We start from the raw sequence: 113873 nt of genomic DNA, 5'->3' as shown, positions 1-113873 counted from the left end.
AAAGACAGAGGGGCCAACAAAGGCGGCAAATGTCCGGAAATTCATGGCTCTGCCTTTCTCATGGTTCTCAATGGGAAGGGTGCAGGAGGACCGAGGCCCTCCCGCGGGAGGATCAGTTGTTGATCAAACCGGCTTCTTTGGCTGCGGTGATGTAATCCGCCTCGATATCGGCCAGTGTGGTTTGCGCGTCCTTGGCGCCGGTCATGAAATCAGCCAGACCGTTGCCCAATGCAGTGTGCATGATGCCCATCGGGCCCGAAGCCGGGTATGCCTTGGCCCCGGCTTGGGCGGATGCAGCCGCACCGGCGGCCAGTTCACCTGCCTTGTAGGCCGGGTTCAGCCAGACGGCAGCGTCATTGTTGGCACTGACCATTTCCTCATCCATGCCTTCAAGCATGACACGGAAGGCGGCGTCGGCCTCTTCATCGCTCATGTTCGAGGCCAGAACGAAACCGTCCCACCAGATCGTGGTGGCCGGTGCAGCCGAGCCCATCGGAGCCGCCGACATGGTAACCTTGCCCACCACCTGGCTTTCGGCTTCGTCGTTCATTGCAGCGGCGCGGCTGGCCCACAGGTTTGCCATGGCAATCTTGCCCTGCTGGAACTGCTGCTGAACGTAAGTTGAATCCGAGACCAGATATTCCGGATCCATATAATCGGTCATGGCCTTCAGGGTTTCCAACGCCTTAACGCCCTGCTCGTTATTGATCGCAGGCATGTTGCCGTCGCCAAAGAAAGATCCGCCTTCACCCATATACATGTTGATGAATTCCTGGCCGAGGTTCCAACCGGTCTTGAAGGTGCCGCCGATCGGGTATTCCATAACACCCGCATCTTTGATCTTGGCGGCGGCGGCCAGAACGTCATCATAGGTTGCGGGCTCGGCAATACCCAGGTCGGCCAGAACGTCGTTGCGGTACATCATGTGCTGTGCGTTCACCATCATGGCAATCGCCATGGTCTTGCCATCCACCTTGATCAGCTGGTTTGGCAGCAGGTTCTGTCCGTATTTCTCGACCAGATCATCCAGCGGCCGGATCGTGCCTGCATTCAGCAACGGGATCAGTGTCGTGTTCGACACCCCACCGATCTGATAGAGCGACGGGCTGGCTGCAAAAGCCTCGGGCTGTTTCTCGCGGAATTCCTGGTCCAGCGAGGCATTGAAATTGCCGCATTCGGCCATCGCATCGGTGACGGCTTTCCAGGCCTCGAAACCAGCCGAGAGCGATTTGAGCGGTACGTCATTTTCAAACGAACAGGCAGCCCATGTGCCACTTGCCGCGATGGACATGGCACCTGCCATGAGGATCGTCTTGAGTTTCATGCGTTTCTCCCTGTCAGGATCGGTCCGTCGTCGACGTCCGGACCGGTGTTATGCCCGTATGGGCTGTTCGTGGGGTTGTTCCCCGATCCGCGCACCGCTTCCAGCTTCGAAGAGGTGACAGATTTCTTTGGGCACCGAGAACGAGACGGAATCTCCAATCTCGGCGCGGAAGGCTTTGTCGGCTTTGACCGATACCAGCGCACCGCCGACCCGGACCGAGATCATGGTCGCGTCGCCCAGCAGTTCCAGCGTGTAGATCGGTGCGGTGATTTCGCCCTGCCCTTCGGCAAGGCCAGCATCTTCAGCGCGGAAGCCCAATGTCATCGGACCGTCCGGTGCGTCGACCGGAATCGCTACATGTTCGGCGCGGAACACACCGCCCGAAACCTCGCCATCCATCAGGTTCATCGCCGGTGAGCCGATAAAGCTGGCCACAAAAGTATTGGCGGGCCGGTCGTAAATATCGGTCGGGCTGCCGACCTGCTGCACCACGCCTTGTTTCATCACAACAACTCGGTCGGCCAACGTCATCGCTTCGATCTGGTCGTGGGTCACGTAGATGGTTGTCACCGCCAGCTCGTGGCTGAGGTTCTTAATCTGAGCTCGGGTCGAAACACGCAGCTTGGCATCCAGGTTCGACAACGGCTCGTCCATCAGGAACACGTTCGGTTCCCGTACGATGGCGCGGGCCAGCGCCACACGTTGCCGCTGACCGCCTGACAATTCGGCGGGTTTGCGGTGCAAGAAATCGTCCAGTTCCACCATCGCGCTGGCCCGACGCACCTTGTCGTCATGGGTCGACGGGTCGATGCCGCGCACTTTCAAAGGAAAGCGGATGTTTTCGTAGACGTTCATGTTGGGATAGAGCGCGTAGCTCTGGAACACCATCGCCACATCGCGGTCCTTGGGTTCCAGATCGTTGACCACCTTGCCATCAACCAGAATTTCGCCCTCGGTGACGTCCTCAAGACCGGCGATCATGCGCATCGTGGTGGTCTTGCCACAGCCCGAGGGGCCCAGCAGAACCAGAAATTCGCGATCCGCGATGGTCAGGTCGAAATTGTGGACCCCAATGAATGACCCCCAGCGCTTGCCGACGTTGCGCAATTGAATTTCCGCCATGGTGCCCCCTGAAAGGATTCGTTTGCATACGTTTGCAAAACAGTAATTCGCATATATCAAATCAGGCAAGACTTTTTTGCATACGTATGCAAAAATACGCGAAACCACCGAGTCGAATTCGCGGAAAAGACCCCGCAAAACACTGATAAAGAACGGAAAGCGCCGTGAGTTTTCAAACTGAAAAAAAGCTGATCCTGTCCTTCCATGACGCGCTTAGCCGCGCTAATGGGGATGAGTTGGCCACCGTCACAAAGCAATATAGCGCACCGAATCTGGTGTGGCGCGGATTTCACCCGTTCGACGAAATCGCAGGCCCTGACGCGGTGGCGCGCAGGTTCTGGCAGCCGCTGAAACACAGTCTGACCCATCTACAACGCCGACAGGATATCTTTTTCGCGGGCCGAAATTCTTTGACCGAAGGGGGCGTCTGGGTGGTGTCGATGGGGCACCTCATGGGTCTGTTCGACGCGCCATGGCTGGGCATCCGCCCCACTGGCAAGATGGCCCTTCTGCGGTATTGCGAATTTCACAATGTTGTGGATGGCAAGATTTCCGAGACGGCAATGTATTTCGACATTCCGCACCTGATGGTTCAGGCCGGTCAGAACCCCTTTCCGCCACAGACCGCAGCGCATCTGGTGCAGCCCGGACCAATGACACATGACGGCATTCTGACCGAAGATCAGCCCGCCGACGAAGGTCACAAGACGCTGGAGGTCATCAACGCCATGATCTCGGACCTTGGGCAGTGGGACAGCGGCTTGTCCCTGACGGATGAGCTGGCGCAAACTTGGCACGAGGACATGATCTGGTGGGGGCCCGAAGGGATCGGTGCCACCTACACAATCGCGCGTTACGCGCAGCAGCATTCCGGCCCGTTTCGCGCGGCCTTCACCGAACGCTCAAAGACCCAACATATCTGCCGCATGGCCGAGGGGCACTATGGCGGCTTTTTCGGCTGGCCCAATTTCACCGCCGTGCCCACGGGCGGTTTCATGGGGATGCCCGCCACCGGAAAGGCGGCTGAGTTTCGGGTGATCGACATCTATCGCCGTGCGGGTGACAAGCTGGCCGAGAACTGGATCTTCATTGATCTATTGCATTTCTGGAAACAACAAGGCGTCGATATATTGGCCCGCACAACCGGGATTGAAACACCATGAGGATTGATGCGCATCACCATCTGTGGGACCTGACCGCGGTGCATTATCCGTGGTTGATGGAAAAGGGCGCGGTGCGATTCTTCGGTGACCCCAGCCCCATTCAGCGGAACTATCTGCTGCCCGAGTTCCAAGCTGACGCTCAAGGATTTTCCGCCTCGGTCCATATCCAGGTAGGTGCGGACGATCCCTGGGCCGAGGCGCAATGGGTCCAGTCTGTTGCCGATCAAAATCCCGACTGGCCACTGGTCCAGGTTGCCTTTTGTGATCTGACTGCACAGGACGTAACCACGCAACTGGACCGTTTGCAAACCCTGCCCTCTGTGCGTGGGGTGCGTCAGATCATCGGCCGCGCACCGGGCGAGGATCAACTGTCCGGCACAAACGACCTGCTGGACAATCCAAGGTTTCTGGACGGGTTGAAACAACTGAGTGACCGCGGACTGTCATTTGACCTGCAATTGCTGCCAGAATTGATGGAGCAGACCGCCGCCGTTCTGGCGCAGGCCCCTGCGACGCGGGTGGCGCTATGCCATGCAGGGTCACCCCATGACCGGTCGGAACAAGGGTTGCAACAGTGGGTGCAAGCACTGCATCACCTCTCGGCGCTGCCGCAGGTGACATGCAAACTGTCCGGTCTTGGCATGTTCGATCACAACTGGAGCGCCGACCGCGTGCGGCCCATCGTGGACACATGCCTGACCCAATTCGGGCCCCATCGGTGCATGTTCGGGTCGAATTTCCCGGTCGACAGCCTGTCTTCCACCTATGCGGTTTTGGTTGAAAGGTACGGCGCGCTGGTTCCCGAACAAGACCACGATCTTGTCTTCGGAGGCACAGCGCGCCAGTTCTATCGCATCTAAGCAATCAGGGTCAGAACCTGCTGCATATGGGTTCCAACGACGCCTCAGCTCGGCATCCGAAACGACAATTCAGGCGAATTACCAAACCGAAAGACCCTGGGACGGCGCCGCCAACACGTGATCGGCGACGCCTGATTCATCAATCGCTGATCGCGCCTTCTTCATCGCGGCGCTGGTGCATCTTGGCTTTGACCCGTGCGCCCACGATCAGGGGCAGAACAAAGCCGATGATGGCAATGGTCCACAGCGCGATGGACAGCGGGCTGTCGATCAGGGTCCACCAGTTGCCGTTGTCGATGGTCACCGCACGACGCAGGTTGTTTTCCATCGAGTTGCCCAAAAGCGTGCCCAAGATAACCGGCACCAGCGGTACGTCCAGCTTGCGCAGAACCCACCCCATGACACCGAACCCGATCATCACCAGCAGATCAAAGCTGGAGCCCGAAATGCCATAGATACCCACAAAACTGACCATCGCCACGACGGGCATCAGGATGCGCGACGGCACCATCAGAACCCGCGTGAACAGGCCCACCATCGGGATATTCATCGCCAGCAGCATAAAGTTCGCGATGAACAGCGCCGCGATCAAACCCCAGACCACATCCGGGTTCTGCGTGAACAGCAGCGGCCCCGGCGTGATGTTCAGCGCCAGCAGGACCGCCAACAGCACGGCCGTGGTTCCCGAACCCGGTACGCCCAGCGCCAGCATTGGTACCAGAGCACCCCCGGCAGCGGCGTTGTTCCCGGCCTCGGGCGCCGCCACACCGCGCGGATCACCGGTGCCAAAGGTGTTTTCCTTGTCGACCAGCCGCTTTTCCATCGAATAGGAAATGAACGAGCCCAAGGAAGCGCCTGCGCCCGGTAAAACCCCGGCTATAAAGCCCAGGAAAGAGGTGCGCAGCATGGTTGGTGTGCATTTCCTGACCATCGACATCGGCGGGTAAAGCCGGCCGATATTCAGCTTGCGCCCTTCGGCATCCGATCCGCCGTGGCGGTGTTCAAGAAAGATGAACACTTCGGACAAGGCGAACAAGCCGACGATGGCGACTAGAAAATCCAACCCGTCATACAGATGCACCTCGCCAAAGGTGAACCGGGGCACGCCGGTTTGTGTGTCGACACCAATGGTTGCCAGCCCAAGTCCCAATGCGGCGGCAAATGCCGATTTCGCCTGATTGGTCGACGACACGCCGCCCAACGTCATAAAGGCCAGCGCGAACAGGGCGAAATATTCCGCCGGTCCAAACAACAGCGCGATCTTCACCAGCTGCGGTGCCAGAAAGATCAGGCCCCAAGTGGCCAGAAAAGCCCCAACAAACGACGCGATGCCGGACAGCGACAATGCCTCACCTGCGAACCCTTTTTTGGCCATCGGATGCCCGTCCAGACAGGTCATCATCGCGGGCTCATCCCCGGGGATATTCAAAAGAATGGATGAAATCCGTCCCCCATACATTGCACCGTAATAGACGCTGGTCAGCAGGATCAGCGAGGGTGTCGCCCCCAGACCTAGCGTGAACGCCAGCGGGATCAGAATGGCCACACCATTGGACGGGCCCAGACCGGGCAACGCACCCATGATTGTACCCAGAAAACAGCCCAGCAGGGCCAGCATCAGGTTCTGCCATGTCAGCGCGATGGCGAAACCGTCCCCAAGGGATGCTAATGTTTCCATGCCCCTCTCCTCAGAAGCCCAGCGGGCCGCGGGCCAGTGACAGACCCAGAACCAGATGGAAAATTACGTAAATACCTATGGATGTGCCGACGCCAACCAACACGCTTTCCAGCGGCCCGGACCCCAGACGCCAGGCCAGATAGGTGGCGGCAAAGGCGGTGGCGATGACAAATCCCACAACGGGCAGCAATTCGGCGTAAAGGATCATCATGACCACGGCCGCGCCGATCTCAACCAGACGGCCCAACGCGGGCCATTCGGGTTCGGCATCAGGGCGCAGGGCGATGACGATGCTCGACAGGCCCAGAATGGCAGCAATGATCAGCGGGAAGGCCTTGGGTCCGACGGCGTCAGACAGAAAGCTTTCCTCGATCGCCAGTGCGGAAAAGGCAAATCCGATGGCAAGTAGCAGTCCGACGACCCCGAAGATACGGTCACTCATCGGTGTCTCCTATAGTTCGGGTAAATGATTTGGATCCGGGCACAGCCAGGCGCCCGGATCACAGTGAGTGGTGTTATTTGATGATCCCGATCTCTTTCGAGATGGTCTGGATCTGACCCACGGATTCAGCCACGAAGTTCTGGAAATCTGCGCCTTGCAGGTCCAGCGGTGCCAGACCGTTGGCGGCCATCACCTCTTTCCATTCATCCGAAGCGTAGAGATCACCGATCTTGCCGACCCAGTCGCCATAGGCGTCATCGGTCATGCCACCGGGGGCATAGAAGCCACGCCAGTTGGCGCCGATCGCGTCAATGCCCTGTTCCTTGGCGGTCGGGAAATCGGCGAATTCGCCGGGCAGACGTTCGGGTGCCAGCACCGCGATCACCTTGATGTCGCCCGAGTCTACGAAACCCTTGGCCTCGGAGATATCGCCGGTAAAGGCCTGAACCGACCCGGCCAGCAGCTGGGTCACGGCCTCACCACCGCCGTCAAAGGCGATGTATTTGACCGAGCGCACATCGTCGATGCCATATGCATTGGCCGCGATCAGAACCTTCAGGTGATCCCAACCACCCACGGCCGAGCCACCCGCAACCGACACGGCGGTTGGGTCGGCTTTGATCTGGTCCAGCAATTCAGGCAGCGTGTTGACCGGGCTATCTGCCGCAACGGCAATCACGCCGTAATCCGCGCCGATGGCCGCCAGCCACCGCACCTGATCCATGGTATTGCCGGGGTAAGCCCCCTGCGCCAGACGGGTGGCAGTGGCCGCACTGGCCGCCACGATCAGCTCATTATCCTCGCCGCGCTTGTTCACCACCTCGGCAAAAGCAACGCCGCCGCCGCCACCGGCAAGGTTCACCACTTGCATGGTCTGGTCGATCAGGCCCAGATCCTGCAGCGATTTACCCACCTGACGACAGGTGAAATCCCATCCGCCACCGGGGTTGGCCGGGGCGATACATTCCTGCGCGCTAGCCGCTACGCCGGACAGGGCAAAGACAGCAGCCGCAATCGCGCCACTGGTTCCAAACAGTTTCATTCGTGTCTCCTCCTCTGGTCTTTTTGGACTGCGCGTGCAGCCGAAACCGATCCCCGCAGGACACAAGGCCCGTCCTTGCAGGTTGAATCTGTATACCGAATAATGCTGTCACGAACCTGTCAGGGTTCAGGCGTTCGCCTTGGGGAGGGGTCATGCGCGTATTGATGATCGAAGATGCCGAAGATCTGGCCGAAGGTGTGATAGCCCATCTGGCCCGGTCCGGTGTGGTATGTGATCTGGCCACAACCGTCGAAGCCGCCGGTGATTTTCGTGCAGTCCAAACCTATGACGCCATGTTGCTGGATATCAATCTACCCGATGGGTCCGGGTTGAATTTCCTAAGCAAGATCCGCGCGGTAGGTGACCGTATCCCTGTGCTGATGCTGACCGCGCTGACCTCGGTCGAAGATCGGATCGCCGCGCTGGACAAGGGGGCCGACGACTATCTGGGCAAGCCCTTCGACCAGCGTGAGCTTGAGGCCCGGTTGCGCGCTCTGGTTCGTCGCGACGCCGACCGAAAATCCGAGCAGATCACGCTGGGCCCGCTGATCTATGCCCCCAAGGACCGCAGCGCCGCGCTAGAGGGCAAACGCCTGAACCTGACCGCGCGCGAGGCCGCTGTGCTGGACGCACTGATCCGGCATGAGGGGCAATTCCTGTCGAAAACCCGGCTGTACGATTCGCTTTACGGGTTCGAGGATGCCGATGTCGGCGAAAACGCGATTGAGCTGTATATCGCCCGCCTGCGCAAAAAGTTCACCGGCAGTACGGTCAGCATCACCACCCGGCGTGGTGTCGGATACCGGATCGGTCTGGATGGCTAAGCTGCACCTGCCCCACAGCCTGACTGCCCGTGTTCTCAGCGCGGTGATGCTGATTTTGATACTAGGCGGCTGCCTTGTCGCTTTGTCGATCTGGGCCAATGGCAGATTGGCGGCGCGGCAGGCTTATGACCGGCTTTTGCTTGGCGCCGCCAGCGACATCGCCGAGTCCGTGCGGATTCAGGACGGCGTACCCGTCGTAGACCTGCCGGTTTCCGCCTTTCAACTGCTGGCGCAGGCCCCTGAAGATCGGATTTTCTATGCGGTTCAAGTACCAGATGGCCCTTTTATCACCGGGTTGGATCGCGACACGGTGATCGACATACCGCAACAGCCTGGTGCTGCTCCGATCTATTTCGCCGCCGATCTGAACGGAGAACCTGCGCGCTTTGTCCGCCTGGCCCGCCTGTTTGCCGAACGCGAGTTTTCGGGCGAGGTGGAAATACTGGTCGGGCAGACCTTGCGCGCGCGTCAGATGATGACCGTTGGCCTGATGCGCGACGCCTTGCTGCCGATGGCGGTGGCGGGCGTTCTGTTGCTGGCGATGTCATGGATTGTCACCCGATCCGCCCTGCGCCCGCTTGAGGCCCTGTCCGAGGATCTGACCCGCCGCGATCCTCACGATCTGACCCCTATGGCCAGCGACGGCCTGCCGCGCGAACTGCAGGTGATGCTGAACGCGATGAACCGCTTTATGGGACGGCTGGACCGGCAGGTGGACACCATGCGCAACCTGATTGCCGACACGGCGCATCAGCTACGCACGCCGGTGGCGGCGATCCGGGTTCAGGCGGAAATTGCGCAGGATGATCCCGACCCCCCCGCCCGCAAACGGGCATTAGACCGGCTACTGGGCCGCACGCGATCGCTGGGCACTTTGCTGGACCAACTGCTGTCCCGTGCCATGGTGATCCACCGCATCGACAGTGCCCCGCGCCTTCCCGTTGATCTGCGCGAGGTGGCATTGGACGTGCTGGAACAAAGCGATCATGAGCTTGTCGCCCCCGGGGTCGAAGTGCGGCTGGAGATCGGAGAAAATCCCGTTCTGGTAAATGCCGATGCCTTTTCTCTGGCCGAAGCTGCCAAAAACCTGTTGGGCAATGCGCTGCGGCACGGGCAACCCCCGGTCAGCATCGGGGCTGCGCAAGAAAGTGGCCGTGCCGTATTGTGGGTGCGCGATCATGGGCCTGGCCCGGCCACCCCTGTCGCCGAACAAATCGGTGATCGGTTCAATCGCACCACCGGCTCGGGCGAGGACAGCAGCGGGCTGGGACTGTCCATCGTGAAATCGACAGCCGAGGCTTTTGACGGCAAGGTTGAAATGACCCGCGACGACATTGGCTTTCGCGTCGCACTCAGCTTTCCTGCCACGACCTCAAGGGGGGTGGAATGATCCGCGCTTTGATGACCTGCCTTCTGTTTGCCCTGCCCGGCCTTGCATGCGCGCAGGAGGCCACGGCCAGCTTCGGTGACGGAGACGACCCGATGCTGATCCGTTCGACCACTGATATCGCCATCATCGCCCCGGTTCTTGAGCGGTTTGCCGACCAGAACCCCGACCTGCGGATCACGTATGAGCAATGGGGGTCAAACGCGCTGTTCCAGCACAGCCGGACGGTTTGCAAGAATGGTGAGAACCCGGCTGATGTGGTCTTTTCCTCGGCCATTCAGCAAATGGTCTGGCTGGTCAACGCCGCCTGCGGGCATCGTTACAGATCACCCCGAACCGAAGCCCTGCCCGCGGCCCGGCGTTGGAGGGATGAGCTGTGGGGGATCACCACGGAACCCGCGGTTATTGCTTATAACAAATCTCTGCTGTCAGATCAGGATGTTCCGCGCAACCGGTTTGCCCTGTTGGACGCCATGCGCACCCAGCCCGACCTGTTACGCGGGCGGGTGGCCACCTATGATATCGCCGCATCCGGGCTGGGGTACCTGTTTGCTTATGGCGACAGTCTTGAGGCCACGACATTCGGGTCCCTGATCGAAGGGTTTGCCCGCATCGACGCCGTGGCCACCTGTTGTTCCGCCGAAATCATCCGCGATGTGGCCGAGGGGCGGTTCTTGATCGCCTATAACGTTCTGGGCTCTTACGTAGCCAATGCCGATGCCCCCGGTGTGGGGGTGATCCTGCCCGAGGATTACACGCTAGTCCTATCGCGCGCTTTCATGATCCCGGCACAGGCGGAAAACAAGGATGCGGCCACCGGGTTTCTGGATTTCCTGCTGTCGCCTGAGGCACAAACCCTGCTGGCGGCCTCGGGCCTTGTCGCCCCGATGGACGCGGCTGAGACTGGCCTGAACCCTAGCGCCCGCCGATTTATTGCCCTGTCCCCAGCGCTGCTGGTGGCGCGCGATCAGAACCGTCGGGCCGAGCTGTTTAAACTCTGGAACGATGCATTCAACGTAGAAACTGCGCGTTAAGGCGTCAGGCCTGTTTTTCCACCACGGGTTCGACATCGGGCCGCACCGGTTCAACGTCAGGGCGGACAGGTTCGGCCTCCATCTCGATGATCTCGGGGGCCTCGGCCTCTTCGACCACGTCCTCTTCCGGCTCGGCTTCGGGCTCGGGTTCCGGCTCGACTTTGTCCTCCAGCGCGCCGACGATCAGCGGCAGCATATGCACACCAGTGGCCGTGGCGATCTCGGGCGTTTGCGGGGTCTGCCAGCTGAGGGTGTCAAAGCTGCCGCAGTTCTGGCACACCGGTCCCCATTCGGGCTGAATGTCGTGGCAATTATCACAGACCCATTGCGGCCCGCGGGGCGCGTTTAGCGCCTTGGCCAGCCAGCCTTGCACAACAGCGTCCGAGGACCCTTCGCCTCGTTCTATCGCTGCCATCAGGGTATAGGCCCGCGCATCGGCCTGTTTTTCCACCACATCGCCCAGCGCGCGGCGGGCTTCAGGGAAGTCCTCGGCGACGATGTTCAACTCAGCCAGGATCAGGCGGGTCTCCAGATCCTCGGGGTGGATACGGGTCAGGGCGACAAAGCGGGTAATCCGCGCCGCAGGGCTTTCATCCGGTGCAATCTCGGCAAAAGCATGGGCCAGATCGGGATGCGGCTGCACCTCCCAAGCCTTTTTCAGGATCTTGGTCGCAGCACGCGGCTTGCCTTTTTCAATGTAGGCACGCGCGGCCATCGCGGCGGCAGGCACCAGATCGGGCGACAGGCGGTTGGCCTCGATCGCGTGTTCCTGTTGTTCGACCGTGGCGCTGTCATCCAGAATGTCCTTGGCTTCGGACAGGGCCAGAACCGCGTCACGGCGCTTGAACACGTCGCGCGGTAGTTGGCCCGCCTTCAACTTGGCCGTCAGAGTTGATCGCGCACCAGCCCAGTCCTGCGATTTGGTCTGCAGACCCAACAGAATGTCTTGCGTCTCGGCATGGCGCGGTTTGATCGCCAACGCCTTTTCAGCAAGCTTTCGGGCTGTGTCATCATCACCCTCGGCCAGTTTCTGCTTCATGATGCCGCGCACACCGACAAAGCGGGTGGCGTTATTGGTGACTAGTTTCTTGTAGGTCTCTGATGCCTTTTTCGTATCGCCATTCATCTCGGCAGCCTGTGCCACCAGTAGATTGGTCAGTTCCGGCTTGTTCAGCAGTTTCTCGGCCTTGGCGGCCTTGTTCATCGCCACGCGCCCCTCACCCGAGGCCAACGCCATCAGGCCATCCGCCAGCGCCTGATAACCGCGCTTTTCGCGGCTGCGGTCGAAATAGCGCGACAGGGCAGTTTCGTCGCCGTTGAGGAAATGCAGTGTCGCGATCAGCAGGGTCAGCAGCTTGAAGATCACCCAGATGGCCACCACAAGCACGCCCAGCGCAATCACCGATTGCAATGGCCCCAATGTAAATTCGGTGCCCGCAACGGTGATCTGCACGCCACCACTGGTTTCCATCAGGAACATGGCGCCCATGGCCAGCAGACCGATAATCGCTACAAAAACAAGGATCTTTAACAATGACCACAGCATGGCAGGTCCTTCAGTTCGAGTTTACGCTGGATTGCAGCGCATTTGCGGCGTCCACGGCAGCCACACGTGTCTGGGCCGCCTGTTCCCAATCGGCCAATGCGGCCTGTGCCGTGTCGGGCAGAGATTTAAGCTCGCTCAGCGCGGTGGCGATATCCCCTTCGGACAGGGCTGCCTGTGCCCGTGACAGGACCGCGTCCGGGCCGTCACCCTCTTGCGGCGTCACCGATCGCGCGCCGGTCTGCCGTTGCAGAAAGGCGACCAGCCCGGTTGTCTTGTCGGCATCACGTGCATCGGCCAGCGCAGTACGGGCTGCGGGCACAAAGGACTCGCGCAAGGCAGCAAGAGTTGCAACGCCTTCCGAGGACGGTGTTGACAGGGCCTCTGGCACGTTCACGCCACCTGCCGTCAATTGGTCTACCAGGTCGTTATAAGGCTGGCCCGCCTCCAACTGCCCATGCACCTGAGACAGAACCGCGGCATTGGTCGCGGCCTGTGCCTTGACTGCGGCCTGCGCCTCAAGCGCTTGTGCATCCGAGACCATTTTCTCGACCTCAGCCCGCTGCGCGGTCAACGAGTCCTGCAGTTTCTTCAGTTCGGCCTCAAAGGCGGCCGACACCTCGGGCGAGGCGCCTTGCGTCAGGGCGCCGCTTTCCAGATCGTTCAGACGGCTGGCCAAGGGGTCAACCTTGCCAGCCAGCCCATCCAGGCTGGTTTTCAACGCCGCCAGATCCGAACTGAGCGGCATGACCTGATCAGTCAGGGCCGCGATCTTGCTGTCTACGTCCGAACTGCCGGACTGGGATTCGGATAGGGATTTCGTCAGCGCTTCAATCTGGCTGGCCTGGTCGCTCAACTTCGATTCAAGGGCTGTCAGCGCGTCAGACTGGCCCGAATTGAACATGCCCGCGCTGCCAGCGGCAAAGCCAATCGCCGCGGCGATTGCACCTCCGATCAGGGCCGGGACAAAGCCGCCTCGCTTTTCTTCTTTGTGCGCCGCAGGCTCAGCGTGGGTCGGTTCCACGGCCATTTCGGCTTCGGCTTCGGCTTCGGCTTCGGCTTCGGCTTCGGCTTCGGCTTCGGCTTCGGCTTCGGCTTCGGCTTCGGCTTCGGAAAAGCCCTCTTCTACCGGCTCGGCCGCGTCAACAGTAGCTTGTTCCTCAGCAATTGTGGATTCGACCGCTTCGTCCGACTTGGGGTCTTCCACTGGCTTTTGATCGGTTTTCTTCTTACGAGCCACCGCAACATTCCCCTTATCGAATCCAAAATCATATGAATAACAGGCCACTCTAAGTTAATCGGTGGTATCGCTACCCTCAACCCGCATCGCATGTTTCACAAGTTTTTTAACCGCTTTTCGCATTTTCTTGGGGGTTGGCGCTTTGGCGACCCTTAGATGCGCATAGTCCAAAAAATAAAGGGGTTCCGCAGTCGCTTCGCTGATTGCGGCCAGCCACAGGGGCGCTGAACCAGCCCAGATATCGGCAAATTGTCGCGCCGTCCGGGGCGAAAATAACGGTGCGATGACCGGCTCTTTGCCATCGGTGGCGGCTGCGGCCTCGGGTGTCAGCGGTAACAGGCGCTGCTGATAGACGGCATGTTCGCGCACGGTCAGTCCCGACTCGGTCAGGCGGGTGGCGACATTGCCCCGGCTGTGTTCTCCACGCAAATGCAAAAGCGGGCTGTCGGGCCGATGTTTCAGCAGATAGGCCACCAGTTCTTCGGCCGCTGCGCCAACCATCTGCGCGTTCCAACCAGCACTTTGGGCCGTGCTGGTGGTGGCAGGGCCGACGCAAAAGGCGGGCATGTTCCGAGACAAGCCCAAGGATACGGCAGCATTCACCCCATTGGCCGAGGTGAAAATCAGTCCCCGCACACCACTGGTGTCGACATTGATCGGCAAGGGGTTGATTTCGAGTAGCGGGGAATAGATGACCTTGACCCGGGATCTGGTGCGGGCCGGCAGCTGCGCGACAAACCGTTCTGAGGCGGCGCGCGGGCGGGTCATCAACAAATACAACGGTCGGCGCCTTCCGCCTTGGGATTGTTTGCATCCGCGCAGGGTGATACCCCGCTTGGCAGTCATGGTGTAACGGATCAGGCCAATGGTGCAAACACTTACCATCCTCGGGTTGGAAAGCAGCTGTGATGACACGGCCGCCGCCGTCGTGCGCCAAACCGATGGCGCAGAGGCCGAGGTTCTGTCTTCTATCGTGCATGGCCAGACCGAGTTGCACAGCGCTTTTGGCGGCGTAGTGCCCGAAATTGCCGCCCGCGCGCATGCCGAAAAACTGGATGTCTGCGTGGTGCAGGCGTTACAGTCCGCAGGGCTGACCCTGGCCGATATGGACGCCATCGCGGTCACCGCCGGGCCGGGTCTGATCGGCGGCGTCATGTCGGGCGTCATGTGTGCCAAGGGGCTGAGTGCAGCATCTGGCCTGCCATTGGTCGGGGTGAACCATCTGGCCGGGCATGCCCTGACACCGCGTCTGACGGATGGGATCGCTTTTCCTTATCTGATGCTGCTGGTCTCGGGGGGGCATTGTCAGTACCTGATTGCCCACGGACCGGAAAAATTCACCCGTCTGGGCGGCACCATCGACGATGCCCCCGGCGAAGCGTTCGACAAAACCGCCCGCCTGCTGGGCTTGCCGCAACCCGGCGGCCCCTCGGTCGAGGTCGAAGCCCGGTCGGGCGATCCCAAGCGATTCCGCTTTCCACGCCCACTGTTGGACCGATCAGGATGTGATCTGTCGTTCTCGGGACTCAAGACCGCGCTGATGCGGATGCGAGACCAGATCGTTGCCGAAAAGGGTGGGTTGACCCGACAGGACCGCGCAGATCTGTGCGCTGGGTTTCAGCAGGCCATTGTCGACACATTGGCCGAAAAAACTCGCCGGGCGATGGATCTGTATTTGGAGGAAAACCCTGCAGAGCCGGTGATCGCGGTTGCAGGTGGCGTAGCAGCAAATTCGGCCATTCGTGCCGCATTAGAGACTGTTTGCACAGAAAAAGGAGCGCGATTCACGGCCCCGCCGCTGAACCTATGCACCGACAACGCCGCCATGATTGCCTATGCCGGGATGGAGCGGTTTCGTACCGGTGCCCGGGATGGATTGGACCTGACCGCCCGGCCCCGCTGGCCGTTGGATCAGACCAGTCCCGCCATGCTGGGCAGCGGCAAGAAAGGAGCCAAGGCATGAGCGTCGCTGTCCTTGGATCTGGGGCATTTGGCACCGCTTTGGCGATTTCGCTGGCCGGGAATGGGCCGGTGACGCTGTGGTCGCGCAACACCGAGCAAGCCAACCAAATGCAAGACTGCCGCGAGAACGCAGCGCGCCTGCCGAATGTGGCTCTGCCGGACGAAGTGTTGGTGACAGCCGACATGCAGGACGCCGTGACCGCTGATGTCTTGCTGCTGGCGGTGCCTATGCAGAAATTGCGTGCAGCTCTGACGGAGCATGCCCCGGTTTTGGCCGGTAAGACGCTGGTTGCCTGCTGTAAGGGGATCGAACTGTCCTCAGGACTTGGTCCAATCTCGGTGATCCGCCAGACCATCCCGGATGCGCGCCCGGCCCTGCTGACCGGGCCCAGCTTTGCCGACGACATCGCGCGCGGGCTGCCCACGGCGCTGACGCTGGCCTGCGCGGATGGTGATCTGAGCGAAACGCTGCAGACCGAACTGACCACTGCGAACCTGCGCCTTTATCGCACCACCGACGTGATCGGCGCGGAACTGGGTGGAGCATTGAAAAACGTCATGGCCATCGGCTGCGGCGCTGCCATTGGGGCCGGGCTGGGCGACAGTGCCCGCGCTGCCCTGATGACCCGTGGCTTTGCCGAGATGCAGCGGTTCGCTTTGATGCGCGGTGCGCGTCCCGATACCTTGATGGGCCTGTCTGGATTGGGCGATCTGGTGCTGACCTGCTCATCCGAATTGTCCCGAAATTATCGTTTTGGCCTGTGTTTGGGTCAAAATCGCCCTTTCGACAGCCAAACAACGGTCGAAGGGGTCGCAACCGCGCGCGCCATGGCGGACATTGCCACGGCTGAGGGGCTGGACATGCCCATCAGCGCCACGGTGGCCGACCTGAGCCACGGCACCTATAGTGTGCCCCAAGCCATTCGAACCCTGCTTAACCGACCCCTCAAGGAGGAATAATATGCTCATTGCCCTGATCGCCAAGGACAAGGACGGCGCCCTGCAAACCCGGCTGGACAATCGCGCCAACCACCTGGCCTATATCGAGGAAACTGGCGTTGTTGCACAGGCAGGCCCCCTGCTGGACGGCGACGCGATGATCGGTTCGTTGATCATTCTTGAGGTCGAGGACATGGCTGCTGCGCAAACATGGGCAGACAACGATCCCTATGCCAAAGCAGGGCTGTTTCAATCCGTTGATCTGATCGTATGGAAGAAGGTCGTCGGCTGATGGCATATTGGCTGTTCAAATCCGAACCCTCAACCTGGAGCTGGGACCAGCAGGTTGCCAAAGGGGATGCGGGCGAAGAGTGGGACGGCGTGCGCAATTATCAGGCGCGCAATTTCATGCGTCAGATGGCAATCGGTGACCGCGGGTTTTTCTACCACTCGCAAAAGGACAAGGCGATTGTCGGCATTGTTGAGGTCTGCGCCGAGGCCCACCCCGACAGCACCACAGATGATGAACGCTGGGAATGTGTGGATATCAAGGCTGTACGCCCGTTCACCACAGCTGTCACTTTGGAGCAGATCAAGGCAGATGAACGTCTGGACGAGATGGTGCTGGTGAAAAACTCGCGCCTGTCCGTTCAACCTGTGACTGATGAGGAATGGGCAACTATCTGTGCGCTGGGGGCCACCCAACCGGATTGACGGAATCAACGTCTAAGGGTGCAAACCTTCTCAAACCACCAATAAAATGGTATATTTTTAGGGCTGCACCATGTGGGGGCAATGGCGGCCGCAGTTTCAGTGGTCGTCTGTCTTTTGGTGTTGCTCGATCTTTGGTTGATCAATTCGAAAGCAAGAACCCATGTCTGACGTTGAAGGCAGCGGTGGGAAGAACGAAGACATTGCTGCTGAGCTGAGTTCAAAATGCTGGGAAGCGCGCCTTGAGATTGCGCGAAAGCAGCGCGCCGCTGCGCTGGCCGATGTGCAGCAATCAAGTCACCTGGAAATGTCACCGGAAATCGATATTGAAGCGCCGCAGGAAGACAGCCCCGCAGAACCCGGTGAATTCAAACTTGAGCAGGTTGTGTTCAAAAGTTCTCAGTCGAAACACCCAATACAACCGCCCCGAAAACAGCGCGTCAATCGCATGTATCCGATCGTTTTTGGTGCAATGTTCTGTGGCGCTACCCTGCATTGGGCCGCAACAAGCGTTTTCGCAGGATGGCGAAACCCCGACGCAGTGGTTCAAACCAGCTTATCTATTGATACAACAGCAGAAATCGACACAAACGCAAATCCGGCGGCAGGCGATCCAAATGACGGTGATACGACCCTGTCCAGCTTGGGATCAGACACCGCAAAACCGGTTTCGCGGTTTGCCAAAGTGACGCACAAGACCTCCACTGCAACTACGGAGCCAGGTTCAGTAGGGGGCAACTCACATTTTCCAATGGACTATGCGCCTGCCTGGGGTGAGACTCTATTGCCACCAGTGATACAAGGCTCTTACGAACCGGTGGCTCCGCTAACAACCGTACCTGACCTCGTGATCGCCCGAGCCACCGCACCGAGATCGGTTCTCGTGATCCCCGAAAAGCATGACAGCCTGCCTAATCATGACCAGCCGGCTGAAACAGGGGTATCTCTTTTTGTACCCGTTGGCGTGTCGAACGAAACCAGCATCGCCGTGCTTGAGATTTTGACCTCGGACCAGACTGACGTGATTGCAACGGCGCGGGTAAATTATGCCGTGAAGGCGACTCAGGTCCGATTCTATCACCCCAAGGACGCGCAAATTGCGGAACTGACAGCAAGTTTGCTTGGCGGTATCTCTCGGGACTTTACGAAGTCCGGTCCAAAAACGCGACCGGGTCATATTGAGGTTTATCTGGCCGGTAAGGGAGGTGGAAGAAAACGCCAACCAAATCGAGGGCCAGATTCAGTGGAACGGTTTGTTGCCCGAATTATTGAAGAGTTCCAATAAAAATGCGGGAAGGTTCCGACGATGCAGAACCTTCCCTACCCCCGCGTGCTCCCTACTCACCACACGCGTCTGGAAATCTTTGGCTCTGACCGTACTGGTCACTCTTAGATATTAGTAGAGTTCTGGTGGTCAGCACAAACACCAAGTGCTTAAAATTGAAAACGCCCGCCAGTGGCCTGACGGGCATCAAGGGATCAGCCGTAGACCGACTCTTTGCCGAAATGCTTGGTCAGCATGTAATAGACAACGGCGCGGTATTTGTTACGCTCAGACATGCCATAGGTTTCAAGCGCAGTGTTGATTGCGCCCGTCAACTCTGGCCCGTCTGACAGGCCCAGCTTCTTGATCAGAAAGTTGTTCTTGACCGTCTCGATCTCACCTTCCTGCGTGGCAGCCACGGTCGACGCGTCGGCGTCATAGATCGCCGGACCACATCCGATTGTGACCTTGGTCAGCAGGTCCATATCAGGGTCCATTCCGCATTTGTTTTTCAGATCATCTGCGTATTTTGCGATCAGCTCGTCGCGTTTTCCCATGTCCCAATCTCCCTAAGTTACAATGAAACGGCACCCTTACCGTCTTCATTAAGGTTAGCCGCGACGGATATTTTTCCGAAAGGAAAAAATTAAGGGATTTCTCCCCCTAATGCCGATAAGGGCGCAAAGCGGCCCGGCTAGCCTAGCGGCAAAAGCCCCAACCCGGACCCTGCAGGTGGAAATGGTCGGCGTGCAAGCGATTGTAATCTGGCCCTAAAACAACCCGGAACCAGTCACAAGCACCACGTCCAATCCGATGCAAAAAAGCGGCCTCGGGTCCGGGCGTGTCCCAATCTGTCAGCAGGATCAGGGATCGGCCATCCCCCAGTTGCAGACCGATTATATCAATCGCGTCCGCGGTGGCGTGGCTGCTCCAGCCGCTGTCCAGCCCCTGCGCAGTGCGCATCCGGCGGCAATTGTAGCTGCCCACGTGGCGTAAGGCGCGCACGTCGGTGCCCAAGATCTCGCGCGCGGCGGGCTGCACCACGTGATGTTCCCATAAGGCCAGCCGCAATGTTGTGGTGCAGCTGGTTTCGACCGCCTCGATCCGTGCGGTGGTCAAACCAGACAGCAGACCCCGACCGGCAATGCCACAGTTCCGATCCACCACCAGCTCGTCCATCGGCTCAAAAACCACTTCGGCTGCGGACAGGGCGGCCCGGCACTGTGCCTCGTCCCCCAAGGCGCGGCGCAGCTGATACGCGGTGACCGGCGTAACCGGTGCTGTCACGGTCAAGTCCCGCAGTGGGTTCCAATGTGGCGGCACCGGAGTTTGCGGATGCGACAACACCCACCACCCGCCGCCGCCCACGACGATCAGCAAGGCAACGAGTGTAAAAAACAAAGACGCCGCCAGATACAAAATCCGGCGGCGTCTTGTGCGTTTGGTCATCCCCGTTCCGCAATCAATAGCGGTAATGCTCGGGCTTATAGGGGCCTTCGGGTTTCACGCCGATATAAGCCGCCTGTTCACTGTCCATTTGGGTCAGCTTCACACCGATGCGATCCAGATGCAGGCGCGCGACCTTCTCATCCAGGTGCTTGGGCAGGATGTAGACGTCGTTGTTGTACTCATCACCCTTCGTGAACAGCTCGATCTGCGCCAGAACCTGGTTGGTGAAAGAAGCTGACATCACGAATGACGGGTGACCGGTGGCGTTGCCGAGGTTCAGCAAACGGCCTTCGGACAGCAGGATCAGACGATTGCCCGACGGCATCTCGATCATGTCCACCTGTTCCTTGATGTTGGTCCATTTGTGGTTCTTCAGGCTTGCCACCTGAATTTCGTTGTCGAAGTGACCGATGTTGCCGACGATGGCCATGTCCTTCATCTCGCGCATATGCTCGATGCGGATCACGTCCTTGTTGCCGGTGGTGGTGATGAAGATATCGGCCGATGCGACTTCGTCTTCCAGCAGAGTGACTTCGAACCCGTCCATCGCCGCCTGCAGGGCGCAGATCGGGTCAACTTCGGTCACTTTCACACGGGCACCCGCGCCGCGCAGCGAGGCGGCCGAGCCTTTGCCCACGTCACCATAACCACAAACGACAGCAACTTTACCGGCCATCATCGTGTCGGTGGCACGACGGATGCCGTCGACCAGCGATTCCTTACAACCGTATTTGTTGTCGAATTTCGACTTGGTGACACTGTCGTTCACGTTGATCGCCGGGAACGGCAGGTGGCCGTCTTTCACCAGCTGATACAGGCGGTTCACACCGGTGGTGGTTTCCTCGGACACGCCCTGGATCTGATCACGCATCTTGGTGAACCAGCCAGGGCTTGCCGCCATTCGCTTGGCGATCTGGGCCTTAATGACTTCTTCCTCTTCCGAGCCCGGAACGGGGATGATGTCTTCGCCGGCTTCGGCACGTGCGCCCAGCAGGATATACAGCGTTGCGTCGCCGCCATCATCCAGAATCATGTTCGGGCCGTCTTCGAACAGGAAGGATTTGTCCAGATAATCCCAATGCTCTTCCAACGTCTGGCCTTTGATCGCAAAGACCGGAATACCAGCCTCGGCAATGGCTGCCGCCGCGTGATCCTGGGTTGAGAAGATGTTGCACGACGCCCAGCGCACATCCGCGCCCAACGCCACCAATGTTTCGATCAGAACAGCCGTCTGGATGGTCATGTGCAGCGAGCCGACGATCCGCGCACCTTTAAGGGGCTTTGCGTCACCGTATTCCGCGCGCAGGGCCATCAGGCCCGGCATCTCGGTTTCGGCGATGTCCAGCTCTTTGCGGCCAAACCCGGCCAGCGCAATGTCTTTGACGATATAGTCCCCGGCCATCATATACTCCATTCCGGTAAGCAGGTCCGGGCTGCCCCCTAGCATCCCTTGGGGCAGGTAGCAACGCAGATGGCCGAAAACAGATTATTTGGCAGCAAAAATCAGCTGGGCTCACCCTTTAGTGTAATCTTCGGGATCGCTTCAAAAAAATCGGTGCCAACGGCGACAATACAACTAATGCCGTTCGCTTGGGTCACCAGAACCGTGTAGCTTCCGGTTTCCTTCGAGGTCCAAACCTCCATAACCGCCTGCGCACCACGCGTTTTCTGCAATCCACCAAAGACCAGCTCTTCTGAATAGCTGTCTTGCAGCTTGGCGATCACATGCTCGCGTTGCGCACAACCTTGGGCAAATGCAGGGGGGGCAGTGGCGGCCATTCCAAAGGCCAGGGTAATTCCAAACAGTCGCTTAAACATAGTAGCTCCCTTCGATACGAGTTACGTTCCGAGAGGGGCACACCAGGAGGAGCATGCACCCCCCTCAGCACAGATGTCGGTATCACCACGCGCCAATTCAAAGCACGTCTGGTCAAGAAAAAGTTGGCAGCTGGTGATCTCGACAGGTACATCATAACACAAAAACCCAAAACTTACGTGAGCGACTTCACAGGGCATGGCATAATGGCAACACAAGCACGAGCGTGGCAAAGAATGCTGTCGGGGCGCAGGCTGGATCTGCTGGATCCGACCCCCGTGGACATCGAAATCGAAGATATCGCCCACGGATTGGCCTTTGTGGCCCGTTGGAACGGCCAAACGGCGGGTGATTTCGCCTATTCCGTGGCCGAGCATTCCCTGCTGGTCGAAGAGCTTTTTGGCCGGATTGCGCCCAATGCGCCGGTGAAATGGCGGCTCGCGGCTTTGTTACACGATGCGCCGGAATATGTGATCGGAGATATGATCTCTCCCGTCAAATCCGCCGTTGGCCCCGATTACGGCGCTTTGGATGACCGTCTGGCGGCCGCGATCCACATTCGGTTCGGGTTGCCTGCTGCAGTGCCGAAAACGGTGAAACGGCAGATCAAGAAAGCCGACAAGATCAGCGCCTGGATGGAGGCGACACAGATTGCGGGGTTTTCCGAGGCCGAGGCGACGAAGTTCTTTGGTCGCCCGGATAAGGCGGTGATGGAGGGGCTGGAGATCGTGTTGCGTCCACCAGTTGAGGTGCGACAATCCTATTTGGGCAGACACAGAGAATTGTTGTCAAAACTATAGTCGACACCTTTTGTACTAAAGGTTGATTTCTTTTCGCAGAAAGCAAGTTTACATAGTTGTAAAAACTCTTTGCCAATGCGTGAAGCCAGTTAGAAAACAGAAAATACAGGTGATCAAAAATGAAACCCGAAGGTACAGAAGCGCATTTTGTCTTGCCACTTCAAGTTTATGAAAAGTATCAAGGTTTGATCGACGAAGTAACCAACGGTGAATTCAATCCCCATGCTATGTACAACGTCGCATTCCTGTACACCGATCCAGAAAAGGCGCGACAAGCCCGAACCGTTGTGTTCGGCACAGAAATCGACGACTTAATTGTAGCTTACTCAAATTTCATGGAAAAAGTTGCTCAAGAACCAAACAGAGAAGAGCAGGTGAAGATGTTCCGAGGAGCGCATTCTTATTTCAGATCGGCTTTATGTCTGGGTGAACCGGACGGGACGAGAGACCCCTGCGCGAGCAAAAACCCGGTTCCGAACAGCGACACAAGGCTCGCAAAAACCGGAAAGAAAAAGTGGTGGAATGTCTTTGGTTCCGCATAGCTCTGCCATTGGGCACACCATGGCGAAGCCTTTCACCGCGGACTGCGCTTCGCCAATATCCGCTGCAATGTCCGGCGGTGCATGTTCAACCGGCGCGCGGTCTCGGAAACGTTCCGGTCGCACAGCTCATAGACCCGCTGGATATGCTCCCAACGTACGCGATCCGCACTCATGGGGTTTTCCGGCGGCGGGGGCAGTTCGTCGCCCTTGGCGAGAAGCGCATTGGTGATGTCGGTGGCATCGGCGGGTTTTGACAGGTAGTCGGTCGCGCCGATCTTGACGGCGGCCACGGCGGTGGCAATCGCGCCATATCCGGTCAGAACCACAACCCGGCTGTCGGGGCGTTTTTCGCGCAAAACTTCGACCACATCCAGACCGTTGCCATCCTCAAGCCGCAGGTCGACAACGGCATATGCAGGGGGGCGGGCTGTAGAAATGGCGCGGCCTGCGGCGACGGAACCTGCGGTCTCAACTTCGAACCCGCGCTTCTCCATGGCTTTGGCCAGACGTCTCAGAAACGGCTCATCATCATCCACCAAAAGCAGGGATTTATCGGGGCCGATATCCAGGTCAGAGCTGTCCGCCATATTCTGTTCTTTCCGTAATTTTACGTCTTTGGCTTAAACATGAGTAATAGCAGCGCCATTTCAAAGGTCAAATCGACTGTGCGCCCTACATCTGATCCAGGAAGCACCCGACCTTGTCGGCCATCTGCTCCGCCGTGTCGTCGCGGTTGAAGAATTCCAGGAATCCATGCTCGGGCGTCATCAGGTAAGTAAAGGTGGAATGGTCGACCAGATAGAATTCGTCGCTTTTGTCATGAGCCTTGTAATAGGTCTTGTAGGTTTGGCTGGCGGCCTTGACCTGCTCGGGCGTGCCGGTCAGAGCGATGGTTTTGCCGCCCAGATTGAACGCATAATCAGCCATCACTTCGGGTGTGTCGCGATCCGGGTCGATCGAGATGAACAGCGGCGTCACAGACTGGCCACGCTCGGCCAGAATATCCACGGCCTCGGCATTGCGCGACATATCGAAAGGGCAGACATCGGGGCAGAAGGTATAGCCGAAATAAACCAGTGTCGGCTCGGTGATCACATCTTTGTCGGTAACGGTCTCACCCTTGCCGTTGATCAGCTCGAACGGGCCGCCAATCGCGGCTGAGCCACCGGCGATCTGGCCGGAACGGCATTGCGCGAACTGATCGTCCGACCGGCCCCCCAGCGTCAGCAGCCACATGGCGCCCAGGCCAACGGCCAGAACAACGGTTGCGAGGATGGCATAAAGGCGGGTCATGACATCAATCCTGAAATGAGAGGGGTTGTTGATCGTTTTCGCCGGGACACCTATCAAGATGAACAGCCGATGCAACAGGACATAATAGACCGATGGCAAATTCCAACATCACATTGTGGCGCGGTCAGGAAAGCAGCAGTTGGATTCGGCTGCGCACGCTGATCCTATTGCGCTGGGTGGCGATCATTGGCCAGTTCACGGCCATAACCGTGGCACAGCGATATTATCACGTGCAGCTGGAACTGGCACTGTGTTATCTGGCCATTGGTGTTTCGGTCATGGGCAACATGACGGCCATTCTTCTGTTCCCGCAAAACAAGCGCCTGACCGAGTTCGAGAACTTCCTGATGGTTCTGTTCGATCTGCTGCAACTGGCCATTCTGCTGTATCTGACCGGTGGTCTGAACAACCCGTTTGCGTTGCTTCTGCTGGGGCCGGTGACCATTTCGGCCAACGTAATGAGTACGCGTTCAACCCTGATCGTGGGGGGTGTTGCGATTGTTGTGGCATCCTTGCTTGCTGAGTTTCATCTGCCGCTGCGCACGGAGCAGGGCGAGGCGTTGCTGATCCCCGACATGTTGTTATTCGGAAACTGGGCCGCGATCGTGATCGCAATCGTGTTCATTGGCGCCTACTCACACCGCGTCAGTTCCGAGGTCCGATCCATGTCCGAAGCGCTTGCAGCCACCCACATGGCCCTGGCGCGCGAACAGAAGCTGACCGATCTGGGCGGTGTGGTCGCCGCCGCCGCGCATGAACTGGGAACGCCATTGGCCACGATCAAGCTGACCAGTTCCGAGCTTATCGAAGAGCTGGATGACCGCCCCGACCTGAAAGACGATGCCGCACTGATCCGCGAACAGGCCAATCGCTGCCGCGATATCCTGCGCGATATGGGCCGTGCTGGCAAAGACGACCTACATCTACGGCAAGCCCCCCTGTCCACCGTGGTGCATGAAGCCGCCGAGCCGCATATTCACCGGGGCAAGGCGGTGCATTTTGACGAAGGGCCTGCCGGGGACGGAGATGTTCAGCAACCCTCGATCCTGCGCAAGCCCGAGATCATTCACGGGCTGCGCAACCTGATCCAGAACGCGGTGGATTTCGCCCGCGCCAATGTCTGGGTCGAGGCCGAATGGACCACAGACCAGATCACTATCAACATCATGGATGACGGGCGCGGGTACCCATCGCAGATGATTGGCCGTATCGGTGATCCCTTCATGCGCCGCCGCCGGGCCGAATCCGATCAGCGTACCCGCCCGGGGTATGAAGGCATGGGGCTGGGGTTGTTCATTGCCAAAACCCTGCTGGAACGCAGCGGGGCAGAGCTTCAATTCGCCAACGGGTCAGATCCCTATCAGAACCTGAGCGACAAAAAAGACCGGCGGGGCGCAATCGTACAGGTTTCCTGGCCGCGAAATCTGATCGACGCGCAAACCGGCGACACGCCTGTCCCGTCGGGTGCGAACCAGCGTATCCAGGTCTGAGTTAAGACCCCGTTAACCATTAACGCGCATAGTTCCTTCTCGTGATGTCAGTACCGAGGAGAGCATGGTCGACTGGATCATTCTGGCCGCTATCAGCCTAGTATCCGCCAGCCTGGCGGTGCAATGGCTTTTGCCCCGTCGTCGGCAGCGGGGCGATAGTTTCGGTCTGTCCTCACCCGCGTCGCTGTTCGATGCGGTGTTTCTGTTCGATGAGGACCGCCTTATCAGCCATTCCGATATTTCTCTGGAAGGGTTTCAGGCAGTCCGCGACTGGCCTGATCTGCGCCGCCTGCTGCAACGGGACTTTCCGACCTTTCCGGAAACACCAGACCGTATTCGACGCGAAGGTACCCTGGTCATTCCTGCCATCGACTGCACCATCGAACGCGATGTCCTGTGTGAATGGATCGACGGGATCGTGCGGGTGCAACTGCGCGACAGTACCGACCGCCCCGACCCGGTGCAGCGCGACCCCCAAGACCCGATCCGGCTGGCGATGGAACAGGCTCCCTATCCGGTTTGGCTGCTGGATCATCAAGGTAACGTGCGCTGGTGCAACGCCGCCTATGTCTCACTTGTGCGCAAGGTCCGCGGTCAGGATACTGATTTGACCGCACCGATGTTCCCCGGCGCTGATGAAGACGCTCGGTTGGGGGCAAAAAGCCGCATCTCAATTTCGTCCGAAGGCAGCGGCAACAAGCTGTGGTTCGACCTGACTCTGGTGGATCACCCCGAGGGGCACCTGTGCTATGCCGTCGATATCAATGCCATCGTTGCCGCAGAGACCGCTCAGCGCAAGTTCGTCCAGACCATGACGAAAACCTTTGCTCAATTGTCTATCGGGCTGGCCATATTTGACCGCAACCGACAACTGGCCTTGTTCAACCCGGCGCTGATCGATTTGACCACCCTGCCCCCGGATTTCCTCAGTTGCCGCCCCAGTCTGTCCAGCTTTTTTGACCGGCTGCGGGATCAACACATGATGCCGGAACCCAAGAATTATCGCGGGTGGCGCAACCAGATGAACGACCTGCTCGAAGCGGCCGAGGACGGGAATTACCAGGAAACCTGGTCGCTGCCCTCGGGGTCAGTATATTCGGTCAGCGGGCGGCCCCATCCCGACGGCGCCGTGGCTTTTCTGTTCGAAGATATCACGGCCGAGATTACCCTGACCCGGCGCTTCCGCTCGGAAATGGATCTGATGCAATCGGTTCTGGATAAGTTGGCCGATGCCATCGCGGTGTTTGGTGATGACGGAACACTGGCTTTTACCAACCGCGCCTATCAACAATTGTGGGGGGATTCTGGTGAGGCCGGGTTCGAACCGGATTCCGTGCTGGATGTGACGCGTGGCTGGCAGGAACAATGCGTTGCCTCACCGATCCTAGGCGAGATTCGCGATTTCGTGGAAATGCGCGACAACCGTGCTGAATGGTCCAACGACCTAAAGCTGCGTAACGGCACCCAACTGTCCTGTACGGTCAGTCCCATGCAGAACGGCGCAACGATTGTGCGGTTCTCGGTCGAGGATGCGCCGTCAACCCTGCCGATCCGTCAAATCAGCGCCTGAACCGGGTTGCAGCCGCCCGGGCGTAAGGTCATTGTGGCGCCATGACGTTGCACGCCCGTTCGATCACCCTGAATTCGCCCGAAGAAACCGCCGATCTGGCCGCACGGCTGGGTGCAAAATTGCGCCCTGGCGACATCTTGTTGCTTGAGGGTGAGATCGGCAGCGGTAAGACCCATTTTGCGCGCAGCCTGATCCAATCACTGATGTCTGTGCCCGAGGACGTGCCTTCGCCCACCTTCACGCTGGTACAAGCCTATGACACCCTACCTGGCGAGATCTGGCACTGCGATCTGTACCGGCTAAGCGCCTTGGAAGAGATCGAAGAACTGGGGCTGTCCGACGCTTTTGAAACTGCCATTTGCCTGATTGAATGGCCGGACAAGCTGGGTCCGCTGACCCCTGCCACCGCCCTGACCTTGCATTTGAAAACAGACCCTAACACGACGGGTTTGCGATATCTGACCCTTTCGTGGTCCGATCCGAAATGGCCCCAAATACTGGAGAGTGCCGCATGACGAACCGGGCTGTGCTGGCCGAGGCGCTGATTGCACAAACACCATGGTCCAACGCCACGCGCGCACCGCTGGCCGGGGATGCCTCGAACCGCCGGTACGAACGTTTGACCGATCCCGATACTGGCCGCACGGCTGTTTTCATGGACTCACCTCCGGGCAAGGCCGAACCGGTTGAGGCTTTTGTCCGCATGGCCAACTATCTGCGGGAAATCGGGCTTAGCGCACCCGAAATCTATGCCGAGGACACAGAATTCGGCTTTCTGTTGCTGGAGGATCTGGGCGATGATCTGTTCGCCCGCGTCCTTAGGCAAAACCCTCGGATGGAGCGCGAGCTGTATGAGGCTGCAACCGACGTTCTGATCGAGCTGCACAAGGCACCTACCCTGTCACTGCCGTCTTATGATCCGACGATGATGACCGAATTGGCTGCGTTGTCCTTCACCAAATACGCCCAAGCGGTATTGGGGGAACATGATGCAGACGCTCGGATACGGTTTGAAAACCGCTTTGCGGATATTTTGCACCAAGAAACCTCGGGCCGCAAAGTGGTGATCCAACGTGACTATCACGCGGAAAATATGATCTGGTTGCCGGACCGTGACGGGGTCAAGCGGGTGGGATTGCTGGATTTCCAGACCGCGATGCTGGGCCACCCGGCCTATGACCTCGTGTCGATGTTGCAAGATGTGCGCCGTGATGTAGCACCGGGGACCGAGATGCGGATGGTAAACCGATACATCGATGCAACCGGCGAAAAGGATCATGACTTTCGCACTGCCTACGCCGTGTTAGGTGCGCAACGAAACCTGCGCATTCTGGGCGTGTTCGCCCGATTGGGGGTGGACTATGGAAAACCGCAATACATCGATCTGATCCCGGCCACATGGGCGCATCTGATGCGCGATCTGGACCATCCTGCGCTGGTCTCTGTTGCTGATCTTCTTCGCGGCGCCCTGCCAGCCCCAACCCCGGAAAACCTGGACAGGCTCAGACAGACATGACCCGACACCCCGACGCCGTGATGTTGTTTGCCGCCGGGTTTGGCACCCGTATGGGCACTTTGACCAAAGACCGGCCCAAACCCCTGATCGAGGTCGCAGGCCGCCCGCTGATCGATCACACGCTGGATCTGACGGACGATCTGCCCGCTGATCGAGTGGTTGCTAACCTGCATTATTTGCCCGACCAGCTTGCAGCGCATCTGACCCCCAAGGGCGTGCTGACCTCTTTGGAAGAGCCGGAAATTCTGGAAACAGGCGGTGGGCTGCGTGCTGCTCTGCCCCTACTGGGGCAGGATCCGGTATTTACCTTGAATACGGATGCAATCTGGTCCGGGCCGAACCCTCTAACCCTTTTGCGCAAAGCGTGGGACCCCAACCGAATGGATGCGCTGCTTATGTGTGTTCCCATCGCCCAGACCATCGGGCATGCCGGACCGGGCGATTTCACGGCAGATGCCGAGGGCCGGATCACCCGTGGCCCCGGATTGGTCTATGGCGGGGCGCAAATCATCAAGACCGAAGGGCTGGCAGCCATATCGGAACAGGCATTTTCGCTGAACTTGCTGTGGGATCAGATGCACAAACAGGGCCGTCTGTTTGCGGCCACCTACCCCGGTCGCTGGTGCGACGTGGGCCGCCCCGAGGGGATTGCCCTGGCCGAGGGGCTAATTGCCGATGTTTGAACCCAGCGCCGCGCCTCGCGTCTTTGCCGTGCCTCCGGGCGCAGATTTTCCAAAGGCTCTGGTGGATGGCCTGCGTCAACGCGCCAGTGACCAATCGCCCGAGGCGCTGGCCTGGGTCCAACTGGTTGTCAACACGCGCCGTATGGCCCGGCGCGTACGCGATCTGTTCGATCAGGGCTCGGCCTGCCTATTGCCACGCCTATCGCTGGTGACCGATCTGGGCGAAAGCGTCGATCTGGCGCAAATCCCGCCCGCCATCCCCGCATTGCGACGCAGGCTGGAGCTGACGCAGCTGATTGCCAAGCTCCTGGAGCAACAGCCTGATCTCGCTGCGCGATCCTCATTGTTCGATCTGTCCGACAGTCTGGCGGCGCTGATTGACGAAATGCAGGGCGAAGGTGTTTCGCCAGACGCGATCCGGCAGCTGGATGTCAGCGACATGTCTGGCCACTGGGCGCGTGCGCAGGCCTTTATAGTGATTGCTGACCATTTTATTGACTCTGGCCCTGATGCTTTGGACGCGCAGGCGCGGCAACGACGTGTGGTGGAAAATCTGATTGATCGCTGGCAGGTGGCACCTCCGCAGCATCCGGTAATCCTTGCGGGCTCTACCGGCTCGCGTGGCACCACATTGATGCTGATGGAGGCCGTCGCTCGCCTGCCGCAAGGGGCGCTGATCCTGCCTGGTTACGATTTCGATCAGCCTGACCATGTCTGGCAGGGATTGGACGATGCGCTAGCCTCAGAAGATCACCCGCAATACCGGTTCCGAAAACTGATGACCCGGCTTGAGATACAGCCGAGGCAGATCGAACGTTGGACGAACAACCCTGCCCCGTCCCCTGCCCGTAATCGGCTGATTTCACTGGCATTACGCCCAGCGCCGATCACTGATGCCTGGATGTCCGAAGGCCCCCAGCTAACCGATCTGGATGGCGCCACCAAGGACCTCACCCTGGTTGAGGCGCAATCCCCCCGCGCCGAGGCATTGGCCATTGCCCTGCGTCTGCGTGAAGCGGCAGAAACCGGCCAGACCGCCGCGTTGATCACACCTGATCGGATGCTGACTCGTCAGGTCAGCGCCGCATTGGATCGGTGGAACATCCTGCCGGATGACAGTGCGGGTCTGCCATTGCAGCTATCGCCTCCGGGCCGGTTTCTGCGCCATGTGGCTGGGCTGTTCGCCCGGAGGCTCGAGGGCGAGGCGCTGCTGACCCTGCTGAAACATCCGCTTTGCCACGATGGCGGCGATCGCGGTGCGCATCTGCTGCATACCCGTGATCTGGAACTGGATTTGCGGCGACACGGCCCTCCGTTCCCCGAAAGCGCCAGCCTAGCCGCTTTTACCATCCGCAAAGAGGTGCCAGAGCAGTGGATGCAATGGCTGGTGGCGCAATTCTGCGACCAGCACGTGACGGGTGAATTACCTCTATCCGAATGGGTGACCCGCCTGCGCAATCTGGCCGAGGCGATATCGGCCGGTAGTGAAGGCGACGCCGGAACGCTGTGGGACAAGAATGCGGGCCAAAAGGCGTTGTCAATTCTGACCGCGCTTGAGGACGAGGCCGAACATGGCGGCCCGATGACGGCCCATGATTTCGCCGACCTGCTGGGCGCGCTGCTGGCGGGGGAAGAGGTTCGCGACCGGGACGCGCCACATCCGCATATCATGATCTGGGGAACGCTTGAGGCCCGGGTTCAGGGCGCTGATCTGTTGATTCTGGGCGGCCTAAATGAAGGCAGCTGGCCCGAGGCCGCAGCACCTGACCCATGGCTGAACCGACAGATGCGCGACAAGGCGGGGCTGTTGCTGCCCGAACGCCGCATTGGCCTGTCAGCGCATGATTTCCAACAAGCCGTCGGAGCGCCCGAGGTCTGGTTGACCCGCGCAACCCGATCCGATGACGCGGAAACCGTGCCATCGCGCTGGCTGAACCGGATGACGAACCTGTTGCAGGGCTTGCCGGGGCAGGGTGGTCCCGAAGCGCTGGCTTCAATGCGCGCTCGTGGCAAGCAATGGCTGCGTTGGTCGGAACAGCTTGAGGTCGCGCCGAAGATCGAACCGGCCGCGCGCCCATCGCCGCGCCCGCCGGTCACCGCACGCCCACGCCGTCTGAGCGTGACCGAAATCAAACGCCTGATCCGCGATCCCTATGCGATCTACGCCAAACATGTGCTGCGCTTGCGGCCACTGGACCCCATGGTCCAGGCACCAGACGCTTTGCTGCGCGGGATCGTCATCCACGAAATCCTTGAACATTTCGTCAAGGACAGTGTTTTGGACAGCGCTTTGCTGACACGCGAGAATTTCCTGAAACGCGCTGAGACGCTGTTGGACCAGCATGTCGCGTGGCCGACCGCCCGCAAACTGTGGCTGGCACGGCTTGAGCGGATTGCCGATGACTTCCTCACCGCTGAAACCGCCCGACGTGGCGATGGCGGGCCAGTGGCGTTTGAGGCCGCGATGAAGCTGGTGCTATCGCCACTGGATTTCACCATCGCCGGACGAGCCGACCGAATCGATCACAACAGCCGTGGCGCGCTGCGGATCGTGGATTACAAGACCGGCACGCCTCCGACCGAAAGCCAGCAAGCCAAGTTCGACAAACAATTGCTGATCGAGGCCGCCATGGCCGAGCAGGGCGCCATCGAAGGCATCGATCCGTTACCGGTTGCCGAGGCTGTATTCATCGGCATGGGCGGTACTTACAAAGAGGTCGCGGCCCCATTGGCCAAGGAGCCGCCTGACAAGGTTCTGACCGAGCTGAAAGAGCTGGTATCTGCCTATTTAGAGCCTGATCAAGGCTTCACCGCGCGCCGGATGCTGCACAAGGACACGGATGTTGGCGACTATGACCACCTCGCCCGGTTCGGCGAATGGGACCGCACTGACAAAACCACACCCGAGGTGTTGAAATGAACGCCCGCAATGATGCAACCGAGCGGCAGGTGCAGGCGGCGCGCCCAGATGCCTCGACCTGGTTGGCGGCCAATGCGGGGTCGGGCAAGACGCGGGTTCTGACCGACCGGGTGGCACGGTTGCTGCTGGGTGGCGTGCAGCCGCAACATATCCTCTGCCTGACATACACCAAAGCCGCCGCCAGCGAGATGCAGAACCGGTTGTTCAAACGGTTGGGTGAATGGGCGATGCTAGGGGATGACAGCTTGCTGGCGCAGCTGACCGATCTAGGCGTGCCGGGCGTGATCGACCCTGACAGGCTGGCGCAGGCCCGCACCCTGTTTGCCCGCGCCATCGAAACGCCGGGTGGACTAAAAATCCAGACGATCCATTCATTCTGCGCTTCGCTATTGCGGCGATTTCCTTTGGAGGCCGGGGTTAGTCCTCAGTTTTCCGAGATGGAGGACCGGGCCGCAGCGTTATTGCGCGAAGAGATCGTCGAAGATTTTGCCGAAGGTGCGCAGGCCGCACTGATTGAGGATGTCGCCCGTTTCGTCACAGATACCGGCTTTGACAATCTAACCGCCGCCGTCACACATAAACGTAACCTCTTCTCTCAGCCAATAGAGTGGCCTGATCTGCTGCAACGTTTCGATCTGCCCGACGGGTTCGACGAAAACGCCCTGCTGGCCCGCGTGTTTCTGGGTGGTGAGGTCGACTTGATCCGCGCGATCCTGCCTGCACTGACCGAAAGTGGCGGCAATAACGCCAAGGCTGCGGCCAAACTGGCGGCGTTCACTGAGGCGCGCATTGGCAGCTTGCCGCTGTTGGAGAGCGTGTTTCTGACGGGCAAATCGGCCAAAGAGCCTTTTACCGCCAAGATCAACAGTTTCCCCACCAAAGCCCTGCGGGAAGGCGTGTTGGCTGGTCATATGCCACAGCTGGAAGCCCTCATGCTTCGGATCGAGGCCGCACGCGAACACCGGCTGGCGCTGGTCGCGGCACGCAAAACACATGTTCTGCACCGTTTTGCTGCTGCCTTTTTGCCAGAATACGAACGCCGCAAGCTGTTGCGCGGCTGGCTGGATTTCGACGACCTGATCCTGCGCGCACGGCAGGTGCTTAACGATCCGGCCGTGGCGGAATGGGTGCTGTACCGTCTTGATGGCGGCATTGACCACATTCTGGTGGATGAGGCGCAGGATACCAGCCCAGATCAATGGGATGTTGTTGAAAAGCTGGCTCAGGAATTCACCAGCGGGGAAGGGGCCCGATCCGGGGTCGAGCGGACTATTTTCGTGGTCGGCGACAAGAAACAGTCGATCTATTCCTTTCAGGGCGCCGACCCGCAGGCCTTTGACCGGATGCAGCAGGAATTTGGGCGCAGATTGGAAGAATCAGGCTCTAAACTGTGGGATTCGACACTAGAATACTCATTCCGATCCTCTAGTGCGATCCTCTCACTGGTCGATATCCTGTTCGAAAACCGTGCCGAGGCCGGGTTTCACAAGGATAGCCTGCACCGCGCATTTAAGGCCGATTTGCCGGGGCGCGTTGATTTGTGGCCGGTGGTGGAAAAGGTCGACGAAGATGATGATGGCGACTGGACCGATCCGGTGGATCGACCCGGTGCGCGGCACCACACCGTCATTCTGGCCGAACAGGTAGCCCGCTCGATCAAGACCATGATCGACACCGGCGAGACGATCCCCGAGGATGGTGACCGGCCCGGCACTTTCGTTCGGCGCAAGGTGCAACCGGGGGATTTTCTGATCCTCGTCCAACGCCGTTCAGACCTGTTTGCCGAGATCATCCGCGCCTGCAAGGCCGAAGGTCTACCCATTGCCGGGGCCGACCGTTTGAAAGTGGGCGCGGAACTAGCGGTCAAGGATCTGGCGGCGCTGTTGAGCTTTCTGGCCACGCCCGAGGACAGCCTATCACTGGCCACAGTGTTGAAATCGCCTTTGTTCGGGTGGGGTGAACAACAATTGTTCGACCTGGCGCATCGGCGGCAGGAACAGTTTCTGTGGGCCGCTTTACGACAACGGGCCGAGGAGTTTCCCGAAACGCTAGGCATCCTCAACGATCTGCGCGGCCAGATCGACTTTCTGCGCCCTTATGACCTGATCGAACGCATTCTGACCCGGCATGACGGGCGGCGGAAACTATTGGGCCGACTGGGGGCCGAGGCCGAGGATGGTATCAACGCATTGCTGTCACAGGCACTGGCTTATGAGCGCACCGATATTCCCAGTTTAACCGGGTTTCTGGTCTGGATGCAGACCGACGATCTGGAAATCAAGCGGCAGATGAGCGGTGTCGGCAACATGATCCGCGTGATGACGGTGCATGGCTCCAAAGGGCTTGAGGCCCCGATCGTGATCCTTCCGGATACCGGCAAGCGACAAGCCCCGCGTGATGCCGAGATCATGGTGGGAGAGGGCACACCGCTGTGGAAAGTACCAGCGGATGCCTCGCCAGCTTTGATCGCCCAAGCACGGTCCGAGGCACGGGCGCGGGAAGAAAATGAACGGCTTCGACTGCTATATGTGGCTCTAACGCGAGCCGAAAAGTGGCTAATCGTCGGCGCCGCCGGGGATGTCGGCAAAGACGGAACCAGTTGGTACCAGATGGTCGAGGCTGCGATGGCACGGGCAGGGGCCGCACAGGTCCCTGGCTCGGAAACCCTGCGTCTGTCACATGCAGATTGGGACGCGTTACCTCTTGTCGAACATGTGGAGCCTGAGATTGCCGCGACGCGGTTGCCCAACCAGTTCCTTTCCCCAGCGTCCGTGCCAGAACAGGCGCCCGAGACGCTCAGCCCGTCTGATTTAGGTGGGGCCAAAGCGTTGCCCGGAGATACCGGCCACGATGAGGAGGCCGCCAAACTGCGTGGCACGCGCCTGCACTTGTTGTTGGAACACTTACCATCCGTTGCGCCAGAGAATTGGCCGCAGCTTTGCGCCCGGGTTCTACCTGATATGCAACAACCTGACCGGCAGGAACTGCTAGATGAGGCGCAGGTCGTTCTGGCGGCTGACCATCTGAAATTCGTGTTCGCCAAAAACACACTGGCCGAGGTCCCGGTGACCGCCGATCTGAACGGGCGACGCATGCATGGAGTGATCGACCGTCTGATCGTGACCGAGGTGGATGTGCAGGTGATTGATTTCAAATCAAATACCACGGTTCCCGACAATCCATCAACCTGCCCCGAAGGTCTGTTGCGACAGATGGGGGCCTATGCCCAAGCGTTGGCGCAGATCTATCCGGGTCGACAAGTTCGCACGGCGATCCTGTGGACCCGTACAGCCGATCTGATGTGGTTGCCACACGATCTTGTGACGGATGCATTGACCCGCACCCAGATATCTTGACCTTGGGCGGTGCCGACCCTACGTTCTGTTCCCGAGTTTACCCCATTCAGGAGACAGAATATGTCGACCGTAGCCGTGACCGACGATACCTTTGACGCCGAGGTTAAGAATTCCGACATCCCCGTTGTTGTCGATTTCTGGGCCGAATGGTGTGGCCCCTGTAAGCAGATCGGCCCCGCCCTGGAAGAGCTGGCCGCTGAATACGGCGACAAGGTGAAAATCGCCAAGGTTGACGTAGACAGCAACCCGAACGCTGCCGCCGCCATGGGCGTGCGCGGTATTCCGGCGCTGTTCATCTTCAAGGACGGTCAGGTCGTCTCGAACCGCGCAGGCGCGGCGCCGAAGGCGGCACTGCAAAGCTGGATCGACGAATCCATCTGATCCAACGTGATCAGCAAGTCATCAAAGGCGCCTTGAACCGGGCGCCTTTTTTATTGCCGGGAGGATCAGATGGCAAAAACACGTGTACTTGTGGAGTTCGGCATGGGGACGTCTTTGCGCCGCGAGGATTATACCGAGGCCGCGCTGCGGGCGATCAAAGATGCACTATGGCACAATTCGGTCAACATGGCCGAGCTGTTCGATTTTCCGAAAGAAGCGATGATCATCGACGCCGAAATTGGGGTTCAGCAGCCCGAAAAGGTGGATCGAGACGCATTGACTGCCATTTTCCCTTATGGACAGCCCAATATCACCATCACTCAAGGTGGGTTGGATATTGAAAAGCCGCATACCGAAGGTCGGACAGTCATTGCCAATGCGGCCATCATCGTTTCTTTCGATATGGAGCCCGTGACATGACCGAAAAACGTATCATTCTGGAAATGGGTACCGGCAACGACCTGTATGGGCAGGATTACACTAAGGCAGCACGCCGGGCGGTGCAGGATGCGCTGCATCATTCGTCGATCACGCTGTTCTCGAAACTGGGTGTGGACCATACTGAAATGCGCGTGAGCGTCACCATAGGTGTGCAGAACCCGGACAAAGTAGATTGCGATCTTGTCGCCGCCGATCTTCCTCGTGGGCGGGCCGAGGTACGGGCCGTCAAGGGTGGGCTGGATATCGACGATGCCCAGGCAGGCACCAAACACATCGTGGCAACCGCCGCTGTTGAGGCTTACCTGCCTGGCCTGTCCGGCCAGTACAAACTATCCTGACAAAGAAAAAGCCGCTCGGATGAGCGGCTTGCATTCTTTTTCATACTGGGCGCGGATCAGACGTTTCTGATGTCCGCGCGGCACAGGCCGATATCGTCCAGCTGTGCGTCGCTCAGCTCCGACAGGGCCTTGCGTGTCTTGCGGGATTCATTCCACGCGATTGCTTTGTCATAGGTTCCGTAGAACGCGTCCACTACGTGCAGGATGGTAGCTGCTCCGAGCGGCGCATGGGTTTTAGCGATGGTTGCCATTTGCGCAGTCCTTATATGTGAAACAGCCGACCCGTTGTCGGTTGTGAGGCTCATGTAGGACGTCAGGCTAAGACTCACAATTGCTAGTCCGGTAACCCCGCATTGCGATTCCTGCATATCTTTTAGGCAGTTCGTGACCTGTTGCGCTGCGGACAGGTCCGGCCCATATAGGACGGCAGTTGAAAACGGAGGCTTTTATGGCGGATAGCGATTTTCCCGGATGGCACGGCACAACCATCATTGGCGTCAAAAAGGGCGGTCAGGTGGTGATTGCCGGTGACGGACAGGTCAGCCTGGGCCAAACCGTGATCAAGGGAACAGCACGCAAGGTGCGCCGCCTGTCGCCCGGCGGTTTCGAGGTTGTCGCCGGTTTCGCCGGGTCAACCGCCGATGCCTTCACCCTGCTGGAGCGTCTGGAAGCCAAGCTTGAGGCCACGCCCGGCCAGCTGGCGCGCGCCTCGGTCGAACTGGCCAAGGATTGGCGCACAGACAAGTATCTGCAAAAGCTTGAGGCGATGCTGATCGTCACCGACGGCAAGGACCTGCTGGTGATCACCGGGGCAGGGGATGTGCTGGAGCCCGAACACAACGTGGCCGCCATCGGCTCGGGTGGGAACTTTGCCCTCGCCGCAGCCCGCGCCATGATGGACAGCGACAAACCCGCCGAGGATGTGGCGCGCGAGGCAATGGCAATTGCTGCCGATATCTGCGTCTATACCAACGGCAACCTGACGGTCGAGACGATCTCAGGCTAACAGCGCCTTGATCTCTTTTCCTTTCCAGCGCAGGTGCATGCCGACCAGCCCCATCAGGGCCGTCGCTATGACGATGTAATAGGGCAGGCGGATATCAAAGCTCATCAATCCGCCGCCGATCAGAGACATGACACCGCCCGCCAGACAGAAGACAGCGGTGGTCACACCCATGACCCAACCCTGATCGGTCTCGGCAACGGCCGAAGAAAACAGCCCCAACAGGGTTGGGTATGAGACGCCGAAAAAGAAATAGAAGAAGAAGACCGGCACGTAACTCAGCACACCGCTGGGGCTGAAGGCAAAACCGAACCCGCAAATCACCATCACCACCAGCGAAGTGTAGATGATCTGGTGCTTGCTGAACCTCTCTTGCGCAGGCTTCACCAGGAAGGTGCTTGAGAACGCCAGCGCAAAACCGATCACCACCATCGCCATGCTACCGCCAATGACTCCGTATCCCCAGGCGCTGGTCAGGAAATTATCAACGAAGACATAGAAGGTGACATTGGCGATCATGAACAGCGCATAGACTGGCAGGATTTTCAGAACCATCGGGTGTTCTCGCACAGCAATCAGGCTGTCGGTCACGTCCCGCGGGCGGAACACAAAAGCCGTACGCTCGGTCCGGGTGTCCTTGAAAAAGGTCAGCACAAGGACGATGGCGATCAACACCAGAATAAATGCGCCATAGAACGGGGTTTTCAGCGTGGCAAAGCTGCCCAGCAGGTTGGCATCGGACAGAACCGCGCCAATGATTGGGCCGCCGACAAGGCCAAAGCTGACACCGGTTATGATGTAACCCATGTTGCGGTCGCGATCCGCCGCGTCGGTACTCCCGTCAATCATCGCCGCCTGCGCGATGGGCTGGTTCCCTGCGGTGAACCCGGTGATCGATCGGCCTATGATCAGCAACAGCAAGCTGTTCATATACAGCGCCGCAATGGTCAACGCATACCCTACCAGTGCCCCGCTAAGACAGACCAGCAGCGCATTCTTACGCCCGATGGAATCTGAGACCTTGGACACATAGACCACACCCAGAAACCACGACAAAAAGAAACAACCAATCACCAGCCCGTAATACAGATGGCGGCGACCATCGGGCGTACTCTCGGGCAGGAACCCCGATTTCGTCTCCATGATCAGCGAATTGATGATGGGAAACACCAGCCCTTGCCCGATCAGGTCCACAAACACCACGAACAGCAAGGTGATCTTGGCAATTTTCGTCACTTTCACACTCCTGACCGTCAACACCTTGAAATCACTGTAACAGAGGGCGCGCGTTTCACCTATGGAAAGCGTTTGCAAACCGGATGGGCCATTGCTAACCAACGCTGCCAATGAAAAGGGCTTGGTTGTTTTCGCGATTGCGGTGATTACCTAAGCCCAAGACTAGCCATGCCGACCGAAAGGACCGCCCCTGTGACCGACCTGACCCCGCGCGAAATCGTCTCGGAACTGGACCGCTTTATCATCGGGCAGAAAGACGCCAAGCGCGCCGTGGCCGTGGCGCTGCGCAACCGCTGGCGGCGCAAGCAACTGACCGATGACATCCGGGATGAGGTCTATCCCAAGAACATCCTGATGATCGGTCCCACCGGTGTCGGCAAAACCGAGATCAGCCGCCGTCTGGCCAAACTGGCCCGCGCGCCCTTTATCAAGGTCGAGGCCACCAAGTTTACCGAGGTTGGCTATGTCGGCCGCGACGTGGAACAGATCGTGCGCGATCTGGCGGATGCCGCCATCATCCAGACCCGCGAATACATGCGCGAAGACGTCAAGGCCAAGGCTCATCAGGCCGCCGAAGACCGCGTGATCGAAGCCATTGCCGGTACCGATGCCCGCGAAGGCACGCGCGAGATGTTCCGCAAGAAACTGAAAGCCGGCGAACTGGACGATACGGTGATCGAGCTGGAACTGTCCGACACCTCGAACCCAATGCCGATGTTTGACATTCCCGGCCAGCCTGGCGGCCAGATGGGGATGATGAATCTGGGTGATATCTTCGGCAAAGCGTTTGGCGGGCGGACCGTCAAGAAACGTCTGACCGTTGCCGAAAGCTATGATGCGCTGATCGGGGAAGAGGCCGACAAGCTACTGGATGATGAAACCGTCAACCGGGTGGCGCTGGAATCGGTGGAACAGAACGGCATCGTGTTCCTGGATGAGATCGACAAGGTCTGTGCGCGGTCCGACGCCCGCGGTGGCGATGTCAGCCGCGAAGGGGTGCAGCGCGACCTGCTGCCTTTGATTGAGGGCACCACCGTGTCAACCAAGCATGGTGCGGTGAAAACCGACCATATCCTGTTCATCGCCTCGGGTGCGTTCCACATTGCCAAACCGTCGGACTTGCTGCCCGAATTGCAGGGCCGACTGCCGATCCGCGTAGAATTGCGCGCCCTCACCGAAGAGGATTTCGTTCGCATCCTGACCGAGACCGACAACGCCCTGACCCGCCAATACACCGCATTGATGGGCACTGAAGAGGTCACTGTCAGCTTTACCAAGGACGGCATCGCCGCCCTGGCCAAGATCGCAGCGGATGTGAACCAAAGCGTCGAAAATATCGGCGCGCGGCGGCTGTACACAGTGATGGAGCGGGTGTTCGAGGAGCTTTCGTTCACCGCACCTGACAAGGCCGGGTCCGAGATCACCGTCAACGCCGATTTTGTCAGCGAAAACTTGGGCGAATTGACCAAGTCGACGGATCTGAGCCGTTACGTTCTGTAACGTCTTCAGCCGGAAATTGCCGCTGATCCTGCCCCATGTCGCTGGACGTGGGGCAAGAATTCGATAGCTTAGCGCAAAAGGCCGTTAGGACCCTGTTTGATGCGCTACCTGATTTTTCTATTTATGTCTTTGTCTCTGAGCGCCTGTGTTGACAGGACGGTCTCTGAAATTGTGCCGTCGGCTGCGTCCATAGGAACGACGAAAACCGTATTTGCCAGCACGACCAGGGCCCGCGAGGCAGACGGATCATTTGGTTTCAGGCGCAGTGAAAAGCTGCAATTTCTGGAAACCACCGTGTCCATACCGCCAACACACACGCCGGGAACCCTGAAGTTCTCTTATGCAAATCCCAACCCGCAAAAAGAGTTCGTTCTGGCTGATGTGACCGAATTGAACGGGCCTCAGGGACTGCGGCAGCATCTACGTGGGCAGGACGAAGTGACGATCTTTGTGCATGGCTATAACTCGACCCAAACCGAAACCATCTTTCGCGCGGCGCAGCTGTCGCATGACATTGGTCTGCCCGGATCGATCCTGGTGTATTCCTGGCCCAGCCGTGCGACGGGATATGGGTACGCTTACGATCTGGACAGCATGCTTTTTGCCCGCGACGGTTTGGAACAGACCATTCGTGAATTGAAATCGATGGGCGTAAACCGGGTTCTGCTTGTGGCGCATTCCATGGGCAGTGCCCTGACGATGGAGATGATGCGACAAACCGAATTGCAGGAACCGGGTTGGGCCAAAAGAAATATCGAAGGTGTGGTTCTGATCTCTCCTGATCTGGACGTGGATTTGTTCCGTTCGCAGATGGACAGGATCGACAATCCACCCGACCCGTTCATTGTCATGGTCTCGCAAAAGGACAAAATCCTGAACATTTCAGCCCGTCTGCGAGGCACGGATGAGGGCGAACGGCTGGGCAATATCAGTTCGATCAAAACGCTTGAGGACTTTCCTATCAACGTGATCGACACGACCGCATTCAACAGCGATGCCGAATCTTCGCATTTCGTTGCTGCTACATCTCCGGCTTTGCTGGCGATCCTCAACTCAATTCGGCGGGTCAACAATACATTTGGCCCTGACGAGCGTCCGGCTATCGACATTCTGGTCCCCCCCAGCGAACGCAACCCCACAGGCGCGACCGGGATCGTGTTGACGGAAACTGGCCAGGCGCAGGTGTCCAACCCGTGACACGGGTTGAATTGCGTCATTTTCTTTTTCAAAATGCCTCTTGGTTGAGCGCCGGGGTTCTGCTGACGTTTTTTTCCAGCTTTGGGCAGACCTTTTTCATCTCGGTCTTTGCCGGTGAAATCCGTGCAGTTTATGGGCTAAGTCACGGGGCCTGGGGAGGGCTTTATTCTCTAGGTACCACCGTTGCGGCTGTGGTGATGATCTGGGCCGGCGGGTTGACCGATATCTTTCGTGTTCGGGTTCTGGGGCCGGTGGTGCTGGTTGGTTTGACGCTTGCGGCGCTTTCAATGGCGTTGAACAATAGACTGTTCCTTCTGCCTATCGTGATCTTTCTGTTGCGCCTTTTCGGGCAGGGGATGAGCACCCATCTGGCGCAAGTGGCCATGGCGCGCTGGTTCACTGCGACACGTGGCAAGGCGCTGTCGATCGCCTCGCTGGGATACGCGGTCGGAGAGGCGCTGTTGCCGGTGATTTTTGTCGCCGCGATGGTGTTTCTCGACTGGCGATTGTTGTGGGTGGTGGCCGCAGGTGTGACGGTATTGGGTATCCCGGTTCTGATGCGTCTGCTGCGTCTGGAGCGCACGCCGCAAAGCCTGTCAGGGGATCACATTGCCACTGGCATGCAGGATCATCACTGGACCCGGAGCGAGGCGCTGCGCAATTCGCTGTTTTGGTTCATGGTTCCCGCGATCCTTGCACCATCTGCCTTCATCACCGCGTTTTTCTTTCATCAGGTCCATCTGGCGCAGGTCAGGGACTGGCCGCATATTCAACTGGTGGCGCTGTTCCCTGTATTCACCGGCGTTTCGATCCTGTCGATGTTTGCCGCTGGTTGGGCGCTGGATAAATGGGGCACCGCGCGGATCATGCCGTATTATCAACTGCCGATCGGTGTGGGCTTTGCTATTCTCTCGGTCACCAACACCCTAACCGGCGCCCTGATCGGCCTGATCTTTCTGGCTCTGACGGTCGGTGCGAACAACACATTGCCTAGCGCCTTTTGGGCCGAGTTTTACGGCACTCGCCATATTGGCGCGATCAAGGCACTGGCGACCGCGGTCATGGTGCTGGGTTCGGCCATTGGTCCAGCTCTAACTGGGGTGCTGATCGACTACAACGTCACGCTTGGTACTCAATTTATGTGGATCGCTGCGTTCTTTGTTGTAGTCAGCAGTTTGGTCTGGACCGGCATTCACCGCGCGAAAACCGCGTTTTAACGACCCCGGCGCAGATACACGTAATAGGCCCCGTCGCCGCCGTGGCTGATATGGGCGGGTGTTACCTGTAACACAGCCTGCGCCAGCGGTGGGATGGACAGCCAGTGTGGCACCTGATTACGCAGTACGCCGCGTGGGGTCGGAATGGGGCCGGGTTCGTCACGGTCCTTACCCTTGCCCGTAATCACCAGCACCAGCCGCTTGCCCTGTGCCTGCGCCGTCAACACAAACCGCACTAGCGCCGGATGCGCCGTGTCGATCCGCATACCGTGCAGATCAATCCGACCTTCGGGTTTCAGCTTGCCGCGCTTCATCCGTCCAAAAGCCTTGGTGTCCATCTGCACCGGGCTGGCGCGCAGGCTGTCAGTGACCGAGGGCTTCAATGCATGACGCGCCACTTTGGCGGGCGCGGTCTGGCCGATCTCGAACCCGTCCAGCCGCATCTTTGGTGTTTTGGTTGGTTTCGGTTTGGGCAGGGTGGTGGGATGAACCGATTGCGGCAGCTCAGGATGCAGACGTTCAGCCTGTTTGGTGACCTTGCGCCACAGCTCGATCTCTTCTTCGGTCAGTTTGCGCCGGGTCATCAGAACTCATCCGGGATCAGGGCATAGGCGCGTTGGATCGGCAACAGGATCACCATGCGGCCCGGATCTTTCAGACGCCCGGCTGCCTGCCCAGCGGCATCACCGGTGCCAAAGAAGATATCCGCCCGCTGAGCACCCTTGATGGCAGCACCCGTATCTTGCGCGATCATCAATCGGCGCATCGGGTCCTTGCCGTCTTTTTCCACCCAGACCGGAGACCCCAGCGGCGTATATTCAGGATCCGCGGCAATGCTGCGCATGGTGGTGACAGATCGGTTCATCGCGCCCAGCGGGCCAAGTTCGGGCGCAACGCGGGTGACTTCACGAAAGAAAACGTAGGAAGGGTTGTGAAGTAACAGTTCAGACCCGGCCTCGGGGTTTTTGCGCACCCAGGCGCGGATCATCTGCGCGCTCACCTCATGCGCGCCTAACGCACCGCGGCGGATCAATTCAGCCCCGATCGACCGATACGGATGCCCGTTCGCGCCGCCATAACCCACGCGTAAACCACCACCATCGGGCAGACGAATACGGCCCGAGCCCTGGATCTGCAAAAAGAACAGCTCGACCGGGTCATCAACCCAGGCGATCTCAAGCCCCCGGCCAGTCATAGCATCCCCAGTAAGAATGTCCCGGCGGCTCAGCCAAGGCCCTTCGGCGCGTGCTTCGGGTGGCATTTTGTAGATTGGGTATTTGAACCGGTCGGTCCGGCTGCGCGATCCATCCAGTTCGGGTTCAAAATAGCCGGTGAACAGCGCATCTTTACCGTCTTCAACCAAAACCGGACGGAAGAACAGCTCGAAAAACGCCCTCGCTGCATCCCCTTCATAGGTTCGGGCCACAGCGCAAAGGGCACGCCAATCCGGATCATTCAGATCGCCGCACGTATTCAGAAAAACCGAAAGGGCCGCCCCGTGATCGTCAGCGGCCCAGCCCTCAAGGTCATCAAACGACAGGATCGAGCGCGTCGCCTCAGCTCCGGCGGCGCTAGCGGTGGTCATCGCACCCACCAGAAAAAGCGACCGGAGTGCGGCAATCATGCGTCCGTGGCGACAAGCAGCCAGTTCGGATCGTCCGCGCCCATGACACGGGCAAAGGTCCAGCTGTCCTTTTGGCGTTTGACGGTGTTCGGGTTACCTTCGATGATATCTCCGCCGCGATCACGCACAACCGAGGTCAGCTCACCCACGAATTTCATGGTGATCTCGGCCTGATTGGTATCTTTGTCGAATTTAACGTCGGCCAATGTGGTTTCACGCACGCCGATAAACTCGGCCTCGATGGTCAGGCCCTGATCTTCACGGGCGGCCACGACGGACACGAACGTGTCGAACACCTCTTCGGACAGGAAGGGTTGGATTTCGTCCAGATTTCCCTTTTCGAAACCCATAACGATCATCTCATAGGCACCGCGCGCGCCCTGCACGAATTCGGTGACGGAAAAGCTGGGCTCGATCCGCTTCATCGCGGCAAGCGTCTGTGCCTGTTCGCTGTCTTCGGCAACATGGTCTGTGATGTCGAAATCAGGACCACCTTCAATCACCTCAAACCCGCGGCGGGCACTGTGCCCGTCGGGTTGTTCCTGAACAGGAGGTTTCTCAAAACCTTCACGCGTACCCAGCACGCTTTTCAGGCGCAGGATCAGGAAAACGGCTATTCCGGCCAGGACCAGCAACTGGATCATCGGTTCGTTCATTTCATCCTCTTTTCAGACCGCGACTTTGTATACGCGGCCTCATGCCACTATGTAGGTGACAGTTCGTGGCAAGTCCACTGCCCGACCACTGGTAAAGGATAACGCATATGTACCTGTTCTTGGCATTTTTATTGGTTCCGATCATCGAGATTGCCCTGTTCATTCAGGTGGGTGGTCTGATCGGCCTGTGGCCAACCCTTGCAATAGTGGTGCTGACCGCTGTTCTGGGCACTGCGTTGGTCAGGACACAAGGTCGCATGGCGCTGGCGAACCTGCAGCGATCCTTTGCCGAGTTGGACGATCCGACAGAACCCCTGGCCCATGGGGCGATGATCCTGTTGTCCGGCGTTCTGTTGCTGACGCCTGGGTTTTTCACCGATGCAGTCGGCTTTGCCCTGCTTGTTCCGGGCATTCGCGTGGCCGTGTTCCGGTACCTGAAATCGAAGGTGACGATCACCCAGTTCCAGATGGGCAATGGGGCACAGTTCCGGTCTGGTCCTGCACCATTCGAGCAAGATGACGTGATTGACGGCGAATTCACCGAAGTTCGGCCCCGTCAGGACCTTTCGAAACCATCGAAATGGGTTGAAGGACCGTGACCTGCATTGAGGTGCCGCGCCCAACTTGCTAAGCAGTGTCGAATTTCATTTTTGGAGTAGATCCATGGCCGAAGAAAACGCTGCAGAAAACACGGCAGCCCAAGCCGCCCCCCAGGTACAAATGCGAGTGCTGGGGCAATTCATCCGCGATTTGTCCTTTGAAAACGTGATGGCACAGAAAGGTGTGTCCGGTGACGTTCAGCCCGAAATTGCCGTTCAGGTGAATCTGGATGCAAAAAAGCGCGCGACGGAGCATCAGTATGAAGTTGCAGTCAAACTGAACCTCAAGTCGAAAGCAAAAGGACTGGAAGACGTTCTGTTCCTGTGCGAAATCGACTATTGCGGCCTGTTCCACATCGAAGGCGTGGCCGAGGACCAGTTGCATCCGTTCCTGATGATCGAATGCCCGCGCATGTTGTTCCCGTTCCTGCGCCGCATCGTCAGCGATATCACCCGTGACGGTGGCTATCCGCCGGTCAATCTGGACAATATCGACTTTGTCGCGCTGTACCGCAACGAACTATTGCGTCGTCAAGCCGAAGCGCAGAAGGCGAACGCCTAATCGATTTGACCCGCGCCGGGTTTCACCTCAGGCGCGGGTCCACAAGGCGTTTTCGCCCAATTTCTCTACAAATCGTTTATGCGCTGCGCGTTCTTCGTCGGTGATCTTTGACGCCAATGGTGTCGGACGCGCCGATGGGCGCCAATCGTCCTGACCGCCCGCGGCCGAGGAAGCAGTCGCGGACAAGCCGAAATCCGGCTGCCGCCCCCCGATCAGTTCCAGATAGACCTCGGCCAGAATTTCCGAGTCGAGCAACGCCCCGTGAAGCACCCGGTTCGTGTTGTCGATATTGAACCGACGGCACAGCGCATCCAGTGACGCAGGTGAGCCCGGAAACCGTTTTCGCGCAACCGCCAGCGTATCCAGCGCCTGATCCATCGGGATCTGCGGCAATCCCATCCATTTTAGCTCCGCGTTCAGGAATTTCATATCGAAGGATGCGTTGTGGATCACCAGCTTCGAATCCCGGATGAAATTGAGAAAGCCCTGACCCACCTCGGCAAAGACCGGCTTGTCCTTCAGCGTGACCTCACCCTTTTCCGGCGGGCGCGGGTTTTCCAGCAGGTCGGGGCCGATCCCATGCACCCCAAACGCCTCTTCGGGCATCGAGCGCTTAGGGTTGATATAGACGTGATAGGTCTCGCCCGTGGCGACGTGATTCCACAACTCAACCGCGCCGATCTCGACAATCCGGTCGCCGCTTTCGGGATCAAACCCCGTGGTTTCGGTATCGAGTACAATCTCACGCATTTTCCATCCCCGCCCGTATTTGCCTGACCACATCCTGCACCTGCGTGCGGGCGTGGTCCAGACTATCGGTCACGATCACATAATCTGACCGCACGCATTTTTCGTCATTCGGCATTTGCTTGGCGCGGATCTGTTCAAACTGTGCCTCAGTCATCGTCCCGCGCGCCATCACACGACGCTTTTGTTCGTCCGCCGGGATCGAGACACAGGCCACCGCATCCATCGCTGCATCACCACCGGTTTCAAACAACAGGGGGATGTCGAACACCACAATATCCGCGGTCGCGTATTCCCGAAAAGCAGCGCGATCTGCGGCAACAAGCGGATGTACGATGGCCTCAATCTGTTTCAGCGCGGCTGGGTGCTGCGCGATGACTTGTTTCAGGGCGTCACGACTGACAGACCCATCGATGATGGCATCTGGAAAAACAGCGCGCATCGGCGCGACGGCCGCTCCTTCCCTTGAATAGAGTCTATGTACGGCTGCATCCGCATCCCACAGCGCACAGCCTTCTTCGACGAACATCTGCGCCGTGGTGCTTTTGCCCATCCCGATCGAACCGGTTAAACCAAGCGCGAAACTCATCCCAAAACCGCCGCGCGCAGGTCATCGGTCACCTCGGGGCGGGTGCCGAACCAGCGTTCAAAACCGGGCACCGCCTGATGCAGCAACATGCCCAGACCATCGACCGTGGTACAGCCTGCTTCCTCAGCCGATTTCAGAAGATGTGTTTGCAAAGGTGCATAGACCAAATCAGTCACAACCGCACCCGCTTGCAACCCATCCAAGGGCACCCTCAGTTCCGGTTGTCCCTGCATGCCCAATGAGGTCGTGTTGACCACCAGTTCAGCTTCTTCAATGACATTGCCGGCCTGTAACCAATCCACAACGGTGATGCGGTCGCCAAATTCATCTTTCAACTGATCCGCCCGGACGCGCGTGCGGTTGGTCAGCATGATCTGGGGCACGCCCGCGTCCAACAAACCCTGCAACACCGCCCGTGCTGCGCCACCCGCACCAAACACCACCGCCGGGCCATCCGACGGAACCCAATCCGGCGCGCCGCTGCGCAGGTTCTGCATAAACCCATAGCCATCGGTGTTGTCCGCGTGGATTGTGCCATCATCTTGAAACACCAAGGTATTTGCCGCCCCGATGACCGATGCGCGTTCCGATACGTGATCGGCGATACGCAACGCCGCTTCTTTGTGGGGCACGGTCACATTCGCCCCGACGAACCCCGCCTTCGGCAGGGTGCGCAAAACCGTCTCAAGATCCTCGGGCGCCACGTCCACGGGAATGTAATGCCCGGCCAGCCCATATTTCTTTAACCAATGACCATGCAGTTGGGGCGACTTGGAATGCGCAATCGGGTGTCCGATTACTCCGGCCAGCGGAATTCGGTTATGTGTCATTGGTCGATCACCCCTTTGACGGCCAGAAAATTGAGCAGTTCCAACAGGGGCATACCCAAGACATTAAAATAGTCGCCGTCAATGGTGGCGAACAGGCGCACGCCTTCTTCTTCCAGCTTATAAGCCCCCACCGCGTGCCGGATACTGTCCCAATTGCGGTCGATATAGTCGCGCAGGTACGCGTCCGAACTCATCCGCATGCGCAAACGCACCTGCCCGACATGGCGCCAGATCGGCTCGCCATCCTGATAGATCACCGCCGCCGACAACAGCATGTGCCGCTTGCCCCGCATCGCCTTGAGCTGCGCCAGCGCCTCCTGGGGCGTTTCCGGTTTCGACAACAGCTTCCCGTCGAAATCCAACACCTGATCGCACCCCAGAACCATCGCACCTGGTTTTTTGTCGCTGACCTTGCGCGCCTTCATCTCAGCCAGTGCATCGGCGATGTCCCGAGGGGATGCTTCCTCAGCCAGCAACGCGCGTTTCATGGTATCCTCATCCACGCGCGCGACCTGAACGGAAAACGGCACGCCTGCGTTTTCCAGCAGCTGCGCACGTATGGATGAGCCTGAGGCCAGGATGATGGGGACAGACATGTGGACAACCCCGTGTGCAAATCGTTGAGCGTTCTTGAATGGTTTGTATGGTTTTCCGATTGACACGCAACCCCGGGATATTCGCGCAGATCTTCCCTGAGTCGCTCGAACGCTGTCCATCCGGGACAAGGATAAGTCGGAATGACGGGATAAGCGGGAACTCCACATATACTCAGAAACTTATCCCCAGAGCATCTTTTGTAAATACGACTTAACACATTGATTTAATTACATTATTTTCACTATTAACAGAATCATCGCTTTGACGCGTAAAAATGTCCACCTGGGGAAAACACATGTGTAAAAAAGTAATCCACGAATTTTGTTCACCCTACAAAACCATCTTCCTTTTTCTTTTCTTATTTTTTTATTAGGGAGAGTTCCGAGTAACGCCCGGAGCCAGGATGACCGATCTTCTTTTCACGATTTACCCGTGGGTGAAGTCTTTACATATCATGGCCGTGATCTCGTGGATGGCCGGTTTATTCTATTTGCCCAGACTATTCGTCTATCACGTAGAAAAGGCGCAAGCCGTCGATGGTGCTGAAACCATTTTCTTTGAAATGGAAGAAAAGCTGCTGCGCGTGATTATGCGCCCGGCAATGATTGTGGCGTGGGTGTGTGGCCTGATCATGGTGTTCACACCAGGCATTGTCGGTTGGGATTTTGCATGGCCCTGGATTAAAGGTTCTGCCGTGATCGGCATGACCTGGTTCCATCACTGGCTGATGGCGCGGCGCAAAGACTTCTTAGAGGGCCGAAATACGCTCACTGGGCGCCAGTACCGCATGATGAATGAGGTTCCCACCATTTTGATGGTTGCCATCGTTCTGGCGGTCATTTTGAAATTCTGAGGGCCTGTTTGACTCCGCAGTCAGCCGCGCTTATGTAGATATCAACACGCCCGTCCGGGCGGCGTATCTTCCGTACTGAAATTCCACTTCGTGCCGCGATGCCTGCGGCGAAGGTATATATCATGACAACTGACACCCTGAATCTGGCTGACCTTAAGGCCAAAAGCCCCAAAGACCTTCTGGCGATGGCCGAAGAGCTGGAAATCGAAAACGCCTCGACCATGCGCAAGGGCGAGATGATGTTCCAGATTCTGCGTGAACGCGCCGATGAAGGCTGGACCGTTGGCGGTGATGGCGTGCTTGAAGTGCTGCAGGACGGCTTTGGTTTTCTACGTTCACCCGAAGCGAACTATCTGCCGGGCCCAGATGACATCTACGTTTCACCGGATATGATCCGTCAGCATTCGCTGCGCACCGGGGATACGGTCGAAGGTGATATCAAAGCACCGGATGAGAACGAGCGGTACTTCGCGCTGATCAAAGTCACCAAGATCAATTTTGAAGAGCCTGAAAAAGCCAAACACAAGATCCTGTTCGACAACTTGACGCCTTTGTATCCCGATGAACGTCTGAAGATGGAGATCGAAGATCCCACCATCAAAGATAAGTCGGCCCGGGTGATTGATCTGGTCTCACCTATCGGTAAAGGACAGCGGTCTTTGATCGTGGCGCCGCCGCGGACTGGTAAGACGGTGATCTTGCAAAACATCGCGCATTCGATCGAACAGAACCACCCGGAGTGCTATTTGATCGTTCTGCTGATAGATGAACGCCCCGAAGAGGTGACCGACATGCAGCGCTCGGTAAAAGGTGAGGTTGTGTCCTCGACCTTTGATGAACCTGCAACACGTCACGTGGCCGTATCCGAGATGGTGATCGAAAAAGCCAAGCGTTTGGTCGAACATAAACGAGATGTTGTTATTCTTCTCGATTCGATCACAAGACTTGGTAGAGCGTTTAACACTGTGGTCCCCTCATCCGGTAAAGTTCTGACCGGTGGTGTGGATGCAAACGCTCTGCAACGGCCCAAGCGCTTCTTTGGTGCTGCGCGGAATATCGAAGAGGGCGGATCGCTGACCATCATCGCCACCGCGCTGATCGATACCGGTAGCCGGATGGACGAAGTGATCTTTGAAGAATTCAAAGGCACGGGTAACTCGGAAATCGTTCTGGATCGTAAGATCGCAGACAAGCGCGTGTTCCCGGCGATCGACATCCTCAAATCCGGCACCCGGAAAGAGGACCTGCTGGTCGACAAAGGTGATCTGGCCAAGACCTTTGTTCTGCGCCGTATCTTGAACCCGATGGGCACCACTGATGCGATCGAGTTCCTGTTGTCTAAGTTGAAGCAGACCAAGACCAACGGTGAGTTCTTCGACTCGATGAATACCTGATACAGGTCTTAACCGACGCGAGGCCTTCGAATGGATACGATATTCGCCTTGGCCAGCGCCCAGGGTAAAGCAGGGGTGGCGGTCATCCGCCTCTCGGGCCCTTTGGCGCATTCAGCCGCAGCCGACCTGACCGGCAGCCCGCTACCGCCCCGCGGTATGCGGGTTCGGTCTTTGTGTGCAGCTGATGGGTCGCGCTTGGATGATGGGTTAGTTCTGACCTTCCAGGCCCCGGCCAGCTTTACCGGTGAAGATGTCGCAGAGCTGCAGATACACGGCAGCACGGCTTCGGTTAATGCGGTAATGCGCAATTTGTCCGATACGGTTGGGTTGCGGCTTGCGGAACCCGGGGAATTCACGCGCCGTGCATTGGAAAACGGCAAGATGGACCTGACGCAGGTCGAAGGTCTGGCCGATCTGATCGATGCCGAAACCGAGGCGCAGCGTAAACAGGCCCAGACCATTTTGGCCGGAGAGCTGGGTGGCTTGGCCGAACGCTGGCGCCGTGACCTGATCCGGGCGGCGTCTCTGCTGGAAGCCGTGATAGATTTCGCCGATGAAGAGGTTCCAACCGACGTGACACCTGAGGTCTGCACATTGGTGACCGGAGTCATGCAAGACCTGCAACGCGAAGCGGACGGTGTAAAAATTGCCGAACGTATCCGGACCGGGTTCGAAGTTGCCATTGTTGGTCTTCCCAATGCAGGCAAGTCGACCTTGCTGAATGCGTTGGCGGGTCGAGAGGCCGCGATCACGTCGGAATATGCCGGCACAACTCGTGACGTTATTGAAGTTCGCATGGATCTCGGTGGTTTGCCTGTGACTTTGCTGGACACCGCAGGGTTGCGCGAAACCGAAGATCACGTTGAAAACCTTGGGATTAATCTGGCCCGTAAACGTGCGGACGCGGCTGATTTGCGGGTATTTCTGACCGAAGACCCGTCAGATCTTGGTGTTCCCATGGTCGAAGGTGACATTCAGCTTTTTCCGAAATCTGACCTGCGCGAGGATGATAAGGGCGGGATTTCCGGGAAAACCGGTCATGGAATTGATCAGCTAATTTCCCATATATCGTGTGTATTGGGCGAGAGATCCACAAGCCATGGTATTGCAACCCGTGAACGCCACCGAATCGCACTGAGTGAATCCAAGGCAGCTTTGGTCGCGGCGATGACAGTTCTGGAATCAGGCCCGGACCTGTATGATATCGCGGCAGAAGAGTTGCGGACGGCTATCCGCGCCCTTGAAACATTGGTCGGCAGAATAGGGGTCGAAGACCTTTTGGATGAGATATTCTCCAGTTTCTGCCTGGGTAAGTAAGGAGTGTTTCACGTGAAACATTCAAAGTTCGATGTTGTTGTGATTGGCGCCGGACATGCCGGAACCGAGGCCGCCCATGCCGCTGCACGCATGGGGGTTGAGACGGCATTGGTGACGCTGTCTGCGTCCGATATTGGAGTGATGTCCTGCAATCCTGCCATTGGGGGGTTGGGGAAAGGCCACCTGGTTCGCGAAATCGACGCGATGGATGGTGTCATGGGCCGCGTTGCAGACCAGGCCGGTATTCAATTTAGATTGCTGAATCGCCGCAAAGGGCCTGCTGTGCAGGGCCCAAGGACTCAGGCAGACCGGTCACTGTATCGTGATGCCATGCAGAAAGTGACACAGGCGCAAGAGCATTTATCCGTGGTGGTCGGGGAGGTCACAGATTTTCTGACAGATGGACCTCGTATCGTCGGAATACAATTGGCAGATGGGTCCAAGATTCATGCCTCGGCCGTGATACTTACATCCGGGACCTTTCTGCGTGGTGTGATTCATATCGGAGACGTTTCCCGACCCGGCGGGCGAATGGGGGACCGACCTTCTGTCAAACTGGCAGAGCGATTGGATAGCTTAAACCTTCCAATGGGGCGATTGAAAACAGGTACACCACCCCGGTTGGACGGTCGAACCATTGATTGGTCAGATCTAGAGCGGCAGGATGGAGACGAAGATCCGACGCTATTCTCGTTTTTGTCTGAGTCAGCTGTCGCACCCCAAATCTCGTGCGGAATAACGCATACGAATGCGCGTACTCATGAGATAATTGAAAAAAATCTGTCACGGTCGGCAATGTATGGCGGTCATATTGATGGGGTCGGACCCAGATATTGCCCTTCGATTGAGGATAAGATTATTCGGTTTGCCGAGAAAGAATCCCATCAGATTTTCCTTGAGCCCGAAGGAATCCATGATCACACGATTTATCCAAACGGGATCTCAACTTCGCTTCCGCAGGACGTCCAGCATGATTATGTGCGGTCGATCAAAGGCCTGGAAAAGGCGGAGATCCTGCAACCGGGCTATGCAATTGAATATGACTATATCGATCCCCGTGTTCTGACGTCGTCCTTGTCCTTGCCTGATGCCCCGGGGCTATATCTTGCCGGACAAATTAACGGGACTACAGGATATGAAGAAGCAGCAGCACAAGGGCTTGTCGCTGGTCTGAATGCAGCACTCGCTGTCCTGGATCGGGAACCCGTTCATTTCACGCGTGCGGACAGCTATATAGGCGTGATGATCGATGACTTGACTACGCGAGGGGTTGCAGAACCTTATCGGATGTTCACCTCTCGGGCAGAGTTCAGGTTGTCTCTTCGGGCTGATAACGCTGATCAGCGATTAACACCTCTTGGAATTGACCTTGGATGTGTTGGTGATACGCGGGCTGAAAGATTTGATGAAAAGATAGAGAAACTTACAGCTGCCAAATCAATACTGACAGACCGGACTTATACACCAAAGGAGGTCCGTGCAGTTGGAATCAATGTCAATCAGGACGGAAATCGCCGAGATGGCATGGCTTTGCTGGCTTTTCCTGATGTTACGTTCAATGATCTGATTCCGCTTGAGGCGGGTTTGCAAGATATTGAGGAAGATATCCGAAGCCAGATCGAACGGGATGCGCTTTATGCGAACTATATTGCGCGCCAGAAAAAAGACGTTGAAGCCATGAAACGCGATGAATCCTATGAAATACCGCGCGATTTCGATTATTCGGCGTTGGAAGGCCTATCCTCTGAGATGAAACAAAAACTGTCTGAGGCAAAACCGATCAATATTGCTCAGGCCGGGCGGGTAGAGGGCGTGACGCCCGCCGCTTTGACCTTACTGCTGGCCAAGTTGAGGCGAGAGCAAAAGGTCCGAAAGGCATGAGCTATGAGGTGTTTAAAGGTTTAGATGTTTCACGTGAAACATTTAGCCGTCTTGAAACCTACGTAGAACTGGTTCGGCGCTGGAATCCCAAGATAAATCTGGTGTCGCGCAACAGCCTGAATGACATCTGGTCACGGCATATTCTGGATTCAGTGCAGGTATACCGGTGTTCGGATGTGTTCCATAATTGGGTAGACTTGGGCAGCGGCGGTGGGTTCCCTGGCATGGTTTGCGCGATCATGGCTATAGAAGAAGCGCCAGCGGCGCGATTTACACTTGTAGAAAGCGATCAGCGTAAATCTGCCTTTCTGCGTAGCGTTGCACGGGAATGCGGGGCGAACTGTTCTATTGTGTCAAAAAGGATAGAATCCGTGGATCCGTTGAACGCCGATATTTTGTCTGCCCGCGCCCTTGCGGATCTGCCCACGTTATTGTCCTTTTGTGACAGGCATTTAAAAGAGTCCGGTACGGCGCTGTTGCCGAAAGGCGCAAGCTGGAAAAAAGAGCTGAATGATGCGCGCAAGGAATGGAATTTCGACTGCGAGCCGATTACAAGTTTAACTGAGCCCCAAGCTGTTATTCTAAGGATCAAAGGAGTATCGCGTGGTTGATCTGTCTCGTCCCTCAGGGCCCCGGATAATTGCGGTCGCCAATCAAAAGGGTGGGGTGGGAAAAACAACAACTGCGATCAACCTTGCGGCCGGTTTGGCAGAAGCAGGAAGCAGGGTTCTTGTGGTGGATCTGGATCCGCAGGGGAACGCGTCAACCGGTTTGGGTGTTGAGGACAGGGATTGGACCACATACGATTTGATCCTGGACGATGCACCGCTTGAAGCTGTGGTACAAGAGACAGAAATTGGCGGGTTGCTGGTAATACCGGCAACCGTTGATCTAAGCTCGGCGGATATCGAACTGATTTCCAATGAAAAACGCAGTTATTTGTTGCATGACGCCCTGCGTCAGACCTCGATCGACCAGTTTGAGCTTGATTTTGTGCTGATCGACTGCCCACCATCTCTGAACTTGCTGACTGTGAATGCGATGGTAGCTGCCCATTCCGTTCTGGTTCCCCTGCAAAGTGAATTCTTTGCACTGGAGGGGCTTTCGCAGTTGATGTTAACGATCCGAGAGGTCCGGCAAACTGCGAATCCGGACCTGAGAATCGAAGGTGTTGTGTTGACCATGTATGACAACCGCAACAACTTGTCCCGCCAGGTTGAAAAGGATGCACGTGACAATCTGGGTGAGATGGTATTTAAAACCAAGATACCCAGAAATGTGCGGGTCAGTGAGGCGCCGTCATACGCCTTGCCGGTCTTGCAGTATGACTCGGGATCGTTGGGTGCGATGGCATATCGACATTTGGCGCGTGAAGTCATTCACAAGAACAAAAATGCCGCTGCCTGAGCGGCAGTGAGGAGGGCGCAGTGGCCGTCAAAAAATCAAAACCCAGAGGTTTGGGCCGGGGATTATCTGCCCTGATGGCAGATGTAACGCAGGAAGCCGAAGGTCTGGTGACTACAGAACCGCGTCGTCCGGACATGAAAGTTCCGATTGAAAAGCTGCAGGCCAACCCAAACCAGCCGCGCCGTACATTCTCAGCGGATCAATTGGATGAGCTGGCAGCCTCGGTCAAAGAAAAGGGCATTATTCAACCTCTGATTGTGCGGGAAATCAGCAATGGCGGATATGAAATCGTGGCCGGGGAACGGCGTTGGCGCGCTGCTCAGATGGCGCAGTTGCATGATATTCCGGTTATTGTGCGTGAGTTTGACGACACAGAGGTGTTGGAAGTCGCCATTATCGAAAACATACAGCGGGCTGACCTGAATGCGGTCGAAGAAGCTGCTGGCTATAAGCAGTTGATGGACCGTTTCGGGCATACTCAAGAGAAGTTGGCCGAAGCCTTGGGGAAAAGCCGCAGTCATATTGCGAACCTATTGCGCTTGCTGTCGTTGCCCTTGGACGTTCAGACGCTGGTCATCGAAGGTAAGCTGTCTGCTGGGCACGCACGAGCGTTGATAACGGCCGAAAACCCATCAGAACTGGCGAAAATCGTAGTACGGGATGGGCTTTCGGTTCGCGCAACCGAAGCGCTGGTGAAAAAACAACAGGCAGATCCGGCGAAAGCTGCCCCGCGTTCCCGGAACCTGGATGCGGGTAAAGACGCTGATACGCGAGCCTTGGAAAAAGACCTGTCGGCAATTCTGGCGATGAAAGTTGCGATCAATCACAAGGCTGGAACAGAAACCGGGCAAGTGGTGCTGACCTATGAAAACCTGGATCAGTTGGACGATCTGTGCGCCAAGCTTAGCCGTTAGGCCGGGTCCAGATAAACAGCATTACCGCGCCCAAAACCACGGCCTGAATGATCAGGACATGAGACGGCAGGGACAACAGAACCGATAGCCCGAACACGGCGGCAACCGAAATGGTGGCCGCCTTTTTTGCCCCGGGTCGGATAGCGCCGGACGTTTGCCAGTCAACGATCAACGGGCCGAAAGTGCGATGTGTAATCAACCAGTTGTGCAGGCGAGAAGACGACCGTGCAAAGAAAAACGCGGCCAGCAGCAAAAAAGGAACAGTAGGCAATAAGGGCAGAACGATGCCGACCACCGCGAAGCCAACGCAAATCAAACCCAGGGTGGCCCAAACATATTGCATCATTTATCCCAGAAGTTCCCGGATCACCGCATTTAAAACGGCGCGCCCATCTTTGGTGGCAATCAATCGGCCATTTGTCTGTTTGATCATCCCAAATTCCGTTAGATCGGCCAATTTGTCCTGCGGCAACGGGTGATCTGCCAGGGCATTATACCTGTCAATATCTAGACCCTCCACAACTCTTAACCCCATCATAAGGTATTCCTTGGCCTGTTCTTGCGCTGATAGGGGCGAGCGTTCTTTTTCTCCGCTGCCTTTTCCGACGGCAGTTAGCCAAGCGTTTGGGGACAGGTAGGTTTCTGTAGCCAGTTTTTGACCATTCAAGGTGACGCGCCCATGGGCACCAGGCCCGATGCCGACATAGTCGCCATAGCGCCAATAGATCAGGTTGTGCTGTGATTCAGCGCTGGGGCGTGCGTGGTTGGAAATCTCGTAGGTCAGCAGGCCATGTGCCTCGCAGATGTCCTGTGTTTCCAAATACATGTCGGCAGCGCTGTCATCTTCGGGTAGGCCACGCAGTTTACCAACGGCATAGCGATCCCCAAAGGCGGTTCCGTTCTCGATGGTCAGTTGGTACAGCGACAGGTGGTCGACAGCCATCGAAAGGGCTTCGGTCAGTTCGGCTCGCCAGTCTTCGGGGGTTTGGTGTTGGCGGGCGTAGATCAGGTCAAAACTGACCCTATCAAAGCAATTTCTGGCAATATCAAAGGCAGAACGTGCCTCAGCCACAGTGTGAATGCGACCCAATCGACGCAAATCTTCGTCATTAAGCGCCTGAACCCCCATCGAGATGCGGTTCACCCCGGCGTCCCGATATGCGGCAAAACGGCCAGCCTCGACCGAGCCCGGATTGGCCTCAAGCGTGATTTCCATGTCATTGGCCGGATGCCAGAGGGCCCGGGCCTGATCGATCACAGCGGCGACAGTGTCTGGGTCCATTAACGACGGCGTGCCGCCGCCGAAAAAGATCGTGTTTAAAACCCGGTCTGGTGTTTCGGCAGCCGTGCGGCGCAGCTCATCCAAATATGCATTAAGCCATTGTTTTTGATCGATATTACGTGAAACATGGCTATTGAAGTCGCAATAAGGGCACTTGGCCTCACAAAAAGGCCAATGCACGTACAGGCCGAAGCCCCCATTGCGCCAATCATCCGCCAAAGCAGCCCTTCACGAACATTTCCACAGCGCGGCCGCGATGGCTGATCTTGTTCTTTTCCCAGCGATCCATCTCGGCAAAGGTAATGTCGTACCCGTCCGGGACAAACATTGGATCATATCCGAACCCGTCCTTGCCGCGGATGGGCCAGACCAAGTGACCGGGGGCGATGCCTTCGAATACCTCGTCATGCCCATCGGGCCAGGCCAGTACCAGAGTGCATCGGAACTGCGCCGTGCGTGGATGGGCGGCGCCTTTCGCCTCTAGCTCATCATGGGCGCGGGTCATGGCCATCAAGAAATCGCGACCGTCACCGGTTTCGGCCCAATCGGCGGTGTAAACACCCGGAGCGCCATCCAGCGCATCAATGGAAATCCCGGAATCGTCCGACAGGGCAGGCAGGCCAGTGGTCTGGGCGGCAGCATGGGCCTTGATCCGGGCATTGCCGACGAACGTGTCCTCAGTTTCTTCCGGTTCGGGCAGGTCCATCTCAGCCGCGCCAACAACGGTCACGCCGAAGGGTTCAAGGAGATGCTTCATCTCCTCAAGCTTGCCCTTGTTATGCGTGGCCACCAGCAGCCTATCGCCGTCGAACTTACGGGTCATGCGGTTGCGGCTTTCTGGGCTGCGGCCAGCTCGGCCACGCCTTTTTCGGCCAGATCCATCAGCTGATCCATCTGCGCGCGGCTAAACACGGACCCTTCCGCGCTCATCTGCACTTCGATCAGTTTGCCCGAGCCGGTCATGATGAAATTGCCGTCTACGCCTGCTTCGCTGTCCTCTGGGTAGTCCAGATCCAGAACGGGCTGGCCGGCATAAATACCGCAAGAAACCGCTGCAACAGGGTCTATCAACGGATCCGAGATTACGTCCCCGGCCTTCATCAGCTTGTTCACCGCCAGCCGCAGTGCAACCCAACCACCAGTTATCGAAGCACAACGAGTGCCCCCATCGGCCTGGATCACATCACAGTCCACAGTGATCTGACGCTCGCCCAGGGCAACCCGGTCCACACCGGCGCGCAGGGCACGACCGATCAGGCGCTGGATTTCAACGGTGCGCCCACCTTGCTTGCCCGACGCCGCCTCGCGCCGCATCCGAGTGTTAGTGGCGCGGGGCAGCATACCGTATTCAGCCGTAACCCAGCCCAGACCCGAGCCTTTGATGAAGGGGGGTACGCGATCCTCGATCGTGGCGGTGCACAGTACATGGGTGTCACCCATTTTGATCAGGCAGGAACCTTCGGCATGTTTGGTGAACTCCGTTTCGATTGAAACGGCGCGCATTTCGCTTAATTCTCGTCCTGAGGGTCGCATGGAAAATCCTTTGTTTGCTGGGTTGGGGATAACGCCCTCATGGCTTACGATGCAACCCCGATTGACCTTTCATATGCCTGCGATTTAATGACGGCCCAGCAGGGGACCGCTGATGAGCGAAGCGAGCAAAATTCTGAACGAGATGAACGACCGGTCACGTGAGGTGTTCCGGCTGATCGTCGAAAGTTATTTGGACAGCGGTGAGCCCGTTGGCAGCCGCACCCTGACCCGCACATTGTCGGAAAAAGTCAGCGCTGCCACCGTGCGCAATGTGATGCAGGATCTGGAGTTTCTGGGCTTGCTCGACAGCCCCCATGTCAGTGCGGGGCGCATTCCGACGCAGCAAGGCTTGCGTATGTTTGTCGATGGTTTGCTTGAGGTTGGCGATCTGGGCGCCGCTGATCGGCAGAAGCTGGACGAAACATTAGGGTCTAACGCAGGCGATGTGGGCGGGATGCTGGATCGCGTGGGTTCAGCTTTGTCACACGTGACACATGGTGCGTCCCTAGTTCTGACGCCCAAGCAAGAATCCGAGATCAAGCATATCGAATTTGTCTCTCTAGCTCATGACCGCGCCTTAGTGGTGTTGGTTTTTGCTGACGGGCACGTTGAAAACCGCCTGTTTACACCGCCACCGGGGCAGACACCCAGTTCGATGCGTGAAGCGGCGAATTTCCTGAACGCGTTGATCGAAGGTCGCACGCTTGGCGAAGTGCGCCGTCAGATGCAGGCGCAGATTGACGCGCGTAAACAAGAGATCGACGTGCTGGCACGGGAAATGGTCGAAAGCGGCATGGCGGCTTGGGACGGGGATGGAGGCGACTCGGCCCGTCTGATTGTGCGCGGGCGGGCGAATCTGCTGGGTGAACCGGGTGAAGTTGAGGAGCTGGACCGAATCCGCTCCCTGTTTGATGATCTGGAACGCAAACGAGACATCGCGGAATTCCTTGAATTGACCGAAGAAGGCGAGGGTGTGCGCATTTTTATCGGCTCTGAGAACAAACTTTTCTCACTTTCGGGTTCCTCTTTGGTGGTGTCTCCATATATGAACGCTGATCGAAAGATAATTGGTGCGGTCGGGGTCATCGGGCCCACGCGTCTGAATTATGGACGGATCGTACCGATCGTGGATTATACGGCGCAACTGGTCGGCAAGCTGATATCCGACCGGAGCTAGAGGGTAAGAGATGGCAGAGCCCAAAGACGAAGATTTTCTGGACAATATCGCAATGGCGGAGGCTGAAGAGCTGGCCGAAGAAATCGCCGAGTTCAGCGACGAAGCGCTAGAGCTGGATGAGTTGCGCGCAGAGCGCGACGATTACAAAGATAAGTTCATGCGTGCGCTGGCAGATGCCGAAAACGCCCGTAAGCGTGGCGACAAAGCGCGGCGCGATGCCGAACAATACGGTGGCTCGAAACTGGCGCGTGATATGCTGCCGGTCTACGACAACATGAAGCGCGCACTCGAAGCTGCGACCGATGAGCAAAAAGAAGTGGCCGCCGGTCTGCTGGAAGGGATCGAGCTGACCATGCGGGCGCTGAAGGATGTGTTCCAAAAGCACGGGATCGAAGTGATCACGCCCGAAGTTGGTGATCGATTTGATCCAAACGTACACGAGGCGATGTTTGAAGCACCGGTTCCCGGAACCAAGGCAGGTGATATCATTCAGGTCTCGGCCGAAGGCTTCATGCTGCATGATCGTCTGCTGCGACCGGCGCAGGTGGGTGTGTCGTCGACACCTGCAAGCTAAGCGGCTTTAAAACCAAATTTTTTTTTGAGGCGGTCAGGATCTGGCCGCCTCTTTCAGTTTATAAATCAGGTCCAGCGCCTCGCGCGGGGTCAGCTCATCAGGCAGCACGTCGTCCAGCATATCCGTGACCGGCGATGCCTTGGGTGCAGGTGGCGGGGGCGGCGGAGCGGCGGAAAACAGCGGCAGATCGTCGATCAGCGCCTTTTGTTTGCCGCCTTCGCGTTCAGTTTTTTCCAATTGGTCCAGTACGACGCGGGCTCGATCCACCACCGATGCGGGCAGACCGGCAAGCTGCGCGACTTGCACCCCATAAGAGCGGTCGGCGGCCCCCTTGTGGACTTCGTGCAGGAAAATAACCTCACCTTCCCATTCTTTGACTGCCACGGTGGCGTTGTCGACACCCTCCAACTTGCCGGCCAGGGCGGTGAGTTCGTGGTAGTGGGTGGCGAACAGCGCGCGGCATTGGTTGGCGGCGTGCAGATGTTCCAGCGTGGCCCAGGCGATGGACAGGCCGTCATAGGTGGCCGTGCCACGGCCAATTTCATCGAGAATCACCAGCGCGCGGTCGTCGGCCTGATTCAGGATGGCGGCAGTCTCGACCATTTCCACCATAAAGGTCGAACGGCCCCGGGCCAGATCGTCGGATGCGCCGACGCGGCTGAACAATTGGCTGACCACACCGATATGCGCCTGTTCAGCGGGAACATAACTGCCCATCTGGGCCAGCAGGGCAATCAAGGCGTTCTGACGCAGGAAAGTCGATTTACCCGCCATGTTGGGACCGGTCAGCAGCCAGATCGCCGCGCCCTGATCCGCGCTGAGATCGCAATCATTGGCAATGAAGGCATCGCCGCTTTGTTGGCGCAGCGCGTGTTCCACAACCGGATGACGTCCACCCTGCACGTGGAAGGCGCGCGATGTGTCGACCTGGGGACGGCACCAATTTTCTCCGCGCGCCAGATCGGCCAATGCGGTGGTCAAATCCAGCTCGGCGAGCCCCCGGGCGGCTTGGTTGAGACGCGCGGCGCGGTCCAGAATCTCGTCAGAAAGCCTTTGATAGAGCCTCTTTTCTATTTCCAATGCCAAATTACCGGCGTTCAGGATGCGGGTTTCGATCTCGGACAGTTCGACGGTCGTAAAGCGCACCTGATTGGCAGTGGTCTGGCGGTGGATATAGGTCTCAGAAAACGGCGGGTTCAGCATTTTTTCGGCATGGGTGGCCGTGGTTTCGATAAAATAACCCAGCACGTTGTTATGCTTGATCTTCAGCGAAGCAATGCCGGTGTGTTCTGCGTATTTCTGTTGAAATCCCGCAATGACGGATCGGCCTTCGTCGCGCAGCTTACGGGCCTCATCCAGTTCCGTGTCAAAACCCGGAGCGATGAAACCGCCGTCACGGGCCAGCAGGGGCGGTTCTGCCACAAGGGCCTCATCCAACAAGGTCAAAAGATCGTCAAACCCGATCAAGTTCTGCACTGCGGTGGCCAGCAGAACCGGCAAATCCTGTGTGTCACAGATACCTGCAATAGCAGCTGCCTGCGTCATTCCGTTGCGGATGGCGGCCAGATCACGCGGGCCACCCCGTTCTAGCGACAGGCGCGACAGGGCGCGGTCCAGATCAGGGGTTTTACGCAGGGCATCGCGCAGGTCTGAGGCGGTCAAGCTGTCCTCAGCTGCAAAACTCACAGCATCCAACCGGGCATGGATCACGTCCAGATTGCGCGAGGGGCTGGACAGGCGCTGTTCCAGCAACCTTGCCCCGCCCGGAGTGACGGTGCGATCGACCACCGACAATAGGGATCCGGCGCGACCACCCGACAAGGAACGGGTCAGCTCCAGATTGCGGCGTGTGGCGGCGTCGATCTGGACAACGCGATCCTCTGATTCCTTCAAGGGGGTCTGCAGCAGGGGCAGTTTGCCCTTTTGCGTGATCTCAAGATAGTCGATCAAGGCACCCATTGCCGAAACCTCGGCCCGACCGAAATTTCCAAACGCATCCAAAGCGCCCACGTGGAACAATCCGCAAATACGTTTTTCGGCGGCCGTGCTGTCAAAACTGGCGCGGCCGATGGGGGTTAGCGAAATTCCCAAATCACGGACTGGTTCCTGCAAAGCCTGTTCCGATCCGTCGGCAACGATCAGCTCGGACGGGGCAAGCCGTGCCAGTTCGGGGCTCAGCCGCACGGTTGTCAAAGGCATTACGTGAAACGCCCCGGTAGAGATATCAGCCCAGGCCAAGGCGGCCTCATCCCGCACTTCGGTATAGGCGGCCAGAAAGTTGTGGCGGCGGGCTTCCAAAAGGGCATCTTCGGTCAATGTGCCGGGTGTCACCAGACGCACGACATCGCGCTTTACCACCGATTTAGAGCCTCTTTTCTTCGCCTCGGCCGGGCTTTCCATCTGCTCACAGACGGCCACGCGAAAGCCTTTGCGGATCAGGGTCAGCAAATAACCTTCGGCGGAATGAACAGGCACACCGCACATCGGGATGTCGGTGCCGTTATGCTTGCCGCGTTTGGTCAGGGCGATATCCAACGCCTCGGCTGCGTTGACGGCATCCTCGAAGAACATCTCGTAGAAATCGCCCATACGGTAGAACAGCAGGGCATCGGCGTGGGCCTCTTTGATTTCGAGATATTGCGCCATCATCGGCGTGACTGTGGACAAGGCTGACCCCTTTTGGCGTGTTCCGGACGCGACCTTACAAATCCCGCATCTTCTGTAAAAGCCGAAAACTCATTCTCGTTGAGGCGCGCGTTTTCCTGCGCTATGAGGCGACAGCCCAACAGATGTAAAGAAACGACATATCAGATGCCCAAAGCGAAAATTACCGACGAAGAAGCCCTGGCCTTTCACCTGGACCCCACCCCCGGCAAGTGGGAGGTGCAAGCGACTGTTCCCATGACAACCCAGCGTGATCTGTCGCTGGCCTATAGTCCCGGTGTCGCTGTTCCATGTGAAGCAATCGCGGAAAACCCCGAAACGGCCTATGACTATACCAACAAGGGCAATCTGGTCGCGGTAATTTCGAACGGCACGGCGGTTCTGGGTCTTGGAAATCTGGGCGCGTTGGGCTCAAAACCGGTGATGGAGGGGAAATCGGTCCTGTTCAAACGGTTTGCCGATGTGAACTCGATCGATATCGAGTTGGACACTGAAGACCCAGATGAATTCTGCCGCGCGGTGAAGCTGATGGGGCCGACCTTTGGCGGCATCAATCTGGAAGACATCAAGGCGCCCGAGTGTTTCATCATCGAACAGCGCCTGAAGGAAGAGATGGACATTCCTGTCTTTCACGATGATCAACACGGCACGGCGGTGATCTGCGCGGCAGGTCTGCTGAACGCGCTGCATATCTCGGGCAAAAAGATCGAGGATGTGAGGATTGTTCTGAACGGTGCGGGTGCCGCTGGGATCGCCTGCATCGAACTGCTCAAGGCGATGGGTGCGCGGCATGAGAACTGCATCGTCTGTGACACCAAAGGCGTGATCTACCAAGGCCGGACCGAGGGTATGAACCAGTGGAAATCGGCCCATGCGGTCACCACTGAACTGCGCTCGCTGGAAGACGCCATGAACGGCGCGGATGTGTTCTTGGGCGTTTCAGTCAAAGGCGCGGTTACGCAAGACATGGTCGCCAGCATGGCAGACAACCCGGTGATTTTCGCCATGGCCAATCCAGATCCTGAAATCACGCCAGAAGAGGCGCATGAGGTGCGTGTGGATGCCATCGTCGCCACCGGACGCAGCGATTATCCGAACCAGGTCAACAACGTGCTGGGCTTCCCCTATCTGTTCCGGGGTGCGCTGGACATTCATGCCCGTGCCATCAATGACGAGATGAAAATTGCCTGTGCCCATGCGCTGGCCCGTCTGGCGCGCGAGGATGTGCCGGATGAGGTTGCGATGGCTTATGGCAAATCGCTGACCTTCGGTCGCGATTATATCATCCCGACACCGTTTGATCCCCGACTGATCCATCGTATCCCACCTGCCGTGGCCAAGGCGGGCATGGATACCGGCGCAGCGCGGCGTCCGATCATCGACATGGACGCCTATGAGCTGAGCCTCAAATCCCGCATGGACCCGACCGCCAGCATTCTGCGCGGTCTGAACGCCCGTGCGCGCCAAGCGCAAAGCCGCATGATCTTCGCCGAAGGTGACGATCCACGTGTACTGCGCGCTGCTGTGACCTATCAGCGGTCTGGATTCGGCAAGGCCCTGGTTGTCGGTCGCCCCGATGACGTAAAACAAAAGCTGGAAGAGGCCGGACTGGGCGATGCCGTGCGCGAGTTGGAGGTGGTGAATGCCGCCAACACCACGCATCTCGAGACCTATACCGATTTCCTGTACAAGCGCCTGCAGCGCAAAGGTTTTGATAGCAAGGATATTTACCGCCTGGCGGCACGTGACCGGCATGTGTTCTCATCCCTGATGCTGGCGCATGGGCACGGTGATGGCCTGGTAACCGGGGCCACGCGCAAATCGGCGCATGTGCTGGACCGGATCAATCACGTGTTCGACGCGGACAAAGCGCATGGTGCGGTAGGTGTGACCGCGCTGCTGCACAAGGGGCGGATCGTGCTGATCGGTGATACGCTGGTGCATGAATGGCCGGATGAGAATGACCTGGCCAATATCGCCGAACGCTCAGCCGCAGTGGCCCGTCATATGGGGCTTGAGCCGCGCGTGGCCTTCGTCAGTTTCTCGACCTTTGGGTATCCGGTGTCGGAACGGGCCGAAAAGATGCACCGCGCGCCTGTCGTGCTGGATAAGCGCAAAGTGGATTTCGAATACGAGGGCGAGATGACCGTGGACGTTGCCCTGAACGAGGATCAACAGGCAGGCTATCCGTTCCAGCGCCTGACCGGCCCGGCGAATATCCTGATCGTTCCCGCTCGGCATTCGGCGTCGATCTCGACCAAGCTGATGCAGGAAATGGGCGGGTCCACGGTGATTGGCCCGATCCTGTCTGGTGTCGACAAGCCGATTCAGATCTGTTCGACCGGGTCAACGGCGAATGATATCCTGAACATGGCCATCCTGGCCTCGTGCGATATCGCTTAAGCCATGACGATCTGGAACCTCGGCTCGATCAACGCGGACATGATTTATGACGTGCCGCACCTGCCCGGACCGGGAGAGACGCTTTCGGCCAATCGGCTGGATCGGTATCTGGGTGGCAAAGGGGCAAATATGTCTGTGGCCGCCGCTCGGGCCGGGGCGCAAGTGGCGCATATCGGGGCCGTGGGGCCGGATGGGCGCTGGGCGCTGGATCGTATGACCGAATATGGCGTGGACACGCGCCATATCACTGGAGTCGAGGTTCCGACCGGTCATGCCATCATTGCGGTGGACGCACAGGGTGAGAACAACATCATTCTGTTCCCCGGTTCAAACCACGCGATCACTCAGGGTCAGTTGGGGCAAGCGCTGTCCTCGGCCCTGCAAGGTGATGTGCTGGTGATGCAGAATGAAACCAACTTACAGGTTGAATCTGCAAAGATGGGGCGCGATCTGGGGCTGACTGTCTGCTATGCCGCCGCACCGTTCCAGGCTGACGCGGTTCAGGCCGTGTTGCCGTATCTGGATTTTCTGATCCTGAATGAGATCGAGGCTGAACAACTACAGCAGGCAACCGGGCAATCCGTTACCGACCTTGAGGTCGAGCATGTAATCGTCACTTTGGGGTCAAAAGGAGCGCGGTATTACCATCGCGGCGCCGCTACGGATTTTCCGGCGCACAAGGTAAAGGCCGTGGATACCACTGGCGCAGGGGATACTTTCACCGGCTATGTTCTGGCAGGAATGGATCGCGGGATGCCAATGGCACAGGTGATTTCACAAGCAAACCGTGCCGCGGCCTTGATGGTCACGCGGCACGGCACAGCTGATGTTATTCCCGATCTCAAAGAGGTGCGCGAAGCGCGGCTCGATTAAGACCCCGCGAACGGTGCGTCACTGCCCCAAAGCTGCTTGACCCGGTCATCACGGCCGCAGGCTTTGCGATAGGCTTTGTACGCGCTGTGCTGGCGTTTGGGGCCAAAGCGGGTCAGGACCAGCTTGTTCCCCTTATAGTAATCCTGATGATAGGCCTCAGCCGGGTAGAATGCCCCTTGCTGCAGGATTGGCGTCACGATCTGTTGCCCCAGAGCGTTCTGGGCACTTGTCTTGGCTTGCTTAGCCAGGGCTTTTTCCCCAGCGTTAGAGACGAAAATGGCCGTGCGGTAGCTGTCACCCCGGTCACAGAACTGACCGCCCGCATCCGTTGGGTCGACCGAACGGAAGAACATACTCAGCAGGGTTTCACGGGAAACGCGGGCCGGGTCAAAGGTGATCTGAACCGCCTCGTAATGGCCGGTTCCGCCTTTGGTGACCTGATCATAGGTTGGATTGGCGGTACTGCCACCGGTGAAACCCGACACGGCGCCAGTCACGCCCGGAACGGATTCGAAATCGGATTCGACGCACCAGAAACAGCCCCCTGCAACCGTCAGGGTTTCGGACCCGGCGGCAGGTGCCGGGGCGGCACGCAGCAGGGTGACAAGAGCGATCAGCGTGAACTGAAGCGTGGGTTTGAAAAAATCGAGATAGGCGATGCGGGCCATGGCAGGTCTCCTTTTCGGGATAAGGCTGCCCTGACTTATGCGTTGGCGCAATCCGCTGACATGGTTTGTCACGGGTTGGTGAGACGAGTTTATCGTCTTAACCTAGCAGCTGTCCCAACTTCATCGCCACACCCATATTGCCCGAAATCTTGAGCTTGCCCAATGCTACGCCGGTCATCGGGTTCAGCTTGCCCGTCAGTAATTTGGTCAGGTTGTCCTGCGAAATGCGGATGGTGCAATCGGTGTCGCGATCCTGTGTGCTGGCCCGATTATCGGCCAGAACGATGACACCATCCTCGCCACAATCGAATTTCAGCGAGCCCTCAAAGCTTTTGCCATCCAAGCCTTGCTGAATGCCGTTGGCAATGTCCTGCAGCATCTTTGTCCCCTTCACAATTTGCCTATGCGTAAAGAGAATGGGCGTTCTTGTGCAAGGGTGACCCAACTGGACCCTGCAGTCACGACATTTGCAGGATTTGCCGGGTCCGCTCACAGGGTTGCCCATCATAAAAGGCATGAAGAACAGTCTGAAACTCTGACGGAGCTCCGGGCACGGATGCAAACAACGTCATCGAGGACCGCAGTTTCTTTGCGTCAATCCCACCCAGAATGTCACTGGCATCGCGCCCCTTGTGCTGCAACATCAACCCAGCAACCTTGGTCAGGCGCTGGCGGAGGTCTGGATGAGCCAGATAGGCTGTGGCCTCATCCAAATCCTCGATCCCGTACAGCTGCGCCATGTGAGACCGGCCAAGTTCGGCCAATTGCGGAAATACAAACCACATCCAGTGGCTGGTTTTCTGTCCTTGTTCCAATTCGCGCAGGACGTCTGACCAGACCGCGTCCTGCGCTTCGATGAACAGATCGAGTTCGTCGTTGATGTCGTCGTCGTTGATCACTTGGACAGGCGCTTATCCCGCGCCGCCAGCAATTTCAGGCGCAGCGCGTTCAACTGGATAAATCCGGCCGCGTCTTTTTGGTCATAGGCGCCGGCGTCATCTTCGAACGTCACATGCTCTTCAGAATACAGCGAATGATCCGACCAGCGACCCACGGTTGAGGCCAAGCCTTTGTACAGTTTCACGCGGACGGTGCCAGTGACATGTTCCTGAGATTTGTCGATGGCGGCTTGCAGCATTTCCCGCTCGGGGCTGTACCAGAAGCCGTTATAGATCAGCTCGGCATATTGCGGCATCAGCTGGTCTTTCAAGTGCATCGCGCCGCGGTCCATGGTGATGGACTCGATACCACGGTGCGCTTCCAGCAGGATGGTGCCGCCGGGTGTTTCATAGATGCCGCGCGATTTCATACCCACGAACCGGCCTTCGACCAGATCCAGGCGGCCAATGCCGTGCTTGCCGCCATATTCGTTCAGTTTGGTCAGGATCGTGGCCGGGCTCATCGCCTCGCCATTGATGCTGACCGCGTCGCCCTTTTCGAAACCGATCTCGATGAATTCTGGATGATCGGGCGCGTCCTCGGGGTGAACGGTGCGCTGATAGACGTAGTCGGGCGCCATATCCGCCGGATCTTCCAGAACTTTGCCCTCAGACGAGGTGTGCAGCAGGTTGGCGTCGACCGAGAAGGGCGCCTCGCCGCGTTTGTCCTTGGCAATCGGGATCTGGTTCGCTTCGGCAAATTCCAACAGCTTGGTGCGGCTGGTCAGATCCCATTCACGCCACGGGGCAATCACTTTGATGTCCGGGTTCAGCGCGTAAGCCGCCAGTTCAAACCGCACCTGATCATTGCCCTTGCCGGTTGCGCCATGTGCAACGGCGTCGGCACCGGTGGCTTCGGCAATCTCAACCAGACGCTTCGAGATCAATGGCCGCGCGATCGAGGTACCCAGCAGATACAGACCTTCGTATTGCGCATTGGCGCGGAACATGGGGAAGACGAAGTCGCGGACAAACTCTTCGCGGATGTCTTCGATATAGATGTTTTCGGGCTTGATCCCCAGCAGCTCGGCCTTTTGGCGGGCGGGCTCCAGCTCTTCACCCTGACCCAGATCGGCGGTGAAGGTCACGACCTCACAGCCATACTCGGTCTGCAACCATTTCAGGATGATCGAGGTATCAAGGCCACCGGAATAGGCCAGAACAACTTTCTTGGGCGCGGACATCTGACTTCCCCTTATTCGTAAGACGATTGGCCCCTAACGGGTTTTGGACGCGGGGGCAAGTTATGAGGATTGACGCAGGGTGGGAATTGCGGTGAAACGGGCGGATTGAGAACAAGGAATGGTTGAGAGGGCAGAGTATATGCTGGGATTGGCGATTTTCGTACATTCGGTAAAGATGGTTCTGAGGAACCTGAAGCAAGCGCTTCAGATTTCCGTTGTACCTGCACTCATTGGCGGCTTTTTGGCCATTGGCTTGTTCTTTCTTTTCGACGCCCCACACAAACAATTCGAAGGTGCCACTGCTACAACCCCTGACCCAACTGCTGTGATGACGTTACTCGGATTCCTATTTTGCATCGTGATCGTAGTGTTCGTCGTAATGCTCTGGATTGTAGTATCATGGCACAGGTTTGTTTTGCTCGAAGAGTATCCGTCGGGGCTAGTTCCACCTTTCCGATTTGACCGCGTTCTGGCCTATTTCGGGCGTCTTTTGATGCTGTTCATGTTGGCTTTCATCCTTATGATCCCTGCGGCGTTGATCATGAGTATGTTGGCGCAATCCTCGGCGGTTTTGGGGTCCATTTTCTGGGTGGGTTTGATCGTATGTCTTACGATCGGATTCTATCGTGCCTCACCAATTCTGCCCGGTGCAGCTATTGGAAAGCCCATAAAGCTGTCTGAAGCGTGGCAGGCGACCTCGGGCGCAAGCGGAGCCATCGCACTTCTGGTCGTCTTGTCCATCCTCTTCCAAATATTGCTTCAGCTACTGGCGTCATTGCTGCTTTTCATCCCGATCATCGGGATATTGATAGTTTTGTTTGCGAGCATGCTGATCGTCCCATTGATCAATGTCAGCATTCTGACGACGATCTATGGCGTGTTCATCGAGAAACGCGAACTCACCTAAGCTGAGTACACATATGTATTCCTTGCCCTTTCAACGGTGATCGGGCAGGGAAACCGGCATGACTGATTTCATGACCCGCGCCCGCGTCGCTGAACAGGCGATGCGCACCGTGTTTCCGCCAACCCCGTTGCAGCGGAACGCTCACCTTTCCGACCGCTATGGCGCGGATATCTGGCTCAAGCGTGAAGACCTCAGCCCGGTGCGGTCGTATAAAATCCGTGGTGCGTTCAACGCGATGCGCAAGCAGCAGGGGCAAGAGCTTTTCGTCTGTGCCAGCGCGGGCAACCATGCGCAGGGCGTGGCCTTCATGTGCAAGCATCTGGGTGTGAAGGGCGTGATATTCATGCCGGTGACGACGCCGCAGCAGAAAATCCAGAAGACCCGCATTTTTGGCGGCGACAATATCGAAATTCACCTGACCGGAGACTATTTCGACGACACGCTGGCCGCTGCGCAGGCGTGGTGTGCGCAGCAGGGCGGGCATTTTCTGTCGCCCTTTGATGATGAGGATGTGATCGAGGGGCAGGCGTCTCTGGCTGTCGAGGTTGAGGCGCAGCTGGGTGGCGTCCCGGATCACGTGATCCTGCCGGTGGGTGGGGGCGGCATGTCCTCGGGCGTGGCGACATGGTTCGGGGATCGGACCCATTGCCTATTTGTCGAACCCAAAGGCGGGGCCTGTTTGCATGCGGCCATGGCGGCGGGACATCCGGTGGCGCTCGATCAGATCGACAATTTTGTCGATGGGGCAGCGGTCGGGAAGATCGGGGCGAAACCGTTTGAACTGCTCAAGGATCGCCACCTGTCCGACGTGCTGGTCTTGTCCGAAGACCGGATCTGCACCACCATGATCGAAATGCTGAATGTCGAAGGCATCGTGCTTGAGCCCGCAGGCGCCCTGGCGATCGAGGCAGTGACCGATGTGCAAAGCTTTATCCGTGGCAAAACCGTTGTCTGCGTCACCTCGGGCGGCAATTTCGATTTCGAACGTCTACCCGAGGTCAAGGAACGGGCGCAGCGTTATTCCGGCGTCAAAAAGTACTTTATCCTGCGCCTGCCGCAGCGCCCCGGCGCGTTGAAAGAGTTTCTGGGCATATTAGGGCCGGAAGACGATATCGCCCGGTTCGAATACATGAAGAAGTCGGCGCGCAATTTCGGTTCGGTCCTGATCGGCATCGAAACCCGTAAGCCCGAGAATTTCGCACGCCTGTTCGCGCATCTTGACGAGGCTGGCTTTACCTATACCGACATCACCGAAGACGAGACGCTGGCGCAGTTCGTGATCTAGGACAGGTTCGCGGCTTTCTCGGCAAAGAACACAGTTTTGGAGTTGTCATAAACGGCCAGGAGGGCAGGCAGATCGACGTCACTGGCCTTGCCAGCGGCGGCGTTGCGCTCTGCGTCCTGACACAGCTTGGAAAACCGGTCGAACCCCAGGCTCAACGCGCTGCCCTTGAGGAAATGCATGTTCTGTTCGAACTCAGCCCGGTCGGTGTCCTGATGCAGCCGGTCGATGTTTTCCTGAACCTCGTCCAGAAAGATCTGCACCACCTCTTCGAATTCGTTGGCACCCACCTCATCCTGCAGTTGTCTGACTCTGGACCAGTCGATCATGTTCGGCCTCTCCACACATATCGCGACCTGACTTGCGTAGCCCACGGCGAGTAAAGAGCGGGTTAAGCAACAAGACAAAGACGCCTTCACCGGATGTTAAACCGCCCCGCGCTAGGGTCGCTGCGTTCCGTAAAGGTCACAGTGCAGAGGGTTCAGGTGGCAGAGGGCAGTCAGGCAGAGGCCAGGTCCGATCAGGATTTTGGCGCGATCCAAAAGGTGCTGGTCGTCGATGACAGCCGGCTGCAACGTCGTATTCTGGTGGCCTCGCTGAAAAAGTGGGGCTTTGAGGTGCTAGAGGCCGATAACGGCGACGCCGCGATCGAGATGTGCGCCACCGACCCGCCGGATCTGGTTCTCAGCGATTGGGTGATGCCGGGGATGAGCGGGCTGGAATTCTGCCGTGCCTTCCGGGCACTGGAAAGTGATCAATACAGTTACTTCATCCTGTTGACCTCAAAAAGTGAAAAGCAAGAGGTGGCGCGCGGGCTGGACGCTGGTGCGGACGATTTCCTGATCAAACCGCTTGAGGCGGATGAGCTGCGCGCGCGGATCTCGGCCGGGGCGCGGATTCTGGATATGCAGCGCGAACTGTCCGAGAAGAACCGGATGATCGAATCCGCGTTAGAAGACCTGCGCGTGGCGCATGATGCCATCGACAAAGACCTGATTCAGGCCCGGAAAATTCAGGAATCCCTTGTCCCCGAACTGACGCGGGATTTCGGGAAATCGCGGGTCAGCATGCTGCTGAAACCCTGCGGGCATATTGGCGGTGATCTGGTGGGGATGTTCTCGCCCGGGGTCAATCGGCTGGGGTTTTACAGCATTGACGTGTCGGGCCACGGTATCACCTCGGCGATGATGACGGCGCGATTGGGCGGCTATCTGTCCAGCAATCATTTCGATCAGAACGTGGCGATGGAAAAACGCTTTGACAAGTTCTATGCTCTGCTGCCACCCGAACAGGTGGCCGAGATGCTCAATTGCCGCCTGATGGCCGATGCCGGCGTCGAAGAATATTTCACCATGGTTTATGCTATTGTCGACCTGCGCAACGGGCATCTTAAGATGGTGCAGGCCGGGCACCCGCATCCACTTGTATTGCGCCAAGACGGTAGTGCCGAATTTCTGGGCGAGGGTGGCTTGCCCATCGGTTTGCTGCCCGATGTGTCCTTTCAGCGGATCGAAACTTACCTGCACCCTGGCGATAAACTGATGCTGTATTCTGATGGCTTTACCGAGTGTCGTCTGGCCGATGGCGGCTTGCTTGAGGAAGATGGCCTGCAGCAGATGGCCCGCGATTGTGCGCCCGACCGCAGCGGTACCGAGTTTCTGGACGATATGTTCTGGCGCCTGACGCAGGCCATGGTACCGGGCAGCGGCATGGATGATGACGTGTCCGCCGTGTTCTTTGAATATAACGGGGTTTAGAAACTGTTCAGATGTCGGGTGGCAAAGTGACGGTCCCCCTCGTTGCCAAGCATCTGCACCGCAACGGCAGTTTCCATCCAAAGTGCTTCGTGAAACTCTTCGCGAGGCGGTCCCATCCGGCGCACTGGACGGGCGCTGTAGATCATGCAGATTTTCTCGGCCCAAAGGTCATATTCAGGCATATAGGTGAACCGGCGAAACGCACCGATCCGCCGCGGGGCGGCGATCAGCCAGCCGGTTTCTTCGAACACTTCGCGATGCAGCGCGGTAATCGGGGATTCGCCCGGATCAATGCCACCGCCCGGCAGCTGCAATTCGGGGTTCAGCCCGTCGTCATACCACGTGACCAGCAGGTCTTTTCCTTGCGGCAGCAACGCATAGACACCCGGTCTGCGTGTATATGTACGCCCTTTTTCCGGGGTTTCACCGAACCGTCTGATCATGTATGGCCCCTTCAAACCCAATCTGTTCAACCTATATGGTGCCGGTATGCCAACCCGTGGCGTGTAAGGAAACCCCATGTCTCTTGGAACGAAAATCGCGTGGGACGATACTGTCCTGCCCTTTCAACTTGATGTATCGGATATGCGCGGCCGTGTAGCCCGTCTGGATGGCGTGCTGGACGGCATCCTGAAGCAGCATGACTATCCCGAAAAGGTCGAGGCGTTAGTGGCCGAGATGGCCCTGCTGACCGCGTTGATCGGCCAGACCGTTTCGCTGCGTTGGAAACTGTCTTTGCAGGTGCAGTCCAAGGGCCCGGTGCGCATGATCGCGACCGATTACTTTGCGCCCAAGGTCGAGGGTGAGCCGGCCCGCATCCGCGCCTATGCCAGCTATGATCGCGACCGCCTGACCGATGGCGGGCCGTTTGATCAGGTGGGCGAGGGTTATTTCGCCATCATGATCGACCAGGGTGAAGGCACGCAGCCGTATCAGGGGATCACTCCGCTGGCGGGGGGCTCGATCTCTGCCTGTGCCGAGGCGTATTTCGCACAATCCGAGCAGCTGCCGACGCGGTTCTCGCTCAGCTTTGGCAAATCGACCGAGCCGGGCGTCGGTGAACATTGGCGCGCGGGCGGGGTGATGCTGCAGCACATGCCCAAGGCCTCGCCCTTTGTGGCGGACGGACAAGGTGGGGGGCAGATCCTGACCGCCGAAGATCTGGTCGACGGGGAAGAGAGTGAAAACTGGGGCCGCGTCAACATCCTGTTGGATACGGTCGAGGATCTCGAATTGATCGGGCCTTCGGTGGCGCCGACCGACCTGCTGATCCGGCTGTTTCACGAGGAACAGCCGCGGGTCTATGACGCTCAGTCCGTGCAATTCGGCTGCACCTGTTCGGAAGATCGTGTGCGGCAAAGCCTGTCGATCTATTCGGCCAAGGACATCGAAAAGATGACTACGCCCGAAGGCAAGGTAACCGCCGATTGTCAGTTCTGTGGCGCACATTACATACTGGAACCGGGCTCGGTCGGCTTTGATGCGGACGACGCCTGATCCTACGGACCAGCTGCGGGCGGCCCTGCGCCGCCCCGGCCATGGTTCAAGCGATTTCGACCTGAACCCCGAAACCATCCTGCCTGAAGGGCGTAAATTGCGCCCGGCGGGGGTGCTGGTTCCGATTACGGTGATTGGCGACACGCCGCGGCTGATTCTGACGAAACGATCCTCGGCTCTGAAACACCACCCCGGCCAGATCGCCTTTCCCGGCGGTAAGCAGGATCAAGGCGACGTAGATGTCACCGCCACTGCCCTGCGTGAGGCGCAGGAGGAGATCGGTCTGCCGCCCGACTTGCCCGAGATCCTGGGCCACCTATCGTCTCATGAAACCGTCACGTCCTTTACCGTTACACCGGTTGTCGCAATCCTGCGCGAACCGTTTCAACTGACCCCCGAACCGGGCGAAGTGGACGAGGTGTTTTCGGTTCCGCTTGCACATGTCCTCAACCCCGCGAATTATATCGTTGAATCGCGCCGCTGGCGCGGTCACAAACGGTATTATTTCACGGTGCCGTTCGGCCCCTACTACATCTGGGGCGCGACGGCCCGAATGTTGCGGGGATTGGCCGCACGGGTGAATGAATGACGCGAATTTCTGAGGCCTGGGTTACTGACCCGGCAACGCAAAAGGTCTGTGCGGCGTTGACGGGCGCTGGTGCGCAGGCGTTGTTCGTCGGGGGTTGCGTGCGCAACGCGCTGCTGGGCGCGCCGGTCTCGGATATCGATATCGCCACCGATGCCCGCCCCGAACGGGTGATGGAGCTGGCGCAGGCAACAGGCCTCAAGGCCATCCCCACCGGAATCGACCACGGCACGATCACCGTTGTCAGTGGCGGTGCCCCGCATGAGATCACCACTTTTCGCCGCGACGTGGAAACCGATGGCCGCCGGGCGGTGGTGGCTTTTTCAGACAAGGTGGAAGAGGACGCCGCGCGCCGCGATTTCACCATGAATGCGATCTATGCGCGACCCGATGGCAGTATTCTCGACCCGTTGAACGGGCTGCCCGACCTGCAATCCCGCCGCGTGCGCTTTATCGGCAACGCCGAGAACCGCATTCGAGAGGATTACCTGCGATCCCTGCGGTATTTCCGGTTTCACGCCTGGTATGGCGATGCCGAGGCTGGGTTTGATCCGGACGCTCTGGCGGCGATTGCGTCTAATCTGGACGGGCTAGAGGGCCTGTCTCGTGAACGGGTCGGGGCCGAACTTCTGAAACTTATGGGCGCACCCGATCCGGCACCCTCGATTGCCGCGATGCGTCAATCGGGAGTTCTGGCCCGGCTGCTGCCAGGGGCCGAGGACCGTGCGTTGGCACCGTTGATAGCCTTAGAGGAACAGGCCGGGGCCGCCCCTGAGTCAATTCGGCGTCTGGCCGCAATCGCAACACCGGATATCGCCAAGACCCTGCGCCTGAGCAAGGCGCAATTACAACGTCTGACCCGCATGCGGGATGAGGCATCCGGTACTGCCAGCGTTGCCGAACTGGGGTTTCGTTATGGCGAAGAGGGCGGCTTGCACGAAACCTTGCTGCGTTGTGCCTTCCTTGAACAGCCGTGGAGCGAAACCTTGCGCACCGATCTGCACAAAGGGGCTGAGGCTGATTTCCCGATCAAGGCCACCGACCTGATTCCCGATTTCACCGGTCCCGCGCTGGGCAAAAAACTGGCCGAGCTTGAGGCGCGCTGGATTGCATCAGGCTTTGCGCTGACCCGCGAGGAATTGCTGAGCATCTGAAACGAAGTCTCAAAAGGGGATGACAAATCAACTTCTTTGTGGTTTCGTGCGCCTGTCACATGAATGGAGGGATGCGAATGTATTACGGGATCTGGTTCGGCTAAAGCCGGAACACTTTGACCCGTAGGGGTGGTGTTCTGGCGCCATCTTTCTTCGCATGACCTATTTACTGCTCAATCGGAGCACTCTCCATGTTTCGCTATTTCGAAAACCTTGTTGACCCTTTTGCCGACTATACCGAGACCGACACACCGCCCACGCGGCTGTGGCCGTTTATGCTGGATTATTCCCGACCTTTCATGCGGGTGTTTTTCTGGACCGCGCTGATTTCAGTCATCGTCGCCGCGGTCGAGGTCGGGCTGATTTATTACATGGGTCGCGTGGTTGACCTGTTGTCTGGCCCTCCGGCTGAGGTCTGGCAGGCCCACGGGACTGAATTGATTCTGATGGCTGTGTTTGTGCTGCTGTTACGGCCGATGCTGCATGTGGTCGATGTCCTACTGCTGAACAACACGATCCTGCCGAACTTTGGCACCATCATACGTTGGCGGGCGCATAAGCATGTGCTGCGTCAGTCCGTGGGGTGGTTCGAGAATGACTTCGCGGGCCGTATCGCAAACCGGATCATGCAGACGCCCCCCGCCGCGGGTGAGGCCGTCTTTCAGGTTTTCGATGCGATTTCCTTCTCGCTGGCTTATCTGATCGGGGCGGCGATCCTGTTGATGGCGGCCGATCCGCGCCTGTTGTTGCCGCTGCTGATCTGGTTTGCACTATATGCATTGTTGGTGCGCTGGACGGTCGCTCGGGTCGGACCGGCGTCCAAGGCGGCGTCGGATGCGCGCTCGGCGGTGACGGGTCGGGTGGTGGACAGTTACACCAACATCCATTCGGTCAAGATGTTCGCGCATAATGATCAAGAGTTGGACTATGCCCGCGAAGCCATCGCTGAAACCCGTCGCACCTTCCAGGTTGAGATGCGGATCTTCACCATTATGGATGTGGTTCTGGTGACGTTGAACGGCCTGCTGATCGTTGGTGTTGTCGGTTGGGCCATTGCCTTGTGGATGCAGGGCAGTGCCACGGTCGGTGTGGTGGCAGCGGCGACCGCACTGACCTTGCGACTGAATGCGATGACCGGTTGGATCATGTGGGCGTTGACCAGTTTCTTCCGCCAGCTTGGTGTGGTGGCTGAAGGGATGGAGACGATTGCCCAGCCTATCGACCTGCTGGATGCGCGGGATGCGAAACCTTTGCAACTGACCACAGGTCAGATCGACATCCGCAACCTGTCGCATCACTATGGCCGCAAAACCGGTGGGCTGGATCATATAAACCTGACCATTCAACCGGGTGAAAAGATTGGTCTGATCGGGCGGTCCGGTGCCGGAAAATCGACCCTAGTTAAGCTGCTTTTGCGGTTTTATGACGTGGAACAGGGTGCGATCCTGATTGACGACCAAAACATCGCGGGCGTAACGCAGGACAGTCTGCGCAGCCATATCGGCATGGTTCAGCAAGACAGCGCGCTGTTGCACCGGTCGGTACGCGACAACATCCTCTATGGTCGCCCCGAGGCATCCGAGGAACAGATGATCGCCGCCGCCAAACAGGCCGAGGCGCATGAATTCATCCTCGACCTGCAAGATCCGCAGGGACGCACCGGATATGATGCACATGTGGGAGAACGGGGTGTAAAGCTGAGCGGTGGTCAACGGCAGCGGGTGACGCTGGCGCGGGTGATCCTGAAAGACGCACCGATCCTGCTGTTGGATGAGGCGACATCTGCCTTGGATTCCGAGGTCGAAGCGTCGATTCAGGAGACCCTCTACGGCATGATGCAAGGTAAAACCGTGATCGCCATTGCCCACCGGCTGAGCACCATTGCGCAGATGGATCGTATTCTGGTTATGGATGGAGGTCGGATTGTAGAGCAGGGCGGGCACTCCGAATTGTTGGCGCACGGGGGGCTTTACGCCCAGTTCTGGGCGCGGCAATCTGGGGGCTTCCTGAACCCGGAGGCTGCGGAATGAAGGCTGCCGATCTTATAGATCCGTTCAAAAACTCTGAGACGCCCCCGCCGCAAACGCTGGGGGCGTTCATCCGTTGGTGCCTGTCCGGCGCGTGGCCGATGATTTTTGTCGCGGCCAGTTTTTCGGCCATGGCTGGCGCGATGGAGGCAGGAACGGCCTGGATGTTGGGTCTGGTTATCGATCTTGCCTCGGAAAATGGACCTCAGGGTTTTTTCAACGCAGATAATATGTGGATGATTTTGGGCGTGGTGGCATTTTTCATGTTGCTGCGCCCGGCGCTGTTTGGGCTGTCTTCGGTGACGAACAACTATATCGTCATGCCCAATGTGCCGCCGCTGGTGCTGGCCAAGCTGAACCGCTGGACCCTTGGCCAATCGGTCACTTATTTCGACGATGATTTTGCAGGCCGGATCGCGCAGAAACAGATGCAGACGTCGAATGCGCTGGCCTCGGTCGTGTCCGAGACAATCAGTGCAATTGTGTTTGCCTTGGCCTCACTTGCCGGTTCTTTGCTCTTGTTAGGGTCTATTCATCCACTGGTGATGTTACCTTTCGCCGGGTGGCTAGTGGTGTATTTTCTGCTGATCCGCTGGTATCTGCCACGCATTCGCGCCCGGTCTGCTGCGCGGGCTGGCGCGCGCGCCATGGTGTCCGGGCAAGTGGTTGATACCATCACCAATATCAAGACCGTAAAGCTGTTCGCCCATTCTGCGTTTGAGGATCAGGCCGCGCGAAACTCGATGGTTGATCTACGCGAAAAGATGTTGGCCTTCGGGGCATTGTCCGCCAGCTTCCGATTTATCCTGATGGTGCTGGCCGGGGTTCTTCCAGTCCTCTTGCTGGGCGCGACGCTGCTTTTGTGGAGAAACGGGATTGCGACGGCGGGTGATATCGTGGCGGCTGGCGCGGTTTCGATCAGAATTGCGCAGATGACCGGCTGGGTCAGTTTCACACTGATGGGGCTCTACGCGAATGTGGGTGAAGTCGAGAACGGTATGAAGACGCTTGCCAAACGCGACCGGGTCGAGGACGCCGCGCAAGCCACTGACCTGACAGTGACCGAGGGGCGGATAGATTTCGACCATGTCAGCTTTGCCTATGGTCGCGATGTGGGCGGTGTGTCCGATGTGAGCATGACCGTGCATCCGGGTGAAAAGCTGGGAATTGTTGGGGCCTCGGGTGCTGGGAAATCCACTTTGGTCTCGTTGTTGCTCAGGCTCTATGACGGGGAAAAAGGCATTATTCGCATTGATGGGCAAGATGTCAGCCAGGTAACGCAGGACAGTTTGCGTAGTCAGATCGGCATGGTCACGCAGGAAACTGCGATGTTCAACCGCTCGGCGCGTGAGAATATCCTGTATGGCCGCCCAAACGGGTCAGAAGACGACATGATTGCAGCGGCGAAAAAGGCCGAAGCGCATGATTTTATTCTAAGCCTACAGGATGCCCATGGCCGCAGCGGCTATGACGCGCATCTGGGCGAACGCGGTGTGAAGCTCAGCGGTGGGCAGCGGCAACGGATCGCTCTGGCGCGCGCTATCCTCAAAGATGCGCCGATTTTGGTGCTGGATGAGGCGACCTCGGCGCTGGATTCCGAAGTTGAGGCGTCGATTCAAACCGCCCTGCACCGGGTGATGCAGGGCAAGACGGTCCTGGCGATTGCACATCGCCTGTCCACGCTCAGCGAGATGGACCGGATTATCGTCCTGGATCAGGGGCAGATCGTCGAATCCGGCGCCCATGACGCGCTGTTGGAGCAGGGCGGGTTGTACGCGCGGTTCTGGCATCGCCAATCGGGCGGGTTCATTCAGGCCGAAGCCGCCGAATAACGCACAAAGCGTGCTAGGGGGTTTTGTTGCGCGCAAAGCCCCGGTATCAGGCCCCTTATGACGCAACACTTCACCATAAATCGCCTGGGTCATCAGGGAGACGGCATTGCTGACGGCCCTGTTTACGCGCCGCGTACCCTGCCAGGTGAGGTGGTAAGTGGTACATTAGTAGGGCAGCTGCTGACTGACATACGGGTTGAAACACCCTCGGACCAAAGGGTGAAACCTCCTTGCCGTCACTACAAGGCCTGTGGTGGATGCCAATTGCAGCACGCAGCAGATGATTTTGTGGCCGACTGGAAGGTCGAAGTGGTGCGCACCGCACTGGCGGCGCAGGGGCTAGAAGCGCAGATGCGCCCGATCCATACTTCGCCCGAGCGGTCGCGCCGCCGTGCCACGATCGCCGTGCGTCGAACCAAAAAGGGCACGCTGGCCGGATTCCATGGCCGAGCGTCCGACACGATCACCGAAATCCCCGATTGTCATCTGCTGGACCCGGCCCTGATTGCTGCCATACCGGTGGCCGAGGCGCTGGCTATTCTGGGCGGAAGTCGCAAGGGCGTGCTGGCCGTGACACTGACCTTGTCCGAAGGCGGGCTGGATGTGGCCGTCAAGGGTGGCAAACCGCTGGATGGGCCGTTGGAACTGGCATTGGCGCAGGCAACCGAGAAGCACGGCTTGGCGCGGCTTAGCTGGGATGGTGAAGTGATCGCAATGCGCCAACCTCCGATGCAACGCTTTGGGGGTGCTGGGGTTGTGCCACCGCCCGGAGCATTCCTGCAGGCGACAAAAGACGGGGAACAGGCTCTGTTACAGGCGGTTTTGCAGGCAATACAGGGTGCGAAGCGTATTGCCGACCTGTTTGCAGGCAGTGGGACTTTCTCACTCTCCCTCGCCGAAAATGCCGAGGTACACGCAGTCGAAGGTGAAGCCGCGATGACGGATGCGCTGGATCAGGGCTGGCGCCGCGCGCAAGGGTTGAAACGGGTCACGACCGAGTCCCGCGACCTGTTCCGCCGCCCGCTGATGCCCGATGAGCTGAAATCCTTTGACGCTGTTGTGCTGGACCCGCCCCGCGCTGGTGCCGAGGCGCAAGTTGCCGAACTGGCACAGGCGCAGCGCCCGGTGATTGCATATGTCTCGTGCAACCCGGTGACCTTCGCACGGGACGCAAAAACGCTGATTAATGCGGGCTACACTCTTGAATGGGTACAGGTGGTGGACCAATTTCGATGGTCGTCACACACGGAACTTGCCGCGCGGTTTGTATGGGGCCCCGCATCATGAGCAGACAGGAGAGTGTCAATATGGGCTTCAATCAGCGTCTGCTGACCATCATCGAACATCCCACTTTTGGCCGGTTCATCACTGCGGTCATCATCTTTAATGCTGTGTTGTTGGGGATGGAGACATCGCCAACCCTGATGGAGGCCGCGGGACCCCTGATCGTGACGCTGGACACAATCTGTCTGGCCATTTTCGTGGCCGAGATCGCCATGAAGCTGTTGGCGACCGGGCGACGGTTCTTTCTCAGCGGCTGGAACGTCTTTGACTTTATCGTTGTCGGCATCGCCCTGATCCCCAGCGCCGGGGGGCTGTCGGTATTGCGGGCGTTGCGAATCCTGCGGGTACTGCGGGTTATCTCGGTCGCGCCGCGCCTGCGGCGGGTGGTCGAGGGTTTTATTTCGGCCCTGCCGGGCATGGCCAGCGTATTCCTGTTGATGGCGATCCTGTTCTACATCGGTGCCGTGATCTCGACCAAGCTGTTCTCGGCCACTTTCCCGGACTGGTTCGGCGACCTAGGTCTGTCAGCCTATACGCTGTTCCAGATCATGACGCTGGAAAGCTGGTCCATGGGCATCGTCCGCCCGGTGATGGAGGTCTATCCCTATGCCTGGCTGTTCTTTGTTCCGTTCATCATGGTCACCACCTTTGCGGTCGTGAACTTGCTGGTCGGTCTGATTGTGAACTCGATGCAGGATGCGCATCATGCCGAGGATGAAGTGCGAACTGACGCCTATCGCGACGAAGTATTGGAACGGCTGGAAAGCATCGAGCGCCGCCTGACCGAACAGCAGCACATCAAAAAGTGATTTCAGTTTTTCGGAAATCTGGCATAATGCTGAAAAAAAAGAGCAGGCAGTGAAACATGGATCGTCGAGCATTTGGATTGGGCGCTATGGCAACGCTGGGCCTTTCGGCCTGTGCCACAGCTAGCCCACGATTTCTGACATATGATGGCCCTGAGGTGACTTCTTTGGTCATCAACAAGGGCGCGCGGAAGATGTATCTTCTGCACAACCAAACCATTCTCAAGGAATACAAAGTCGATCTGGGCTTTGCGCCAGATGGTACAAAGACCAAGCGCGGTGATGGCCGCACGCCCGAAGGCAGCTATCTGATCGACCGTCGCAACCCCAACAGTCGCTATCACCTGTCGCTGGGGATTTCCTATCCGAATTCCAATGATATCGCGCAGGCCAAGGCGGCCGGTGTTGATCCGGGTGGTGATATTTTCATTCACGGTCAGCCGAAAAAGCGGTCGGAACTGAAACGCGCCAAGAAGACAGCGGATTGGACCGCCGGTTGTATCGCCGTCAAGAATGAAGAGATCGAAGAGATCTATGCGATGGTCAACAAGGGCACACTGATCACGCTGCGCCCGTAACTGGTTCCCAATCCCCGAACCCGAATTGCACATAGTCGCGCTGGTAGGCCTCAGCCGCCAGCGTTTCTAATCTGTCGTCATAAATTTCGGCCAGCGTGAACGGGATTTCCGGCGCGCAAAACCCGGGTGTTGGTGGGCTGTGATGCCCCATCCGTCTGGCTAGATCGGGCAGGGTTGTTGCGATCTCATCCTCGCGCAGGATGAGGTCAGGCAGAGCAAAGGATGCCATTCCGTCTAATACCTGAGACTGGCTGCACCACGTTCCATCCACACGAACGGGCGTCTGTCCGGACATATTTTGGCGTAGGAAGATTAGGAAAGCCGAAAACGCCTCATAATGCTGATCAACCGGGTAATTGCCGTCACGCAGCTGACCCGGGATCGGAATTTTGAATCGGTTGCGCAGCATATTTCGGATTTTCAGGTAAGCGCCGGGCCCGGTGCTGAGGATGTTGGAACAAAAGGCCGAATGCGCCCGTGCCAGAGGGTGCTGTAGCACCGTGAATTTTCGGTGTCCGAGATGAGCGTGCAGCCATCGCCGCATCTGTTTGCGGTTCAGATTGGTGACCAGCTTGTCGGTGCTGACCGAGTCAAGATCGGCCATCCATTGGGTCACCGGTGCCTCAAGCCCGCCGCGTATTGGCATAAACATCAGCGGCGTATGCGGCGCGGCAACATAATTGCCGACGGTCGATCCGCGCCGGGGCTCGAAATTCGGGGTGCGATGCAGGTTGAAACTGTCGATCCGAGCCAAGGCATGCTCGGTCTCTTCCGGGTTTGTCACTTTGGACAGGGTCGGGCCCGGGTTTTGCGGCTTGATCGTATCGTCAATCGAAACCGACCGCGCCGATATACCCAACCACGCGGCCAGCCCGTTCAGCACCTCCAGATTGGTCAGGTCGTCATAGGAAATGTAAAACCCGGTTTGACCCGTTCGCTGAAGGGTATTGAGCAACAAGAGCTGAAAATCCTGCTGTCTATCCAGATAGGATTCAAACTCTTCCGCATTAAACTCTACCTGTGCTTCGCGGCGGCGTTTGATGTTCTTCAGTTGCCACTGCTTGGTTTCCCGCGCAATTTTCAACGAAACGTAACTGTCCAGAGGATTGCGCGTCAAAATGATTTTGGCGCAGCGTGGGTCAGCCAAAACAGGCTCTAACACGCGGTTATCGTGCCCCTGAAAGAAGCGGAACCCATTTAACTCGCCGGGTGCATCTTTGATTGCCTGCACCAGTTTCATCGGATCGCCGTCACGATCTTCCAAAGTTACATCCAACAGACTTTCAGATTTCAGCCGACCAATGAAATGTGGGTTGAATGCCTCACCAAAGCTGGTGACGCCTTCAAGCGCGTTGAGATTGAACTCAAGCAGGTTGGACCCGGTGCGCATCGCGGCGAGGATGACGAAATAGTCGAACTTGGATGTCATGACAGACTATTGCACCAGATAGGGTTTCTTGAATGGCCGAACCCGCGCGCCGAAAATATCATCCGCCGGAAAATCCCCCACCAAATAAGGATGCATTCCCTGATTTTTGAGGTTCTGGAGGAATTGTCCAAAGCCAGTCAAATCCACCATTTTTGGCGCCTCGGTCAAATGGTTCGCGCGATGGGTGCCGATTTCCTCGATCACGGTCTGCATGGGCTCCATCGGAGATTCCACAAATTCGGCCAAGGACCAGGTCCGCACCTGCGCCTTGGTCCAGACCGAGCCCAGAACCTCAAGCTGTTTGGTTTCAATCTGTTGAAGGCGTGCCGCTTCACAGCGGATATCGGCGAAATTCATGTTCGACCGGAACAATGGGATCGCCCAGGCCCCGGTGATAACCGAGATTTGCGCGTTCTTATCCCGCGCCAGAAACCAGCTGATCTTTTGCGTGTCCCCGGGACCGAATTGAAAGCACTGCCGCTCACCCCGTGTGTTCCAGATCAGGTTCGAGATAAAGGCCGTTGGGTTATAGTCACGCAGAACCGCACAATCGCTGAGCGCACCGTTTGTGATCGTGTCCCCGTTGGCAAACTCGGCCCGAGCGGGGCCAAACAGGTGCCCATGCACCCGTGCGCCTGTGGTCTCAGCCAGCCAGGGTTCAAAATCCTCGAACAGCTCGGCAAAGCCCTGAAAAACCGAATAAGGGAATGAGGTCAGGCCGTTCTCACTGCCGTGGCGAGGAAAGCGGCTTTGCATGTACAGCCCGTCGCGCCCACGGGTTCGACGCTCGACCGCTTTGGAAAACACCCGGTCGATCTTGCCCGGGTTGGGTTCGGCTGGTCGCATGGCGCTGCTCTGATCGGTCAGAAAGGCCTGATACAGCCGATCAGCACGCGTCCAGATCTTTCGGGCCACAAAACAGTCCGAGCGGCGCAGCAACTGCAGATGATCATCATAAAAGATATGTGGTCGCCCCTGATAGTCGAATTTCGACAAGGTCAGCGACCGGCTTTCGATGTGGGTGGAATACAGTCGGGCCAGCGTCTGGAAATAGCTTTCATCCGGAATCCAGACGCGGCGGAAATAGCGGTCATAGGTCTGCCGCTTGGGGTCCTGCAGAATGGCCGACAGGGTCTGTCGGGTCAGGCACCACCATTGGCTGCCCATATGCGGCATCAGCCCTTCGGGGATTTTGCGGCGCATCCCGAGGGCGCGTTGCAGTTTTACATAAGCGTCGAACAGTTTGCGGTTCCGGCGCCAGGAAAACGGAAAGCGCAGTGTAAAACGTTCCTGATCCAGCCCACCGATCGTCCAGCTGACATCGGCGGTCGTGGCGCTTTCGATGAAATCGACCCGAGGCCGGTCAGAAAGATAGTCGATCAGCTCATCCACGGGCCGCAGGGGCAGGCAGGCCCCCGAAGACAGGTAGACGTGATGTACATCCGGAAAAGCCTCAAGCATCAGTTCGGACGCGGATTGTGAGGCCGCGACAATTCCCCAACTACCCCATTCGCAGGTATGGCGTTCCGAGAACCGGATCAACGCTTCATCCGCGAATGCGGCAACGAAATCGGAATAAACTTGATCCGGCACTTTGCGGTCCACATGGATCACCACCGGACAGCCCGATGCCGTCCAATGCCGTGCCACCTGCTCGGCCCGGTGCAGTGCTGTATGAACCAGCATAACAACGCCCAGACGGCTCATGCCCAGTTTCCTTTCGACATGAGGCCAAGGATCTCAAGCTGACGCCAGTTGATGTATTTCTCGGACCGGTCGCACCAAAACACCGGCTGCTCGTCCAGCCCCTGGGCATATGCGCGATATTCGCCCGAGCGGCGGTAATGCTGGCCACGCTGCATCTCTTCGCGGGCTTTGTCGCCCAGCGTGCTGATCAGCTTTGCGTGCAGCAACGCGCCACTGGTCTTTTCACCGCCCCAATCGTCATAAACCTGGTTTAAGCCACGCGGCAGCAGCGAATGGGTCGAGCTGACATAGACATAGCGACGGTCCCATTTGACCAAGGGGATCTTGTTCAGCGCAGGCGCTTGCAAGGGGGTGTCGCGAAAGAACACGCGCGCACGAGGTCCCCCCTGAATCCACAGATTCTTATACTCGGGGTTCTTTGTGATCATATAGTTGCCAGCATCAAACCAGCGGGCGATCTCAAACGGGTCCTGCCCTTCGTGATACGGCTGAGCATCCACTGGTCCTTGCGGATACATGTCGATCAGCATGGTGCCGAAACTGCGTACCGCGCAGCCGTCCAGCCAATCGGTCAGGGCGCGGATCGGACGGGTGTCGCAGAACGGATAGATAAAGAACTCATCCGGGTCGACTGTCAGAACCCAATGTCCGTGTGCGTATTTTCGCAACAGGTAGTTTGACCAATCCAATCCAAACGAAGCCTGTTTATAGCTGGCATTTGCCCGCCAGACCGAAACGTCGGGTTGGCTTGCCAGGTATTCGCCCGAGCCATCATCGCTGTCGTTGTCGACAAACAGAAAATGATCGACGCCCATCCTGCGGTAGTATTCCAGAAAGTAAGGCAGGCGGATTTTCTCGTTCCGCAGAACGCTCATCAACAAGATATCGTCGCGTTGGATATCGTTGGTCTTGTCGGAAATCGGCTTTAATTGCCGACGTTTGCGCAGGCAGCGCACCAGACGACGCTTGCGCCGCAATCTCATTCGGTATGAATCCAACAGGCTCACGCGTTTGCACTGCCTTTTTCGTTACGCGAGCATGCCCGGGGGCTGGACGATCCAGAGTGGTGCCGGGCAAGTGCCGTTTTATGCCATTGATGCATCTTTCAAGGCAACGAATTTAAAAACCGTTAGTCACATATGCTGCTTTTCAGCAAACTTTCCCCATCAGACCCAATTGTTGTAACTGGGCCCAGCCCTCAAGACGCACGGACTGAGGCGTCCACATGTCGGGGCGGTTTCCAATTGCATCATAATATGACCCAAATAGGTCGGGATCATGAAAATGCTGCCGTCGGGTTTTTTCGGTCGATGACTTGTCCACCACCTCAGGAAGAAATTTAGTGTGCAGCAACACGCCCGAAGGCGTCTTGCCGCCGGGGCCGTCATAGACCGTGTTCAGGTGTCGGGGCAGGGCCGAGTGGCACGAGTTCACATAGGCATGGCGCCGTGACCAGCGCACCAGCGGTATTTTGTTCAACGTGGGCGAATGCCGCGGCCTGTCAGCAAAAAACATCCGTTCTCGCGCGCCACCCTGCACCCACAGGTTGCCCAATGGGCTTTGGCGCTGCGCCCGGTAGGGGCCGGGATCGAACCAGCTAAGGGTTTTGGTCGGGTCCATTTCGGGGTCATAGGGCTGCGCGCCCAGTGGCCCCTTGGGGTAGAGATCCAGCAGCAGCGCGCCAAAGGCAATGTGGCCCCGTTGTTCCAAGGTGCCTGTTAGGTCATGCAGGGATTTGCTGTCGTGGTTGGGGTAGATCAGCAGCTCATCCGCGTCCACCATCAAGGTCCAGTGTCCGTGGCCATAGCGCATTTGCAGCCATGTCAGCCAATCCAAACCGTATCGCGCGTCGCGATAGCTGTTAGAGGTCTGCCACAGTGACACATCGGGCTGATCGCGCAGAAATCCGACCGAGCCGTCATCGCTGCCGTTATCCACGACCAGAAAGTGATCCACCCCGAGCCCGCGATAGTGGCGGAAGAACCACGGAAGGCGATTGACTTCATTGCGCAGCGAGGTGAAGGCCATTACCGCGCCTGGTCTGATTTGCGCGGTCTGATCCTTGAGGCTGGCTAGCTGATGGCGGCTGCGAAAGGATCGCCAAAGCAACCGCCGTCGTTTCAGACGCAACCGGTACTTCTGCACCCATCCAATGGGGGGAAGATTATCGGCTGCATGATCTGTCACCTATGGTTCACTTTTCGTAATTGCCGTTCTGATGCCAGCGCCAGGCATCACTGATCATCGTCTCTAACGTTGATCTTTTTGGGGTCCAACCAAGCTCTTGCCCCGCACGGACCGAGCCTGAAACAAGCTTGGTGCAATCACCAGCGCGGCGGGGGCCGATGGAATAAGGCACCTCGCGGTTGGTGACGGCTTTGGAATGGTCGATCACCTCCATCACCGAAAAGCCCGATCCGGTGCCAAGGTTGAAAACCCGACTACCCTTGCCCTGTTCCAGCCAGTTCAACCCCAAAACATGAGCATCAATTAGATCGCAGACATGCACATAGTCGCGGATGCAGGTACCGTCGGGTGTGTCGTAATCGGTGCCGAATACGGTCAGCCCGTCGCGCTTGCCGTCAATGGCGTCCAGCATCAGCGGCACCAGATGAGTTTCGGGACGGTGGAATTCCCCCACTTCACCCTCGGGGTCGGCACCGGCCACGTTGAAATAGCGGAAGATCACGTGGTTCAGGCCATATGCGGCCTCGAAATCATGCAGGATATCTTCGATGGCCCGCTTTGAGGCACCATAAGCGTTCAGCGGCAGTTGCGGTGTGTCTTCATCCAGCACCACATTGTCATGCTCACCATAGGTGGCGCAGGTCGAGGAGAACACAAAGTTCAGGCAACCGGCTGCCACGGCTGCCTCGATCAGGTTCAGTGATCCGGTGACATTGTTGGTCCAATATCTGCCGGGCTGGGACATCGCCTCGCCCACCTGACTGAGGGCGGCGAAGTGCATTACGGCGGCGGGCTGGTATTTGGCGAAGACCTCATCCAACCGAGCGCGATCCAGCAGATCGCCCTGTTCGAACGGTCCGAATTTCACCGCGTCCTGCCAGCCGGTGATCAGGTTGTCATAAGTCACGGGTGTATAGCCCGCCTGCGCCAGCGCTTTGCAGGCATGCGATCCGATATATCCAGCTCCGCCGGTTACAAGAATATTGGTCATCTGTCTTCCAGACAAAGAAGTTTGTGCCCTGCTATGCCAACAGGTGTGTCCAGGTCAGGGGGAAAATGGCTCAATCCAACCCCATCGCGGCCATCATTTCCTCAAGCTTGGGAACGTCCTGCGGGTTGTTCAGCTCCCAGAACTGGCGGCCTTTGGCCTCAACCTCGACGCACAGAACTTTGCGGCCATTCTCCATAAAGCGCAGTTGCTCAAGCCCTTCCAGCTGTTCCAGCGGGCCCACCGGCCAGGTGGAATAGGCGGCCAAAGCATCGGGGCGATAGGCGTAGACGCCGACATGGTGGAAAACCGGGGTCTCTTCTTCGCCTGCGTAGGTCTCGGCGGTGAACGGGACGACTTCTTTTGAGAAATACATGGCGCTGTGATCCGCGGCGAAGACGGCGGTGGTGCCGCCAACGCGCCCGTGCTTGCGGTCGTTCAGCAGACTGTTCAGCGCGTCACCATCGCAGCGCAGCACGGGTGTGGCCACGCCCGCCCCGGGCGCGGCGCGCAGGCCAGCGACTAGGTCTTCGACAAACCAATGCGGTGTCAGCGGCGCGTCGCCTTGCAGGTTCACCACGATGTCATAGCCAGCGCCAAGGTTGGCATGGGTCTCAGCGCAGCGTTCGGTGCCATTGCCACAGCTTTCCGAGGTCATCACCACCTCGGCCCCGAACCCTTCGGCCACTTCGCGGATGCGGTCGTCATCGGTGGCAACGACCACCTTGTCGACGCCCGACACCGAACAGGCAGCGCGCCAGGACCGCTCGATCAACGTCATCGCGGTGCCATTGGCGCCGGTCAGCGGAACCAGCGGTTTGCCCGGATAGCGGGTCGAGGCATAGCGGGCGGGAATGGCGATCAGAACGGACATCAGGCCTCCTTCAGGTCAACACCCGGAGCGTAGGCGATAAAGAACGGGTTTGCATAGCCGTCCTTGCCATAGGTCAGCGGTGAATGATCATCAAAGCGCACCACGTTGCCGCCCGCACCGGCCAGCACGGCATGGCCCGCAGCTGTGTCCCATTCCATCGTGCGGCCAACGCGGGGGTAAAGATCTGCCTCGCCCGTGGCCACCAGACAGAATTTCAGGGATGAGCCCGCGCTCTTGCTGTCCTTCACCTGATATTTGTTGATGTAATCCTCGGTGGCCTGATCGCGGTGCGATTTCGACGCCACGATTAGAAGCGCTGAATTGTCCGGATTAGACACTGAAATTGGCGCCACATCCCCAACCTGCGTCTTGTCCAACGCGCCGGTCTCTTCGACCGATTGACCATCGGCCTGTGTATAAAACATGCGGCCCTTTGCAGGCGCATAAACCACGCCACGGGTTGGAACGCCGTTTTCAACCAACGCAATATTCACCGTGAAATCGCCGCGCCGGTTGATGAATTCCTTGGTGCCGTCCAATGGATCAACAATCAGGAATCTGTCACCCTTTTCTGAATGCGAGGCTGCCTGTTCCTCTGTCACCAGCAGAATATCCGGGAAGGCATCGCGCAGACCGGCCGAAATCAGGGCATCGGCAGCTTCGTCTGCTTCGGTCACCGGGCTGGAATCGGATTTGACCATTACGTCGAAATCATCCGAATTGTAGATCTCCATGATCTTGTCACCGGCTTCCAGGGCCAGCCGTCGAATGACGGGAATGAGGGCGTCGTAGGTCACAAAAAAGCTCCGTTCCTGTGATTTGTTGATCGAATAGCCTGACGGCCTTATGATGTGCCGGTTACGGAACGGCAAGAATTTCGTGACAGATTGCAGGCGAAAAAACGGGAAAGACGCTTCGGGTGTATTATTTCAAGCGAAACCAGTCCTTACTGGGCGGCGCGTTCACAACGGCCGAGCTGATTTTCCATGCCGTTGTTCGCAGCATACGGTCCCAGCATCACAACGCGGTCGTGGCCATAATCATCAACATCTTGCAGGTTCTGGCCCTGGTTTTGGTGTTATATACGATCCTGTCTTTCCTGGGACCACGTATTGCAAGAATCCGGGGCGAATTTGTCCTGTTTCTGCTGTCGGGCGTGTTTCTGTTCATCACCCATATCAAATCCGTCAGCGCGGTAGCGGGGGTCGGGACCGGCAACAACCCGATGATGCTGCATTCGCCTATGAACATGGTTGTCGTCCTGTTGGCCACCGCTTTTGGGGCGCTTTACACGCAGATTGTGACAATCATCGTGATCCTCTTTATTTACAGTGTAGCAGTCGCGCCAATTGAAATTCAGGAACCGGGCGGCGCTTTTGGCATGTTGATCCTGAGCTGGTTTGTTGGCTGCGCAATTGGCGTCGTCTTCATGGCTCTGCGACCGTGGTTTCCCACTTTTGTGACAGTCCTGACCAATATCTACCGGCGCTTGAACATGATCTTTTCGGGTAAAATGTTCGTGGCGAATGCGCTGGGCGGTGCCACGTTGGCCATGTTCACCTGGAACCCCCTGTTTCACGTCATCGATCAGTGCCGCGGTTTTCTTTTCCGCAATTATTTTCCTCGCAATACCAGCTGGGAATACGCGCTTTGGGTGGGGCTGATCCTGCTGCTGATCGGCTTGTTGGGAATTTTCTTTTCCCGTCAGCATGTGTCCCAAAGCTGGGAGGCGCGCCGCTAACCGGCCACACGCAGCGTCAGGTTGATCCGACCACCCTTGGGCAACAGTTTCGAAGACCCGAACCGGATGCGGTCGACGCCGTGATAGGTCAGCCGGGCGGGCCCGCCCATGATCACCACATCACCCGAATTCAGCCAGATGGACTCGGTCTTGCCGCCCCGTGTCTGGTTGCCGATGCGGAACAGGGCATCATCCCCCAGTGAGATCGACAGGACCGGCCAGGAAAAATCGGCCTCGTCCTTGTCTTGATGCAACCCCATCCGGGCCCCTTCGCCGTAGTAGTTGATCAAACAGCAATCAGGATCGCGATCCGCGCTGGCAAGGTCGCGCCAGATACCAAGAATCTGATCCGGGATCGCAGGCCAAACCGCGCCTTTGGGGTGTTGCGCCTGATATCGGTACCCCGTCTTGTCGGTGACCCAGCCCAGTGACCCGGCCGACGTCATACGCACGGACATTTCCTTACCCGATGGCGTGACCGGCCGGAACAAAGGGGCGGATTTCAGAATCGGCCGCAGGCTGTCGATCAGCCGCTCCTGCGCGGGCCCGTCCAGCCAGGCTTTCCTGATATCAAAACCGCGTAAAAGCAGCCGCGCCATCCGAGAATCCCCGATCCTTGCCAAAACCTTGCCAAAAAGGCCACAGATTCCCGAAAACCTGCGTTTTACAACGCTTGCAGGCCTCTGATCCCGCCCTTATATACGCCGGGACGCGCGATGGTGTAGGGCTGTTGCGCACATCAGATCGGGGCCGGGTGCCATAACGGGTTCGGACCTCGGGACATCGCCTTGAAGAGAAAGGGATTGAACATATGGGAAAAGTAATCGGGATTGACCTCGGAACCACCAACTCGTGTGTGGCCATCATGGACGGCTCGCAGCCGAAGGTCATCGAAAACGCCGAAGGGGCGCGGACCACGCCCTCGATCGTCGCCTTCACCGAAGATGAGCGACTGGTCGGTCAGCCTGCAAAACGCCAGGCGGTTACCAACCCCGACAACACGATCTTTGGTGTTAAGCGTCTGATCGGTCGTCGTGTGGATGATGCAGAAGTCGAAAAAGACAAGAAAATGGTGCCGTACGCCATCGTCGATGGCGGCAATGGCGACGCGTGGGTTGAAGCCCGCGGTGAAAAGTACTCCCCAAGCCAGATCTCGGCCTTCACTCTGGGCAAGATGAAGGAAACCGCCGAGAGCTATCTGGGTGAGGAAGTCACGCAGGCGGTCATCACCGTTCCTGCATATTTCAACGACGCCCAGCGTCAGGCCACCAAAGACGCCGGTAAAATCGCCGGTCTGGAAGTGCTGCGGATCATCAACGAACCGACAGCCGCTGCGCTGGCCTATGGTCTGGACAAGGAAGAAACCCAAACCATCGCGGTCTATGACCTTGGTGGCGGTACTTTCGACGTGACTATTCTGGAAATCGACGACGGCCTGTTCGAGGTCAAATCGACCAACGGTGACACCTTCCTGGGTGGTGAAGACTTTGACATGCGCATCGTCAACTACCTGGCGGATGAGTTCAAAAAGGAACACGGTGTCGACCTGTCGCAAGACAAGATGGCGCTGCAGCGTCTGAAAGAAGCTGCTGAGAAAGCCAAGATTGAGCTGTCTTCGACTTCGCAAACCGAAATCAACCAGCCGTTCATCTCGATGGGTTCGAACGGTCAGCCGCTGCACATGGTCATGAAACTGACCCGTGCCAAGCTGGAATCGCTGGTTTCGGACCTGATCAAAAAGTCGATGAAGCCCTGCCAGGCCGCACTGAAAGACGCTGGTCTGTCGGCTGGCGACATTGACGAGGTTGTTCTGGTCGGTGGTATGACCCGGATGCCGAAAGTGATCGAAGAGGTCACCAAGTTCTTCGGGAAAGAGCCGCACAAGGGTGTGAACCCGGACGAAGTGGTTGCCATGGGCGCCGCCATCCAGGCCGGTGTTCTGCAGGGCGACGTCAAAGACGTTGTTCTGCTGGACGTGACCCCGCTGTCGCTGGGTATCGAAACGCTGGGTGGCGTGTTCACCCGCCTGATCGATCGCAACACCACGATCCCGACCAAAAAGTCTCAGGTCTTCTCGACCGCCGAGGACAACCAGAACGCCGTAACCATCCGCGTGTTCCAGGGTGAGCGTGAAATGGCTGCGGACAACAAGATCCTGGGTCAGTTCAACCTCGAAGATATCCCGCCTGCACCGCGCGGCATGCCTCAGATCGAGGTGACTTTTGATATCGACGCCAACGGCATTGTCTCGGTTTCGGCCAAGGACAAAGGCACCGGCAAAGAGCAGAAGATCACCATCCAGGCCTCGGGCGGTCTGTCGGATGAAGACATCGACAAGATGGTCAAGGACGCCGAAGAGAACGCGGAAGCCGACAAGGAACGCCGCGAGCTGGTAGACGCCAAGAACCAGGCGGAAAGCCTCATCCACTCGACCGAAAAGTCGATGGAAGAGCATGCCGACAAGGTCGACCCGACCACCATCGAAGCCATCGAGCTGGCAATTGCCGCGCTGAAGGACGAGCTGGAGACTGAGAATGCCGACAAGATCAAGTCGGGCATCCAGAACGTCACCGAAGCGGCCATGAAGCTGGGCGAAGCCATCTATAAGGCGCAAGCCGAAGAAGGTGAGGATGAGCCTGCGGCGGCAGATGCTGCGCCGGGTGAGGACGACATTGTTGACGCCGAGTTCGAAGATCTGGACGACGACAAGCGTAACTAACGGGTAACCGGGCCAATGTGGGCCGGTCCGGTTGCCGGGCCGGCCCAAATACGTTGAGGCTGAAGGAAATACTGATGTCAAAACGCGACTACTACGATGTGCTCGGCGTATCAAAGGGCGCATCAGCGGATGAAATCAAAAAGGGTTTTCGCAAGAAAGCCAAAGAGTTGCATCCCGATCGCAACAAAGACAACCCGGATGCCGAGTCGCAGTTCAAAGAAGCCAACGAGGCTTATGATGTTCTGCGCGACGCCGACAAAAAGGCCGCATATGACCGTTTCGGCCATGCCGCCTTTGAAAACGGTATGGGCGGCGGTGGTGGTCGTCCGGGCGGCGGCTTTGGTCAGGGTGATTTCTCCAGCGCATTCTCAGACGTGTTCGACGATCTGTTCGGCGATTTCATGGGCGGTCAGCGTGGCGGCCCCGGTGGCGGGCGCCGAGCGGCGCGCGGATCGGACCTGCGCTATAACCTGCGCGTGACGCTGGAAGAGGCGTTCGCGGGCCTGCAGAAAACCATCAGTGTTCCTGCCGCCGTGGCCTGTTCGGCCTGTGACGGATCGGGCGCAGAAGGCGGAGTGGAGCCAACCACCTGTCCAACCTGTTCGGGCATGGGCAAGGTGCGTGCACAGCAGGGTTTCTTTACCGTCGAACGATCCTGCCCGACCTGTTCGGGTCTGGGTCAGATCATCAAGAACCCCTGTAAAGCCTGTGGCGGTGCAGGCCGCGTGGAAAAAGAGCGTGCGCTGTCCGTCAACATCCCCGCCGGTGTCGAGACCGGAACCCGCATCCGCCTGGCGGGTGAGGGTGAAGCTGGGATGCGCGGTGGCCCTCCGGGTGATCTGTATATCTTTGTCGAAGTGTCGGATCACAAGCTGTTCGAACGCGACAGTGTGAACCTCTATTGCCGCGTCCCGGTCAGCATGGCCAAGGCTGCGCTGGGCGGTTCGATCGAAGTGCCAACCATCGATGGTGGCCGCGGCCGCGTGCAAATACCAGCAGGCAGCCAATCGGGCCGTCAGATGCGCCTGCGCGGCAAAGGCATGCCCGCCCTGCGCGGTGGTGGTGTGGGCGACATGTTCATCGAACTGGCGGTGGAAACGCCGGTCAATCTGACCAGCCGCCAGAAGGAACTGCTTAAAGAGTTCGACGATTTGGGTGAGGATAACCACCCGGAATCAAAAAGCTTTTTCTCATCCGTCAAATCCTTTTGGGATGGGATGAAGGGTTAAGATCACTCCGCCAAGTTGCCAAAAGGCCGATCCCCTTGGGTCGGCTTTTTTCGTTTATAGGTCCAGTTTGTTCATGAACTTCGCGAAAATTGGCCCTTGAATCCCTTCGCATCCCCTGAGATTGTCGCGCCAACCGTTGGGGTGCCCTGATCGAGGGGCTGAGAGGCGTGAATGCGCTAACCCATCGAACCTGATCCGGGCAATACCGGCGTAGGGAACGGTCTACACAAACAGACGTTTTCCATGCTGCGTTGCCCCCTGATGATGGAGCAACGATATGGCGCATATTGCCCTGACAATTGCGGGCTCGGACAGTGGCGGTGGGGCCGGGATTCAGGCGGATCTTAAGGCGATGTCTGCGTTGGGCGTGTATGGGGCCAGCGTGATCACGGCGGTCACGGCGCAGAACACGCGGGCTGTGACCGCAGTGCATGGCATACCGCTCAACGTAGTGGCCGCTCAGATCGAGGCGGTGCTGACCGACCTGGATGTAGGCGCGATCAAGATCGGCATGCTTGCGACCCCTGAAATTATTCAAACTGTTGCCGAGACTATCGCTGGGTATGATGGCCCCGTCGTTCTGGACCCGGTGATGATCTCCAAATCTGGCGATGGCTTGCTGGCACAGGATGCGGTTCAGACCCTGCGTGATGTTCTTGTGCCCCGAGCGACCATGCTTACCCCGAACTTACCCGAGGCCGCTTGTTTGCTGGGCACCACGGATGCCGAATCCCCCGATCAGATGATCGCGCAGGGGATGGCGCTGTGCGGGCTGGGGGCGCGGTCGGTATTGATGAAAGGCGGACATGGGCGCGGCGACGTTTGCCACGACGTCTTGCTTGATCCTTCGGGAGTTGTGGCAGAATTCACCGCCCCCCGGTGCGATACGCGCAATACGCATGGCACCGGTTGCACCCTGTCGTCTTCGATAGCAGCCGGGCTGGCGCGAGGGCTGGGCCTGACCGACGCGGTCGCGCAGGCGCATGAGTATCTGCAAGGGGCCATTGCTAAAGCTGACAGTCTGATGGTCGGACAGGGGCATGGCCCGGTTCATCATTTCCATCGGGTCTGGCCCGCGTGACGGTCTGGTCGGTCATAGGGGCCGGTGTGGCCGGGCTGGCCGCAGCCAGCGAGCTAGTGTCGCGCGGGGCCAAGGTTCAGATCTTTGATCCCAGTGGTCCACCTGGCCCGCATGGGTGTTCTTGGTGGGCTGGCGGTATGCTGGCCCCGTGGTGCGAGTTTGAAAACGCTGAAGAACCGGTGTTGCGGCTGGGAAAGGCTGCGTTCGAGTGGTGGTCTACGCGTACTCGGGTGGAACAACGAGGCACGCTGGTTGTTGCCAACCCGCGTGATCTGCCGGATTTGCGTCGGTTCGCCCGTCGGACCGGGGGGTATACCGAGATTAATCAGGTTGAAATTGCCAATTTAGAGCCTGATTTAACCAGTTTCACCAAAGGTCTGCATTTCACGGATGAGGCTCATCTGAACCCGCGACAGGCGCTGCGGAATCTGCACCGCCAATTGCAGGACCAAGGGGTAGTCTTCCACCGGAAACTGGCCCCGACCCAGCTGGAGAATGCCATCGATTGCCGCGGTCTGCACGCGCGTGAGGTTTTGCACGACCTGCGCGGCGTTAAGGGAGAGATGTTGGTGATCCGCTGCCCGGACGTGACCCTGACGCGACCTGTACGTCTACTGCATCCAAGGATGCCGCTGTACATCGTGCCGCGTGGGGATGGTGTCTACATGCTGGGCGCAACGATGATCGAAAGCGAAGACAGCAGCCGCATCACGGCCCGATCCATGCTGGAACTGCTCAGCGCCGCCTATGCGCTGAACCCCGCCTTTGGCGAGGCCGAGGTGCTTGAGATCGGTGTCGATCTGCGCCCGGCTTTTCCCGACAACCTGCCCCGCATCCGGCGGCTGGGGCATACGATTTATGCCAACGGACTGTACCGCCATGGCTATCTGCTGGCCCCAGCGTTGGCGCAGGGCGTGGCCGATCTGGCGTTGGACAACAAACATTCGGAGATGGTTGATGAAGATCGTGCTTAATGGTGAATCGCGCGAGGTGTGCGCCGAAATCCTCTCGGATCTGTTGGTCGAATGTGGATTCTCTGGACGGGTGGCGACAGCTGTAAACGAAGACTTTGTGCCCTCGGGTCTGCGCATTGCTCAAAAGTTGACCGATGGCGACCGGGTTGAAGTCGTCGCGCCGATGCAGGGAGGCTGAGGATGAAAAGCTTTTATGGGACCCAACTTCCCAACTCATTGATGCTGGGCACGGCGCAGTACCCCAGCCCCGCCATTCTGGAACAGGCGTTTCGCGAGAGCGGCGCGGGTGTTGCCACAGTGTCCTTGCGCCGTGAATCCGGGGCTGGGCAGACCTTCTGGCAGATGATCCGCGAGCTGGGCGTGCTGATCCTGCCAAACACCGCTGGGTGCCACACGGTCAAAGAAGCCGTAACCACCGCCTATATGGCGCGTGAGGTGTTTGACACTAATTGGATCAAGCTGGAACTGATCGGCCACACTGACAGTTTGCAGCCAGATGTGTTTCAACTGGTCGAGGCCGCGCGCATACTGACCGGGGACGGGTTTCAGGTTTTCCCCTACACCACCGACGACCTGATAGTGGGCGAGCGGCTACTGACCGCCGGGTGTGAGGTGCTGATGCCTTGGGGGGCGCCCATCGGGTCGGGACGGGGGCTGAACAACGAATATGCTCTGCGCGCGATGCGGGCCGAGTTCCCCGATGTTCCTTTGGTTGTGGATGCCGGGATCGGCCTGCCCAGTCACGCCGCGCAGGCGATGGAGTTGGGTTATGACGCCGTTCTGCTGAATACCGCTGTCGCTCGCGCCGGAAACCCTGTGGCCATGGCCCGCGCAATGATGCTGGCGATTCAGGCCGGGCAACTGGCGCATCAAGCCGACCCGATCGAGGCGCGCGATATGGCCGAACCATCAACTCCGGTAATCGGAAAGGCCTTCTTATCATGATGTTAGACCGGTTCTATCCGATCTTCGACCACTCTGACTGGTTGCGCCGGATGCTGCCCCTGGATGTGAAGCTGGTGCAACTGCGGATCAAGGATCAGCTTGATGTGATCATACGGGAACAGATCGCCCAATCGTTAGAACTATGCCGTGCCCACGGCACCGTGCTGGTGGTCAATGATCATTGGCAGGCGGCTATCGACGCTGGTTGCGAGTGGATTCATCTCGGGCAAGAGGATCTGGACGAGGCCGATCTGAAAGCCATCCGCAAGGCGGGGCTGAAACTGGGTGTCTCTACCCACGATGATGATGAATTAGAGCGAGTCCTGACCATGGACCCGGATTATGTGGCTTTGGGCCCGGTCTATCCGACGATCCTGAAAAAAATGAAATGGGAACAGCAGGGCCTGCCACGCGTCACCGAATGGAAGGCACGGGTGGGGGATACCCCTCTGGTCGCGATTGGCGGCATGAGCGTTGAGCGGGCGCCGGGCGTCTTGCAGGCGGGGGCCGACATCGTCTCGGTCGTCACGGACATCACGCTGAATTCCGATCCAGAAACCCGCGTTCGCGAATGGATCGAGGTCACGAGATGAGCCGTTATGCCCGCCAGATGATCCTGCCCGAGGTTGGACCGGCAGGCCAGACCCGCCTGTCAGCAGCGCGGGTTCTGGTGGTGGGCGCAGGCGGATTAGCCTCCCCGGTCTTACCCTTGTTGGCCGGGGCCGGGGTTGGGCATATAACCATCCTGGACCGGGATCAGATCGCGCTATCGAACCTGCATCGGCAGACATTGTTCGCTGAATCCGACTGTGGGCGCGCCAAGGCCAAAGTCGCCGCAGAACGCTGCCGGGCGCTGAATGGTGACATCACCGTAATGGCTGAGAATCAGGCTCTAACAAACCAGAATGTGTTAAATTTTGTCCGCAGCTCTGACATTGTTCTGGACTGCGCGGACAGTTATGCGGCCAGCTATATCCTGTCGGATACCTGTTTGTTGCAGGGCAAGCCGCTGATCAGCGCATCCGTATTGGGGCTGACCGGCTATGTCGGTGGGTTCTGTGCTGGCGCGCCGTCCTTGCGTGCGGTGTTTCCGGATGCACCGGATAGCGGCGCGAGCTGTGCAACGGCCGGCGTGCTGGGCCCTGTCGTTGGGGTGATAGGTGCCTTGCAGGCGCAAATGGCGCTGGGCGTGATCCTTGGCCTGGACCCCTCGCCTTTGGGACAGTTGGTACAGTTTGACGCCCGCACGCTGCGCAACAGCACATTCAGATTTGACGGCGCACCGGAACCGGCGCACTACTTTCGATTTCTTTCCGCCAGCCAATTGACCGAAGATGATGTGATCATTGAACTGCGCACCCGGGACGAGGCCCCCGAGCCTCTTCACAGCAGGGCACGTCGGGACATTGTTGAATCCCTGAAAACAGAGCCTAACAAAGGAAAAAGACTTGCGCTTTGTTGCTCTAGCGGATTGCGCGCATGGCGGGCGGCTGAGCAAATTCAATCGGATTGGTCCGGTGAGATTGTCCTGGTTGCAGCCTCAACTACATGAGTGAATTGATACACGAGGTAGGTGGAAACCGGTGACTATCGACCAAAGGGGTCTAAGGTCGTTTGGGCGCGTTAACCTTTCGGAAACCGATTCTGCGCAAATCTGAACGCATGACTCAGGACGCCTTTGCCGAAGCCCCGATGCTGTTTGAAAGTGACGAAGCCCCGGTGGCGCCCCTGCCCTCGGGTCGGTTACCGTCCTACATCAAAGACCACCGGAAACGCCTGCGGGAACGGTTCATGTCAGGCGGATCGGCGGCGATGCCGGATTATGAACTGTTGGAACTGGTGCTGTTCCGTTCAATCCCGCGGCAGGATGTAAAGCCGCTGGTACGGGCGCTGATGGACACGTTTGGGGATTTCAACCGGGTTCTGACCGCGCCCGAGGAACGGCTGCGTCAGATCAAGGGCGTTGGTGACACGGTGATCACCGATCTGAAGATACTTGAGGCCTGCGCCCATCGCATGGCCCGCGCGCGGGTGATGCAGCGGCACGTGATTTCAGGTTGGGATGCACTGCTGGACTATTGTCACACCACGATGGCCCATCGCGAAACGGAGCAGTTCCGGGTGTTCTATCTGGATCGCAAGAACGTGTTAATCGCGGATGAGGAACAGGCCAAGGGCACCGTCGATCACGTACCTGTCTATCCGCGCGAGGTTGCGAAACGGGCGTTGGAATTGAATGCGTCAGCCTTGATCCTGGTACACAATCACCCTTCGGGCGATCCGACCCCGTCGCAATCAGATATCGACATGACCAACCGGATACAGGACGCATGTCTGGCCCTGGGGCTGACGCTGCATGATCATCTGATCATCGGCAAATCGAATGAACTGAGTTTTCGGTCGCAGGGATATCTGTAGCGAGTTACTGAACCCAGATCTCGACCCGGCGGTTGATCTTTCGGCCCCATTCGGTGTCGTCGCAAGCCATCGGCATCGCCTCACCAAACGCATCGACTTGCAATTCAACACTATCGGGAATGGCAGTTTCCACCGCCGCCAACACCGCATTGCGCACGGTTTTGGCGCGCAGCAAGGCGATCCGCTTATTTGCAGTCGCGGCTCCGTCGCCGTCGCTGAAACCAACGAACACCAGCTTGCGCGCATTCAGCGTCCCGGCCTCAAGCTGTTGGGCCAAATGCTGGATGTTCGACCGTGATTGTGCGTCGGGGCGGGACGAGCCTGCCTCGAATCTGACCGATAGCGACAGCCGGGACATGGGTCTGAGGGTATCGACCATGCGCTGCAATTCCTCCAACCCAACCTCGGGGCCACCCGAGGCCACCGCATTGGCCAGACGATCGCCCTGCAGTCCAATCCGCATCATCTCGGGCTCCTGATCGACAAAACCCGCATTGCGGATCGCCTTTTGGGCTGCGTCGCCTTGGGTATAGGCCAGAAACTGCCGGGCGATACGGGGCAGGCGGCGCTTGGGGAGGTACAGGAACATGGGTGAGGTCAGCGGGTAGTCCTCGGTCTTGATCGTCTGCCGGGTGGCCATCAACACGTGACCACATCCACCGGTCAGGGGCAGTGCGCGGGCCGCGTCAGCCTCGGCCTGGCTAGCGATGCCGATGGCAAAAGGGTCCTTGGTGACCTTTTGAACCAGATCGCTGCTGCGCTCATGCCGGATAACGGCATCAGACAGAACGACACTGGTGGGTGAAAGCAGTTGATCCTCGACCCCTTGTGCCAGACCTGATCCGGCGTCGGGCAGGTGCAGCGCAATTGGTGCGTCGGGTCCACCCAAGGCGGACCAATTGTCAATCGTGCCAGAAAACACCAAGGCGAGATCCGCGGGAGAGATTTGGGGCACGGGATTGTCCGGCGCCACGATGGGCACCAACGCATCCAACGCAATAACCCGCGACCGGCGCGCGTGGTTCAAGTCGCCCAAACCAGCGGCCTCGGCAGCCTCTTGCTCTGACGGGCGAATTTCGCGCAAAGCCATGACAATGTCGGTTTGATCCGCGATCAGATCGGCAAAGCCCTGACCGGTATTGCCGATATCGAAATAGAATCGGCCCAGCAGCGCGTCGCGCCCATCCTGATGAAGCTCGTATATCAAACTGTCCGGAGCGGATTGGCGGGACGTGACTGACAGCCCTTCCTGTTCGGCAAAGCCCATCAACAGGGCAGGCAACACCTTCTCGGCCATGACGGAAGAGCCTGAAAACCTCAGTTCGCCCACGAAATCGGTCAGATTGGGGCAGGCAGGGCCATCGCAGGTCACGCCCGAGCCATCCACCGTCAGCTCACCAAATTGGGTGTCGACGCGGTAGAACTCTCCGTCAAAGCCAAGCAGGGTACCTGTCACCTCGACCTTGCCGTCATGAGAGGTGAGCGTGATATCCTGCGCCTGAACGGCTGAGGAAAGTGTTGCCGAAAACAGTGCGACCGCCGCCACACGAAGAAATGTCATAGGAAGTTCTAGCCTGCCTGCGGTTTTAGTTTGCCGCGATTGTCAGGTTTTGGAACAGATTATTCAACACCAGAAACTCACCTGTTTTGGAGCAGTCTGGAAAGTTCAGCGTTAATTCGCGCGGCCGCAGTTTCCGGTCTTCGCGCAACTCCAGCGACTGGACGTGCAGGTCCGTGCCGCAATTTTCTGCCGTCACCTCAGCCTCGACCGTCAATTCGATCGAGCCCGATTGATCCGATTGCGCGGCGGGAAAGGAATAGATCTCGAGGTTGCGCGCATCGCTGAAGGTCGGTTGCGTCAGCTGAACGACACTGCCTGCGCCTTGCGAGTCAGACTGAGCCGAAACATGACCTGCATCCCCATAGCTGGCCCCAAATTCCAGCGCGTGGATCTGCAGCTCGGTCGTGCCCTGCCATTGTAATACAACGCGGGCATACTGGCTGATGTCGGGAACGTGAGTGGTGGCTACGGTCCCTTTCTGATCGTCAAGTGAGATCAGGAAGATCGCGTATTCCGACAAGGCCGGTATGGTCAGGTCCAGCGTGCCATTGGCGTCTGTCTGCTGGGTTACGGTCAGTCCACTGTGATGCACCTCGATCCGTTCATTACCGTGGCAGGGGGCCTTGATGATCAGGCGCGCGGCAGCACCGGGCACGGCGCGTGCGCGGGCACTAAGGCTACAATCAGCGTGATCAGAGGGGGTTGACCGGCTGGGAGTCTCAACTCGTTGTGCAGAAGGGATGGCGCGAACCGTTTCCTGGGCGGGGGTCGAGGAGGTCAAGACGATGTCCTCCAGCCCGGGAATACCGGCACCTTGATCAGCGGCCGCAAGTTCAGTGCCCTGCACGTCGTCAGACCACGCAGGAAATCCATTTTGCATCAGGTAACCAATTGCCAGCGCGCAAACGACTGTGCCGCCGGTGGTCACGTAGTTCTTTATTACAAACAAGACACCCTCCCCAGTTGAAGGAGCGAGTCGCATATTGATTCTGAATCACGGCCAATATGTGGCCGTGAGGGGGACTCAATGTGTCTGAATTACGCTGACGTTAGGTCAGGCGCCCGTGGCAGTGTTTAAATTTTTTGCCCGATCCACAGGGGCAACGGTCATTGCGCGACGGGTTGCCCCAGGTGCTTGGATCATCCTCGACAAAGCCGGGACGCGGATCGCCCGAGGCTTCGGCCTCGGCTACCGCTTCGGCCCGTTCGGTCGCTTGTTCGACCTGCTGCTGCGCCTGAGCCTGTTGTGCTTGCATCTGCGCCAGCATTTCCCGCTGCTCTTCTTCAGACAGTGGGCGCACGCGTGACAATTGCTGAGTCACGGTCTCACGCAGGCTATCGAGCATCGACTCGAACAGCTGGAAGCTTTCGTTCTTGTATTCGTTCAGCGGATCGCGCTGGGCATAGCCGCGGAACCCAACGACCGAGCGCAGATGTTCCAGCGTCAACAGATGCTCGCGCCATTTACCGTCGATGGTGTTCAACAGCACCTGTTTTTCGATGTTGCGCATGTTTTCGGGACCAAAGGCCGCCGCTTTCTGCGCCATCATCTCGTCTGCGGCGTTGATCAGACGTTCGCGTACCTGCTCGTCATCCACGCCTTCTTCGGCGGCCCAGTCCTGTACAGGGGCGTCGATGGTCAGCTTATCCTTGACCGCCTCGTGCAGACCGTCCGTGTCCCATTGATCGGCATAGGATTTTGGCGGCATGTGTTCGTCGATCAGATCGTCGATCACCTGTTCGCGCATATCCGAGACGATTTCGGACAGGTCGTCCGAAGACATGATCTCACGCCGTTGGCTGAACACTACCTTCCGCTGGTCGTTCATCACGTCGTCAAATTTCAGGACGTTCTTGCGCATGTCAAAGTTGCGGCCTTCGACCTTGGACTGTGCCCGCTCCAGTGACTTATTCACCCAGGGGTGGACGATGGCTTCGCCTTCTTTCATGCCCAGGGTGGTCAGCACCTTATCGAGGCGTTCTGACCCAAAGATTCGCATCAGGTCGTCTTCGAGGCTCAGGTAAAACACGGTGCGGCCCGGATCGCCCTGACGGCCCGAACGGCCACGAAGCTGGTTGTCGATGCGGCGGCTTTCGTGACGCTCGGACGCCATCACATAAAGACCACCGGCTGCCAGAACCTTTTCCTTTTCCTCGGCATGGCGGGATTCTTCAGCGGCACGCAGCTGGGCCGGGTCGGCCTCGGGGTTTTCGGCCAGTGCCTGCAAAACCTTCATTTCCACATTGCCGCCCAGCTGAATATCGGTGCCGCGGCCAGCCATGTTGGTGGCGATAGTCACCGCACCCAGACGGCCGGCATCGGCGACGATCTGCGCCTCTTGCTCGTGCTGGCGGGCGTTCAGAACATTGTGTGCAATGCCTTCCTTTTGCAGCATTTGGCTGAGCAGTTCGGATTTCTCGATCGACGTGGTGCCCAGGAGGACCGGCTGGCCCTTTTCCTGCGCCTCTTTGGTCTGTTCGATCATCGCGCCGTATTTCTCACCGGCGGTGCGATAGACCTGATCGTCTTCGTCCAAACGGGCAATCGGTTTGTTGGTCGGAACCTCGACTACGCCCAAACCGTAGATTTCAGCGAATTCTTCGGCCTCGGTCAGTGCGGTGCCAGTCATGCCGCCCAGCTTGTCGTACAGGCGGAAATAGTTTTGGAAAGTCACACTGGCCAGCGTCACGTTTTCCGGCTGAATCTGCACACCTTCTTTGGCTTCGATGGCCTGATGCAGGCCTTCGGACAGGCGGCGGCCCGGCATCATCCGGCCGGTGAATTCGTCGATCAGCACGACATCGCCGTCACGGACGATATAGTCCTTGTCGCGCGTGAACAGCTTGTGCGCGCGCAGACCCTGGTTGACGTGGTGCACCACGGTTGTGCTTTCGGGATCATACAGCGAATGCCCTTCGGGGATCAGCCCCGCAGCAATCAGCTGCTGTTCCAGAAACTCGTTGCCCTCATCGGTGAAGGTCACGTTGCGGGACTTTTCGTCCAGCGTAAAGTGATCGTCCTGCAACGAGGGGATCAATCCATCAATGGCGGTATACAGATCCGAACGGTCCTGCGACGGTCCCGAGATGATCAGCGGTGTTCGCGCCTCGTCGATCAGGATCGAGTCGACCTCGTCCACAATCGCGAAATTGTGGTATTTCTGGTAAATCTGGTCCAGCTCGGCCTTCATATTGTCGCGCAGATAGTCGAAACCCAGCTCATTATTGGTGGCATAGGTCACGTCACAGGCATAGGCCGCTTTCTTCTCGGCGTCGGGTTGGCCCGACCAGATCACGCCGGTGGTCATGCCCACGGAGGCAAACACCTTGCCCATCCATTCCGAGTCGCGCTTGGCCAGATATTCGTTCACCGTGACCACGTGAACGCCCTTGCCGGTCAGCGCATTCAGATAGGCGGGGAAGGTGGCGACCAGCGTCTTGCCCTCACCAGTCTTCATTTCCGAGATGTTGCCTTGATGCAGGAACGCGCCGCCCATCAGCTGCACGTCAAAGGCGCGCAGACCCAGCGCGCGTTTGGCGCCTTCGCGGACGTTGGCAAAGGCTTCGGGCAGCAGGTCATCCAGGCTTTCCCCGTCCAGTGCGCGTTTGCGCAGCTCGGCGGTTTTTTCGATCAGGCCGTCATCGGACAGTTTCTCGAACTCTGGCTCCAGCGCGTTGATTTTCTCGACCAACGGGCGGGTCGCCTTAATCTTGCGGTCGTTCGGTGTTCCGAACACCTTTTTGGCGAGCGTTCCGAGTCCCAGCATGTTCACTCCAGCGGATCTGTTCTTATCGTGGTTGCGACAGGCTTGCCCACCTTGCGCGCAACCCATAGATACGGGGGGTGAAAGGCGGCCCTGTCCAAGGCTTCAAAGCGATGTAAGCGGCAGGTCCCAGAGTGTCAACGCTGCGCCCTGTCGCGGCAAAGAAATAGGATGATTCCATGCCCAAAGGCCTCACTTTTCTGCCATCGTTGGCGCTTGCTGCTGTGATGGCCCTGCCATTGGCCGCCGAAACCAAACCTGATGCCGCCACCGTGGTCGCTCGTGTGAACGGTGATGAAATCACATTGGGTCACATCATCGCCACCGCAGCCGCGCTGCCCGAGCAGTACCAGCAGATCGAAGATGATGTTCTGTATGATCTGATTCTGGATCAGCTGATCCAGCAACAATTGTTGAGCCAGCAGCAGGACGCTTTGAGCAAACTGAACACTCTGGCCTTGGAAAACGAGACGCGATCCATGCGGGCGGTGCAGGCGGTGGATGCGTTGATCGACGAAAACCTGACCGACGACGTGATACAAGACGCCTATGACGCCCAGTACGCGGATTTCGAAGGTTCGGACGAGTTCAACGCCAGCCATATTCTGGTGGAAACGGAAGACAAAGCCAAAGAAATCAAGGCACAGCTGGATGACGGCGCCGATTTTGCCGAGATGGCCAAAGAACACTCCACCGGCCCGTCGGGCCCGAACGGGGGTGAGCTGGGCTGGTTCGGACCCGGTCAGATGGTCCCGGAATTTGAGGCGGCCGTGATCGCGATGGACAAAGGCCAGATTTCCGAGCCGGTGAAAACTCAGTTCGGCTGGCATCTGGTCACCCTGAACGACAAGCGCAAAACCGAAGCGCCTGAATTGGAACAGGTACGCGCCGAGTTGACCCAAACCCTGCAACAGGGCGTCATTCAGGCACGGATCGACGAGCTGACTCGCGAGGCCGACATCGATCGTCCCGCCCCCGAGGGTGCTGGCCCCGAGGCGCTGCGTCAGATCGAACTGCTTCAGGAGTAACCCCCGTGGCCACGATCACCAAGGTATCTCCGCTGGCCCCGGCGGCCTTTCCCGATTTGCCCGCGATTGACGGTGTGCGGTTCGCCACGGTCGAGGCCGGTGTGCGCTATCAGGGCCGTACTGATGTTATGCTGGCGGTGATGGATCCCGGCACTTCGGTGGCGGGGGTGTTCACCCGCTCCGCCACACGCGCGGCCCCGGTCCTAGACTGTCAGGACAAGATCGGAGGAACCAACGAGGGACCAGCTGCGATCCTGGTGAATTCAGGCAATGCCAATGCCTTTACCGGTCATTATGGTCAGACCTCGGTGGCCGAGGTGACACAGGCAGTTTCCAAGGCCACCGGTGTTCCGGTCGAACGGGTCTTTACCTCGTCCACCGGCGTAATTGGTGAGCCGTTGCCTCATGAGCGTATCGTGGCGCAGCTTGAGGCTCTGAAAGCGGGCCTCAGCCGTCACGCGGTCGAGGATGCCGCGCGCGCGATGATGACCACAGACACGTTCCCGAAAGGATCCTGCGCGCAGGTCGAGATTGATGGAAAAACAGTCTCTATTGCGGGGATTGCAAAGGGATCAGGCATGATTGCCCCGGATATGGCGACGATGCTGGTTTACATTTTCACCGATGCGCAGGTCGAACAGTCGGCGCTGCAGGCGCTGCTAGGCGCGCAGACGGACCGGACATTCAACTGCATCACGGTGGATAGCGATACCTCAACTTCGGACAGCCTGTTGCTGTGCGCGACCGGGGCGTCAGGCGTGGATGCGACGGGCAATGTCGCCTTTGCCGAGGCACTGGAAGGCGTGATGCTGGATTTGGCGCAGCAGGTAGTGCGCGACGGAGAAGGTGCGACGAAATTCGTGGAAATCCGCGTGACTGGGGCCACCTCGGACGCAGATGCCAAGGTGCATGGGTTGGCCATTGCCAATTCCCCTCTGGTCAAAACCGCAATTGCGGGCGAGGACCCGAACTGGGGCCGCGTTGTTATGGCCATCGGAAAATCGGGTGCCGCGGCGGATCGGGACCTGCTGAGCATTTCTTTCGGTGACATTCTGGTGGCCGAGAAAGGCTGGGTCAGCCCCGATTACAGCGAGGACGCCGCCGCCGCCTATATGAAAGGTCAGGATCTGGTGATCTCGGTCGACCTGGGGCTGGGCGAAGGTAAGTCCACCGTTTGGACCTGCGATCTGACCCACGGGTATATCGAGATCAACGCGGATTATCGCTCGTGAAACCGGAGCAATTCCAGCAAAAGTGGAGCCCGGTTTTGCGTCCGGGATTGCGACCATGAAAACCGTATTAGTGTCTGCCGTCGCCCTGATCGACATCGAGGGCCGGGTGTTGCTGGCGCAGCGCCCGGAAGGCAAATCCATGGCGGGCTTGTGGGAGTTCCCCGGCGGCAAGATCGAAGCCGGAGAAACGCCCGAAGCCGCCTTGATCCGCGAATTGCATGAGGAGCTGGGCATCGACACCTGGGCCTCGTGCCTTGCCCCGCTGACCTTCGCCAGTCACAGCTATGACGATTTTCACCTGTTGATGCCCTTGTTTGCCTGCCGCAAGTGGGATGGGATCCCGCAGTCTAAAGAAGGGCAGGCACTGAAATGGGTGCGCGCGAATGAGCTGCGAAACTATCCGATGCCTGCAGCAGATGTGCCGCTGATCCCAATTTTGCGGGACTGGCTGTAAATCCGTCAGATTGGACGTCGGAACGAAATCAGTGCCGTTTTCAACCAAGAGAATGTGAATGCAATGTGAACAACGCGTTGCTTCTGTATTTAATATTGTTGATGCAAACTCTGTTAGCTTACGGCGAGTCGAAAACACCTAATGGTGCCTGTCTGCAGAATTACTCGATGATAAGGTCAGGGGCGGCTACGCAGATTGAATGGCGCAGATCGGATTGGTGATGTTATGAAAAGCGATACAAGTTCCACCAACAAAGAATTGCAAAACAAATGGGCGACATGGACGATGAAGCCTGAAAAGAAACAGCTAAGTTTCAAGTATTTCGCGTCTGCATTGGTCATTGCGGCGTCGGCCTTTGTTGTTGTCGGCCTTCATCAACACGCGATTTTCTGAATTTTTTTACCAGAGCCCAACGCGCCGTATCTTATGTGGTAATCCAGAATATTTAGCCATTAGAAGACCTCCGCAAGACCGATTTCTGCGGCGGCAAATCGTTCCTGACGATCAGAGCATTTGATAGTAGGTCAGGGCTGTTTATCTGTTCGTTTGGTTTAGGTTTGCAATTTCCACACCCAAGATCGGTCAGGTTTCACCACGTCTTGGTTGTTACAATTCGTAAGAATTGAGAAAACATCAGGAAAAAGTTGACGCTGATCGTGCAAGCGTCCCTTAATCGGGCGTTGGCGTCCGGGGTTGATCCTCGGGTCCGCTTTTTCCGGCCCGGGGAGAGGCCGGATGTGGAGGAGAGGAAGATTGGCTCAGACGCAGTCGGGCGCCGAGGGGATGCACTCCCTTGCTGCGCTGCTACACCGAAACGCGACACAGTTCGGGGACGCCCCGGCCTATCGAGAGAAAGAATTCGGCATCTGGCAATGCTGGACCTGGGCTGAGACGACTAAGGAAATTCGTGCCATCGCGTTGGGGTTTCTCGAGTTAGGTGTTGAAAAGGGCGACCATATTGCTGTGATCGGTCGCAACCGCCCGGCGCATTATTGGTCGATGGTCGCGGCGCAAATGGTCGGTGCGGTTCCGGTTCCACTATATCAGGACGCGGTGGCCGAAGAGATGGCCTATGTGCTGGAACATTGCGGTGCAAAATACGTCGTCTGCGGGGACCAAGAGCAGGTCGATAAGGTCATCGAGATTCAGGAAAACCTGCACCAGGTCAAACACATCCTTTATACCGACAAGCGGGGGATGCGGAAATACGACCATTCCCAGATGAATGCGCTGGATGATATCATGGCCGAAGGCCGTGCCGGTCACGCCCGGTTCGATGCGGAACTGGACAAGCGCATCGCTGCGATCACTTATGACGATACCTGCGTGATGCTCTATACCTCGGGCACTACCGGCAAGCCCAAGGGCGTGGTGTTGTCGAACCGCAACGTCATCGAAAGCGCCAAGAATTCAGCCGAGTTCGATCATCTTACCCAGAGCGAGGATATCCTGTCCTACCTGCCGATGGCCTGGGTAGGCGATTTTATCTTTTCCATCGGTCAGGCCTATTGGTGCGGGTTCTGCGTGAACTGCCCCGAAAGTGCCGATACGATGATGACCGATCTACGCGAGATCGGACCGACCTATTTCTTCGCCCCGCCGCGCGTGTTCGAAACACAGCTGACCAACGTGATGATCCGGATGGAGGATGCGGGCAAGCTGAAGCAGCGCATGTTCCATCACTTCATGGCGCATGCCAAGAAGGTCGGAGGTTTGCTGCTGGATGGCAAACCCGTGGGCCTCGGTGATAAGTTGAAATACGCGCTGGGCAATCTGCTGGTCTACGGCCCGCTGAAGGATACGCTGGGTTATGGTCGGTTCCGGGTGGGCTATACGGCGGGTGAGGCCATCGGGCCCGAGATTTTCGATTTCTACCGATCCCTTGGCATCAATCTGAAACAGCTCTACGGCCAGACCGAGGCCACCGTGTTCATCACCGTGCAACCGGACGGCGAAGTACGCGCGGATACGGTTGGTGTGCCTGCGCCGGATGTCGAGTTGAAGATCGATGACAAGGGAGAAATTCACTATCGCTCGCCCGGTGTTTTTGTTGAGTATTTCAAAAACCCGGATTCCACGGCCTCGACCAAAGATGCCGAGGGATGGGTTGCCACTGGCGATGCCGGTTTCATCGAAGAGAACTCAGGACATTTGCGGATAATTGACCGCGCAAAGGATGTGGGCAAGATGGCCGACGGGTCGATGTTTGCGCCGAAATACGTCGAGAACAAGCTGAAATTCTATCCTGACATCCTTGAAGTTGTTTTGTTCGGAAACGGCAAGGATCGTTGCGTGGCCTTTATCAATATCGACCTGACAGCAGTGGGCAATTGGGCGGAACGTAACAACGTGGCCTACGGGTCTTATCAAGAACTGACGGCGAATCCACAGGTGTTAGAGACCATCAAGGCGCATGTGGAAGAGGTGAACAAATCTGTTGCCGCCGACGAGATGCTGTCGGGCTGTCAGGTGCATCGCTTTGTGGTTCTACACAAGGAACTGGATGCGGATGACGGCGAGATGACCCGCACGCGGAAAGTGCGGCGCGGGTTTGTCGAGGACAAGTTCAGCGACATTATTGCGGCGCTGTATGACGGGTCAGAGACCGTCTCGACCAAAACGGAAGTGACCTATGAGGACGGCCGCAAGGGATCGATCAGCGCGACGCTTGAGATCGTAGATGCGCCGGTTGTACCGGTCGCTCAACATAAAGTGGCTGCGGAATGATGGGTCGCCGAGCGCCGCTCGACCTGCGGTCATCGCCCCGCCCGCCATCCCGTTTTTGCGTAGGTCAGGGAGTGACTGATGCTGGATAGTTCCGAAGGATATGTCACCGAAGACGGCCGCAAGATCGGCGGCGTGGTGATGGAGATGAAGAACATCACTCTGCGTTTTGGCGGTGTTGTGGCAATCAAGGATATCTCGTTTGATATTCGCGAGGGTGAGATCCGCGCCATCATCGGGCCGAATGGGGCAGGTAAATCCTCGATGTTGAACGTGATTTCCGGGTTCTATGTTCCGCAGGAGGGTGAGGTCTGGTTTCACGGGGCCAAGCGCCCACCGATGCGGCCATTCGAGGTCGCGCAGCAAGGCATTGCGCGGACGTTCCAGAACATCGCTCTGTTCGAAGGTATGAGCGTTTTGGACAACGTTATGACCGGACGGCTGAACTTTATGAAGACCAACATTTTTCAGCAGGCCTGGTGGAAGGGCAAGGCAGAAGCGGAAGAGGTGGAAAACCGCGAGGCGGTGGAGAAGATCATCGATTTTCTGGAAATCCAGC

Annotated in this window: 112 protein-coding genes and 1 riboswitch (2 of these 113 cut by a window edge); of the genes, 66 read left to right on the top strand and 46 right to left on the bottom strand. The window is 58.1% G+C overall.

Annotated elements, in window-relative coordinates; all coding sequences use genetic code 11:
* The 3 genes from GOX21_RS07525 to GOX21_RS07515 all read right to left on the bottom strand — a co-directional run.
* Positions 1-45 carry the 5' end (the start) of a carbohydrate ABC transporter permease gene (locus tag GOX21_RS07525; protein ID WP_170349503.1) on the bottom strand. Its footprint begins 978 nt before the window's first position, so 45 of the gene's 1023 nt are visible here — the first part of the coding sequence; the start codon lies at positions 43-45; its stop codon lies beyond the left edge, outside the window.
* A gap of 67 nt (positions 46-112) precedes the next feature.
* Positions 113-1324 (bottom strand): ABC transporter substrate-binding protein, encoded by a 1212-nt coding sequence (locus tag GOX21_RS07520; protein WP_170349504.1) that lies wholly within the window; start codon positions 1322-1324, stop codon positions 113-115.
* Positions 1325-1372: 48 nt separating this feature from the next.
* Positions 1373-2446: an ABC transporter ATP-binding protein gene (locus GOX21_RS07515; RefSeq protein ID WP_170376623.1), complete on the bottom strand. Its 1074-nt coding sequence runs from the start codon at positions 2444-2446 to the stop codon at positions 1373-1375.
* Positions 2447-2610: 164 nt separating this feature from the next.
* Here GOX21_RS07515 and GOX21_RS07510 point away from each other — a divergent pair, with 164 nt between their 5' ends.
* Both GOX21_RS07510 and GOX21_RS07505 read left to right on the top strand, forming a co-directional pair.
* Positions 2611-3609 carry an ester cyclase gene (locus GOX21_RS07510; RefSeq protein WP_170376621.1) on the top strand — a complete coding sequence of 333 codons (999 nt, stop codon included), beginning with the start codon at positions 2611-2613 and terminating at the stop codon, positions 3607-3609.
* Positions 3606-4469: an amidohydrolase family protein gene (locus tag GOX21_RS07505; protein WP_170376619.1), complete on the top strand. Its 864-nt coding sequence runs from the start codon at positions 3606-3608 to the stop codon at positions 4467-4469. The genes GOX21_RS07510 and GOX21_RS07505 overlap by 4 nt, the downstream gene beginning before the upstream one ends.
* A gap of 139 nt (positions 4470-4608) precedes the next feature.
* Here GOX21_RS07505 and GOX21_RS07500 read toward each other — a convergent pair whose 3' ends face one another.
* The 3 genes from GOX21_RS07500 to GOX21_RS07490 all read right to left on the bottom strand — a co-directional run bounded on the left by GOX21_RS07500 (position 4609) and on the right by GOX21_RS07490 (position 7631).
* Complete coding sequence (locus GOX21_RS07500) at positions 4609-6147, bottom strand: tripartite tricarboxylate transporter permease (RefSeq protein WP_170349508.1); 1539 nt, start codon at positions 6145-6147, stop codon at positions 4609-4611.
* Positions 6148-6157: 10 nt separating this feature from the next.
* Complete coding sequence (locus GOX21_RS07495; protein ID WP_170376618.1) at positions 6158-6589, bottom strand: tripartite tricarboxylate transporter TctB family protein; 432 nt, start codon at positions 6587-6589, stop codon at positions 6158-6160.
* Positions 6590-6662: 73 nt separating this feature from the next.
* Positions 6663-7631 carry a Bug family tripartite tricarboxylate transporter substrate binding protein gene (locus tag GOX21_RS07490; protein WP_170349510.1) on the bottom strand — a complete coding sequence of 323 codons (969 nt, stop codon included), beginning with the start codon at positions 7629-7631 and terminating at the stop codon, positions 6663-6665.
* A 152-nt stretch (positions 7632-7783) separates the two neighbouring features.
* Here GOX21_RS07490 and GOX21_RS07485 point away from each other — a divergent pair, with 152 nt between their 5' ends.
* From GOX21_RS07485 to GOX21_RS07475, 3 genes are read left to right on the top strand one after another with little or no spacing between them, the layout of a single operon-like run.
* A complete protein-coding gene (locus tag GOX21_RS07485) occupies positions 7784-8455 on the top strand; it encodes a response regulator transcription factor (RefSeq protein WP_170376616.1) in 672 nt (223 codons plus the stop codon).
* Positions 8448-9845, top strand: coding sequence for a sensor histidine kinase (locus GOX21_RS07480; protein ID WP_170376614.1), 1398 nt, complete (start codon positions 8448-8450; stop codon positions 9843-9845). Before GOX21_RS07485 ends, GOX21_RS07480 begins: the two co-directional genes overlap by 8 nt.
* Positions 9842-10876, top strand: a complete 1035-nt coding sequence (locus GOX21_RS07475) for an ABC transporter substrate-binding protein (RefSeq protein WP_170376611.1) — start codon at positions 9842-9844, stop codon at positions 10874-10876. The genes GOX21_RS07480 and GOX21_RS07475 overlap by 4 nt, the downstream gene beginning before the upstream one ends.
* Before the next feature lie 4 nt (positions 10877-10880).
* Here GOX21_RS07475 and GOX21_RS07470 read toward each other — a convergent pair whose 3' ends face one another.
* Genes GOX21_RS07470 through GOX21_RS07460 form a run of 3 tightly spaced genes read right to left on the bottom strand, consistent with a single transcriptional unit; the run spans position 10881 to position 14427 of the window.
* A complete protein-coding gene (locus GOX21_RS07470; protein WP_170376608.1) occupies positions 10881-12422 on the bottom strand; it encodes a heme biosynthesis protein HemY in 1542 nt (513 codons plus the stop codon).
* Between the two features lie 10 nt (positions 12423-12432).
* On the bottom strand, positions 12433-13659 hold the full coding sequence (locus GOX21_RS07465) for a COG4223 family protein (protein WP_170376605.1): 1227 nt from the start codon (positions 13657-13659) through the stop codon (positions 12433-12435).
* A 54-nt stretch (positions 13660-13713) separates the two neighbouring features.
* The gene (locus GOX21_RS07460; RefSeq protein WP_170376602.1) at positions 13714-14427 is read right to left on the bottom strand and encodes a uroporphyrinogen-III synthase; all 714 of its coding nucleotides are present in this window, start codon (positions 14425-14427) and stop codon (positions 13714-13716) included.
* Between the two features lie 97 nt (positions 14428-14524).
* On the opposite strand from GOX21_RS07460, the gene tsaD reads away from it, so the two are divergent.
* The 5 genes from tsaD (at position 14525) to GOX21_RS07435 (ending at position 18556) form a co-directional block, all read left to right on the top strand.
* Positions 14525-15622: a tRNA (adenosine(37)-N6)-threonylcarbamoyltransferase complex transferase subunit TsaD gene (tsaD, locus tag GOX21_RS07455; RefSeq protein WP_170361111.1), complete on the top strand. Its 1098-nt coding sequence runs from the start codon at positions 14525-14527 to the stop codon at positions 15620-15622.
* Complete coding sequence (locus tag GOX21_RS07450; RefSeq protein ID WP_170376600.1) at positions 15619-16581, top strand: NAD(P)H-dependent glycerol-3-phosphate dehydrogenase; 963 nt, start codon at positions 15619-15621, stop codon at positions 16579-16581. The genes tsaD and GOX21_RS07450 overlap by 4 nt, the downstream gene beginning before the upstream one ends.
* A gap of 1 nt (position 16582) precedes the next feature.
* Positions 16583-16852 carry a YciI family protein gene (locus GOX21_RS07445; RefSeq protein WP_170349518.1) on the top strand — a complete coding sequence of 90 codons (270 nt, stop codon included), beginning with the start codon at positions 16583-16585 and terminating at the stop codon, positions 16850-16852.
* A complete protein-coding gene (locus GOX21_RS07440; RefSeq protein ID WP_170349519.1) occupies positions 16852-17274 on the top strand; it encodes an EVE domain-containing protein in 423 nt (140 codons plus the stop codon). The genes GOX21_RS07445 and GOX21_RS07440 overlap by 1 nt, the downstream gene beginning before the upstream one ends.
* Before the next feature lie 160 nt (positions 17275-17434).
* Positions 17435-18556: a hypothetical protein gene (locus GOX21_RS07435; protein WP_170376597.1), complete on the top strand. Its 1122-nt coding sequence runs from the start codon at positions 17435-17437 to the stop codon at positions 18554-18556.
* A 194-nt stretch (positions 18557-18750) separates the two neighbouring features.
* Here GOX21_RS07435 and GOX21_RS07430 read toward each other — a convergent pair whose 3' ends face one another.
* The 4 genes from GOX21_RS07430 to GOX21_RS07415 all read right to left on the bottom strand — a co-directional run bounded on the left by GOX21_RS07430 (position 18751) and on the right by GOX21_RS07415 (position 21802).
* Positions 18751-19092: a DUF2853 family protein gene (locus GOX21_RS07430; RefSeq protein ID WP_170349521.1), complete on the bottom strand. Its 342-nt coding sequence runs from the start codon at positions 19090-19092 to the stop codon at positions 18751-18753.
* 142 nt (positions 19093-19234) lie between these two features.
* Positions 19235-19984: an extensin-like domain-containing protein gene (locus GOX21_RS07425; protein ID WP_170376594.1), complete on the bottom strand. Its 750-nt coding sequence runs from the start codon at positions 19982-19984 to the stop codon at positions 19235-19237.
* A 13-nt stretch (positions 19985-19997) separates the two neighbouring features.
* Positions 19998-21386: an adenosylhomocysteinase gene (gene ahcY, locus GOX21_RS07420; protein ID WP_170361099.1), complete on the bottom strand. Its 1389-nt coding sequence runs from the start codon at positions 21384-21386 to the stop codon at positions 19998-20000.
* 101 nt (positions 21387-21487) lie between these two features.
* On the bottom strand, positions 21488-21802 hold the full coding sequence (locus GOX21_RS07415) for a hypothetical protein (RefSeq protein ID WP_170349524.1): 315 nt from the start codon (positions 21800-21802) through the stop codon (positions 21488-21490).
* A gap of 204 nt (positions 21803-22006) precedes the next feature.
* On the opposite strand from GOX21_RS07415, the gene GOX21_RS07410 reads away from it, so the two are divergent.
* A complete protein-coding gene (locus GOX21_RS07410) occupies positions 22007-22600 on the top strand; it encodes an HD domain-containing protein (RefSeq protein WP_170376592.1) in 594 nt (197 codons plus the stop codon).
* Between the two features lie 119 nt (positions 22601-22719).
* Entirely contained in the window at positions 22720-23142 is a 423-nt protein-coding gene (locus tag GOX21_RS07405; RefSeq protein ID WP_170376590.1) for a hypothetical protein, read from the top strand.
* Between the two features lie 32 nt (positions 23143-23174).
* Here GOX21_RS07405 and GOX21_RS07400 read toward each other — a convergent pair whose 3' ends face one another.
* Positions 23175-23729 (bottom strand): ActR/PrrA/RegA family redox response regulator transcription factor, encoded by a 555-nt coding sequence (locus GOX21_RS07400; RefSeq protein ID WP_142637470.1) that lies wholly within the window; start codon positions 23727-23729, stop codon positions 23175-23177.
* Between the two features lie 85 nt (positions 23730-23814).
* On the bottom strand, positions 23815-24435 hold the full coding sequence (locus GOX21_RS07395) for an SCO family protein (RefSeq protein ID WP_170376586.1): 621 nt from the start codon (positions 24433-24435) through the stop codon (positions 23815-23817).
* A 92-nt stretch (positions 24436-24527) separates the two neighbouring features.
* On the opposite strand from GOX21_RS07395, the gene regB reads away from it, so the two are divergent.
* The 10 genes from regB to GOX21_RS07345 all read left to right on the top strand — a co-directional run bounded on the left by regB (position 24528) and on the right by GOX21_RS07345 (position 37130).
* The gene (regB, locus tag GOX21_RS07390; RefSeq protein WP_170376583.1) at positions 24528-25925 is read left to right on the top strand and encodes a sensor histidine kinase RegB; all 1398 of its coding nucleotides are present in this window, start codon (positions 24528-24530) and stop codon (positions 25923-25925) included.
* Positions 25926-25989: 64 nt separating this feature from the next.
* Positions 25990-27495: a PAS-domain containing protein gene (locus tag GOX21_RS07385; protein ID WP_170376581.1), complete on the top strand. Its 1506-nt coding sequence runs from the start codon at positions 25990-25992 to the stop codon at positions 27493-27495.
* Positions 27496-27536: 41 nt separating this feature from the next.
* Positions 27537-28010 carry a tRNA (adenosine(37)-N6)-threonylcarbamoyltransferase complex ATPase subunit type 1 TsaE gene (tsaE, locus tag GOX21_RS07380; RefSeq protein WP_170349530.1) on the top strand — a complete coding sequence of 158 codons (474 nt, stop codon included), beginning with the start codon at positions 27537-27539 and terminating at the stop codon, positions 28008-28010.
* Complete coding sequence (locus GOX21_RS07375) at positions 28007-29011, top strand: aminoglycoside phosphotransferase family protein (protein WP_170376578.1); 1005 nt, start codon at positions 28007-28009, stop codon at positions 29009-29011. The genes tsaE and GOX21_RS07375 overlap by 4 nt, the downstream gene beginning before the upstream one ends.
* Positions 29008-29694 carry a nucleotidyltransferase family protein gene (locus tag GOX21_RS07370; RefSeq protein ID WP_170376575.1) on the top strand — a complete coding sequence of 229 codons (687 nt, stop codon included), beginning with the start codon at positions 29008-29010 and terminating at the stop codon, positions 29692-29694. Before GOX21_RS07375 ends, GOX21_RS07370 begins: the two co-directional genes overlap by 4 nt.
* On the top strand, positions 29687-32614 hold the full coding sequence (gene addB, locus GOX21_RS07365) for a double-strand break repair protein AddB (protein WP_170376572.1): 2928 nt from the start codon (positions 29687-29689) through the stop codon (positions 32612-32614). Before GOX21_RS07370 ends, addB begins: the two co-directional genes overlap by 8 nt.
* The gene (addA, locus tag GOX21_RS07360; RefSeq protein WP_170376570.1) at positions 32611-35970 is read left to right on the top strand and encodes a double-strand break repair helicase AddA; all 3360 of its coding nucleotides are present in this window, start codon (positions 32611-32613) and stop codon (positions 35968-35970) included. Before addB ends, addA begins: the two co-directional genes overlap by 4 nt.
* 9 nt (positions 35971-35979) lie before the next feature.
* Positions 35980-36351 (top strand): thioredoxin, encoded by a 372-nt coding sequence (trxA, locus tag GOX21_RS07355; protein ID WP_226689009.1) that lies wholly within the window; start codon positions 35980-35982, stop codon positions 36349-36351.
* A gap of 69 nt (positions 36352-36420) precedes the next feature.
* Positions 36421-36771: a Lin0512 family protein gene (locus GOX21_RS07350; RefSeq protein WP_170376567.1), complete on the top strand. Its 351-nt coding sequence runs from the start codon at positions 36421-36423 to the stop codon at positions 36769-36771.
* Positions 36768-37130 (top strand): Lin0512 family protein, encoded by a 363-nt coding sequence (locus GOX21_RS07345; RefSeq protein WP_170376566.1) that lies wholly within the window; start codon positions 36768-36770, stop codon positions 37128-37130. Before GOX21_RS07350 ends, GOX21_RS07345 begins: the two co-directional genes overlap by 4 nt.
* A gap of 56 nt (positions 37131-37186) precedes the next feature.
* On the opposite strand, the gene GOX21_RS07340 is transcribed toward GOX21_RS07345, so the two are convergent.
* Positions 37187-37381: a DUF1127 domain-containing protein gene (locus tag GOX21_RS07340; RefSeq protein WP_170361077.1), complete on the bottom strand. Its 195-nt coding sequence runs from the start codon at positions 37379-37381 to the stop codon at positions 37187-37189.
* 197 nt (positions 37382-37578) lie between these two features.
* Here GOX21_RS07340 and hslV point away from each other — a divergent pair, with 197 nt between their 5' ends.
* Positions 37579-38136 carry an ATP-dependent protease subunit HslV gene (gene hslV / locus GOX21_RS07335; RefSeq protein ID WP_058283350.1) on the top strand — a complete coding sequence of 186 codons (558 nt, stop codon included), beginning with the start codon at positions 37579-37581 and terminating at the stop codon, positions 38134-38136.
* Here hslV and GOX21_RS07330 read toward each other — a convergent pair.
* The gene (locus GOX21_RS07330; protein ID WP_170376563.1) at positions 38128-39369 is read right to left on the bottom strand and encodes an MFS transporter; all 1242 of its coding nucleotides are present in this window, start codon (positions 39367-39369) and stop codon (positions 38128-38130) included. The two genes, hslV and GOX21_RS07330, sit on opposite strands and share 9 nt — an antisense overlap.
* A gap of 192 nt (positions 39370-39561) precedes the next feature.
* Here GOX21_RS07330 and hslU point away from each other — a divergent pair, with 192 nt between their 5' ends.
* The 3 genes from hslU to GOX21_RS07315 all read left to right on the top strand — a co-directional run bounded on the left by hslU (position 39562) and on the right by GOX21_RS07315 (position 43283).
* Complete coding sequence (gene hslU, locus GOX21_RS07325; protein WP_170376560.1) at positions 39562-40869, top strand: ATP-dependent protease ATPase subunit HslU; 1308 nt, start codon at positions 39562-39564, stop codon at positions 40867-40869.
* A 99-nt stretch (positions 40870-40968) separates the two neighbouring features.
* A complete protein-coding gene (locus GOX21_RS07320; protein WP_170376557.1) occupies positions 40969-42066 on the top strand; it encodes an alpha/beta hydrolase in 1098 nt (365 codons plus the stop codon).
* Positions 42063-43283 (top strand): MFS transporter, encoded by a 1221-nt coding sequence (locus GOX21_RS07315; protein ID WP_170376554.1) that lies wholly within the window; start codon positions 42063-42065, stop codon positions 43281-43283. The genes GOX21_RS07320 and GOX21_RS07315 overlap by 4 nt, the downstream gene beginning before the upstream one ends.
* Here the strand turns inward: GOX21_RS07315 and GOX21_RS07310 are convergent.
* From GOX21_RS07310 to GOX21_RS07300, 3 genes are read right to left on the bottom strand one after another with little or no spacing between them, the layout of a single operon-like run.
* The gene (locus tag GOX21_RS07310) at positions 43280-43867 is read right to left on the bottom strand and encodes a Smr/MutS family protein (protein ID WP_170349542.1); all 588 of its coding nucleotides are present in this window, start codon (positions 43865-43867) and stop codon (positions 43280-43282) included. The genes GOX21_RS07315 and GOX21_RS07310 overlap by 4 nt on opposite strands.
* A complete protein-coding gene (gene mltA, locus GOX21_RS07305) occupies positions 43867-44907 on the bottom strand; it encodes a murein transglycosylase A (RefSeq protein ID WP_170376551.1) in 1041 nt (346 codons plus the stop codon). Before mltA ends, GOX21_RS07310 begins: the two co-directional genes overlap by 1 nt.
* Complete coding sequence (locus tag GOX21_RS07300) at positions 44904-45563, bottom strand: Tim44/TimA family putative adaptor protein (RefSeq protein ID WP_170376548.1); 660 nt, start codon at positions 45561-45563, stop codon at positions 44904-44906. The genes mltA and GOX21_RS07300 overlap by 4 nt, the downstream gene beginning before the upstream one ends.
* A gap of 107 nt (positions 45564-45670) precedes the next feature.
* Between GOX21_RS07300 and GOX21_RS07295 the strand changes: the two genes are divergently transcribed.
* Together GOX21_RS07295 and secB are read left to right on the top strand one after the other, a co-directional pair.
* The gene (locus GOX21_RS07295; protein WP_170376545.1) at positions 45671-46162 is read left to right on the top strand and encodes an FxsA family protein; all 492 of its coding nucleotides are present in this window, start codon (positions 45671-45673) and stop codon (positions 46160-46162) included.
* 64 nt (positions 46163-46226) lie between these two features.
* The gene (secB, locus tag GOX21_RS07290) at positions 46227-46724 is read left to right on the top strand and encodes a protein-export chaperone SecB (protein WP_170349546.1); all 498 of its coding nucleotides are present in this window, start codon (positions 46227-46229) and stop codon (positions 46722-46724) included.
* A 27-nt stretch (positions 46725-46751) separates the two neighbouring features.
* Here secB and dnaQ read toward each other — a convergent pair whose 3' ends face one another.
* Genes dnaQ through GOX21_RS07270 form a run of 4 tightly spaced genes read right to left on the bottom strand, consistent with a single transcriptional unit; the run spans position 46752 to position 49486 of the window.
* Positions 46752-47474: a DNA polymerase III subunit epsilon gene (gene dnaQ / locus GOX21_RS07285; RefSeq protein WP_170376541.1), complete on the bottom strand. Its 723-nt coding sequence runs from the start codon at positions 47472-47474 to the stop codon at positions 46752-46754.
* Positions 47467-48060 (bottom strand): dephospho-CoA kinase, encoded by a 594-nt coding sequence (coaE, locus tag GOX21_RS07280; protein ID WP_170361065.1) that lies wholly within the window; start codon positions 48058-48060, stop codon positions 47467-47469. The genes dnaQ and coaE overlap by 8 nt, the downstream gene beginning before the upstream one ends.
* Positions 48057-48890, bottom strand: coding sequence for a shikimate dehydrogenase (locus tag GOX21_RS07275; RefSeq protein ID WP_170361063.1), 834 nt, complete (start codon positions 48888-48890; stop codon positions 48057-48059). The genes coaE and GOX21_RS07275 overlap by 4 nt, the downstream gene beginning before the upstream one ends.
* On the bottom strand, positions 48887-49486 hold the full coding sequence (locus tag GOX21_RS07270; RefSeq protein WP_170361061.1) for a Maf family protein: 600 nt from the start codon (positions 49484-49486) through the stop codon (positions 48887-48889). Before GOX21_RS07270 ends, GOX21_RS07275 begins: the two co-directional genes overlap by 4 nt.
* A 404-nt stretch (positions 49487-49890) precedes the next feature.
* Between GOX21_RS07270 and GOX21_RS07265 the strand changes: the two genes are divergently transcribed.
* The 7 genes from GOX21_RS07265 to GOX21_RS07235 all read left to right on the top strand — a co-directional run bounded on the left by GOX21_RS07265 (position 49891) and on the right by GOX21_RS07235 (position 57253).
* Positions 49891-50340: a CopD family protein gene (locus GOX21_RS07265; protein ID WP_170361059.1), complete on the top strand. Its 450-nt coding sequence runs from the start codon at positions 49891-49893 to the stop codon at positions 50338-50340.
* Positions 50341-50462: 122 nt separating this feature from the next.
* Positions 50463-51734 carry a transcription termination factor Rho gene (gene rho, locus GOX21_RS07260; protein ID WP_170349552.1) on the top strand — a complete coding sequence of 424 codons (1272 nt, stop codon included), beginning with the start codon at positions 50463-50465 and terminating at the stop codon, positions 51732-51734.
* A gap of 30 nt (positions 51735-51764) precedes the next feature.
* On the top strand, positions 51765-53051 hold the full coding sequence (gene mnmE, locus GOX21_RS07255) for a tRNA uridine-5-carboxymethylaminomethyl(34) synthesis GTPase MnmE (RefSeq protein ID WP_170376538.1): 1287 nt from the start codon (positions 51765-51767) through the stop codon (positions 53049-53051).
* Positions 53052-53063: 12 nt separating this feature from the next.
* Positions 53064-54932, top strand: coding sequence for a tRNA uridine-5-carboxymethylaminomethyl(34) synthesis enzyme MnmG (gene mnmG / locus GOX21_RS07250; protein ID WP_170376536.1), 1869 nt, complete (start codon positions 53064-53066; stop codon positions 54930-54932).
* Positions 54929-55543 carry a 16S rRNA (guanine(527)-N(7))-methyltransferase RsmG gene (rsmG, locus tag GOX21_RS07245; RefSeq protein WP_170376533.1) on the top strand — a complete coding sequence of 205 codons (615 nt, stop codon included), beginning with the start codon at positions 54929-54931 and terminating at the stop codon, positions 55541-55543. Before mnmG ends, rsmG begins: the two co-directional genes overlap by 4 nt.
* Positions 55536-56339, top strand: coding sequence for a ParA family protein (locus GOX21_RS07240; RefSeq protein WP_170349556.1), 804 nt, complete (start codon positions 55536-55538; stop codon positions 56337-56339). Before rsmG ends, GOX21_RS07240 begins: the two co-directional genes overlap by 8 nt.
* Positions 56340-56359: 20 nt before the next feature.
* Complete coding sequence (locus GOX21_RS07235) at positions 56360-57253, top strand: ParB/RepB/Spo0J family partition protein (protein ID WP_170361051.1); 894 nt, start codon at positions 56360-56362, stop codon at positions 57251-57253.
* Here GOX21_RS07235 and GOX21_RS07230 read toward each other — a convergent pair.
* The 4 genes from GOX21_RS07230 to rph are packed head-to-tail and all read right to left on the bottom strand — an operon-like array spanning position 57243 to position 60068.
* Complete coding sequence (locus GOX21_RS07230) at positions 57243-57596, bottom strand: YbaN family protein (protein ID WP_170349840.1); 354 nt, start codon at positions 57594-57596, stop codon at positions 57243-57245. The two genes, GOX21_RS07235 and GOX21_RS07230, sit on opposite strands and share 11 nt — an antisense overlap.
* A 3-nt stretch (positions 57597-57599) precedes the next feature.
* The gene (hemW, locus tag GOX21_RS07225; RefSeq protein WP_170376531.1) at positions 57600-58754 is read right to left on the bottom strand and encodes a radical SAM family heme chaperone HemW; all 1155 of its coding nucleotides are present in this window, start codon (positions 58752-58754) and stop codon (positions 57600-57602) included.
* Positions 58744-59358: an RdgB/HAM1 family non-canonical purine NTP pyrophosphatase gene (gene rdgB, locus GOX21_RS07220; RefSeq protein WP_170376528.1), complete on the bottom strand. Its 615-nt coding sequence runs from the start codon at positions 59356-59358 to the stop codon at positions 58744-58746. Before rdgB ends, hemW begins: the two co-directional genes overlap by 11 nt.
* On the bottom strand, positions 59355-60068 hold the full coding sequence (gene rph / locus GOX21_RS07215; protein ID WP_170376524.1) for a ribonuclease PH: 714 nt from the start codon (positions 60066-60068) through the stop codon (positions 59355-59357). Before rph ends, rdgB begins: the two co-directional genes overlap by 4 nt.
* Positions 60069-60180: 112 nt before the next feature.
* Between rph and hrcA the strand changes: the two genes are divergently transcribed.
* Complete coding sequence (gene hrcA, locus GOX21_RS07210; protein WP_170361045.1) at positions 60181-61245, top strand: heat-inducible transcriptional repressor HrcA; 1065 nt, start codon at positions 60181-60183, stop codon at positions 61243-61245.
* A gap of 10 nt (positions 61246-61255) precedes the next feature.
* Positions 61256-61819 (top strand): nucleotide exchange factor GrpE, encoded by a 564-nt coding sequence (locus tag GOX21_RS07205; RefSeq protein WP_058283329.1) that lies wholly within the window; start codon positions 61256-61258, stop codon positions 61817-61819.
* Positions 61820-61852: 33 nt separating this feature from the next.
* Here the strand turns inward: GOX21_RS07205 and mutS are convergent, their stop codons facing one another.
* Positions 61853-64468, bottom strand: a complete 2616-nt coding sequence (gene mutS, locus GOX21_RS07200) for a DNA mismatch repair protein MutS (protein WP_170376722.1) — start codon at positions 64466-64468, stop codon at positions 61853-61855.
* Between the two features lie 162 nt (positions 64469-64630).
* Between mutS and GOX21_RS07195 the strand changes: the two genes are divergently transcribed.
* Together GOX21_RS07195 and GOX21_RS07190 are read left to right on the top strand one after the other, a co-directional pair.
* Positions 64631-66886: an NADP-dependent malic enzyme gene (locus GOX21_RS07195; protein ID WP_170349563.1), complete on the top strand. Its 2256-nt coding sequence runs from the start codon at positions 64631-64633 to the stop codon at positions 66884-66886.
* A gap of 3 nt (positions 66887-66889) precedes the next feature.
* A complete protein-coding gene (locus GOX21_RS07190; RefSeq protein ID WP_170376521.1) occupies positions 66890-67759 on the top strand; it encodes a ribokinase in 870 nt (289 codons plus the stop codon).
* Here the strand turns inward: GOX21_RS07190 and msrA are convergent.
* From msrA to GOX21_RS07170, 4 genes are all read right to left on the bottom strand, one after another.
* On the bottom strand, positions 67756-68427 hold the full coding sequence (gene msrA, locus GOX21_RS07185) for a peptide-methionine (S)-S-oxide reductase MsrA (RefSeq protein WP_170376519.1): 672 nt from the start codon (positions 68425-68427) through the stop codon (positions 67756-67758). The genes GOX21_RS07190 and msrA overlap by 4 nt on opposite strands.
* Positions 68428-68524: 97 nt before the next feature.
* Positions 68525-68806 carry an SCP2 sterol-binding domain-containing protein gene (locus GOX21_RS07180; RefSeq protein ID WP_170349566.1) on the bottom strand — a complete coding sequence of 94 codons (282 nt, stop codon included), beginning with the start codon at positions 68804-68806 and terminating at the stop codon, positions 68525-68527.
* Positions 68807-68885: 79 nt separating this feature from the next.
* On the bottom strand, positions 68886-69326 hold the full coding sequence (locus tag GOX21_RS07175) for a DUF1810 domain-containing protein (RefSeq protein WP_170376516.1): 441 nt from the start codon (positions 69324-69326) through the stop codon (positions 68886-68888).
* Positions 69323-70549 carry an argininosuccinate synthase gene (locus GOX21_RS07170; protein WP_170376513.1) on the bottom strand — a complete coding sequence of 409 codons (1227 nt, stop codon included), beginning with the start codon at positions 70547-70549 and terminating at the stop codon, positions 69323-69325. The genes GOX21_RS07175 and GOX21_RS07170 overlap by 4 nt, the downstream gene beginning before the upstream one ends.
* A 118-nt stretch (positions 70550-70667) precedes the next feature.
* On the opposite strand from GOX21_RS07170, the gene GOX21_RS07165 reads away from it, so the two are divergent.
* Both GOX21_RS07165 and ilvA read left to right on the top strand, forming a co-directional pair.
* Positions 70668-71456 carry a hypothetical protein gene (locus GOX21_RS07165; protein ID WP_254428479.1) on the top strand — a complete coding sequence of 263 codons (789 nt, stop codon included), beginning with the start codon at positions 70668-70670 and terminating at the stop codon, positions 71454-71456.
* 58 nt (positions 71457-71514) lie between these two features.
* The gene (gene ilvA / locus GOX21_RS07160; RefSeq protein WP_170376510.1) at positions 71515-72741 is read left to right on the top strand and encodes a threonine ammonia-lyase IlvA; all 1227 of its coding nucleotides are present in this window, start codon (positions 71515-71517) and stop codon (positions 72739-72741) included.
* Here the strand turns inward: ilvA and GOX21_RS07155 are convergent.
* Positions 72738-73067, bottom strand: coding sequence for an Hpt domain-containing protein (locus GOX21_RS07155; protein WP_170376507.1), 330 nt, complete (start codon positions 73065-73067; stop codon positions 72738-72740). The two genes, ilvA and GOX21_RS07155, sit on opposite strands and share 4 nt — an antisense overlap.
* A gap of 156 nt (positions 73068-73223) precedes the next feature.
* On the opposite strand from GOX21_RS07155, the gene GOX21_RS07150 reads away from it, so the two are divergent.
* On the top strand, positions 73224-74495 hold the full coding sequence (locus tag GOX21_RS07150) for a PP2C family protein-serine/threonine phosphatase (protein WP_368039994.1): 1272 nt from the start codon (positions 73224-73226) through the stop codon (positions 74493-74495).
* On the opposite strand, the gene GOX21_RS07145 is transcribed toward GOX21_RS07150, so the two are convergent.
* The gene (locus tag GOX21_RS07145; protein ID WP_170376501.1) at positions 74492-74938 is read right to left on the bottom strand and encodes an NUDIX hydrolase; all 447 of its coding nucleotides are present in this window, start codon (positions 74936-74938) and stop codon (positions 74492-74494) included. The two genes, GOX21_RS07150 and GOX21_RS07145, sit on opposite strands and share 4 nt — an antisense overlap.
* A 76-nt stretch (positions 74939-75014) precedes the next feature.
* On the opposite strand from GOX21_RS07145, the gene GOX21_RS07140 reads away from it, so the two are divergent.
* The 8 genes from GOX21_RS07140 to GOX21_RS07105 all read left to right on the top strand — a co-directional run bounded on the left by GOX21_RS07140 (position 75015) and on the right by GOX21_RS07105 (position 84259).
* On the top strand, positions 75015-75992 hold the full coding sequence (locus GOX21_RS07140; RefSeq protein ID WP_170349573.1) for an Hsp33 family molecular chaperone HslO: 978 nt from the start codon (positions 75015-75017) through the stop codon (positions 75990-75992).
* A complete protein-coding gene (locus GOX21_RS07135) occupies positions 75976-76581 on the top strand; it encodes a CoA pyrophosphatase (protein WP_170361030.1) in 606 nt (201 codons plus the stop codon). Before GOX21_RS07140 ends, GOX21_RS07135 begins: the two co-directional genes overlap by 17 nt.
* Positions 76578-77732 carry a CCA tRNA nucleotidyltransferase gene (locus tag GOX21_RS07130; protein ID WP_170376498.1) on the top strand — a complete coding sequence of 385 codons (1155 nt, stop codon included), beginning with the start codon at positions 76578-76580 and terminating at the stop codon, positions 77730-77732. The genes GOX21_RS07135 and GOX21_RS07130 overlap by 4 nt, the downstream gene beginning before the upstream one ends.
* Positions 77733-77923: 191 nt before the next feature.
* A complete protein-coding gene (locus GOX21_RS07125; RefSeq protein WP_170376496.1) occupies positions 77924-79762 on the top strand; it encodes an ABC transporter ATP-binding protein in 1839 nt (612 codons plus the stop codon).
* The gene (locus tag GOX21_RS07120) at positions 79759-81591 is read left to right on the top strand and encodes an ABC transporter ATP-binding protein (protein ID WP_170376493.1); all 1833 of its coding nucleotides are present in this window, start codon (positions 79759-79761) and stop codon (positions 81589-81591) included. The genes GOX21_RS07125 and GOX21_RS07120 overlap by 4 nt, the downstream gene beginning before the upstream one ends.
* 57 nt (positions 81592-81648) lie before the next feature.
* The gene (locus tag GOX21_RS07115) at positions 81649-82878 is read left to right on the top strand and encodes a class I SAM-dependent RNA methyltransferase (RefSeq protein WP_170376488.1); all 1230 of its coding nucleotides are present in this window, start codon (positions 81649-81651) and stop codon (positions 82876-82878) included.
* Positions 82879-82898: 20 nt separating this feature from the next.
* A complete protein-coding gene (locus GOX21_RS07110; protein WP_170349843.1) occupies positions 82899-83684 on the top strand; it encodes an ion transporter in 786 nt (261 codons plus the stop codon).
* A 56-nt stretch (positions 83685-83740) separates the two neighbouring features.
* Complete coding sequence (locus GOX21_RS07105; protein WP_170349579.1) at positions 83741-84259, top strand: L,D-transpeptidase family protein; 519 nt, start codon at positions 83741-83743, stop codon at positions 84257-84259.
* On the opposite strand, the gene GOX21_RS07100 is transcribed toward GOX21_RS07105, so the two are convergent.
* From GOX21_RS07100 to cysQ, 7 genes are all read right to left on the bottom strand, one after another.
* Entirely contained in the window at positions 84243-85688 is a 1446-nt protein-coding gene (locus GOX21_RS07100) for a nodulation protein NodH (protein ID WP_170376485.1), read from the bottom strand. The two genes, GOX21_RS07105 and GOX21_RS07100, sit on opposite strands and share 17 nt — an antisense overlap.
* A 6-nt stretch (positions 85689-85694) precedes the next feature.
* On the bottom strand, positions 85695-87395 hold the full coding sequence (locus GOX21_RS07095; protein ID WP_170376482.1) for a DUF5927 domain-containing protein: 1701 nt from the start codon (positions 87393-87395) through the stop codon (positions 85695-85697).
* On the bottom strand, positions 87392-88378 hold the full coding sequence (locus tag GOX21_RS07090; RefSeq protein WP_170376480.1) for a glycosyltransferase family 2 protein: 987 nt from the start codon (positions 88376-88378) through the stop codon (positions 87392-87394). The genes GOX21_RS07095 and GOX21_RS07090 overlap by 4 nt, the downstream gene beginning before the upstream one ends.
* 166 nt (positions 88379-88544) lie before the next feature.
* Complete coding sequence (locus tag GOX21_RS07085) at positions 88545-89582, bottom strand: glycosyltransferase family 2 protein (protein ID WP_170376477.1); 1038 nt, start codon at positions 89580-89582, stop codon at positions 88545-88547.
* Between the two features lie 7 nt (positions 89583-89589).
* On the bottom strand, positions 89590-90573 hold the full coding sequence (galE, locus tag GOX21_RS07080) for a UDP-glucose 4-epimerase GalE (RefSeq protein WP_170376474.1): 984 nt from the start codon (positions 90571-90573) through the stop codon (positions 89590-89592).
* Positions 90574-90643: 70 nt separating this feature from the next.
* Complete coding sequence (locus tag GOX21_RS07075; RefSeq protein WP_170349585.1) at positions 90644-91444, bottom strand: 3-deoxy-manno-octulosonate cytidylyltransferase family protein; 801 nt, start codon at positions 91442-91444, stop codon at positions 90644-90646.
* Positions 91444-92241 (bottom strand): 3'(2'),5'-bisphosphate nucleotidase CysQ, encoded by a 798-nt coding sequence (gene cysQ / locus GOX21_RS07070; RefSeq protein ID WP_170376471.1) that lies wholly within the window; start codon positions 92239-92241, stop codon positions 91444-91446. Before cysQ ends, GOX21_RS07075 begins: the two co-directional genes overlap by 1 nt.
* 122 nt (positions 92242-92363) lie before the next feature.
* Between cysQ and GOX21_RS07065 the strand changes: the two genes are divergently transcribed.
* Positions 92364-93185 carry an ABC transporter permease gene (locus tag GOX21_RS07065; RefSeq protein ID WP_170349587.1) on the top strand — a complete coding sequence of 274 codons (822 nt, stop codon included), beginning with the start codon at positions 92364-92366 and terminating at the stop codon, positions 93183-93185.
* Here the strand turns inward: GOX21_RS07065 and GOX21_RS07060 are convergent.
* Positions 93182-93784 carry an alpha-ketoglutarate-dependent dioxygenase AlkB family protein gene (locus GOX21_RS07060; protein WP_170361003.1) on the bottom strand — a complete coding sequence of 201 codons (603 nt, stop codon included), beginning with the start codon at positions 93782-93784 and terminating at the stop codon, positions 93182-93184. The genes GOX21_RS07065 and GOX21_RS07060 overlap by 4 nt on opposite strands.
* A gap of 212 nt (positions 93785-93996) precedes the next feature.
* On the opposite strand from GOX21_RS07060, the gene dnaK reads away from it, so the two are divergent.
* The 9 genes from dnaK to radC all read left to right on the top strand — a co-directional run bounded on the left by dnaK (position 93997) and on the right by radC (position 102551).
* Entirely contained in the window at positions 93997-95904 is a 1908-nt protein-coding gene (dnaK, locus tag GOX21_RS07055) for a molecular chaperone DnaK (protein ID WP_170349589.1), read from the top strand.
* 74 nt (positions 95905-95978) lie between these two features.
* Positions 95979-97133, top strand: coding sequence for a molecular chaperone DnaJ (gene dnaJ, locus GOX21_RS07050; RefSeq protein WP_170349590.1), 1155 nt, complete (start codon positions 95979-95981; stop codon positions 97131-97133).
* 127 nt (positions 97134-97260) lie between these two features.
* Positions 97261-97367: riboswitch (TPP riboswitch) on the top strand.
* Between the two features lie 43 nt (positions 97368-97410).
* Positions 97411-98214 carry a bifunctional hydroxymethylpyrimidine kinase/phosphomethylpyrimidine kinase gene (gene thiD, locus GOX21_RS07045; protein ID WP_170376468.1) on the top strand — a complete coding sequence of 268 codons (804 nt, stop codon included), beginning with the start codon at positions 97411-97413 and terminating at the stop codon, positions 98212-98214.
* Entirely contained in the window at positions 98211-99188 is a 978-nt protein-coding gene (locus GOX21_RS07040; RefSeq protein WP_170376465.1) for an FAD-dependent oxidoreductase, read from the top strand. Before thiD ends, GOX21_RS07040 begins: the two co-directional genes overlap by 4 nt.
* Positions 99172-99366, top strand: a complete 195-nt coding sequence (gene thiS / locus GOX21_RS07035; protein WP_170376463.1) for a sulfur carrier protein ThiS — start codon at positions 99172-99174, stop codon at positions 99364-99366. The genes GOX21_RS07040 and thiS overlap by 17 nt, the downstream gene beginning before the upstream one ends.
* 2 nt (positions 99367-99368) lie before the next feature.
* Positions 99369-100133 (top strand): thiazole synthase, encoded by a 765-nt coding sequence (locus tag GOX21_RS07030; RefSeq protein ID WP_170376460.1) that lies wholly within the window; start codon positions 99369-99371, stop codon positions 100131-100133.
* A complete protein-coding gene (locus GOX21_RS07025) occupies positions 100130-100726 on the top strand; it encodes a thiamine phosphate synthase (RefSeq protein WP_170376457.1) in 597 nt (198 codons plus the stop codon). Before GOX21_RS07030 ends, GOX21_RS07025 begins: the two co-directional genes overlap by 4 nt.
* Complete coding sequence (locus tag GOX21_RS07020) at positions 100723-101685, top strand: HesA/MoeB/ThiF family protein (protein WP_170376455.1); 963 nt, start codon at positions 100723-100725, stop codon at positions 101683-101685. Before GOX21_RS07025 ends, GOX21_RS07020 begins: the two co-directional genes overlap by 4 nt.
* Before the next feature lie 110 nt (positions 101686-101795).
* The gene (gene radC, locus GOX21_RS07015; protein WP_170376453.1) at positions 101796-102551 is read left to right on the top strand and encodes a RadC family protein; all 756 of its coding nucleotides are present in this window, start codon (positions 101796-101798) and stop codon (positions 102549-102551) included.
* Positions 102552-102555: 4 nt separating this feature from the next.
* On the opposite strand, the gene GOX21_RS07010 is transcribed toward radC, so the two are convergent.
* The 3 genes from GOX21_RS07010 to secA all read right to left on the bottom strand — a co-directional run bounded on the left by GOX21_RS07010 (position 102556) and on the right by secA (position 107879).
* Positions 102556-104112 carry a phosphate ABC transporter substrate-binding/OmpA family protein gene (locus tag GOX21_RS07010; RefSeq protein WP_170376450.1) on the bottom strand — a complete coding sequence of 519 codons (1557 nt, stop codon included), beginning with the start codon at positions 104110-104112 and terminating at the stop codon, positions 102556-102558.
* A 25-nt stretch (positions 104113-104137) separates the two neighbouring features.
* On the bottom strand, positions 104138-105061 hold the full coding sequence (locus GOX21_RS07005) for a hypothetical protein (protein ID WP_170376447.1): 924 nt from the start codon (positions 105059-105061) through the stop codon (positions 104138-104140).
* A gap of 100 nt (positions 105062-105161) precedes the next feature.
* Complete coding sequence (secA, locus tag GOX21_RS07000) at positions 105162-107879, bottom strand: preprotein translocase subunit SecA (protein WP_170376444.1); 2718 nt, start codon at positions 107877-107879, stop codon at positions 105162-105164.
* A 176-nt stretch (positions 107880-108055) separates the two neighbouring features.
* Here secA and GOX21_RS06995 point away from each other — a divergent pair, with 176 nt between their 5' ends.
* From GOX21_RS06995 to GOX21_RS06970, 6 genes are all read left to right on the top strand, one after another.
* Positions 108056-108904: a peptidylprolyl isomerase gene (locus GOX21_RS06995; protein ID WP_170376441.1), complete on the top strand. Its 849-nt coding sequence runs from the start codon at positions 108056-108058 to the stop codon at positions 108902-108904.
* A gap of 5 nt (positions 108905-108909) precedes the next feature.
* Complete coding sequence (argJ, locus tag GOX21_RS06990; RefSeq protein WP_170376438.1) at positions 108910-110136, top strand: bifunctional glutamate N-acetyltransferase/amino-acid acetyltransferase ArgJ; 1227 nt, start codon at positions 108910-108912, stop codon at positions 110134-110136.
* 55 nt (positions 110137-110191) lie between these two features.
* Positions 110192-110590, top strand: a complete 399-nt coding sequence (mutT, locus tag GOX21_RS06985; protein ID WP_170376435.1) for an 8-oxo-dGTP diphosphatase MutT — start codon at positions 110192-110194, stop codon at positions 110588-110590.
* Between the two features lie 195 nt (positions 110591-110785).
* Positions 110786-110983 carry a hypothetical protein gene (locus GOX21_RS06980; RefSeq protein WP_170376432.1) on the top strand — a complete coding sequence of 66 codons (198 nt, stop codon included), beginning with the start codon at positions 110786-110788 and terminating at the stop codon, positions 110981-110983.
* Positions 110984-111373: 390 nt separating this feature from the next.
* Complete coding sequence (locus tag GOX21_RS06975; protein WP_170376719.1) at positions 111374-113317, top strand: AMP-binding protein; 1944 nt, start codon at positions 111374-111376, stop codon at positions 113315-113317.
* Positions 113318-113395: 78 nt separating this feature from the next.
* Positions 113396-113873, top strand: the 5' portion of a protein-coding gene (locus GOX21_RS06970) for an ABC transporter ATP-binding protein (RefSeq protein WP_170376430.1). It continues 341 nt past the right edge of the window; 478 of the gene's 819 nt are visible here — the first part of the coding sequence; the start codon lies at positions 113396-113398; its stop codon lies off the right edge, out of view.

The organism is Ruegeria atlantica (genome assembly GCF_013032005.1).
In the GTDB taxonomy this organism is placed as follows: Bacteria; Pseudomonadota; Alphaproteobacteria; order Rhodobacterales; family Rhodobacteraceae; genus Ruegeria; species Ruegeria atlantica_A.
The sequence above is the reverse complement of the archived record's forward strand: the minus strand, read 5'-3'. Positions and strand labels throughout refer to the sequence as shown.

Excerpts from the sequence above, each read along its gene's own strand:
- GOX21_RS07520 (WP_170349504.1), bottom strand. The coding sequence starts at position 1,324 with ATGAAACTCAAGACGATCCTCATGGCAGGTGCCATGTCCATCGCGGCA.
- GOX21_RS07515 (WP_170376623.1), bottom strand. The coding sequence starts at position 2,446 with ATGGCGGAAATTCAATTGCGCAACGTCGGCAAGCGCTGGGGGTCATTC.
- GOX21_RS07505 (WP_170376619.1), top strand. The coding sequence starts at position 3,606 with ATGAGGATTGATGCGCATCACCATCTGTGGGACCTGACCGCGGTGCAT.
- GOX21_RS07500 (WP_170349508.1), bottom strand. The coding sequence starts at position 6,147 with ATGGAAACATTAGCATCCCTTGGGGACGGTTTCGCCATCGCGCTGACA.
- GOX21_RS07495 (WP_170376618.1), bottom strand. The coding sequence starts at position 6,589 with ATGAGTGACCGTATCTTCGGGGTCGTCGGACTGCTACTTGCCATCGGA.
- GOX21_RS07490 (WP_170349510.1), bottom strand. The coding sequence starts at position 7,631 with ATGAAACTGTTTGGAACCAGTGGCGCGATTGCGGCTGCTGTCTTTGCC.
- GOX21_RS07485 (WP_170376616.1), top strand. The coding sequence starts at position 7,784 with ATGCGCGTATTGATGATCGAAGATGCCGAAGATCTGGCCGAAGGTGTG.
- GOX21_RS07480 (WP_170376614.1), top strand. The coding sequence starts at position 8,448 with ATGGCTAAGCTGCACCTGCCCCACAGCCTGACTGCCCGTGTTCTCAGC.
- GOX21_RS07475 (WP_170376611.1), top strand. The coding sequence starts at position 9,842 with ATGATCCGCGCTTTGATGACCTGCCTTCTGTTTGCCCTGCCCGGCCTT.
- GOX21_RS07470 (WP_170376608.1), bottom strand. The coding sequence starts at position 12,422 with ATGCTGTGGTCATTGTTAAAGATCCTTGTTTTTGTAGCGATTATCGGT.
- GOX21_RS07460 (WP_170376602.1), bottom strand. The coding sequence starts at position 14,427 with ATGACCCGCCCGCGCGCCGCCTCAGAACGGTTTGTCGCGCAGCTGCCG.
- tsaD (WP_170361111.1), top strand. The coding sequence starts at position 14,525 with ATGGTGCAAACACTTACCATCCTCGGGTTGGAAAGCAGCTGTGATGAC.
- GOX21_RS07450 (WP_170376600.1), top strand. The coding sequence starts at position 15,619 with ATGAGCGTCGCTGTCCTTGGATCTGGGGCATTTGGCACCGCTTTGGCG.
- GOX21_RS07445 (WP_170349518.1), top strand. The coding sequence starts at position 16,583 with ATGCTCATTGCCCTGATCGCCAAGGACAAGGACGGCGCCCTGCAAACC.
- GOX21_RS07440 (WP_170349519.1), top strand. The coding sequence starts at position 16,852 with ATGGCATATTGGCTGTTCAAATCCGAACCCTCAACCTGGAGCTGGGAC.
- GOX21_RS07435 (WP_170376597.1), top strand. The coding sequence starts at position 17,435 with ATGTCTGACGTTGAAGGCAGCGGTGGGAAGAACGAAGACATTGCTGCT.
- GOX21_RS07430 (WP_170349521.1), bottom strand. The coding sequence starts at position 19,092 with ATGGGAAAACGCGACGAGCTGATCGCAAAATACGCAGATGATCTGAAA.
- GOX21_RS07425 (WP_170376594.1), bottom strand. The coding sequence starts at position 19,984 with ATGACCAAACGCACAAGACGCCGCCGGATTTTGTATCTGGCGGCGTCT.
- ahcY (WP_170361099.1), bottom strand. The coding sequence starts at position 21,386 with ATGGCCGGGGACTATATCGTCAAAGACATTGCGCTGGCCGGGTTTGGC.
- GOX21_RS07415 (WP_170349524.1), bottom strand. The coding sequence starts at position 21,802 with ATGTTTAAGCGACTGTTTGGAATTACCCTGGCCTTTGGAATGGCCGCC.
- GOX21_RS07410 (WP_170376592.1), top strand. The coding sequence starts at position 22,007 with ATGGCAACACAAGCACGAGCGTGGCAAAGAATGCTGTCGGGGCGCAGG.
- GOX21_RS07405 (WP_170376590.1), top strand. The coding sequence starts at position 22,720 with ATGAAACCCGAAGGTACAGAAGCGCATTTTGTCTTGCCACTTCAAGTT.
- GOX21_RS07400 (WP_142637470.1), bottom strand. The coding sequence starts at position 23,729 with ATGGCGGACAGCTCTGACCTGGATATCGGCCCCGATAAATCCCTGCTT.
- GOX21_RS07395 (WP_170376586.1), bottom strand. The coding sequence starts at position 24,435 with ATGACCCGCCTTTATGCCATCCTCGCAACCGTTGTTCTGGCCGTTGGC.
- regB (WP_170376583.1), top strand. The coding sequence starts at position 24,528 with ATGGCAAATTCCAACATCACATTGTGGCGCGGTCAGGAAAGCAGCAGT.
- GOX21_RS07385 (WP_170376581.1), top strand. The coding sequence starts at position 25,990 with ATGGTCGACTGGATCATTCTGGCCGCTATCAGCCTAGTATCCGCCAGC.
- tsaE (WP_170349530.1), top strand. The coding sequence starts at position 27,537 with ATGACGTTGCACGCCCGTTCGATCACCCTGAATTCGCCCGAAGAAACC.
- GOX21_RS07375 (WP_170376578.1), top strand. The coding sequence starts at position 28,007 with ATGACGAACCGGGCTGTGCTGGCCGAGGCGCTGATTGCACAAACACCA.
- GOX21_RS07370 (WP_170376575.1), top strand. The coding sequence starts at position 29,008 with ATGACCCGACACCCCGACGCCGTGATGTTGTTTGCCGCCGGGTTTGGC.
- addB (WP_170376572.1), top strand. The coding sequence starts at position 29,687 with ATGTTTGAACCCAGCGCCGCGCCTCGCGTCTTTGCCGTGCCTCCGGGC.
- addA (WP_170376570.1), top strand. The coding sequence starts at position 32,611 with ATGAACGCCCGCAATGATGCAACCGAGCGGCAGGTGCAGGCGGCGCGC.
- GOX21_RS07350 (WP_170376567.1), top strand. The coding sequence starts at position 36,421 with ATGGCAAAAACACGTGTACTTGTGGAGTTCGGCATGGGGACGTCTTTG.
- GOX21_RS07345 (WP_170376566.1), top strand. The coding sequence starts at position 36,768 with ATGACCGAAAAACGTATCATTCTGGAAATGGGTACCGGCAACGACCTG.
- GOX21_RS07340 (WP_170361077.1), bottom strand. The coding sequence starts at position 37,381 with ATGGCAACCATCGCTAAAACCCATGCGCCGCTCGGAGCAGCTACCATC.
- hslV (WP_058283350.1), top strand. The coding sequence starts at position 37,579 with ATGGCGGATAGCGATTTTCCCGGATGGCACGGCACAACCATCATTGGC.
- GOX21_RS07320 (WP_170376557.1), top strand. The coding sequence starts at position 40,969 with ATGCGCTACCTGATTTTTCTATTTATGTCTTTGTCTCTGAGCGCCTGT.
- GOX21_RS07310 (WP_170349542.1), bottom strand. The coding sequence starts at position 43,867 with ATGACCCGGCGCAAACTGACCGAAGAAGAGATCGAGCTGTGGCGCAAG.
- mltA (WP_170376551.1), bottom strand. The coding sequence starts at position 44,907 with ATGATTGCCGCACTCCGGTCGCTTTTTCTGGTGGGTGCGATGACCACC.
- GOX21_RS07300 (WP_170376548.1), bottom strand. The coding sequence starts at position 45,563 with ATGAACGAACCGATGATCCAGTTGCTGGTCCTGGCCGGAATAGCCGTT.
- GOX21_RS07295 (WP_170376545.1), top strand. The coding sequence starts at position 45,671 with ATGTACCTGTTCTTGGCATTTTTATTGGTTCCGATCATCGAGATTGCC.
- secB (WP_170349546.1), top strand. The coding sequence starts at position 46,227 with ATGGCCGAAGAAAACGCTGCAGAAAACACGGCAGCCCAAGCCGCCCCC.
- dnaQ (WP_170376541.1), bottom strand. The coding sequence starts at position 47,474 with ATGCGTGAGATTGTACTCGATACCGAAACCACGGGGTTTGATCCCGAA.
- coaE (WP_170361065.1), bottom strand. The coding sequence starts at position 48,060 with ATGAGTTTCGCGCTTGGTTTAACCGGTTCGATCGGGATGGGCAAAAGC.
- GOX21_RS07275 (WP_170361063.1), bottom strand. The coding sequence starts at position 48,890 with ATGACACATAACCGAATTCCGCTGGCCGGAGTAATCGGACACCCGATT.
- GOX21_RS07270 (WP_170361061.1), bottom strand. The coding sequence starts at position 49,486 with ATGTCTGTCCCCATCATCCTGGCCTCAGGCTCATCCATACGTGCGCAG.
- GOX21_RS07265 (WP_170361059.1), top strand. The coding sequence starts at position 49,891 with ATGACCGATCTTCTTTTCACGATTTACCCGTGGGTGAAGTCTTTACAT.
- rho (WP_170349552.1), top strand. The coding sequence starts at position 50,463 with ATGACAACTGACACCCTGAATCTGGCTGACCTTAAGGCCAAAAGCCCC.
- mnmE (WP_170376538.1), top strand. The coding sequence starts at position 51,765 with ATGGATACGATATTCGCCTTGGCCAGCGCCCAGGGTAAAGCAGGGGTG.
- rsmG (WP_170376533.1), top strand. The coding sequence starts at position 54,929 with ATGAGCTATGAGGTGTTTAAAGGTTTAGATGTTTCACGTGAAACATTT.
- GOX21_RS07230 (WP_170349840.1), bottom strand. The coding sequence starts at position 57,596 with ATGCAATATGTTTGGGCCACCCTGGGTTTGATTTGCGTTGGCTTCGCG.
- rdgB (WP_170376528.1), bottom strand. The coding sequence starts at position 59,358 with ATGACCCGTAAGTTCGACGGCGATAGGCTGCTGGTGGCCACGCATAAC.
- rph (WP_170376524.1), bottom strand. The coding sequence starts at position 60,068 with ATGCGACCCTCAGGACGAGAATTAAGCGAAATGCGCGCCGTTTCAATC.
- hrcA (WP_170361045.1), top strand. The coding sequence starts at position 60,181 with ATGAGCGAAGCGAGCAAAATTCTGAACGAGATGAACGACCGGTCACGT.
- GOX21_RS07205 (WP_058283329.1), top strand. The coding sequence starts at position 61,256 with ATGGCAGAGCCCAAAGACGAAGATTTTCTGGACAATATCGCAATGGCG.
- mutS (WP_170376722.1), bottom strand. The coding sequence starts at position 64,468 with ATGATGGCGCAATATCTCGAAATCAAAGAGGCCCACGCCGATGCCCTG.
- GOX21_RS07195 (WP_170349563.1), top strand. The coding sequence starts at position 64,631 with ATGCCCAAAGCGAAAATTACCGACGAAGAAGCCCTGGCCTTTCACCTG.
- GOX21_RS07190 (WP_170376521.1), top strand. The coding sequence starts at position 66,890 with ATGACGATCTGGAACCTCGGCTCGATCAACGCGGACATGATTTATGAC.
- msrA (WP_170376519.1), bottom strand. The coding sequence starts at position 68,427 with ATGGCCCGCATCGCCTATCTCGATTTTTTCAAACCCACGCTTCAGTTC.
- GOX21_RS07180 (WP_170349566.1), bottom strand. The coding sequence starts at position 68,806 with ATGCTGCAGGACATTGCCAACGGCATTCAGCAAGGCTTGGATGGCAAA.
- GOX21_RS07170 (WP_170376513.1), bottom strand. The coding sequence starts at position 70,549 with ATGTCCGCGCCCAAGAAAGTTGTTCTGGCCTATTCCGGTGGCCTTGAT.
- GOX21_RS07165 (WP_254428479.1), top strand. The coding sequence starts at position 70,668 with ATGGTTGAGAGGGCAGAGTATATGCTGGGATTGGCGATTTTCGTACAT.
- ilvA (WP_170376510.1), top strand. The coding sequence starts at position 71,515 with ATGACTGATTTCATGACCCGCGCCCGCGTCGCTGAACAGGCGATGCGC.
- GOX21_RS07155 (WP_170376507.1), bottom strand. The coding sequence starts at position 73,067 with ATGATCGACTGGTCCAGAGTCAGACAACTGCAGGATGAGGTGGGTGCC.
- GOX21_RS07145 (WP_170376501.1), bottom strand. The coding sequence starts at position 74,938 with ATGATCAGACGGTTCGGTGAAACCCCGGAAAAAGGGCGTACATATACA.
- GOX21_RS07140 (WP_170349573.1), top strand. The coding sequence starts at position 75,015 with ATGTCTCTTGGAACGAAAATCGCGTGGGACGATACTGTCCTGCCCTTT.
- GOX21_RS07135 (WP_170361030.1), top strand. The coding sequence starts at position 75,976 with ATGCGGACGACGCCTGATCCTACGGACCAGCTGCGGGCGGCCCTGCGC.
- GOX21_RS07130 (WP_170376498.1), top strand. The coding sequence starts at position 76,578 with ATGACGCGAATTTCTGAGGCCTGGGTTACTGACCCGGCAACGCAAAAG.
- GOX21_RS07125 (WP_170376496.1), top strand. The coding sequence starts at position 77,924 with ATGTTTCGCTATTTCGAAAACCTTGTTGACCCTTTTGCCGACTATACC.
- GOX21_RS07120 (WP_170376493.1), top strand. The coding sequence starts at position 79,759 with ATGAAGGCTGCCGATCTTATAGATCCGTTCAAAAACTCTGAGACGCCC.
- GOX21_RS07115 (WP_170376488.1), top strand. The coding sequence starts at position 81,649 with ATGACGCAACACTTCACCATAAATCGCCTGGGTCATCAGGGAGACGGC.
- GOX21_RS07110 (WP_170349843.1), top strand. The coding sequence starts at position 82,899 with ATGGGCTTCAATCAGCGTCTGCTGACCATCATCGAACATCCCACTTTT.
- GOX21_RS07105 (WP_170349579.1), top strand. The coding sequence starts at position 83,741 with ATGGATCGTCGAGCATTTGGATTGGGCGCTATGGCAACGCTGGGCCTT.
- GOX21_RS07100 (WP_170376485.1), bottom strand. The coding sequence starts at position 85,688 with ATGACATCCAAGTTCGACTATTTCGTCATCCTCGCCGCGATGCGCACC.
- GOX21_RS07095 (WP_170376482.1), bottom strand. The coding sequence starts at position 87,395 with ATGAGCCGTCTGGGCGTTGTTATGCTGGTTCATACAGCACTGCACCGG.
- GOX21_RS07090 (WP_170376480.1), bottom strand. The coding sequence starts at position 88,378 with ATGAGATTGCGGCGCAAGCGTCGTCTGGTGCGCTGCCTGCGCAAACGT.
- galE (WP_170376474.1), bottom strand. The coding sequence starts at position 90,573 with ATGACCAATATTCTTGTAACCGGCGGAGCTGGATATATCGGATCGCAT.
- GOX21_RS07075 (WP_170349585.1), bottom strand. The coding sequence starts at position 91,444 with ATGTCCGTTCTGATCGCCATTCCCGCCCGCTATGCCTCGACCCGCTAT.
- GOX21_RS07060 (WP_170361003.1), bottom strand. The coding sequence starts at position 93,784 with ATGGCGCGGCTGCTTTTACGCGGTTTTGATATCAGGAAAGCCTGGCTG.
- dnaK (WP_170349589.1), top strand. The coding sequence starts at position 93,997 with ATGGGAAAAGTAATCGGGATTGACCTCGGAACCACCAACTCGTGTGTG.
- dnaJ (WP_170349590.1), top strand. The coding sequence starts at position 95,979 with ATGTCAAAACGCGACTACTACGATGTGCTCGGCGTATCAAAGGGCGCA.
- thiD (WP_170376468.1), top strand. The coding sequence starts at position 97,411 with ATGGCGCATATTGCCCTGACAATTGCGGGCTCGGACAGTGGCGGTGGG.
- thiS (WP_170376463.1), top strand. The coding sequence starts at position 99,172 with ATGAAGATCGTGCTTAATGGTGAATCGCGCGAGGTGTGCGCCGAAATC.
- GOX21_RS07030 (WP_170376460.1), top strand. The coding sequence starts at position 99,369 with ATGAAAAGCTTTTATGGGACCCAACTTCCCAACTCATTGATGCTGGGC.
- GOX21_RS07025 (WP_170376457.1), top strand. The coding sequence starts at position 100,130 with ATGATGTTAGACCGGTTCTATCCGATCTTCGACCACTCTGACTGGTTG.
- GOX21_RS07020 (WP_170376455.1), top strand. The coding sequence starts at position 100,723 with ATGAGCCGTTATGCCCGCCAGATGATCCTGCCCGAGGTTGGACCGGCA.
- radC (WP_170376453.1), top strand. The coding sequence starts at position 101,796 with ATGACTCAGGACGCCTTTGCCGAAGCCCCGATGCTGTTTGAAAGTGAC.
- GOX21_RS07010 (WP_170376450.1), bottom strand. The coding sequence starts at position 104,112 with ATGACATTTCTTCGTGTGGCGGCGGTCGCACTGTTTTCGGCAACACTT.
- secA (WP_170376444.1), bottom strand. The coding sequence starts at position 107,879 with ATGCTGGGACTCGGAACGCTCGCCAAAAAGGTGTTCGGAACACCGAAC.
- GOX21_RS06995 (WP_170376441.1), top strand. The coding sequence starts at position 108,056 with ATGCCCAAAGGCCTCACTTTTCTGCCATCGTTGGCGCTTGCTGCTGTG.
- mutT (WP_170376435.1), top strand. The coding sequence starts at position 110,192 with ATGAAAACCGTATTAGTGTCTGCCGTCGCCCTGATCGACATCGAGGGC.
- GOX21_RS06975 (WP_170376719.1), top strand. The coding sequence starts at position 111,374 with ATGCACTCCCTTGCTGCGCTGCTACACCGAAACGCGACACAGTTCGGG.